General features: G+C 66.4%; 116 protein-coding genes and 1 tRNA gene (2 of these 117 cut by a window edge). 76 read left to right on the top strand and 41 right to left on the bottom strand.

Annotated features, from left to right (window positions below; all coding sequences use genetic code 11):
- From E7Y32_RS09085 to E7Y32_RS09105, 5 genes are all read right to left on the bottom strand, one after another.
- On the bottom strand, positions 1-4 hold the start of the coding sequence (locus tag E7Y32_RS09085; RefSeq protein ID WP_146336847.1) for a GNAT family N-acetyltransferase. The gene continues 707 nt to the left of window position 1, outside the view; only the first 4 of its 711 coding nucleotides appear in the window; it begins with the start codon at positions 2-4; the stop codon falls past the left edge of the window.
- A gap of 33 nt (positions 5-37) precedes the next feature.
- Positions 38-1,063: a 6-phosphofructokinase gene (locus E7Y32_RS09090; protein WP_146336848.1), complete on the bottom strand. Its 1,026-nt coding sequence runs from the start codon at positions 1,061-1,063 to the stop codon at positions 38-40.
- 206 nt (positions 1,064-1,269) lie between these two features.
- Entirely contained in the window at positions 1,270-1,524 is a 255-nt protein-coding gene (locus E7Y32_RS09095) for a PspC domain-containing protein (protein WP_146336849.1), read from the bottom strand.
- 3 nt (positions 1,525-1,527) lie between these two features.
- Positions 1,528-1,800: a hypothetical protein gene (locus E7Y32_RS09100; RefSeq protein ID WP_146336850.1), complete on the bottom strand. Its 273-nt coding sequence runs from the start codon at positions 1,798-1,800 to the stop codon at positions 1,528-1,530.
- A gap of 1 nt (position 1,801) precedes the next feature.
- Positions 1,802-3,391 carry a PspC domain-containing protein gene (locus E7Y32_RS09105; RefSeq protein ID WP_146336851.1) on the bottom strand — a complete coding sequence of 530 codons (1,590 nt, stop codon included), beginning with the start codon at positions 3,389-3,391 and terminating at the stop codon, positions 1,802-1,804.
- Positions 3,392-3,516: 125 nt separating this feature from the next.
- On the opposite strand from E7Y32_RS09105, the gene E7Y32_RS09110 reads away from it, so the two are divergent.
- Entirely contained in the window at positions 3,517-4,890 is a 1,374-nt protein-coding gene (locus E7Y32_RS09110) for an ATP-binding protein (protein ID WP_146336852.1), read from the top strand.
- A complete protein-coding gene (locus E7Y32_RS09115; protein WP_395940413.1) occupies positions 4,887-5,576 on the top strand; it encodes a LuxR C-terminal-related transcriptional regulator in 690 nt (229 codons plus the stop codon). Before E7Y32_RS09110 ends, E7Y32_RS09115 begins: the two co-directional genes overlap by 4 nt.
- 81 nt (positions 5,577-5,657) lie before the next feature.
- Here the strand turns inward: E7Y32_RS09115 and E7Y32_RS09120 are convergent, their stop codons facing one another.
- A complete protein-coding gene (locus E7Y32_RS09120) occupies positions 5,658-6,875 on the bottom strand; it encodes a pyridoxal phosphate-dependent aminotransferase (protein WP_146336853.1) in 1,218 nt (405 codons plus the stop codon).
- On the opposite strand from E7Y32_RS09120, the gene E7Y32_RS16290 reads away from it, so the two are divergent.
- From E7Y32_RS16290 to E7Y32_RS09170, 11 genes are all read left to right on the top strand, one after another.
- Positions 6,838-7,074 (top strand): hypothetical protein, encoded by a 237-nt coding sequence (locus tag E7Y32_RS16290; protein ID WP_186467122.1) that lies wholly within the window; start codon positions 6,838-6,840, stop codon positions 7,072-7,074. The genes E7Y32_RS09120 and E7Y32_RS16290 overlap by 38 nt on opposite strands.
- 88 nt (positions 7,075-7,162) lie before the next feature.
- Positions 7,163-7,235 (top strand) — tRNA-Trp (locus tag E7Y32_RS09125).
- A gap of 79 nt (positions 7,236-7,314) precedes the next feature.
- A complete protein-coding gene (gene secE / locus E7Y32_RS09130; protein ID WP_146336854.1) occupies positions 7,315-7,599 on the top strand; it encodes a preprotein translocase subunit SecE in 285 nt (94 codons plus the stop codon).
- Between the two features lie 112 nt (positions 7,600-7,711).
- Complete coding sequence (nusG, locus tag E7Y32_RS09135) at positions 7,712-8,518, top strand: transcription termination/antitermination protein NusG (RefSeq protein WP_146336855.1); 807 nt, start codon at positions 7,712-7,714, stop codon at positions 8,516-8,518.
- 130 nt (positions 8,519-8,648) lie between these two features.
- Complete coding sequence (gene rplK / locus E7Y32_RS09140) at positions 8,649-9,080, top strand: 50S ribosomal protein L11 (RefSeq protein WP_018773647.1); 432 nt, start codon at positions 8,649-8,651, stop codon at positions 9,078-9,080.
- Positions 9,081-9,256: 176 nt separating this feature from the next.
- Positions 9,257-9,964 (top strand): 50S ribosomal protein L1, encoded by a 708-nt coding sequence (gene rplA / locus E7Y32_RS09145; protein ID WP_146336856.1) that lies wholly within the window; start codon positions 9,257-9,259, stop codon positions 9,962-9,964.
- 92 nt (positions 9,965-10,056) lie between these two features.
- Complete coding sequence (locus tag E7Y32_RS09150; RefSeq protein ID WP_146336857.1) at positions 10,057-11,169, top strand: GNAT family N-acetyltransferase; 1,113 nt, start codon at positions 10,057-10,059, stop codon at positions 11,167-11,169.
- 140 nt (positions 11,170-11,309) lie between these two features.
- Positions 11,310-12,419, top strand: coding sequence for a GNAT family N-acetyltransferase (locus E7Y32_RS09155; RefSeq protein ID WP_146336858.1), 1,110 nt, complete (start codon positions 11,310-11,312; stop codon positions 12,417-12,419).
- A 292-nt stretch (positions 12,420-12,711) separates the two neighbouring features.
- Positions 12,712-13,302, top strand: coding sequence for a 50S ribosomal protein L10 (gene rplJ, locus E7Y32_RS09160; RefSeq protein ID WP_138768559.1), 591 nt, complete (start codon positions 12,712-12,714; stop codon positions 13,300-13,302).
- 80 nt (positions 13,303-13,382) lie between these two features.
- Positions 13,383-13,760 (top strand): 50S ribosomal protein L7/L12, encoded by a 378-nt coding sequence (gene rplL, locus E7Y32_RS09165; protein ID WP_066436823.1) that lies wholly within the window; start codon positions 13,383-13,385, stop codon positions 13,758-13,760.
- 203 nt (positions 13,761-13,963) lie between these two features.
- The gene (locus tag E7Y32_RS09170; protein WP_146336859.1) at positions 13,964-15,796 is read left to right on the top strand and encodes a bifunctional UDP-sugar hydrolase/5'-nucleotidase; all 1,833 of its coding nucleotides are present in this window, start codon (positions 13,964-13,966) and stop codon (positions 15,794-15,796) included.
- A 112-nt stretch (positions 15,797-15,908) separates the two neighbouring features.
- Here the strand turns inward: E7Y32_RS09170 and E7Y32_RS09175 are convergent, their stop codons facing one another.
- Positions 15,909-16,451, bottom strand: coding sequence for an aminoacyl-tRNA deacylase (locus tag E7Y32_RS09175; RefSeq protein ID WP_146336860.1), 543 nt, complete (start codon positions 16,449-16,451; stop codon positions 15,909-15,911).
- On the bottom strand, positions 16,451-17,650 hold the full coding sequence (locus E7Y32_RS09180; protein WP_146336861.1) for an acetyl-CoA C-acetyltransferase: 1,200 nt from the start codon (positions 17,648-17,650) through the stop codon (positions 16,451-16,453). The genes E7Y32_RS09175 and E7Y32_RS09180 overlap by 1 nt, the downstream gene beginning before the upstream one ends.
- A 369-nt stretch (positions 17,651-18,019) precedes the next feature.
- Here E7Y32_RS09180 and rpoB point away from each other — a divergent pair, with 369 nt between their 5' ends.
- The 8 genes from rpoB (at position 18,020) to E7Y32_RS09215 (ending at position 31,493) form a co-directional block, all read left to right on the top strand.
- Positions 18,020-21,535, top strand: coding sequence for a DNA-directed RNA polymerase subunit beta (rpoB, locus tag E7Y32_RS09185; protein WP_146336862.1), 3,516 nt, complete (start codon positions 18,020-18,022; stop codon positions 21,533-21,535).
- A gap of 106 nt (positions 21,536-21,641) precedes the next feature.
- A complete protein-coding gene (locus E7Y32_RS09190) occupies positions 21,642-25,541 on the top strand; it encodes a DNA-directed RNA polymerase subunit beta' (RefSeq protein ID WP_146336863.1) in 3,900 nt (1,299 codons plus the stop codon).
- 424 nt (positions 25,542-25,965) lie between these two features.
- Positions 25,966-26,340 (top strand): 30S ribosomal protein S12, encoded by a 375-nt coding sequence (gene rpsL / locus E7Y32_RS09195; protein ID WP_011692814.1) that lies wholly within the window; start codon positions 25,966-25,968, stop codon positions 26,338-26,340.
- Between the two features lies 1 nt (position 26,341).
- Positions 26,342-26,812: a 30S ribosomal protein S7 gene (gene rpsG, locus E7Y32_RS09200; RefSeq protein ID WP_026531948.1), complete on the top strand. Its 471-nt coding sequence runs from the start codon at positions 26,342-26,344 to the stop codon at positions 26,810-26,812.
- A 69-nt stretch (positions 26,813-26,881) separates the two neighbouring features.
- A complete protein-coding gene (gene fusA / locus E7Y32_RS09205; RefSeq protein ID WP_146336864.1) occupies positions 26,882-28,996 on the top strand; it encodes an elongation factor G in 2,115 nt (704 codons plus the stop codon).
- A gap of 262 nt (positions 28,997-29,258) precedes the next feature.
- A complete protein-coding gene (gene tuf / locus E7Y32_RS09210; RefSeq protein ID WP_138768567.1) occupies positions 29,259-30,449 on the top strand; it encodes an elongation factor Tu in 1,191 nt (396 codons plus the stop codon).
- A gap of 143 nt (positions 30,450-30,592) precedes the next feature.
- Positions 30,593-30,718: a hypothetical protein gene (locus E7Y32_RS16405; RefSeq protein ID WP_261382393.1), complete on the top strand. Its 126-nt coding sequence runs from the start codon at positions 30,593-30,595 to the stop codon at positions 30,716-30,718.
- 55 nt (positions 30,719-30,773) lie between these two features.
- Entirely contained in the window at positions 30,774-31,493 is a 720-nt protein-coding gene (locus tag E7Y32_RS09215) for a hypothetical protein (RefSeq protein WP_146336865.1), read from the top strand.
- Positions 31,494-31,631: 138 nt separating this feature from the next.
- Here E7Y32_RS09215 and E7Y32_RS09220 read toward each other — a convergent pair whose 3' ends face one another.
- Positions 31,632-33,086 carry a GH1 family beta-glucosidase gene (locus tag E7Y32_RS09220; protein ID WP_146336866.1) on the bottom strand — a complete coding sequence of 485 codons (1,455 nt, stop codon included), beginning with the start codon at positions 33,084-33,086 and terminating at the stop codon, positions 31,632-31,634.
- A gap of 435 nt (positions 33,087-33,521) precedes the next feature.
- On the opposite strand from E7Y32_RS09220, the gene rpsJ reads away from it, so the two are divergent.
- The 23 genes from rpsJ (at position 33,522) to map (ending at position 46,510) form a co-directional block, all read left to right on the top strand.
- Complete coding sequence (gene rpsJ, locus E7Y32_RS09225) at positions 33,522-33,830, top strand: 30S ribosomal protein S10 (protein ID WP_003803825.1); 309 nt, start codon at positions 33,522-33,524, stop codon at positions 33,828-33,830.
- Positions 33,831-33,847: 17 nt separating this feature from the next.
- Positions 33,848-34,498, top strand: a complete 651-nt coding sequence (gene rplC, locus E7Y32_RS09230; RefSeq protein ID WP_003803812.1) for a 50S ribosomal protein L3 — start codon at positions 33,848-33,850, stop codon at positions 34,496-34,498.
- Between the two features lie 4 nt (positions 34,499-34,502).
- Positions 34,503-35,123, top strand: a complete 621-nt coding sequence (rplD, locus tag E7Y32_RS09235) for a 50S ribosomal protein L4 (protein WP_138768569.1) — start codon at positions 34,503-34,505, stop codon at positions 35,121-35,123.
- Entirely contained in the window at positions 35,120-35,425 is a 306-nt protein-coding gene (gene rplW / locus E7Y32_RS09240; protein WP_018773664.1) for a 50S ribosomal protein L23, read from the top strand. The genes rplD and rplW overlap by 4 nt, the downstream gene beginning before the upstream one ends.
- 29 nt (positions 35,426-35,454) lie before the next feature.
- A complete protein-coding gene (gene rplB / locus E7Y32_RS09245) occupies positions 35,455-36,294 on the top strand; it encodes a 50S ribosomal protein L2 (protein WP_024366131.1) in 840 nt (279 codons plus the stop codon).
- 12 nt (positions 36,295-36,306) lie between these two features.
- A complete protein-coding gene (gene rpsS, locus E7Y32_RS09250; RefSeq protein ID WP_018773666.1) occupies positions 36,307-36,588 on the top strand; it encodes a 30S ribosomal protein S19 in 282 nt (93 codons plus the stop codon).
- Between the two features lie 38 nt (positions 36,589-36,626).
- Positions 36,627-36,992, top strand: a complete 366-nt coding sequence (rplV, locus tag E7Y32_RS09255; protein WP_003803798.1) for a 50S ribosomal protein L22 — start codon at positions 36,627-36,629, stop codon at positions 36,990-36,992.
- Positions 36,993-37,826: a 30S ribosomal protein S3 gene (gene rpsC, locus E7Y32_RS09260; protein ID WP_146336867.1), complete on the top strand. Its 834-nt coding sequence runs from the start codon at positions 36,993-36,995 to the stop codon at positions 37,824-37,826.
- Positions 37,827-38,243 carry a 50S ribosomal protein L16 gene (gene rplP / locus E7Y32_RS09265; RefSeq protein WP_056737809.1) on the top strand — a complete coding sequence of 139 codons (417 nt, stop codon included), beginning with the start codon at positions 37,827-37,829 and terminating at the stop codon, positions 38,241-38,243.
- Between the two features lie 2 nt (positions 38,244-38,245).
- Entirely contained in the window at positions 38,246-38,575 is a 330-nt protein-coding gene (gene rpmC, locus E7Y32_RS16525) for a 50S ribosomal protein L29 (protein WP_146336868.1), read from the top strand.
- Complete coding sequence (gene rpsQ / locus E7Y32_RS09275) at positions 38,572-38,880, top strand: 30S ribosomal protein S17 (protein ID WP_056737811.1); 309 nt, start codon at positions 38,572-38,574, stop codon at positions 38,878-38,880. The genes rpmC and rpsQ overlap by 4 nt, the downstream gene beginning before the upstream one ends.
- A gap of 477 nt (positions 38,881-39,357) precedes the next feature.
- Entirely contained in the window at positions 39,358-39,726 is a 369-nt protein-coding gene (gene rplN / locus E7Y32_RS09280) for a 50S ribosomal protein L14 (RefSeq protein WP_003803789.1), read from the top strand.
- Between the two features lie 3 nt (positions 39,727-39,729).
- Positions 39,730-40,089: a 50S ribosomal protein L24 gene (rplX, locus tag E7Y32_RS09285; RefSeq protein WP_066436866.1), complete on the top strand. Its 360-nt coding sequence runs from the start codon at positions 39,730-39,732 to the stop codon at positions 40,087-40,089.
- Positions 40,089-40,670: a 50S ribosomal protein L5 gene (rplE, locus tag E7Y32_RS09290; protein ID WP_056737813.1), complete on the top strand. Its 582-nt coding sequence runs from the start codon at positions 40,089-40,091 to the stop codon at positions 40,668-40,670. Before rplX ends, rplE begins: the two co-directional genes overlap by 1 nt.
- Before the next feature lie 80 nt (positions 40,671-40,750).
- The gene (rpsH, locus tag E7Y32_RS09295) at positions 40,751-41,149 is read left to right on the top strand and encodes a 30S ribosomal protein S8 (RefSeq protein WP_056737814.1); all 399 of its coding nucleotides are present in this window, start codon (positions 40,751-40,753) and stop codon (positions 41,147-41,149) included.
- An 18-nt stretch (positions 41,150-41,167) separates the two neighbouring features.
- On the top strand, positions 41,168-41,704 hold the full coding sequence (gene rplF / locus E7Y32_RS09300) for a 50S ribosomal protein L6 (protein ID WP_028269576.1): 537 nt from the start codon (positions 41,168-41,170) through the stop codon (positions 41,702-41,704).
- Positions 41,705-41,706: 2 nt separating this feature from the next.
- Positions 41,707-42,090 carry a 50S ribosomal protein L18 gene (gene rplR, locus E7Y32_RS09305; RefSeq protein ID WP_018773674.1) on the top strand — a complete coding sequence of 128 codons (384 nt, stop codon included), beginning with the start codon at positions 41,707-41,709 and terminating at the stop codon, positions 42,088-42,090.
- 26 nt (positions 42,091-42,116) lie between these two features.
- Entirely contained in the window at positions 42,117-42,797 is a 681-nt protein-coding gene (rpsE, locus tag E7Y32_RS09310) for a 30S ribosomal protein S5 (protein ID WP_173403037.1), read from the top strand.
- Between the two features lie 3 nt (positions 42,798-42,800).
- Positions 42,801-43,007 (top strand): 50S ribosomal protein L30, encoded by a 207-nt coding sequence (rpmD, locus tag E7Y32_RS09315; protein WP_056626615.1) that lies wholly within the window; start codon positions 42,801-42,803, stop codon positions 43,005-43,007.
- Positions 43,008-43,502 (top strand): 50S ribosomal protein L15, encoded by a 495-nt coding sequence (gene rplO / locus E7Y32_RS09320; RefSeq protein ID WP_146336869.1) that lies wholly within the window; start codon positions 43,008-43,010, stop codon positions 43,500-43,502.
- A gap of 185 nt (positions 43,503-43,687) precedes the next feature.
- Complete coding sequence (secY, locus tag E7Y32_RS09325) at positions 43,688-44,998, top strand: preprotein translocase subunit SecY (protein ID WP_146336870.1); 1,311 nt, start codon at positions 43,688-43,690, stop codon at positions 44,996-44,998.
- A 5-nt stretch (positions 44,999-45,003) separates the two neighbouring features.
- On the top strand, positions 45,004-45,573 hold the full coding sequence (locus tag E7Y32_RS09330) for an adenylate kinase (protein ID WP_186467103.1): 570 nt from the start codon (positions 45,004-45,006) through the stop codon (positions 45,571-45,573).
- A gap of 109 nt (positions 45,574-45,682) precedes the next feature.
- Positions 45,683-46,510 (top strand): type I methionyl aminopeptidase, encoded by an 828-nt coding sequence (gene map / locus E7Y32_RS09335; protein WP_146336872.1) that lies wholly within the window; start codon positions 45,683-45,685, stop codon positions 46,508-46,510.
- An 85-nt stretch (positions 46,511-46,595) separates the two neighbouring features.
- On the opposite strand, the gene E7Y32_RS09340 is transcribed toward map, so the two are convergent.
- The 3 genes from E7Y32_RS09340 to E7Y32_RS09350 form a co-directional block, all read right to left on the bottom strand.
- Complete coding sequence (locus E7Y32_RS09340; RefSeq protein WP_146336873.1) at positions 46,596-47,942, bottom strand: ABC transporter substrate-binding protein; 1,347 nt, start codon at positions 47,940-47,942, stop codon at positions 46,596-46,598.
- A gap of 86 nt (positions 47,943-48,028) precedes the next feature.
- On the bottom strand, positions 48,029-48,961 hold the full coding sequence (locus E7Y32_RS09345; RefSeq protein WP_146336874.1) for a carbohydrate ABC transporter permease: 933 nt from the start codon (positions 48,959-48,961) through the stop codon (positions 48,029-48,031).
- Positions 48,958-49,908, bottom strand: a complete 951-nt coding sequence (locus tag E7Y32_RS09350) for a carbohydrate ABC transporter permease (RefSeq protein WP_186466964.1) — start codon at positions 49,906-49,908, stop codon at positions 48,958-48,960. The genes E7Y32_RS09345 and E7Y32_RS09350 overlap by 4 nt, the downstream gene beginning before the upstream one ends.
- Before the next feature lie 235 nt (positions 49,909-50,143).
- Between E7Y32_RS09350 and E7Y32_RS09355 the strand changes: the two genes are divergently transcribed.
- The 8 genes from E7Y32_RS09355 (at position 50,144) to E7Y32_RS09390 (ending at position 55,473) form a co-directional block, all read left to right on the top strand.
- A complete protein-coding gene (locus E7Y32_RS09355) occupies positions 50,144-51,154 on the top strand; it encodes a P1 family peptidase (protein ID WP_146336875.1) in 1,011 nt (336 codons plus the stop codon).
- A gap of 181 nt (positions 51,155-51,335) precedes the next feature.
- Positions 51,336-51,557 carry a translation initiation factor IF-1 gene (gene infA / locus E7Y32_RS09360; RefSeq protein ID WP_009358723.1) on the top strand — a complete coding sequence of 74 codons (222 nt, stop codon included), beginning with the start codon at positions 51,336-51,338 and terminating at the stop codon, positions 51,555-51,557.
- A gap of 69 nt (positions 51,558-51,626) precedes the next feature.
- Positions 51,627-51,740, top strand: a complete 114-nt coding sequence (rpmJ, locus tag E7Y32_RS09365; RefSeq protein WP_009358722.1) for a 50S ribosomal protein L36 — start codon at positions 51,627-51,629, stop codon at positions 51,738-51,740.
- Between the two features lie 183 nt (positions 51,741-51,923).
- Positions 51,924-52,301 (top strand): 30S ribosomal protein S13, encoded by a 378-nt coding sequence (gene rpsM, locus E7Y32_RS09370; protein WP_011775569.1) that lies wholly within the window; start codon positions 51,924-51,926, stop codon positions 52,299-52,301.
- A gap of 45 nt (positions 52,302-52,346) precedes the next feature.
- Positions 52,347-52,748, top strand: coding sequence for a 30S ribosomal protein S11 (rpsK, locus tag E7Y32_RS09375; protein WP_018773682.1), 402 nt, complete (start codon positions 52,347-52,349; stop codon positions 52,746-52,748).
- A gap of 126 nt (positions 52,749-52,874) precedes the next feature.
- On the top strand, positions 52,875-53,885 hold the full coding sequence (locus E7Y32_RS09380) for a DNA-directed RNA polymerase subunit alpha (protein ID WP_024366109.1): 1,011 nt from the start codon (positions 52,875-52,877) through the stop codon (positions 53,883-53,885).
- A 75-nt stretch (positions 53,886-53,960) separates the two neighbouring features.
- Positions 53,961-54,551, top strand: coding sequence for a 50S ribosomal protein L17 (gene rplQ, locus E7Y32_RS09385; RefSeq protein WP_146336876.1), 591 nt, complete (start codon positions 53,961-53,963; stop codon positions 54,549-54,551).
- 31 nt (positions 54,552-54,582) lie between these two features.
- On the top strand, positions 54,583-55,473 hold the full coding sequence (locus tag E7Y32_RS09390) for a tRNA pseudouridine(38-40) synthase TruA (RefSeq protein ID WP_186466965.1): 891 nt from the start codon (positions 54,583-54,585) through the stop codon (positions 55,471-55,473).
- Positions 55,474-55,497: 24 nt separating this feature from the next.
- Here E7Y32_RS09390 and E7Y32_RS09395 read toward each other — a convergent pair whose 3' ends face one another.
- Positions 55,498-57,180, bottom strand: coding sequence for a cell wall metabolism sensor histidine kinase WalK (locus E7Y32_RS09395; RefSeq protein ID WP_261382394.1), 1,683 nt, complete (start codon positions 57,178-57,180; stop codon positions 55,498-55,500).
- 233 nt (positions 57,181-57,413) lie between these two features.
- On the opposite strand from E7Y32_RS09395, the gene E7Y32_RS09400 reads away from it, so the two are divergent.
- A complete protein-coding gene (locus E7Y32_RS09400; RefSeq protein ID WP_146336877.1) occupies positions 57,414-58,178 on the top strand; it encodes a response regulator transcription factor in 765 nt (254 codons plus the stop codon).
- Here E7Y32_RS09400 and E7Y32_RS09405 read toward each other — a convergent pair.
- The 18 genes from E7Y32_RS09405 to E7Y32_RS09490 form a co-directional block, all read right to left on the bottom strand.
- Positions 58,175-58,633, bottom strand: a complete 459-nt coding sequence (locus tag E7Y32_RS09405) for an Hpt domain-containing protein (protein WP_146336878.1) — start codon at positions 58,631-58,633, stop codon at positions 58,175-58,177. The genes E7Y32_RS09400 and E7Y32_RS09405 overlap by 4 nt on opposite strands.
- A gap of 96 nt (positions 58,634-58,729) precedes the next feature.
- Positions 58,730-59,611 carry a type II secretion system F family protein gene (locus tag E7Y32_RS09410; protein WP_146336879.1) on the bottom strand — a complete coding sequence of 294 codons (882 nt, stop codon included), beginning with the start codon at positions 59,609-59,611 and terminating at the stop codon, positions 58,730-58,732.
- Between the two features lie 7 nt (positions 59,612-59,618).
- Complete coding sequence (locus tag E7Y32_RS09415; RefSeq protein WP_146336880.1) at positions 59,619-60,551, bottom strand: type II secretion system F family protein; 933 nt, start codon at positions 60,549-60,551, stop codon at positions 59,619-59,621.
- A 7-nt stretch (positions 60,552-60,558) separates the two neighbouring features.
- Entirely contained in the window at positions 60,559-62,082 is a 1,524-nt protein-coding gene (locus E7Y32_RS09420; protein ID WP_146336881.1) for an ATPase, T2SS/T4P/T4SS family, read from the bottom strand.
- Complete coding sequence (locus E7Y32_RS09425) at positions 62,083-63,276, bottom strand: AAA family ATPase (RefSeq protein ID WP_146336882.1); 1,194 nt, start codon at positions 63,274-63,276, stop codon at positions 62,083-62,085.
- Positions 63,273-64,046, bottom strand: a complete 774-nt coding sequence (locus E7Y32_RS09430; protein ID WP_261382395.1) for a Flp pilus assembly protein CpaB — start codon at positions 64,044-64,046, stop codon at positions 63,273-63,275. The genes E7Y32_RS09425 and E7Y32_RS09430 overlap by 4 nt, the downstream gene beginning before the upstream one ends.
- Before the next feature lie 34 nt (positions 64,047-64,080).
- On the bottom strand, positions 64,081-65,058 hold the full coding sequence (locus tag E7Y32_RS09435) for a Tad domain-containing protein (RefSeq protein ID WP_146336884.1): 978 nt from the start codon (positions 65,056-65,058) through the stop codon (positions 64,081-64,083).
- Between the two features lie 44 nt (positions 65,059-65,102).
- On the bottom strand, positions 65,103-65,477 hold the full coding sequence (locus E7Y32_RS09440; protein ID WP_146336885.1) for a TadE/TadG family type IV pilus assembly protein: 375 nt from the start codon (positions 65,475-65,477) through the stop codon (positions 65,103-65,105).
- 105 nt (positions 65,478-65,582) lie between these two features.
- The gene (locus tag E7Y32_RS09445) at positions 65,583-65,822 is read right to left on the bottom strand and encodes a Flp family type IVb pilin (RefSeq protein WP_146336886.1); all 240 of its coding nucleotides are present in this window, start codon (positions 65,820-65,822) and stop codon (positions 65,583-65,585) included.
- Between the two features lie 274 nt (positions 65,823-66,096).
- Complete coding sequence (locus E7Y32_RS09450; protein WP_186466966.1) at positions 66,097-67,443, bottom strand: pilus assembly protein TadG-related protein; 1,347 nt, start codon at positions 67,441-67,443, stop codon at positions 66,097-66,099.
- A gap of 107 nt (positions 67,444-67,550) precedes the next feature.
- On the bottom strand, positions 67,551-68,009 hold the full coding sequence (locus tag E7Y32_RS09455) for a TadE family protein (RefSeq protein WP_146338449.1): 459 nt from the start codon (positions 68,007-68,009) through the stop codon (positions 67,551-67,553).
- Positions 68,010-68,089: 80 nt separating this feature from the next.
- Complete coding sequence (locus tag E7Y32_RS09460; protein WP_146336888.1) at positions 68,090-68,971, bottom strand: type II secretion system F family protein; 882 nt, start codon at positions 68,969-68,971, stop codon at positions 68,090-68,092.
- Positions 68,972-68,982: 11 nt separating this feature from the next.
- Entirely contained in the window at positions 68,983-69,930 is a 948-nt protein-coding gene (locus tag E7Y32_RS09465; protein ID WP_146336889.1) for a type II secretion system F family protein, read from the bottom strand.
- A gap of 5 nt (positions 69,931-69,935) precedes the next feature.
- Positions 69,936-71,378: a CpaF family protein gene (locus tag E7Y32_RS09470; protein ID WP_146336890.1), complete on the bottom strand. Its 1,443-nt coding sequence runs from the start codon at positions 71,376-71,378 to the stop codon at positions 69,936-69,938.
- Positions 71,375-72,568, bottom strand: coding sequence for an AAA family ATPase (locus E7Y32_RS09475; protein ID WP_146336891.1), 1,194 nt, complete (start codon positions 72,566-72,568; stop codon positions 71,375-71,377). The genes E7Y32_RS09470 and E7Y32_RS09475 overlap by 4 nt, the downstream gene beginning before the upstream one ends.
- On the bottom strand, positions 72,565-73,293 hold the full coding sequence (gene cpaB / locus E7Y32_RS09480; RefSeq protein WP_146336892.1) for a Flp pilus assembly protein CpaB: 729 nt from the start codon (positions 73,291-73,293) through the stop codon (positions 72,565-72,567). Before cpaB ends, E7Y32_RS09475 begins: the two co-directional genes overlap by 4 nt.
- A gap of 139 nt (positions 73,294-73,432) precedes the next feature.
- Positions 73,433-73,624, bottom strand: coding sequence for a Flp family type IVb pilin (locus tag E7Y32_RS09485; protein ID WP_146336893.1), 192 nt, complete (start codon positions 73,622-73,624; stop codon positions 73,433-73,435).
- A 279-nt stretch (positions 73,625-73,903) separates the two neighbouring features.
- The gene (locus E7Y32_RS09490) at positions 73,904-74,569 is read right to left on the bottom strand and encodes an A24 family peptidase (RefSeq protein WP_261382397.1); all 666 of its coding nucleotides are present in this window, start codon (positions 74,567-74,569) and stop codon (positions 73,904-73,906) included.
- Between the two features lie 307 nt (positions 74,570-74,876).
- Between E7Y32_RS09490 and rplM the strand changes: the two genes are divergently transcribed.
- From rplM to glmM, 3 genes are all read left to right on the top strand, one after another.
- Positions 74,877-75,320, top strand: coding sequence for a 50S ribosomal protein L13 (rplM, locus tag E7Y32_RS09495; RefSeq protein ID WP_015937805.1), 444 nt, complete (start codon positions 74,877-74,879; stop codon positions 75,318-75,320).
- A gap of 38 nt (positions 75,321-75,358) precedes the next feature.
- Positions 75,359-75,865: a 30S ribosomal protein S9 gene (gene rpsI, locus E7Y32_RS09500; RefSeq protein ID WP_056737844.1), complete on the top strand. Its 507-nt coding sequence runs from the start codon at positions 75,359-75,361 to the stop codon at positions 75,863-75,865.
- 138 nt (positions 75,866-76,003) lie between these two features.
- A complete protein-coding gene (gene glmM, locus E7Y32_RS09505) occupies positions 76,004-77,365 on the top strand; it encodes a phosphoglucosamine mutase (RefSeq protein ID WP_146336895.1) in 1,362 nt (453 codons plus the stop codon).
- A gap of 68 nt (positions 77,366-77,433) precedes the next feature.
- Here glmM and mscL read toward each other — a convergent pair whose 3' ends face one another.
- The 3 genes from mscL to coaA all read right to left on the bottom strand — a co-directional run bounded on the left by mscL (position 77,434) and on the right by coaA (position 79,791).
- Positions 77,434-77,835 carry a large conductance mechanosensitive channel protein MscL gene (mscL, locus tag E7Y32_RS09510; RefSeq protein WP_146336896.1) on the bottom strand — a complete coding sequence of 134 codons (402 nt, stop codon included), beginning with the start codon at positions 77,833-77,835 and terminating at the stop codon, positions 77,434-77,436.
- A gap of 70 nt (positions 77,836-77,905) precedes the next feature.
- Positions 77,906-78,820, bottom strand: a complete 915-nt coding sequence (locus E7Y32_RS09515) for a D-alanyl-D-alanine carboxypeptidase family protein (protein ID WP_261382398.1) — start codon at positions 78,818-78,820, stop codon at positions 77,906-77,908.
- Between the two features lie 5 nt (positions 78,821-78,825).
- Positions 78,826-79,791, bottom strand: a complete 966-nt coding sequence (gene coaA, locus E7Y32_RS09520; RefSeq protein WP_146336897.1) for a type I pantothenate kinase — start codon at positions 79,789-79,791, stop codon at positions 78,826-78,828.
- A 133-nt stretch (positions 79,792-79,924) separates the two neighbouring features.
- Between coaA and glmS the strand changes: the two genes are divergently transcribed.
- From glmS to E7Y32_RS09560, 8 genes are all read left to right on the top strand, one after another.
- A complete protein-coding gene (gene glmS / locus E7Y32_RS09525) occupies positions 79,925-81,817 on the top strand; it encodes a glutamine--fructose-6-phosphate transaminase (isomerizing) (protein ID WP_146336898.1) in 1,893 nt (630 codons plus the stop codon).
- Between the two features lie 4 nt (positions 81,818-81,821).
- Positions 81,822-82,169: a holo-ACP synthase gene (locus E7Y32_RS09530; protein ID WP_146336899.1), complete on the top strand. Its 348-nt coding sequence runs from the start codon at positions 81,822-81,824 to the stop codon at positions 82,167-82,169.
- An 8-nt stretch (positions 82,170-82,177) separates the two neighbouring features.
- On the top strand, positions 82,178-83,701 hold the full coding sequence (locus E7Y32_RS09535; RefSeq protein WP_146336900.1) for an NAD(P)H-hydrate epimerase: 1,524 nt from the start codon (positions 82,178-82,180) through the stop codon (positions 83,699-83,701).
- A gap of 90 nt (positions 83,702-83,791) precedes the next feature.
- A complete protein-coding gene (gene glgX, locus E7Y32_RS09540) occupies positions 83,792-86,029 on the top strand; it encodes a glycogen debranching protein GlgX (RefSeq protein ID WP_146336901.1) in 2,238 nt (745 codons plus the stop codon).
- Positions 86,026-88,350 (top strand): malto-oligosyltrehalose synthase, encoded by a 2,325-nt coding sequence (gene treY / locus E7Y32_RS09545; RefSeq protein ID WP_146336902.1) that lies wholly within the window; start codon positions 86,026-86,028, stop codon positions 88,348-88,350. The genes glgX and treY overlap by 4 nt, the downstream gene beginning before the upstream one ends.
- 37 nt (positions 88,351-88,387) lie before the next feature.
- A complete protein-coding gene (gene treZ, locus E7Y32_RS09550) occupies positions 88,388-90,151 on the top strand; it encodes a malto-oligosyltrehalose trehalohydrolase (protein ID WP_146336903.1) in 1,764 nt (587 codons plus the stop codon).
- A 15-nt stretch (positions 90,152-90,166) separates the two neighbouring features.
- The gene (gene mgrA / locus E7Y32_RS09555; protein ID WP_146336904.1) at positions 90,167-91,204 is read left to right on the top strand and encodes an L-glyceraldehyde 3-phosphate reductase; all 1,038 of its coding nucleotides are present in this window, start codon (positions 90,167-90,169) and stop codon (positions 91,202-91,204) included.
- Between the two features lie 180 nt (positions 91,205-91,384).
- Positions 91,385-92,470, top strand: coding sequence for an inositol-3-phosphate synthase (locus tag E7Y32_RS09560; protein WP_146336905.1), 1,086 nt, complete (start codon positions 91,385-91,387; stop codon positions 92,468-92,470).
- A gap of 84 nt (positions 92,471-92,554) precedes the next feature.
- On the opposite strand, the gene E7Y32_RS09565 is transcribed toward E7Y32_RS09560, so the two are convergent.
- From E7Y32_RS09565 to mshA, 3 genes are all read right to left on the bottom strand, one after another.
- A complete protein-coding gene (locus E7Y32_RS09565) occupies positions 92,555-93,472 on the bottom strand; it encodes a DUF559 domain-containing protein (RefSeq protein WP_146336906.1) in 918 nt (305 codons plus the stop codon).
- 120 nt (positions 93,473-93,592) lie between these two features.
- Positions 93,593-95,314 (bottom strand): formate--tetrahydrofolate ligase, encoded by a 1,722-nt coding sequence (locus tag E7Y32_RS09570; protein ID WP_146336907.1) that lies wholly within the window; start codon positions 95,312-95,314, stop codon positions 93,593-93,595.
- A gap of 73 nt (positions 95,315-95,387) precedes the next feature.
- Entirely contained in the window at positions 95,388-96,653 is a 1,266-nt protein-coding gene (mshA, locus tag E7Y32_RS09575; RefSeq protein ID WP_146336908.1) for a D-inositol-3-phosphate glycosyltransferase, read from the bottom strand.
- A gap of 98 nt (positions 96,654-96,751) precedes the next feature.
- On the opposite strand from mshA, the gene E7Y32_RS09580 reads away from it, so the two are divergent.
- Entirely contained in the window at positions 96,752-97,288 is a 537-nt protein-coding gene (locus E7Y32_RS09580; protein WP_146336909.1) for a GNAT family N-acetyltransferase, read from the top strand.
- 17 nt (positions 97,289-97,305) lie between these two features.
- On the opposite strand, the gene E7Y32_RS09585 is transcribed toward E7Y32_RS09580, so the two are convergent.
- Positions 97,306-98,712 carry a 6-phospho-beta-glucosidase gene (locus E7Y32_RS09585; RefSeq protein WP_146336910.1) on the bottom strand — a complete coding sequence of 469 codons (1,407 nt, stop codon included), beginning with the start codon at positions 98,710-98,712 and terminating at the stop codon, positions 97,306-97,308.
- 82 nt (positions 98,713-98,794) lie between these two features.
- On the opposite strand from E7Y32_RS09585, the gene E7Y32_RS09590 reads away from it, so the two are divergent.
- The 6 genes from E7Y32_RS09590 to tsaD all read left to right on the top strand — a co-directional run bounded on the left by E7Y32_RS09590 (position 98,795) and on the right by tsaD (position 104,416).
- Positions 98,795-99,886, top strand: a complete 1,092-nt coding sequence (locus E7Y32_RS09590) for a carbohydrate kinase family protein (protein WP_146336911.1) — start codon at positions 98,795-98,797, stop codon at positions 99,884-99,886.
- Between the two features lie 354 nt (positions 99,887-100,240).
- On the top strand, positions 100,241-101,464 hold the full coding sequence (alr, locus tag E7Y32_RS09595) for an alanine racemase (RefSeq protein WP_146336912.1): 1,224 nt from the start codon (positions 100,241-100,243) through the stop codon (positions 101,462-101,464).
- Positions 101,461-102,108, top strand: a complete 648-nt coding sequence (tsaE, locus tag E7Y32_RS09600; protein WP_146336913.1) for a tRNA (adenosine(37)-N6)-threonylcarbamoyltransferase complex ATPase subunit type 1 TsaE — start codon at positions 101,461-101,463, stop codon at positions 102,106-102,108. Before alr ends, tsaE begins: the two co-directional genes overlap by 4 nt.
- A gap of 3 nt (positions 102,109-102,111) precedes the next feature.
- Positions 102,112-102,783, top strand: coding sequence for a tRNA (adenosine(37)-N6)-threonylcarbamoyltransferase complex dimerization subunit type 1 TsaB (gene tsaB, locus E7Y32_RS09605; protein ID WP_146336914.1), 672 nt, complete (start codon positions 102,112-102,114; stop codon positions 102,781-102,783).
- 71 nt (positions 102,784-102,854) lie between these two features.
- On the top strand, positions 102,855-103,307 hold the full coding sequence (gene rimI / locus E7Y32_RS09610) for a ribosomal protein S18-alanine N-acetyltransferase (protein ID WP_146338455.1): 453 nt from the start codon (positions 102,855-102,857) through the stop codon (positions 103,305-103,307).
- Positions 103,304-104,416, top strand: coding sequence for a tRNA (adenosine(37)-N6)-threonylcarbamoyltransferase complex transferase subunit TsaD (tsaD, locus tag E7Y32_RS09615; protein ID WP_146336915.1), 1,113 nt, complete (start codon positions 103,304-103,306; stop codon positions 104,414-104,416). Before rimI ends, tsaD begins: the two co-directional genes overlap by 4 nt.
- Positions 104,417-104,440: 24 nt before the next feature.
- Here tsaD and E7Y32_RS09620 read toward each other — a convergent pair whose 3' ends face one another.
- Complete coding sequence (locus E7Y32_RS09620) at positions 104,441-105,592, bottom strand: glutamate--cysteine ligase (RefSeq protein WP_146336916.1); 1,152 nt, start codon at positions 105,590-105,592, stop codon at positions 104,441-104,443.
- 341 nt (positions 105,593-105,933) lie between these two features.
- On the opposite strand from E7Y32_RS09620, the gene E7Y32_RS09625 reads away from it, so the two are divergent.
- Entirely contained in the window at positions 105,934-106,734 is an 801-nt protein-coding gene (locus E7Y32_RS09625; RefSeq protein WP_146338459.1) for a shikimate 5-dehydrogenase, read from the top strand.
- Here the strand turns inward: E7Y32_RS09625 and E7Y32_RS09630 are convergent.
- Positions 106,718-107,977: a class I SAM-dependent methyltransferase gene (locus E7Y32_RS09630; protein WP_146336917.1), complete on the bottom strand. Its 1,260-nt coding sequence runs from the start codon at positions 107,975-107,977 to the stop codon at positions 106,718-106,720. The two genes, E7Y32_RS09625 and E7Y32_RS09630, sit on opposite strands and share 17 nt — an antisense overlap.
- Positions 107,978-108,033: 56 nt before the next feature.
- Here E7Y32_RS09630 and E7Y32_RS09635 point away from each other — a divergent pair, with 56 nt between their 5' ends.
- From E7Y32_RS09635 to groL, 3 genes are all read left to right on the top strand, one after another.
- On the top strand, positions 108,034-108,447 hold the full coding sequence (locus E7Y32_RS09635; protein WP_261382399.1) for a hypothetical protein: 414 nt from the start codon (positions 108,034-108,036) through the stop codon (positions 108,445-108,447).
- 372 nt (positions 108,448-108,819) lie between these two features.
- Positions 108,820-109,116: a co-chaperone GroES gene (gene groES, locus E7Y32_RS09640; RefSeq protein ID WP_028275747.1), complete on the top strand. Its 297-nt coding sequence runs from the start codon at positions 108,820-108,822 to the stop codon at positions 109,114-109,116.
- Between the two features lie 81 nt (positions 109,117-109,197).
- Entirely contained in the window at positions 109,198-110,808 is a 1,611-nt protein-coding gene (gene groL, locus E7Y32_RS09645) for a chaperonin GroEL (protein ID WP_146336918.1), read from the top strand.
- A gap of 105 nt (positions 110,809-110,913) precedes the next feature.
- On the opposite strand, the gene E7Y32_RS09650 is transcribed toward groL, so the two are convergent.
- Complete coding sequence (locus tag E7Y32_RS09650) at positions 110,914-111,882, bottom strand: DUF389 domain-containing protein (RefSeq protein WP_146336919.1); 969 nt, start codon at positions 111,880-111,882, stop codon at positions 110,914-110,916.
- 136 nt (positions 111,883-112,018) lie between these two features.
- Here E7Y32_RS09650 and E7Y32_RS09655 point away from each other — a divergent pair, with 136 nt between their 5' ends.
- A protein-coding gene (locus E7Y32_RS09655) for an acyltransferase family protein (protein WP_146336920.1) crosses the window boundary here: on the top strand, positions 112,019-113,222 show its 5' portion. 890 nt of this gene lie beyond the right edge of the window; 1,204 of the gene's 2,094 nt are visible here — the first part of the coding sequence; it begins with the start codon at positions 112,019-112,021; its stop codon lies beyond the right edge, outside the window.

Below are 113,222 nucleotides of genomic sequence, written 5' to 3' on the forward strand. Positions count from 1 at the left end.
TCATGACCCAACCCTACCCAGCAGCTGCCCGGAAGCCTCAGCCGAAGAGGACCGCGGCTTCCTCGTAGCGGTCTTTCGGCACGCTCTTGAGGTTGCCCAGGGCGGCGTCGAAGCCGACGTGGACGATGTCCGTGCCGTGCAGGGACACCATGGTGCCCCAGCGCTGCTCGACCACCGAGTCGATCGCGGCCATGCCCAGGCGGGTCGCGAGGACGCGGTCGAATGCCGTCGGGACGCCGCCGCGCTGGATGTGTCCCAGCACGGTGGCCCGGGTCTCGATGCCCGTGCGCGCCTCCAGCTCGGGGGCCAGCAGTTCGGCGATGCCGCCAAGGCGGGGCCGGCCGAAGGTGTCCAGCCCGCGCTCGGAGTGAGGGGACTCCTGGCCCTCCGGGACGAAGCCCTCCGCGACGACCACCAGCGGGGCGCGGCCGCGGTCGCGGGCGGAGAGGACCCATTCGGTGATCTGCTCCATCGAGGCCTTCTGCTCGGGGATCAGGATGGCGTGGGCGCCGGAGGCCATGCCGGCGTGCAGGGCGATCCAGCCGACGTGGCGGCCCATCACCTCCGCGATCATGGTCCGGTGGTGGGATTCCCCGGTGGTGCGGAGCCGGTCGATCGCCTCGGTGGCGATTTCGACGGCGGTATCGAACCCGAAGGTGTAGTCGGTGGCGTCGAGGTCATTGTCCACGGTCTTGGGCACGCCGACGATCTTCAGGCCGGCGTCGGTCAGGCGCTTCGCCGCCGCGAGGGTTCCTTCGCCGCCGATGGCGATGATGGCGTCGATGCCCAGCCGTTCCATGTTGGCCTTGATGACCTCCGGGCCGCCGTTGTTCTCGAACGGGTTGGTCCGGGAGGTGCCGAGGATGGTTCCGCCCTGCTTGGCGATGCCGCGGACCAGCGCGCGGGGAATGTCGATGATGTCGCCCTCGACCACGCCGCGCCAGCCGTCCAGGAATCCCAGGAATTCGTGGCCGTGCACGGCGATGCCCTTCAGGACGGCGCCGCGGATCACGGCGTTCAGTCCGGGGCAGTCTCCGCCGCTGGTGAGGATTCCAATTTTCATGTCTCGGCTCAAATCCTGGTTCGAAGGGATACAGGCAGAGCGCCACGCTGAGCTCACCTAGAAGTGTACTGGCGCATGTGGGGCAGGACACAAACCGTGACCAACGCACAGTGCCCCTGCCGGCGTCGGCAGGGGCACTGGGTGCTTGGTGCTGGGGCGAGGATCCGGCCGCGGGTCCCCGGGGACCCGGCGCGGCCAAGGACCCGTTAGGGCTGGCCCGCGCGCCGCTCAAGGAAGGACTCGAGGACGATCGCGTTCCGCTGGTCCGGCAGGACCAGCCAGGCCGCCAGGTAGAACACAAAGGCGGGGCCCGGAAGGAGGGCGAAAAGCAGGAACGCGATGCGGACGAACGCGACGTCGACGTTCAGTTTGGCGGCGATGCCGCCGCAGACGCCGCCCAACCAACGCTGCGGACCGCGTTTCAGGCCAAGGCCCCGGACGATGCTGAAGAACTTATCCATGGTTCAAGACTTCCCTGTTGTGGTTTCTTTGTCACGTCCGCGGGCGGACAGCAGCCCGCCGATGACCAGCGCGGCGCCGGCGCCGATCATCAGGCCGATCAGGACGTAGGTCCCGTTCAGCGTGACGATCCCGAGGCGGGAGATGATGATCAGCGCGGCCAAGGCCAGCACGATCAGCCCCCAGACCACGGTGCCGACGCGGGCCCGCTGGCTGCCGGGCACTGAGGGGTCCGCCGGTGTTTCCGGCGCGTCCGTTGCCGGGTCATAGCTGCTCATGTCAGTTCCCTTCCTTCACGGTGATGTTGCTCAGCGTCCCGGAGATCTTGACGATCAGGCGGGCACCGGCTTTGTCCGTGTTGTAGTCGCTTTGCTGCGTGGTCATGCCGCCGTGGTTGCCGCGGCCGTCGTTGAGGTTGCCCATGGTCAGGTCCGTCTGGACCTGGACCGGGACGGTGGCGGGGATGGCCACCGTGACGTTGCTCGCCGTGGCATCCAGCCGGACCACGACGTCGGATCCCAGCGGCGGGTTCAGGTTCAGCTTGGTCAGGTCCACCGTGCCGGTCCCGCCCGTGATGTCAAAGCCGTCCGCGGCCTGCTCGATGCTCGCGGGGCTCCAGTCGACGTTCTGGAAGCGGGCCCGGTCGGCGTTTGGCACCAGGTTGAAGATCCCGCCGATGATCAGGGCGACGACGGCGAAGAAGCCCAGGATGCCGGCCGTCCGGCCGCGAAGACCGGAGATGAGAATGCCGAGGCCCAGCACCGCCGCGCCGCTGGCCCACACCACGGCGTTGCCCGCGGTTCCGAGATTGATCGCGTGCACGGCGTCGAGGGCCTTGATGCCGCCGCCGACCAGCAGGGCCACGCCGGTGGTGACGGCCACGGCGGGGGCGCCCGGACCCAAGTTTCGGGTCTTCGGGGCGGGCGCGGGGTGCGGCACCGGCCCGTAGCCGCCGTATCCGCCGCCGTATCCGCCGCCGTAGGGCGGGGTGCCGCCCGGAGGCGGAGGAGCCGCCGGGCCGGCGCCGGAGTGCTCCTGCCAGCCGTGGGCCGGGACGCCCTCCAACGGCAGCGTCTGATTGCTCAGGGTCGTGTCCGGTACGGACGCCGGGACCGACCCCGGGACGGTCGTGGCGGGGGCGCCCTGGCCCGGGAAACCGGGGGCGTGGCCGGCCGGTCCGTAGGTGGGGGTGCCGTGGGCGGCGGGGCCGCGGGCCTTGTTGCGCTGGGTCAGGTAATAGATGACGTAGATGGCGCCGCCCACCCAGAACACCGTCCAGACAAAGGCGCCGAAACCGTAGCGGTCCCAGCCCCAGGCGCCGCTGCCCAGGCTGGGGAAGCCGATGATGGTTGTGACCAGGGCTCCGGTCATGCCTGAGCTCCAGCGGCCGGCCGCCGCCTCCTGGACGTGAATCCGGCCGTCGGGTTCGGGAAGGAACGCCCACGCCAGCCCGTAAAGGAGGACGCCGACCCCGGCGAAGACCGTCAGGACGATCAGGATGCCGCGCACGATCAGCGGGTCGACGCCGAGCCGCTGCGCGATGCCACTGGCGACGCCGCCGATCCAGCGCTCGCGGCCCCGGTAGATGCCGTGCCCGCGGATCCAGTCAAAGAAGTTCTGGGGCTGCGCTCCGGGACCCGGGGCGCCGGGATAGCGCGGCGGCGTGGTGCCGGCGGAGGAGGAGTAGGGGCCGCCCGGCGGGTAGAGGGGAGGCGCGTCCTGGGCGGCGGACTCGCCGCCGGATGCGCGGTTCCCGTCGGAACCGCCGGAAGGGTCGTCGGGGGTGGCGTCCGGGGTGCCGTCTGGGTTGCTGTCCGGACGGCCCGGGACGCTCGGGTCTTCATCTGGGTGCGGAGTGTGCGGGTTCATACTTCGATCCTCCTGCCCGCGGGGGTCTCCGCTCTACTGGGGAACACCCTGAACCGTCCCTGAGCGGCCCCCGGTTCGGCCCGAAAGCGGCTCCGGGAAACCCCGGTCCGTGTTTGGATTGAGTCATGACAACAGCCGTTTCCCGCCCGCCGCTGGCGCGCAGCAGCGACCGCATGATTGCCGGTGTCTGCGCGGGCCTCGCCAACCACCTGGGCTGGCCGGTGCAGATGGTCCGGATCGGTATGGTGGTGGCGGCGCTCGCGGGCGGCGCCGGCGTCGCGTTTTATGCCTGGCTCTGGATCATGGTGCCCACCGCGGACGAGAGCGCCAAGCGCAACGCGCGGCGGCCGGCGTCGCCGATTGCCCCGGCGGTGAGTGACCACGCCGGCAACGTCCTTCCTCCCGCCGGCCGGTCCAGCGGCCCCGCAGCTGCGGCGGCCGGATCCTGGCGGACCCGGCTCCCGGGCATGCCGTACGGCAAGGAGATCCTGCTCGGCGCCGGGCTGCTGCTGGCGGCCGGCATCCTGATCGCCCGGCTGTTTGGCCTGGACGTCCCGCTGGGCACCCTGATCCCGGTGGCCGCGATCCTGGGCGGCGCCGCGATCGCGTGGATGCAGCTTGATGAGACCCGGCGTGCGGGCATTGTGGACAAGACCAAGGCCGACCAGGCCGGCGGCTGGGCCAGGCTCGCGGCCGGGCTCGGCCTGGTGGTGGCCGGGGTGCTGCTGATGGTCTCCGGTTCCGGGTCCTGGGAGCAGACCTGGCTGGCGCTGCTGGCGTCCGTCGCCGTCCTCGGCGGCGTGGCGCTGGTGCTGCTGCCCTGGGGGCTGAAGTTCTGGCGGGACCTGGAGGCCGAGCGCGCCGGCCGGGTGCGGGCCACGGAACGGGCCGAGATCGCCGCCCACCTGCATGATTCGGTGCTCCAGACCCTGGCCCTGATCCAGCGGCGCGCCGGCAGCGAGCACGACGTCGTCCGCCTGGCCCGCGCCCAGGAACGGGAGCTGCGGGGCTGGCTCTACCGGGACCCGGGACGGGAAGCAGGCCAGCTCTCCGACGCGCTGCAGGCCGCCGCCGCCGAGGTGGAAGATTCCCTCGGGCACGCCGTCGACGTCGTCACGGTGGGCGACTGCGCCCTCACCGAACGCCTTGAGGCCATGGTCCAGGCGGCGCGCGAAGCCATGCTGAACGCGGCCCGCCACGGCGGCGGCGCCGTCTCGGTCTACCTCGAGGTCACCGACGACGCCGCCGAGGTGTTCGTCAAGGACCGCGGCCCGGGATTTGATCCGGGGTCCATCCCCGCCGACCGCCTGGGGGTGCGCGAATCCATGATCGGCCGGATGCGGCGCCACGGCGGCACCGCAAGCATCGCCAGCAGCCCCGCCGGCACCGAGGTCCGGCTCAGGCTGCCCCTCGCGGCCTCCGCCGGAAGCAGCGGAACCAGCGGAACCAACGGAACCGACGGGGCCGCCGCGCCCAACGGAGAGGACACCACACAGTGAGCAACCAGCCATTGGCCGGCAGCGGGGCAGCGAACCCGCCCGGCGCCACACGCGTGGTCATCGTTGATGACCACGCCATCTTCCGGTCCGGACTGAAGGCCGACCTCGATCCCGGCATCCTCGTCGTCGGCGAGGCCGGGACCGTGGAGGAAGCCGTCGCCGTCATCGCCGCAACCCGGCCCGACGTCGTCCTGCTGGATGTCCATCTCCCCGGCGGACTCGGCGGCGGCGGCCGCGAGGTGCTGGCAGGCTCCGCGGCGTTGCTGGGCAGCACCAGGTTCCTCGCGCTGAGCGTGTCCGACGCCGCCGAGGACGTGGTCTCCGTGATCCGGGCCGGCGCGCGCGGCTACGTCACCAAGACCATCTCCGGGGCCGAGATCAGCGACGCGGTGCGCCGCGTGGCCGGCGGCGACGCCGTCTTTTCACCCCGGCTGGCCGGTTTTGTCCTGGATGCCTTCGGCACCGCCCCCGCGGACATTGCCGACAACGAACTCGACCGGCTGTCCGCCCGCGAACTTGAAGTGATGCGGCTGATCGCCCGCGGCTACAGCTACAAGGAAGTCGCCAAGGAACTGTTCATCTCGATCAAGACGGTCGAGACCCACGTCTCCGCGGTGCTGCGCAAACTCCAGCTCTCCAGCCGGCACGAGCTGACCCGCTGGGCCGCGGAGCGCCGCCTCCTCTGACCCAAAAATGCTCTATCACTTAGGGGCCGTTTGCCGGGGGCATGGGGACCCGAAGTGATAGAGCATCAGAGGTTCGGGGTGCTATTTGGCCTTGCCGAGGAAGTCCTGGAGGCGGCCGACGCCGGTGGCCAGGTCCTCGTCGCCCAAAGCGTAGGACAGTCGCAGGTAGCCGGAGGGACCGAAGGCCTCACCGGGAACCACGGCGACCTCCACCTCGTCGAGGATCAGCGCGGCGAGTTCGGCCGACGTCGAAGGCCGCACCGGGCCGTTCGCGGAGGGGAATTCCTTGCCCAGCAGCGCCCGGACGTCCGCGTACACGTAGAAGGCGCCCTTCGGCGTCGGGCAGTCGACGCCATCAATCGCGTTCAGGCCCGCCACGATGGCCTTCCTCCGCCGGTCGAAGGCCACCTTCATCTCGTCCACCGCGGTCAGCGGGCCGGACACGGCCGCGAGGGCCGCGACCTGCATGATGTTTGAAACGTTGGAGGTCGCGTGCGACTGCAGGTTGGTGGCGGCCTTGATGACGTCCGCCGGGCCGATCATCCAACCCACCCGCCAGCCGGTCATCGCGTAGGTCTTGGCGACGCCGTTGAGGATGACCACCCTGTCGCCGAGTTCCGGGACGGCGGTGGCGATCGAGGTGAAGGGCACGCCGTCGTAGGTCAGGTGCTCGTAGATCTCATCGGTGACCACCCACAGGCCCTTGGCAGCGGCCCACTGGCCGATTTCCCGGACCTGCTCCGGCGAGTACACGGCGCCGGTGGGGTTGGACGGAGAGACGAAGAGGAGGATCTTGGTGCGGTCCGTCAGAGCGGCCTCGAGCTGCTCCACCGTGACCAGGTATTCCTGCTCGGGCCCGGCGAAGACCTCCACCGGAACGCCGCCTGCCAGCCGGATCGCCTCCGGGTAGGTGGTCCAGAACGGCGTCGGGACGATCACTTCGTCGCCCGGATCCAACAGGGTGGCGAAGGTGTTGTAGACAGCCTGTTTGCCGCCGTTGGTGACCAGCACCTGGGACGCCTCGGCCGTGTAGCCGGAATCCCGGAAGGTCTTGTCCGCGATGGCCTGCTTCAGCTCGGGCAGCCCGCCGGCAGGGGAGTAGCGGTGGTATTTCGGCTGGGAGGCGGCTGCGATGGCGGCCTCAACGATGTAGCCGGGGGTCGGGAAATCCGGTTCGCCGGCGCCGAAGCCGATGACGGGCCGGCCGGCCGCCTTCAACGCCTTCGCCTTGGCATCGACAGCCAATGTGGCGGATTCGGCTATGGCGGAAATGCGCTGGGAAATGCGGGCGGCAGGCATTGCGGGTCCGTTCTTCGCGTTCAGCTCGTGGCTGGATGTGGGATTCGACGAAATCTACTCTATGCTGTTCAGCGGATCCTCCGGGGTGCCGGGTATGAATGTGACCCAGAGCGGAAATGCGGCTTCACTGTCCGCCGTTTCCGCAGGCAGCCAGGGGTCCGGACGGGGCCGGTTCGACGTGGACGCAGTTGTTGCGTAGACTGGTTCTCCGGTGTTGAAAACACGATGATGGCGTGCGCCTCAGGGAAGCCTGCGGAAAAGCGCGGTTTGGCTGGTTTTCGATCCATAGGGTAGTGGCGCAATTGGTAGCGCAGCGGTCTCCAAAACCGCAGGTTGCAGGTTCGAGTCCTGTCTGCCCTGCGCAAGCTGTTCCGGAATTTACCGGAACAAGCGCAGCAACCATGGTTCAGTTCAGAGCCGGGTATCCGACATCGCGAGGATGAGTGAGGATCAGGTGACCGAAACAGCTGCCAGCAGCTCCCAAGGCCGCCCCGCCAAGAATGCCCCCAAGGCAGGATTCTTCGCTCGGATTGCACTCTTCGTCCGCCAGGTCATCGGCGAACTGAAGAAAGTCGTTGCACCCACCCGCAAGGAACTGATCAACTACACGCTCGTGGTGCTGGTGTTCGTGGTCATCATGATGGTGATCGTCACCCTGCTGGACCTGGCCTTCGGGACCGGAGTGAGCTGGGTCTTCGGCGGAACAGGCGCCACGGACCGCTAAGGCGACCGGTCCGCAGACTGCGTGGAACTCTGGGAAACCGGAGCTTCTGCGGGGTGTGCGGAATTGAGCCATTTAAATAGGCATGTTAGGCAATGAGGAAGCAGGAGACCAAGTGTCTGAGCAGGAGCTCGAGGTAAACGAGACTGAGCTGGATAAGAGCCAGGACGCCGCGGTGGAAACCACGGAAGAGTCCGAGGCTGAGTCCGCTGCGCCCGCATCCGACGCCGCTGACGAATCTGCCGACGAGGCCGTAGCTGCCGAGGACACCGAATCCGGCGAGGAAGGCGACGCCCTTGCGGTGGCCGCCGCGGCTGCCGACGTCGACCCCGCCGAGGAGTTCAAGGCCAAGCTACGCCGCCAGGAAGGTGACTGGTACGTCATCCACTCCTACGCCGGCTACGAAAACCGCGTCAAGGCCAACCTTGAGACCCGCATCCAGACCCTGGACATGGAAGATTACATCTTCGAAATCCAGGTCCCGATGGAGGAAGTCGTTGAGATCAAGAACGCTCAGCGCAAGGTCATCAACCGCGTCCGCATCCCCGGCTACGTCCTGGTCCGCATGGACCTGACGGACGCCTCCTGGGGCGCCGTCCGCCACACCCCCGGCGTCACCGGCTTCGTCGGCAACGCCCACAACCCCGTGCCGCTGCGCCTCGACGAGGTCTTCTCCATGCTCGCCCCGGTCTTCGAAGAAGAGCAGGCCGAGAAGGGCAAGCCGGTCAAGCACGCTGCCGCCGCGGTCGACGTCGACTTCGAGGTCGGCGAGTCGGTCATCGTCAAGGAGGGCCCCTTTGAGACCCTGCCCGCCACGATCTCCGAGATCAAGGTCGATTCGCAGACCCTGGTGGTGCTGGTCTCCATCTTCGAGCGCGAGACCCCGGTCACCCTGGCGTTCAACCAGGTCAGCAAGATCTAGCAATACCAACAGAATTCGCCCCGGGCTGCCCGCTTAGCAGCCTCGGAGCGGCCGGCCGCCTCGCCATGGCGGCCACCAACCTGAGGCACGCTCCTGTGCCCCAGGACGTAATTGAGAGAAGGACCCTACATTGGCTCCCAAGAAGAAGGTCACCGGCCTCATCAAGCTACAGATCCAGGCAGGTGCCGCCAACCCGGCCCCGCCGATCGGTCCTGCGCTTGGCCAGCACGGTGTCAACATCATGGAATTCTGCAAGGCGTACAACGCTGCGACGGAAGCCCAGCGCGGCAACGTTATTCCGGTTGAAATCACGGTCTACGAGGACCGCTCGTTCACGTTCATCACCAAGACCCCGCCGGCTGCAGAGCTCATCAAGAAGGCTGCAGGCGTCGCCAAGGGTTCGGCTACCCCGCACACCGTCAAGGTTGCCAAGCTGACCCAGGCCCAGGTCAACGAGATCGCCACCACCAAGATGGAAGACCTCAACGCCACCAGCCTCGAAGGCGCCGCGAAGATCATCGCCGGCACCGCCCGCTCCATGGGTATCACCGTCGAGGGTTAAGTCCCCACCGCCGATGCGCCGGGTTCGGGGAACCGATCACGACGCCGTCAGCACCGCCGGGCGACCGGCACCACCTAAACATAGAAGAGCGGGAACCGGATACACCACCGGAATCCCGACTGTGGCAGGGCCCAGCGCGGTCCGCAGACCACAACTGCACAAGGAGAATAAGCAGCATGGCAAAGCGCAGCAAAGCATATGAGGCAGCCGCCGCCAAGATCGACGCGGAGAAGTTCTACGCGCCGTTCGAGGCAGTGACGCTCGCCAAGGACACCAACCCGTCCAAGTTCGACGCCACCGTTGAGGTCGCGTTCCGCCTCGGCGTCGACCCCCGCAAGGCCGACCAGATGGTCCGCGGCACCGTCAACCTGCCGCACGGCACCGGTAAGGTCGCCCGCGTCCTGGTCTTCGCCACCGGCGACAAGGCTGAAGCCGCCATCGCGGCCGGCGCCGACTTCGTTGGTTCCGACGACCTGATCGAAAAGATCGCCGGCGGCTGGACCGACTTCGACGCCGCCGTCGCCACCCCTGACCTCATGGGCAAGGTTGGCCGCCTCGGTAAGGTCCTCGGCCCGCGCAACCTGATGCCGAACCCGAAGACCGGCACCGTGACCGCTGACGTTGCGAAGGCTGTCAACGACATCAAGGGCGGCAAGATCGACTTCCGCGTCGACAAGCACTCGAACCTGCACTTCATCATCGGCAAGGTTTCCTTCGACGCCGTCAAGCTGGCCGAGAACTACGCCGCGGCCCTGGAAGAGGTTCTCCGCCTCAAGCCGTCCGCTTCCAAGGGCCGCTACATCCAGAAGGCCACCGTCGCCACGACGTTCGGCCCGGGTATCTCGGTTGACCCCGCCGTCACCAAGGTCCTGACCGAGGCCTAAGCCTCCGGCTAGCCTCACCAGGCAGTGAAAAGACCGTCCCGCGTCCGCGGGGCGGTCTTTTCTGCGTTCCGGGCGGAGGCTAGGCTGTGCCGGTGACTGCCGCAACGTACCACATCGAACCACTTTCCCTGCCCGAGTCCCTTGACGCGCCCGACGCCGCCGAGTTCCACGAATTCGGCCGGCTCTGCGACGCCATCACCCGGGAAATATGGGGCAGTATGGACCGCGCGACGGCGGACCAGGCGCGGCTGCGTTTCTGGCGGGACAACGCCTATTCACGGACACGGATCTTCTTCGTGCGGCTGGAGGGCAGAATGGTGGCGAAGGCCTGGGTCCGCTTCGAGCAGCAGGAAAACCTGGGCAGCGCCCTGCTGCAGGTTGCCGTACTGCAGCCCTACTCCGGCCGTGGGATCGGCCGCGCGCTGCTCGCCCACACCGAAGCCCTGGCCGCCGCCGACGGCCGCACGGTCCTGAAGAGTTACACGGAACATCCGGCAGACTTCGACGCCGAGGGTCCGGACGTGCTCGTACCGTTGACCGGCACCGGTGCGCTGCCGGCCGCTGCCCGCGGTGTCCGCTTCGCCACGGCGGCGGGCTACCGGCTGGAACAGGTCGAGCGGTACAGCAGCCTGGATGTCGCCGCAGCCCTTCCCGGACTGGAACCCCTGGAACGGGAGGCCCGGACCAAAGCCGCCGGGTATGAGCTGCTGGGCTGGACAGACCATTGCCCGGACGATCTCGTGGCGCAACTCGCGGTCCTGATGTCGCGGATGAGCACGGATGCGCCGACGGGCGGCCTCAGCTACGACGAGGAAGTCTGGGACACTGCCCGCGTCCGCCATGTCGAGGAAACGTGGAAGCGGGCCGGCAACACGTCGCTCGTGACGGCGGCACGCCACCTGGGCAGTGGCGAGCTGGCGGCCTACTCAGTGCTTGAACTGGCGCCCGGCAAGCCCTGGCTGGCCGAGCAGGACGACACCCTCGTGGCCGCGGCCCACCGCGGCCACCGCCTGGGGATGCTCGTCAAGATCGCCAACCTGCGGCGCCTTGCCGACTACCCGGACGTCCGGCGTGTCACCACGTTCAACGCTGCCGAAAACGACCACATGCTGGCCATCAACGTCGCCCTCGGATTCCGGCCGGCCGGCTGGGACGGGGAGTGGCAGAAGACGGTTGAGCCGGGAGCTGCCGCCGCTGCGGACTAGGCTCCGCCGGGCGGCCGGGGTGGGCGGAAAACTAGCCGTGCCGGGCCATGGAATGCGGGCCCGAACGGGCATATGCTGACGCTTGAAAGCCCGGCGCAAGCGGGGCATTGGGCGGCAGAATGGCTGGGAAGATGCCCGCTATGGCAAACGAGGTACAGGTCGAGCAGCTCTGGATTCCGGATTCGCTGGACGGACCGGATGCGGCAGACTTCCTTGCCGCCGTCGAAGTGGGGCGCAAGGTCCGGATGCAGACGTGGGGGAGCGACGACCTCGCCTACGCCCCGCTCGAGAAGCTGCTGGAAATGTCGGACCCGTACGAGCGGCAGGTGATCCTGGTGGCCCGGGTCGACGGCGTGATCGTCGGGACCGTTGACATCGCGCTGCCTCTCTCGGACAACCTGGACCTCGCCGAATTCACCCTGGACATCCTGCCCGAGTTCCAGGGGCGCGGCGTCGGCCGGCGGTTGCTGGAGGCGGCGGAACGCTTCGCCCGGGACGAGGGCCGCCATACCATCCTGATCGACACGAACCATCCCGGAGCCACGCTGGGGGACAGCAAAGCGGGGCAGCTGATCCCCGGCTCCGGCCTCGGGTTCGTTCCGCTCAACAGCCGGGAGGTGGAGTTCGCCCAGCACACCGGCTACACCCTCCAGCACATCGAGCAGTTCAGCTCCTGCGCCCTGCCGCTGGACAGCAAGCTCGTTGCCGACCTGCAGGCCGAGGCGGAGGAAGCCAACGCCGGGCGCTACCGGCTGCACCACTGGACGGACCGCTGCCCGGAGCAATGGCTGGAGGCCGTGGCGGCGCTGGAGAACCGGGCCGGCGAGGACGGCATCCCCGGCGCCGACGACGCCGCCCTGGTGTTCGACGGCGGGATCCTCCGCGAGGCGGAAGACGTCGCCATCGCGCAGGGCCGCCGGACGGTGGTCACCGCCGTCGAACACATCGCCAGCGGGGCCCTGGTGGGGCTGACCACCATCAGTGTCCTGGCGCTGCGCCCCGACGTCGTCTTCCAGGACGACACCGTTGTCCTGCGCGAGCACCGCGGCAACAAGCTGGGGCTGCTGATCAAGGTGGCCAACATGGAACGGCTCACCGAACAGTTCCCGGACGCCCGGGTGCTCTACACCTGGAACGCCCCGGAAAACCGCTACCTGCTGACCGTAAACAAGCAGCTCGGCTTCACCACCGCCGGCGTGACGGGCATCTGGCAAAAGGAGCTGCCCGACTTCGGACCCAGCATCAGCTGAGCCGATTTGGAGCGCGCGGGCCTCTTCCCGTAAGCTGGGAGGACCAAAGACCGTCGGTTGTTGGAAATCCACTCTCCCAAGCAAAGCTCACTTCTGCAGCCGCGCCGGGAGGGCAAGTGGATCTCCGGACGAAGGACCCTGAACATAGGGCGGCCGGCGCAGGTGAACGAAGCAAAGCTCCGCGGCACGTCCGCGTTGAGACAAGCCCCGTGCATCTGCGCGGGGCGTTTTTAGTTTTAGCTCATCCGAGCGGGGACCCGGACACACCGGCACTATCCCCGGAAGGAGGGTTATGGCAACGCCTACCAAGGTTTCAGCAGTAGCTGAGATCACTAACGATTTCAAGGAATCGAACGCCGCTGTCCTGACCGAATACCGTGGGCTCACCGTTGCACAGCTCAAGCAGCTGCGTGTTTCTCTCGGCCAGGACACCAAGTTCGCGGTCGTCAAGAACACCCTGACCGCTATTGCAGCCAAGGAAGCCGGTGTCGAAGCATTCGACGGCCAGCTTGCCGGCCCCACTGCAATCGCGTTCATCAAGGGTGACGCAGTTGCAGCTGCCAAGAGCCTGACGGATTTTGCCAAGGCCAACAAGCAGCTGGTCATCAAGACCGGTTACTTCGAGGGCAAGGCACTGAACGCCAGCGAAGTTGCTGCCCTGGCAGCACTCGAGTCCCGCGAGCTGCAGCTCGCCAAGGTTGCAGGCATCCTCAAGGCTCCTGCTGCCGCTGCTGCACGCATCATCGACGCCCTGCGCCTCAAGCTTGAAGAAGAGAACGGTGCACCGGCAGCTGCCGAAGCGCCCGCCGCTGAAGAAGCCCCGGCCGCAGAAGCAGCAGAGACCGAAGCTCCGGCCGAAGCCGCAGCCACCGAAGAGAACTAACTCTCTCTTTCAACCCAGACTCCGGTGCAAGGGCAACGGCTCCGGCCGCCAAGCACCACCTATAGGAAGGACGCCACACCATGGCGAAGCTCAGCAACGAAGAGCTCATTGAAGCTTTCAAGGAACTGACCATCATCGAGCTCTCCGAGTTCGTCAAGCTCTTCGAAGAGACCTTCGAAGTTACCGCAGCCGCTGTTGCCGTTGCCGGCCCCGCCGGTGGCGGAGCTGCTGAAGAGGCCGAAGAGAAGACCGACTTCGACGTCGTCCTCGAAGCCGCTGGCGACAAGAAGATCGCAGTGATCAAGGAAGTTCGCGCCATCACCTCCCTCGGCCTCAAGGAAGCCAAGGACCTGGTTGACAGCGCACCGAAGGCCGTCCTCGAAGGCGCCACCAAGGAAGCTGCCGAGAAGGCCAAGGAGCAGCTCGAGGCTGCCGGCGCCACCGTTACCCTCAAGTAACACTCGCAGATCCGGGAGGCTCCCGGCCTTCCAGCTCCTCGAAACCCCGTCCACTCCGGTGGGCGGGGTTTCCTGCGTTCCGGGGCCGCCGCAGGCACGTGAACCTTCGGTAAATGATTGCAGGCTCTCCTTTTCAGGACGGGACGGGGCACCTAGACTTTGGCATTGTGCCGACCGGCGCCCAACCCTGAGGAGCTCACACAATGACAGATCCGAACCCGTCGTTCTCCCGCCGCGCCATGCTCGCCGCGGCCTTTGTCGGCGGCAGCGCCGCCGCCGCGGCGCTCTCCGGCGCCCCCGCCGCACAGGCCGCGCCCGGCAACGCCAAGAAGCAGTTCAACCTGACCGTGCTGGGTACCACCGACCTGCACAACAACGTCTTCAACTGGGACTACTTCAAGAATGTGCCCTACGCGGACAAAGACGGTAACAGAATCGGCATCGCGCAGGCGTCCAGCCTGATCAAGGCCGTCCGGGACGAGCGCGGCGCCGCCAACACGCTCACCATCGATTCCGGCGACACCATCCAGGGCACGCCGCTGGCCTACTACTTCGCCAAGGTCAACCCCATCTCCGACACCGTCAAGCACCCCATGGCGCTGGCCATGAACGCCGTCGGCTACGACGCCGTCGCACTGGGCAACCACGAATTCAACTACGGCATCCCGATGCTGCGGACCTGGGAGAAGCAGCTGGACTTCCCGCTGCTCGGCGCCAACGTGCACGACGCCGTGACCGGCCAGCGCGCCTTCACCCCGTACATCCTCAAGCGGGTCAGGACCGGAAACGGCTGGCTGACCGTCGGCCTCGTCGGCTTTGTCACGCCCGGCTGCGCCCTCTGGGACCGCGACAACGTCCAGGGCAAACTCGACTTCAACGGCATCGTGGAGGAGGCCAAGACTGTCATCCCGGAGATGAAGGCCGCCGGAGCGGACGTCATCATCGTCTCCAGCCACTCGGGCGCGACGCCGGGCTCCTCCTACGGCGACGCCCTGCCGTTCGCAGAAAACGCCTCGACGCAGCTCGCCGAGGAGGTTCCGGGGATCGACGCGATCCTGGTCGGTCACGCGCACCTGGAGATCCCGGAGCGTTTTGTCACCAACAAGACTACGGGGAAGGCGGTGCTGCTGACCGAGCCGCTGAAGTGGGGCATGCGCGTCGCCGTCATCGACCTGCAACTAACCAAGGACAAGGGACAGTGGACCGTCACCTCGGCGCACTCCCACCTGCTGAACGCCAACACCGCCGATCCGGACCCCGCCGTCGTCAGCGCCGTGCAGGCCGGCCACGAGGCCACGGTGAAGTACGTGAACCAGGTGATCGGCACCTCCACCGCGCCGCTGACCACGGCGACCGCCTGCTGGGGCGACTCGGCCGCGATCGATGCGATCAACTATGTCCAGGCCAGCACCATCAAGGCGGAACTGGCCAACGGTCCCGCCGCCGGGCTCCCGGTGCTCTCCATCGCGGCGGCGTTCTCGCGCTCCGTGGACGTCAAGGCCGGCCCGCTGACCATCCGCGACGTCGCCGGGCTGTACATCTTCGACAACACGCTGCTGTCCATCAAGGTCACCGGGGCCCAGGTCAAGGCCTACCTCGAGTGGTCGGCGCAGTACTTCAAGCCGGTGGCCACCACGACGGCCCGCGCGCAGGACGTCACGAACGCCGCCACCACCATCGCGCCGAACGGCACGCCGGACTACAACTACGACGTCGTCTACGGCCTGGACGCGCCGCTGAACTATGAGATCGACCTGGCCCGGCCGGTGGGGGACCGGATCATGAACCTGACGTACGGCGGCTCGCCCGTGCCGGCGGACAAGGAGTTCGCGATGGCGATCAACAACTACCGCCAGAGCGGCGGAGGCAACTTCCCGGGCGTGAAGACGGCTCCGGTGCTCTCGAACAGCCAGCAGGAGATCCGCCAGCGGATCATCGACTACGTCATGGCCCGCGGCACCCTCGACGCCGCCGTGTTCAGCCAGAGCAACTGGCGGCTCACGGTCAACGGTGAACCCCTGACGGTCACCGCCTGACGCCTCCGCAACACCGTCGACTGCTCCGTAACGGCCGTTTTCAGCACCGAAAACGGCACTTACGGAGCAGTCGTTGCGTCCGGCCGGGGGTTAACCCGGCCGGGCTACGTTGTCACTGCAGCGGGTCGGAGATGTCCGCGACGACGGCGCCGAGGGCTGCGGTGAGCGCGTCGGCGTCGACGAAGGCGCTGTAGCCGTGTTCCCCGGCGCCCATCGAGATCCGCCGACCGGTGATGGTGCTGTCGGCGTACACCGGCCACGCGGTGGTGCTGCCCAGCGGCGTGATGGTGCCGCGCTCGTAGCCGGTTGCGGCGAGGGCGATGTCGGCGGCGGGCAGGGAAAGCTTGTTGACGCCGACCAGCTGGCGGAGTTTAGGCCAGCTGATCTGCCGGTCGCCCGGGACCAGGGCGAACAGGAAGCTGCCGTCCTTGTGCTTGACCACCAGGGATTTCACGATGTCCCCGGGCCTGATGCCGAGGATCGCGGCGGCCTCCTCCAGGCTGTGCGCGGCGAGCCGCTCCACCAGTTCCACCTCGAGGCTGCGCGCGGCGGCGTCCGCCAGGAACCGCTTCCTGCCGGCTCCGCCGCCACGCTCCTGGCCGGAAGAGAGACCGGCCGCCGGCCACTCCGCTGCCCCGTCCGTCGGCTCGGTCATCAGTCGCGGTACAGCAGCAGGGCCTCGCCCTGGCCGCCGCCGCCGCAGAGCGACACGGCGGCCTTGCCGGCGCCGCGCCGCTTCAGCTCGTGGGCCGCATGCAGGGCCAGCCGCGCCCCGGACGCGCCGATCGGGTGGCCCAGTGCGATCGCGCCGCCGTGAATGTTGCACTGCTCCAGCGGGTAGTCCAGGTCCTTGAGGGACTGCACGGCCACGGAGCCGAAGGCCTCATTGATCTCAATGAAGTCCAGGTCCGCGGCGGACCAGCCGGCCTTCTCCAGTGCGTTCTTGATCGCATTGGAGGGCTGGGAGTGCAGCGAGTTGTCCGGTCCGGCCACCTGTCCGGGCTTGCCCACCACGGCCAGGTACTCCAGGCCGTGCTCCTCGGCAAACTTCCGGGAGGTTAGGACCAGGGCGGCGGCGCCGTCGGAGAGCGGGGAGGAGTTGCCGGCCGTGATGGTGCCGTCCGTGGCGAACGCCGCGCGCAGCCCGGCGAGGGAGGCGACGGAGGTGTCCGGGCGGACGCCCTCGTCGGTGCCGACCTGGACCGGCTCGCCCTTGCGCTGCTTAACGCTGATCGGCGCGATTTCGCCGTCGAACACCCCGTCCTTCGCGGCGCGGGCGGCGCGCTGGTGCGAGGCCGCCGCGACCTCGTCCTGGGAGGTCCGGTCAATGCCGAGGGTGACGTTCTTGCTCTCGGTGGACAGGCCCATGGACTGTCCGTCGAAGGCGTCGGTGAGTCCGTCGTGGGCGGCGGCGTCGAGCGCCTGGACCGAGCCGTACGTCCAGCCTTGGCGGGAGCCGGGGAGCAGGTGCGGGGCCCGGCTCATGGATTCCTGGCCGCCGGCGACGACGACGGTAGCGTCGCCGCTGCGGATCATCCGGGCCGCGTCGATCACGGCGGTCAGGCCGGAGAGGCAGACCTTGTTGATCGTGACCGTCGGGACGTTCCAGCCGATGCCGGCGCCGATGGCGCTCTGGCGGGCCGGGTTCTGGCCGGCCCCGGCCTGCAGCACCTGGCCCATGATGACCGAGTCGACCTGGTCCGGCTTCACTCCGCTGGCGGCCAGCGCCGCCCGGATCGCATGGGCGCCGAGTTCGACGGCGGTGAAGCTGGCCAGCTGCCCGTTGAGCCGGCCCTGCGGGGTACGGGCGGCGGCGAGGATGACAACATCATTGTTGTCCGCGAAGTTGGTCATGGTTATCTCTTCCGATCTCTAACGATGTACTCCAAGGTTATCGTGAGGCCCATCACGGAGCCATTCAGCAGGACCGCAGGGGCGGCGCCGTGCGTGCTTGCAATCACGCCGCAAGTGGGGTAGACAAGTAGGTTGCTTTGCCGTATCGTAGATATTTGCGTCTTCCCTGTTTACCTTCAGCCTTCATATAGCGGTGGGCTTAGCCTGAGCGCTGCTCCATCAATGTGCCGTCTACAACGTGCACCAGCATGGTCAGTGCGGGTCCCGGGTCATATAGCGGAACCGGACTGGTAGCACTGCGGAGTCACTTCGCAGGGTGCATAACGGGGGAGATCTGAAAACGCCTGAAGGTCTGTGGAAGGATCCCTCTTGGTCGCCTCGAGCACCTCTAATGTAAACAACGCTACCGCTATCAATGCCGACAGCACCGACGGTGCAACCCGCCGGCTCTCCTTCGCAAAGATTCACGAACCGCTTGACGTTCCGAATCTGCTTGCCCTGCAAACGGACAGCTTCGACTGGCTGGTCGGAAACGAACGCTGGCAGGCGCGCGTCGCGAAGGCCGTCGAGGAAGGCGACCTCAGTGTCGCCACCACGTCGGGCCTGTCTGACATCTTCGAAGAGATCTCCCCGATCGAGGACTTCCAGGGCACCATGTCCCTGAGCTTCTCCGAGCCGGAGTTCGCTGACCCGAAATACACCATGGCCGAGTGCAAGGACCGGGACGCTACGTACTCCGCTCCGCTGTACGTCAAGGCCGAGTTCATGAACAACAACACGGGCGAAATCAAGCAGCAGACCGTGTTCATGGGTGACTTCCCGCTGATGACCGAGAAGGGCACCTTCGTCGTTAACGGCACCGAGCGTGTCGTCGTGTCCCAGCTGGTCCGGTCCCCGGGCGCCTACTTCGAGCGCACCGCGGACAAGACCAGCGACAAGGACATCTTCACCGCGAAGATCATCCCGTCCCGCGGCGCCTGGTTCGAACTCGAAATCGACAAGCGCGACCAGGTCGGCGTTCGCCTCGACCGCAAGCGCAAGCAGTCCGTCACCGTGCTGCTGAAGGCCCTCGGCTGGACCGAAGGCCAGATCCTCGAGGAATTCGGCCAGTACGACTCCATGCGCGCGACGCTGGAGAAGGACGCCACCGAAACCCGCGAAGACGCCTTGCTGGACATCTACCGGAAGCTGCGACCGGGCGAGCCGCCCACCGTTGAGGCTGCCCAGTCCCTGCTGGACAACCTGTACTTCAACTCCAAGCGCTACGATCTGGCCAAGGTCGGCCGGTACAAGATCAACCGCAAGCTTGGCATCGACCGCTCCCTTGGCGACAAGGAAGCTTCGGTCCTGCACGTTGAAGACATCGTTGCCATGATCAAGTTCCTGGTAGCCCTGCACGCCGGTGAGAAGACCCTCATGGGCAAGCGCGACGGCCAGGACCACGAGCTGCGCGTCGAGATCGACGACATCGACCACTTCGGCAACCGCCGTATCCGCGCCGTCGGCGAGCTCATCGAGAACCAGGTCCGCACCGGCCTGTCCCGCATGGAGCGCGTTGTCCGCGAGCGTATGACCACCCAGGACGTCGAGGCGATCACGCCGCAGACCCTGATCAACATCCGCCCCGTCGTGGCAGCGATCAAGGAGTTCTTCGGAACGTCCCAGCTCTCGCAGTTCATGGACCAGAACAACCCGCTGTCGGGCCTGACCCACAAGCGCCGCCTGTCCGCGCTGGGCCCGGGCGGTCTGTCCCGTGACCGTGCCGGCATGGAAGTCCGAGACGTCCACCCGTCCCACTACGGACGTATGTGCCCGATCGAAACCCCTGAAGGCCCGAACATCGGCCTGATCGGTTCGCTGGCATCGTACGGCCGGATCAACCCGTTCGGTTTCATCGAGACCCCGTACCGCCTCGTTTCCGAGGGCATCGTTTCCGATGAGGTCCAGTACCTCACCGCCGACGACGAGGCCGAGGTCCTGATCGCACAGGCCAACGCCCCGCTCGACGAGAACAAGCGTTTCGCCGAAGAGACCGTGCTGGTCCGTGCCCGCGGTGGTGGAGGCGAGCCCGTGCTGGTTCCCGCCGCCGACGTCGAGTTCATGGACGTCTCCCCGCGCCAGATGGTGTCCGTGGCGACCGCCCTGATCCCGTTCCTCGAGCATGACGATGCCAACCGTGCACTCATGGGTGCCAACATGCAGCGCCAGGCTGTGCCGCTGGTCCGCTCCGAGGCGCCGTTCGTCGGCACCGGCATGGAGCGCGCCGCCGCCGTCGACGCCGGTGACGTTGTCATCGCGAAGAAGGCCGGTGTGGTCACCGAGGTTTCCGCCGAGCTCGTCATCATGCTCAACGACGACGGCACCGAAACCAACTACCGGATCAACAAGTTCGCCCGCTCCAACCAGGGCAACTGCTACAACCACCGTGTCCTGGTGAACGAAGGCCAGCGCCTGGAAGTCGGCGGCATCATCGCCGACGGCCCGGCAACGGACCAGGGCGAGCTCGCCCTCGGTAAGAACCTGCTCGTGGCATTCATGTCCTGGGAAGGCCACAACTTCGAGGATGCCATCATCCTGTCCCAGCGGATCGTGGCCGAGGACGTCCTGTCCTCGATCCACATCGAGGAGCACGAGATCGATGCCCGCGACACCAAGCTTGGTGCCGAGGAAATCACCCGTGACATCCCGAACGTGTCCGAGGAAGTCCTGGCAGGCCTGGACGAGCGCGGCATCATCCACATCGGTGCCGAGGTTGAAGCCGGCGACATCCTGGTCGGCAAGGTCACCCCCAAGGGCGAGACCGAGCTGACCCCGGAAGAGCGCCTGCTGCGCGCCATCTTCGGCGAGAAGTCCCGCGAAGTGCGCGACACCTCCCTGAAGGTGCCCCACGGCGAGTCCGGCACCGTGATCGGTGTCCGCGTCTTCGACCGCGACAACGACGACGAGCTGCCCCCGGGCGTCAACCAGCTGGTCCGCGTCTACGTGGCTGCCAAGCGCAAGATCACCGACGGCGACAAGCTCGCCGGCCGTCACGGCAACAAGGGTGTTATCTCCAAGATCCTTCCCGTGGAGGACATGCCCTTCCTTGCCGACGGCACCCCCGTTGATATTGTCCTGAACCCGCTGGGTGTTCCGGGCCGTATGAACGTCGGCCAGGTGCTCGAAACGCACCTCGGCTGGGTTGCCAAGACCGGCTGGAAGATCGAGGGCGAGCCCGAGTGGGTCAAGCAGCTGCCGAACCTGCCGCGCGAAAGTGGCCAGACCACTGTCGCCACGCCGGTCTTCGACGGTGCGCGTGAAGAGGAAATCACGGGCCTGCTCGACTCCACCAACGTCACCCGCGACGGGGACCGCCTGATCAACTCCTCGGGCAAGACCCGCCTGTTTGACGGCCGCTCCGGCGAGCCGTTCCCGGATCCGATCTCGGTCGGCTACATGTACATCCTGAAGCTCCACCACCTGGTGGACGACAAGATCCACGCGCGCTCCACCGGCCCGTACTCCATGATCACGCAGCAGCCGCTGGGTGGTAAGGCGCAGTTCGGTGGCCAGCGCTTCGGTGAAATGGAAGTGTGGGCGCTCGAAGCCTATGGCGCGGCCTACACGCTCCAGGAACTCCTCACGATCAAGTCGGATGACATCCACGGTCGTGTGAAGGTCTACGAAGCCATCGTCAAGGGCGAGAACATCCCGGAGCCGGGCGTTCCTGAGTCCTTCAAGGTCTTGATCAAGGAAATGCAGTCGCTGTGCCTGAACGTGGAAGTTCTTTCCACGGACGGAACCACAATTGAAATGCGTGACTCTGATGACGCAGTCTTCACGGCTGCGGAAGAACTGGGCATCGATCTGTCTCGTGCAGAGCCCAGTTCCGTAGAAGAGGTCTAGCAGGTCGGGGTCCGACGGCGGGTCACCACCCGCCGTCGGACGCCACCTCCCTCTTCCCGTAACCCAAGACTTCAGAATTTAGAGAACAAGAGAGAACAGGGACCATATGTCCAGCGAATCCTCCTTCGGCCTCATGCAGATCGGCCTCGCCACCGCGGAAGACATCCGTGGCTGGTCTTACGGCGAGGTTAAGAAGCCGGAAACCATCAACTACCGCACGCTCAAGCCCGAGAAGGACGGCCTCTTCTGCGAGAAGATCTTCGGCCCGTCCCGCGACTGGGAATGCTACTGCGGCAAGTACAAGCGCGTGCGCTTCAAGGGCATCATCTGCGAGCGGTGTGGCGTTGAGGTCACCCGCGCCAAGGTCCGCCGCGAGCGTATGGGCCACATCGAGCTGGCCGCCCCGGTCACGCACATCTGGTACTTCAAGGGTGTTCCGTCCCGCCTGGGCTACCTCCTTGACCTGGCACCGAAGGACCTCGAAAAGGTCATCTACTTCGCCGCCTACATGATCACCAGCGTCGACGCCGATGCCCGCCACGAGGAACTGCCCAACCTGCAGGTTGAGCACGACATCGAGAAGAAGCAGCTGATCGACAACCGCGACTCCGACATCGCCACGATCGCCCGCGACCTCGAAAACGAGATCGCGCGCCTCGAGGGTGAAGGTGCCAAGGCTGCCGACAAGAAGAAGGCCCGCGACTCCGCGGACCGCCAGATGGCCAACGTGCGCAAGCGCGCGGACGCCGAGATCGAGCGCCTTGAGCAGGTCTGGGACCGCTTCAAGAACCTCAAGGTCGCCGACCTCGAAGGCGACGAAGGCCTGTACCGCGAACTGCGTGACCGCTACGGCATGTACTTCGAAGGCTCCATGGGTGCCGAGGCCATCAAGAAGCGTCTTGAAGGCTTCGACATGCAGGCCGAATCGGACCTGCTGCGCGACATCATCGCCAACGGCAAGGGCCAGCGCAAGACCCGCGCCCTGAAGCGCCTGAAGGTGGTCAACGCGTTCCTGACCACCAACAACAGCCCGCTCGGCATGGTGCTGGACGCCGTCCCGGTAATCCCGCCGGAACTGCGCCCGATGGTCCAGCTGGACGGCGGCCGCTTCGCGACCTCCGACCTCAACGACCTGTACCGCCGCGTGATCAACCGCAACAACCGCCTCAAGCGCCTGCTTGACCTCGGTGCGCCGGAGATCATCGTCAACAACGAGAAGCGCATGCTTCAGGAAGCTGTTGACAGCCTCTTCGACAACGGCCGCCGCGGCCGTCCGGTCACCGGACCGGGCAACCGCCCGCTGAAGTCCCTCTCCGACATGCTCAAGGGCAAGCAGGGTCGTTTCCGCCAGAACCTCCTGGGTAAGCGCGTTGACTACTCCGGTCGTTCGGTCATCGTCGTCGGCCCGCAGCTGAAGCTGCACCAGTGCGGTCTGCCGAAGCAGATGGCCCTGGAGCTCTTCAAGCCGTTCGTGATGAAGCGCCTGGTTGACCTCAACCACGCGCAGAACATCAAGTCGGCCAAGCGTATGGTCGAGCGTTACCGCCCGCAGGTCTGGGACGTGCTCGAAGAGATCATCACCGAGCACCCGGTGCTGCTGAACCGTGCACCTACCCTGCACCGTCTCGGCATCCAGGCGTTCGAGCCGCAGCTGGTCGAAGGCAAGGCAATCCAGCTCCACCCGCTGGTTTGTGGCGCCTTCAACGCCGACTTCGACGGCGACCAGATGGCAGTCCACCTGCCGCTGAGCCCCGAAGCCCAGGCCGAGGCCCGGATCCTGATGCTGTCCTCGAACAACATCCTGAAGCCGTCCGACGGCCGCCCGGTGACGCTGCCTTCGCAGGATATGATCATCGGCCTCTACCACCTGACCACCAAGCGTGTCGGTTCAGCTGGCGAGGGCCGGATCTTCTCCTCCGTCTCGGAAGCCATCATGGCGTTCGACCTGCACGAGCTGCACCTGAACTCCAAGGTCAAGATCCGGCTCGAGGACTTCGTCCCCTACGCCGGCTGGGAAGCTCCCGAAGGCTGGGAGCCGGGTCAGACCACGCTGGTCGAGACCTCCCTGGGCCAGGTCATCTTCAACCAGACGCTGCCCGCGGATTACCCGTGGGTGGAGGCTGTTGCCGACAAGGGTGAGCTGTCCCGGATCGTCAACGACCTCGCCGAGCGCTACCCGAAGGTCGTCACCGCGGCAACGCTGGACAACCTGAAGGATGCCGGTTTCTACTGGGCAACCCGCTCGGGCGTAACCGTCGCCATCTCCGACATCGAGGTCCCGGCCTCCAAGCCGGAGCTCCTGGCCGGCTACGAGACCATGGCCGCGAAGATCCAGGGCCAGTACGACAAGGGCCTGATCGACGACGACGAGCGTCGGCAGGAACTGATCGAGATCTGGAACAAGGCAACCAACGAGATCGCCCAGGCGATGCGTGACAGCCTGTCGCCGATGAACACCATCAACCGCATGGTGTCCTCCGGTGCCCGTGGTAACTGGATGCAGGTCCGTCAGATCGCGGGTATCCGTGGCCTGGTGGCCAACCCGAAGGGCGAGATCATCCCGCGTCCGATCAAGTCCTCCTACCGCGAGGGCCTGTCGGTGCTGGAATACTTCATCGCCACGCACGGTGCCCGTAAGGGTCTGGCCGATACCGCGCTGCGTACCGCCAACTCGGGTTACCTGACCCGTCGTCTGGTGGACGTCTCGCAGGACGTCATCGTCCGTGAAGAGGACTGCGGCACCGAACGCGGCCTCGTCACCCCGATCGCTGTGGCTGACGCCAACGGCGAGCTGGTCCTGGACGAGAACGTCGAGAACAGCGCCTACGCCCGCACCCTGGCCGTGGACGTCGTTGACGCCAAGGGCAAGGTCCTGGCAGCGGCCGGTACTGACTGCGGCGACGTCGTCATTGCCGAACTGTTCGCAGCCGGCATCACCGAGGTCAAGGTCCGCTCCGTACTCACCTGTGAGTCCAGCGTCGGCACCTGCGCCCTGTGCTACGGCCGTTCGCTGGCCACCGGCAAGACCGTGGACATCGGCGAGGCCGTCGGCATCATCGCCGCACAGTCCATCGGTGAGCCCGGTACCCAGCTGACTATGCGTACCTTCCACACCGGCGGTGCTGTCTCCGCCGGCGGTGGCGACGACATCACCCAGGGTCTGCCCCGTATCCAGGAGCTCTTCGAGGCCCGTACTCCGAAGGGTGTGGCGCCGATTGCGGAAGCAGCCGGCCGCATCGCCATCGAAGAGTCCGAGCGCCAGATGCGCCTGGTCATCACCCCGGATGACGGATCCGAAGAGATCGCCTACCCGGTGCTGCGCCGTTCACGTCTTCTCATCGAAGACGGCGAGCACGTCAGCGTCGGCCAGAAGCTCATCAACGGTCCGGTCGACCCCAAGCAGGTGCTGCGCATCATGGGCCCCCGTGCCGCGCAGAAGTTCCTGGTGGACGAAGTCCAGGGCGTATACCGCAGCCAGGGCATCGGTATCCACGACAAGCACGTCGAGGTTATCGTCCGCCAGATGCTGCGCCGCGTCACGGTCATCGAGTCCGGTGAATCGGATCTGCTGCCCGGCGAGCTCGCCGAGCGCAGCCGCTTCGAGGACGCCAACCGCCGCGTTGTGTCCGAGGGCAAGACGCCGGCCTCCGGCCGTCCCGAGCTCATGGGTATCACCAAGGCGTCCCTGGCGACCGAGTCCTGGCTGTCGGCAGCTTCCTTCCAGGAGACCACCCGCGTCCTGACGCAGGCGGCCATGGAAGGCAAGAGCGACCCGCTGCTGGGTCTCAAGGAGAACGTCATCATCGGTAAGCTCATCCCGGCCGGCACGGGTCTCCCGCGCTACACCGAGGTCACGGTGGAACCGACTGAGGAAGCGAAGGCCAACCTGTTCACCGGCCCGAGCGCTTTCAGCGACTTCTCCTACGATTCCCTGGGCGGCGACGGAGCTCCTGAGTTCCACGCCATCCCGCTGGATGACTACGACCTGGGCAGCGACTTCCGCTAACGGATAGCTTTCCCAAGGATGGTCCCGCACCGCAAGGTGCGGGACCATCCCCGTTTAACCGCCCGAGTGCATGCCGCCGGCCGGGGGGAGCAGGGGCCAAATCCCCGCCGATTAAGGGCTGGGGGGCCGTCCGTGTTAGACTGGAGACTAATTGTTATTGTGGCAGTGGATGAGTGCGCCGGTTGCAGCCGTGAGGCTGGACCAGGACGACGTTTCCGGTTTGCAGGGTTCTTGTGCAACGTATGCCACATTTTCGCATGCCTAGGGGCCATTCAGGATGAAAGTCCGGAGCCCGGGCGTGCGGTCCGACTATTAAGGCTTCGCCTCAGCTGCTCTGGAGAGAACTTCAAAGCTCGAGCGGCGGGGCGCAGCGACAAGAGAGCGGCTGCCAACGGCCGCTCCGGATAAAACGGAGAACACGAGAGTGCCTACGATTAACCAGCTGGTCCGCAAGGGCCGCACGCCTAAGGTCAAGAAGACCAAGGCTCCCGCGCTTAACGGCAGCCCGATGCGCCGCGGTGTTTGCACCCGCGTGTACACCACGACCCCGAAGAAGCCGAACTCGGCTCTGCGTAAGGTTGCACGTGTGCGCCTCAACGGCGGCGTTGAAGTCACCGCCTACATCCCTGGTGTTGGCCACAACCTGCAGGAGCACTCCATTGTGCTCGTCCGTGGCGGCCGTGTTAAGGACCTCCCGGGTGTCCGTTACAAGATCGTCCGTGGCGCCCTCGATACCCAGGGTGTGAAGAACCGTAAGCAGGCACGCAGCCGCTACGGCGCAAAGATGGAGAAGAAGTAATATGCCTCGCAAGGGTCCGGCCCCCAAGCGGCCGCTAGTACTAGATCCCGTTTACGGCTCCCCGCTGGTCACGCAGCTGATCAACAAGGTGCTGGTTGACGGCAAGAAGTCCACCGCAGAGCGCATCGTCTACGGTGCACTCGAAGGCGCACGCGCCAAGTCCGGCGGCGACCCGGTTGCAGCCCTCAAGAAGGCCATGGACAACGTCAAGCCTTCCCTCGAGGTCCGCTCCCGCCGCGTCGGTGGCGCCACCTACCAGGTTCCCGTCGAGGTCAAGCCGGGCCGTTCCACGGCCCTCGCCCTCCGCTGGCTGGTCGGCTACTCCAAGGCCCGCCGCGAAAAGACGATGACCGAGCGCCTCCAGAACGAAATCCTGGATGCCTCGAACGGTCTCGGAGCCGCTGTGAAGCGTCGCGAAGACACCCACAAGATGGCCGAGTCCAACAAGGCCTTCGCACACTACCGCTGGTAATACTTCCCGGACGCCGCCGGCTCACCCGAGCCGGCGGCGAACGTGCAGTCCATCCGAAAGGGAGACACCGTGGCACAGGACGTGCTTACCGACCTTAGCAAGGTCCGCAATATCGGCATCATGGCCCACATTGATGCCGGCAAGACCACCACTACCGAGCGCATCCTGTTCTACACGGGTGTGAACCACAAGATCGGCGAAACGCACGACGGCGCGTCGACCACCGACTGGATGGAACAGGAGAAGGAACGCGGCATCACTATCACGTCTGCCGCCGTGACCTGCTTCTGGGAAAACAACCAGATCAACATCATTGACACCCCCGGCCACGTGGACTTCACGGTTGAGGTTGAGCGCTCCCTGCGCGTCCTCGACGGTGCAGTCGCCGTGTTCGACGGCAAGGAAGGTGTGGAGCCGCAGTCCGAGACTGTGTGGCGCCAGGCCGACAAGTACAACGTGCCCCGCATCTGCTTCGTCAACAAGATGGACAAGCTCGGCGCTGACTTCTACTTCACCGTCGACACCATCATTAGCCGCCTCGGTGCCAAGCCGCTCGTCATGCAGCTGCCGATCGGCGCCGAGAACGATTTCATCGGCGTCGTCGACCTGCTCTACATGCGTGCACTGGTCTGGCCCGGCGACTCCAAGGGTGACGTCACCATGGGTGCCAAGTACGAGATCCAGGAGATCCCGGCTGACCTCAAGGAAAAGGCCGAAGAGTACCGCGCAACGCTCGTCGAGACCGTTGCAGAGTCCTCCGAAGATCTCATGGAGAAGTACCTCGAGGGCGAAGAGATCTCGATCGACGAGCTCAAGGCCGGCATCCGCAAGATGACGATCAACTCCGAGCTCTACCCGGTCTTCTGTGGCTCCGCGTTCAAGAACCGCGGCGTGCAGCCGATGCTCGACGCCGTCGTGGACTACCTGCCGAACCCGCTCGACGTCCCCCCGATGATCGGTCACGATCCTCGCGACGAAGAGAAGGAACTGACCCGTAAGCCTTCCGCTGACGAGCCGTTCTCCGCACTGGCGTTCAAGATCGCCGCGCACCCCTTCTTCGGCCAGCTCACCTTCATCCGCGTGTACTCCGGTCACGTGGAAGCAGGCGCACAGGTGGTCAACTCCACCAAGGGCAAGAAGGAGCGCATCGGCAAGCTGTTCCAGATGCACGCCAACAAGGAAATGCCGGTCGACGGCGCTACCGCAGGCCACATCTACGCAGCGATCGGCCTGAAGGACACCACTACGGGCGACACCCTCTGCGACGCATCCAACCAGATCGTCCTCGAGTCCATGAGCTTCCCGGAGCCCGTGATCTCGGTTGCGATCGAGCCGAACACCAAGGGTGACCAGGAGAAGCTCTCCACGGCCATCCAGAAGCTCTCCGCTGAGGACCCGACCTTCCAGGTCTCCCTCAACGAAGACACCGGCCAGACCATCATCGCCGGCATGGGCGAGCTCCACCTGGACATCCTGGTGGACCGCATGCGCCGCGAGTTCAAGGTCGAGGCAAACGTGGGCAAGCCCCAGGTTGCCTACCGCGAAACCATCAAGCGCGCTGTCGAGCGTCACGACTACACGCACAAGAAGCAGACCGGCGGTTCGGGCCAGTTCGCAAAGATCCAGATCGCGATCGAGCCGCTGGACACGTCCGAAGGCGAGATGTACGAGTTCGAGAACAAGGTCACCGGTGGCCGCGTTCCGCGCGAATACATCCCGTCCGTTGATGCCGGTATCCAGGATGCGCTGAACGACGGCGTCCTGGCCGGCTACCCGGTTGTCGGCATCAAGGCCACGCTGATTGACGGCGCGTACCACGATGTTGACTCCTCGGAAATGGCGTTCAAGATCGCCGGCCGTATGGCTTTCAAGGAAGCCGCACGCAAGGCGAACCCTGTCCTGCTCGAACCGCTGATGGATGTCGAGGTCCGCACCCCTGAGGAATACATGGGTGAAGTTATCGGTGACCTCAACTCCCGCCGTGGCCAGATGCAGTCCATGGAAGATGCCCAGGGCGTCAAGGTCATCCGTGCGCACGTTCCGCTGTCCGGCATGTTCGGCTACATCGGCGACCTGCGTTCGAAGACCCAGGGCCGCGCTGTGTACTCCATGACGTTCAACAGCTACGCGGAGGTCCCGAAGGCAGTTGCCGACGAGATCATCCAGAAGAGCCGCGGCGAGTAGTCCTCCGGGATTTCACGCAGCAGCGACACGAACTCGGGTGCGCTCCCTCAACAGGGGATCCACCTGGTGCTGGCGGCCGGTTTCCGGTCGGATGCAATCCGGTCAATCCGGCCGCCAGCACGAACAGGCACTAGGCACTAGTATTAGTTCCTGAATCAGCAATTTCACCAATCCAAAGCCCCCCAAGTAGACTTGCTGGAGTTTCGGCCGCGACAAGCGCGGACGAAGGGTAAGTCATTTGAAAACGTTCTAGGAGGAACCTGTGGCAAAGGCAAAGTTCGAGCGGACTAAGCCGCACGTTAACATCGGTACCATTGGTCACGTTGACCACGGTAAGACGACGCTGACGGCCGCCATTTCCAAGGTGCTGTACGACAAGTACCCGACTCTCAACGAGAAGCGTGACTTCGCGTCGATTGACTCTGCTCCCGAAGAGCGTCAGCGCGGCATTACCATCAACATCTCCCACGTTGAGTACCAGACCGAGAAGCGCCACTACGCACACGTAGACGCTCCGGGTCACGCTGACTACATCAAGAACATGATCACCGGTGCTGCTCAGATGGACGGCGCGATCCTCGTGGTTGCCGCTACTGACGGCCCGATGGCTCAGACCCGTGAGCACGTTCTGCTCGCCCGCCAGGTTGGCGTTCCCTACCTGCTGGTCGCGCTGAACAAGGCCGACATGGTTGAGGACGAGGAACTCCTCGACCTCGTCGAAATGGAAGTTCGTGAGCTGCTCAGCTCGCAGGGCTTCGATGGCGACAACGCCCCGGTCATCCGCGTTTCGGGCCTCAAGGCCCTGGAAGGCGACCCGGAGTGGGTCAAGTCCATCGAGGACCTCATGGAAGCCGTCGACGAGTCCGTTCCGGACCCCGTACGTGACCGTGACAAGCCCTTCCTGATGCCGATCGAAGACGTCTTCACGATCACAGGCCGTGGCACCGTTGTTACGGGCCGCGCCGAGCGTGGAACCCTCGCCATCAACTCCGAGGTCGAGATCGTCGGCATCCGCCCGGTCCAGAAGACCACGGTTACCGGTATCGAGATGTTCCACAAGCAGCTCGACGAAGCATGGGCCGGCGAGAACTGTGGCCTGCTGCTCCGCGGTCTGAAGCGCGACGATGTCGAGCGTGGCCAGGTTGTCGTCAAGCCGGGTTCCATCACCCCGCACACCGACTTCGAGGCCAACGTTTACATCCTCTCCAAGGACGAAGGCGGACGTCACAACCCGTTCTACTCCAACTACCGCCCGCAGTTCTACTTCCGCACCACGGACGTAACCGGCGTTATCACCCTGCCGGAAGGCACGGAAATGGTTATGCCCGGCGACAACACTGAGATGACCGTTGCGCTCATCCAGCCGATCGCAATGGAAGAGGGCCTCGGCTTCGCTATCCGCGAAGGCGGACGCACCGTTGGTTCGGGACGCGTCACCAAGATCATCAAGTAACTACTTGCTGATCAGAGCTTGAAGCCTGCCGGCCGCAACGCCGGATGGTAGGAACAGCCCCGCTGCACTGCAGCGGGGCTGTTCTGTTTAAGTCCCTGCTACGGTTGCCGGAGAAGAGTTAATCAGACAGAACGGAGTCCGCCATGGAGTGGATCATTTTCCTCGTAGTTATCGTTGCCGTCGTCGCAGGCGGCTTGTGGGTCAAGAAGCATTTCCGCCACGAGATCGAGCGCGCGAAGCGCATCAACCGCGCCAACAAGAACCGGTAGCGGTGCGGTCGGCTGGTTCCCTGTCAGGTTAATGATGTCGGGTAGGGTACCTGCTATGGCCGAAGCGAAGACAGCCGAGAGACGGAGTCATGGCGTCTCCGGCTCCATCCGTCCAGGTGAAAATCCCCTGAGGGCGTGGTTCCTTGCAGGCCTTGCCTTCGTGCCGTTATCGCTGGCCCGGGCTGAAATCTTCAGTGAGTCGGACACCCTTTGGCAGATCCGCGCCGGAATTGTCATCATGGACGACCGGAGAATTCCCACCGTTGATCCGTTTTCGTGGACAGCCGCCGGCGAAAGCTGGACGCTGAACTCGTGGGGTTTTGACGTGCTGTTGGCTCTAGCCTTCCGAACGGGCGGCTTAGTGTTGGTTGCACTGGCGTGCTGCGGGTTGGCCACTGCGGTTGCGGTCCTGACGTTGGTTTTGGCCCGGGGCCTCAACGCCGCGCCGGCCGTTTCCGGGTGGATCCTTGTGCTGGTCTCGCCGCTGCTGATCTCCTGGCTCTCGGCCCGACCGCACCTGGTGGACTACGTGGCCGTACTGCTCCTCGTCTTCGTGTTGCAGCGCCTGCTCGCGAGTCCTTCGTTCAGGCAGCTCGGTGCCCTTGGCGCGCTGTCAGTGGTTTGGGTAAATTTGCATGCCGCTTCCTTGCTGGGTGTGGCCATGAGCGCCAGGATGTCAAAGTTTCATTGGACTCGCGAAACGACTTGTACGGCGCCGACCGGGTTGCCAGACTCGCAGGCTTCATCGAGAGCGGCGACGGGGACCTTGCGGTGAAACTGTCAGGGCTGATTGCGTGCTGGTCTCGCCCGGCACCGGGCTCGCCACCAGGCTGCGGACTGAACCGGGGTGGAAGCTGGAAGGAGAGGAGCGCAGTGCTACGCTCTTTACCCGAGTCCGGCTGGAGTCGAGCCGTTAGACGGATTCACCCCTGGACGTTCCCGGAGCCTGCCTGGCCCGGCTGAGCGCCTGGTACCAGTAGAACGATTCCTTCGGGGTCCGCTCCTGGGTCTCGAAATCGACGTGCACCAGGCCGAAGCGCTGGGAGTAGCCTGCGGCCCATTCGAAGTTGTCCATCAGCGTCCAGACGTAATAGCCCAGAAGTTCGACGTCGTCGGCTATCCCGCCGGGCGCGGTGGCGGCCAGGGCATGGCCGAGGTGGTCGGCGAGGTAGTTGATCCGGGCCGTGTCCGTGATCGGCCCGTCCACGTGGTCCGGTTCGGGGAAGCTGGCTCCGCTCTCGGTGATGTACAGCGGTGGCAGCGCCTCGCCGTAGCGGTCCTTCATTTCGCGCAGCAGCGGGCCCAGATGGTCGGGGGCAACGGGCCAGCCGAAGCCGGTGGTCCCGTACTCCTGGAACGCGGCCATGTGGAACGGCAGCCGCACCATCGCGTCGGCCGGTCCCACCGGGCTGTCCGCGGGCCCGCGGCCGGTGGCGACCTTCACCGGGTAGTAGTAGTTCAGGCCGTAGAAGTCCAGCGGCTGGTGGATGTTGCGCAGATCTGCGTCGGAGATCCTGCCGAGGGAGCGGAACCACGGGCGGGCCACCAGCGGGGGCTTCGGGTAGCTTCCCAGCAGGATAGGGTCGGCGTAAATGCGGTTCAGTGCCAGGTCGAACACCTTCGCCAGCAGCCGGTCGGTGACGGAGCCCGACGCCGGGCGGACGGGTGAGTGCAGGTTGGTGACGCCGACGGCGCCGCTGACCCCGGCAGCCCGCAGTGCCTGCACCGCGAGGCCGTGGGCCAGGAGCTGGTGGTGAACGGAGGGCAGGGCGTCGAAGAGCAGGTCGTGGCCGGGGGCGTGGACGCCGAGGGCGTAGCCGTTGAGCGTGACCGAAGCGGGTTCGTTCAGGGTCACCCACTGGGTCACCCTGTCGCCGAAGCGGACGCCGGCGGCCGCACTGTACTCGGCGAAGCGCTCCGCCGTCGTGCGGTTCATCCAGCCGCCCCGGTGTTCGAGCGGAAGCGGGGTGTCCCAGTGGTACAGGGTGGCCATTGGGGAGATGCCGGCCTCGAGGAGCCGGTCGATCAGCCGGTCGTAGAAATCGAGGCCCTCGGCGTTGAAGGGGCCCGTGCCGTCGGGCTGGATCCGTGGCCAGGAGATCGAGAAGCGGTAAGAGTCGATGCCCAGCTCGCGCATCAGCCGGACGTCCTCGTCCGAGCGGTTGTAATGGTCGCAGGCGACGGCGGGGGAGTGGCCGTCCTGGATGCTGCCGGGCTTCTCGGCAAACGCGTCCCAGCCCGAGGGCCCGCGGCCGCCCGCCGCGAGGGCGCCCTCGATCTGGAAGGCGGCGGAGGCCACCCCGAGCATAAAGCCGGGCCGCAGCTTTGCGGCGAGATCCTGCACTGCTGGGGAATCCTGCACGGTCATGCCCCCTATCTTCGTATCGACCGTTGCTGAAGGCAATGACCGGGACGCTCCCGGCGCCCGGCAAGGGAGACCGGCACGGTGCCGCGCCCGGGCCCGCGGGGGTGACGGAGGGCGCTGATTCGCTTCTGCCGATTAATTCCGGCATACTAGATGAGTTGTTCAAGCGCTCTTTCGCGTCCCGATCCGGATAATGCCGGGTGTCAGGGTCCAGGTAAGAGCCCAAACATAACCCACCTCCCAAGGAATTGCGGACGAGTACGCGTGCAAAGCGCGACACGCCCGACCGCGGGGGTCGGTTGCGCCGGCAGGTTGAGGAACCCGGATTTATCCGGATTCAGCTTGTGCGGCGGGTGGTAGTTACGACTTCAAATGCTTCGGCAGCCGCACAACAGGTAAGTAAACAGAGCAGCATTTACTGAAAGAGAGTCAGGCGACATGGCGGGACAAAAAATCCGCATCCGGCTGAAGTCATACGACCACGAGGTCATTGACGTTTCAGCACGGAAGATCGTTGAGACGGTCACGCGCGCAGGCGCAACTGTAGTCGGCCCCGTGCCGCTGCCGACGGAGAAGAACGTTTACTGCGTAATCCGCTCTCCGCACAAGTACAAGGACAGCCGCGAGCACTTTGAAATGCGCACGCACAAGCGTCTTATCGACATCATCGATCCCACGCCCAAGGCTGTTGATTCGCTCATGCGTCTCGACCTGCCGGCCGACGTGAACATCGAAATCAAGCTGTAGGGAGGTGCTGAGAGACTATGACCGCAACCCGTAACGTAAAGGGCCTGCTGGGCACGAAGCTCGGCATGACCCAGGTCTGGGACGAGAACAACAAGCTCATCCCCGTCACTGTGGTCCAGGCAGACTCGAACGTCATCACGCAGCTGCGCAACGCAGAAACTGATGGCTACGTCGCCGTTCAGATCGGCTACGGCCAGATCGATCCCCGCAAGGTCACCAAGCCGCTGGCTGGTCACTTTGAAAAGGCAGGCGTCACGCCTCGCCGCCACGTCGTAGAACTGCGCACCGCAGATGCTGACTCTTACGAGCTGGGCCAGGAGCTCTCCGTTGAGCTCTTCGAAGCCGGCCAGAAGATCGACGTCGTTGGCACCACCAAGGGTAAGGGCTTCGCCGGTGTTATGAAGCGCCACGGCTTCCACGGCGTTGGAGCTTCCCACGGTGCCCACAAGAACCACCGTAAGCCCGGTTCTATCGGTGGAGCATCCACCCCGAGCCGCGTCTTCAAGGGCATGAAAATGGCCGGCCGCATGGGCGCCGTTCGTCACACCACGCTGAACCTCACGGTCCACGCGGTTGACGTCGAGAAGTCGCTGCTCCTGATCAAGGGTGCCGTCCCCGGCGCCCGCGGCCAGGTCGTACTCGTACGCACCGCCGTGAAGGGAGCCTAGTTCAATGACTAGCACTGTCAAGGTTGACCTGCCCGCAGAGATCTTCGACGTACAGACCAACGTGCCGCTGCTGCACCAGGTCGTCGTTGCACAGCTCGCTGCTGCTCGCCAGGGTACCCACAAGACCAAGACCCGCGCCGAGGTTTCCGGTGCAGGTCGCAAGCCGTTCAAGCAGAAGGGCACCGGCCGCGCCCGTCAGGGTTCCATCCGTGCTCCTCACATGACCGGTGGTGGCATCGTCCACGGCCCGACGCCGCGTGACTACAGCCAGCGCACCCCCAAGAAGATGATTGCTGCTGCCCTGCGCGGCGCTCTCTCTGACCGCGCCCGTAACGGCCGCATCCACGTCGTTGCTGAACTGGTCGCCGGCACCAAGCCGTCCTCCCGTGAAGCACTGGCAACGCTGCGTGGCGTCTCCGAGCGCAAGAACCTGCTCGTTGTCATCGACCGCGCCAACGATGTTGCTGCACTCTCCGTGCGCAACCTCCAGGATGTTCACGTTCTGTACGCAGACCAGCTGAACACCTACGACGTGCTCGTTTCTGACGACGTAGTCTTCACCAAGGCTGCCTACGAAGCATTCGTTGCTGACAAGGCTGCAAAGAACGAGGAGGATGCCAAGTGAGCGCAGCCACCATCAAAGACCCGCGCGACGTCGTGCTTGCACCCGTCGTTTCGGAAAAGAGCTACGGCCTGATCGACGAGGGCAAGTACACCTTCCTGGTGGACCCCCGCTCGAACAAGACCGAGATCAAGCTGGCCGTGGAGAAGATTTTCTCCGTCAAGGTCGAATCGATCAACACCATCAACCGTGCCGGTAAGCGCAAGCGCACCAAATTCGGATGGGGTACCCGCAAGAACACCAAGCGTGCCATTGTGAGCCTCAAAGAAGGCACTATCGACATCTTCGGCGGTCCGCTCTCGTAGCGGAGACCACTTTAACGAGGAAATAAATTATGGGAATCCGTAAATACAAGCCGACTACCCCGGGCCGTCGTGGCTCGAGCGTAGCGGACTTCACCGAAATCACGCGGTCGACGCCGGAAAAGTCGTTGGTACGTCCCCTCCCGAAAAAGGGTGGCCGTAACAACACCGGTAAGATCACGACCCGTCACAAGGGTGGTGGCCACAAGCGCCAGTACCGTCTGATCGACTTCCGTCGCCACGACAAGGACGGCGTCAACGCCCGCGTTGCCGAAATCGAGTACGATCCGAACCGCACGGCTCGCATCGCCCTCCTGCACTACGTTGATGGCACCAAGCGTTACATCATCGCCCCGAACAAGCTGGCCCAGGGTGACACCGTGGAAGCAGGTGCCGACGCTGACATCAAGCCCGGCAACAACCTGCCGCTGCGCAACATCCCGGTCGGTACCGTAATCCACGCAGTTGAACTGCGTCCGGGTGGCGGCGCCAAGATGGGCCGCTCCGCCGGCGCATCGATCCAGCTCGTAGCAAAGGAAGGCCGTTTCGCCCAGCTGCGTCTGCCTTCCGGCGAAATCCGCAACGTTGACGTGCGCTGCCGCGCAACCGTCGGCGAGGTCGGCAACGCCGAGCAGTCGAACATCAACTGGGGCAAGGCCGGCCGTATGCGCTGGAAGGGCGTCCGCCCGACCGTCCGTGGTGTCGCGATGAACCCGGTCGACCACCCGCATGGTGGTGGCGAGGGTAAGACGTCCGGTGGACGTCACCCCGTCAACCCGAACGGTAAGCGCGAAGGCCGCACCCGCCGTCCCAACAAAGAGAGCGACAAGCTTATTGTTCGTCGCCGTCGTACTGGCAAGAACAAGCGATAGGAGCCTGGACACATGCCACGCAGCCTGAAAAAAGGTCCTTTCGTTGACCAGCACCTCTTTGTGAAGGTAGCCAGGGAAAACGAAAAGGGCACCAAGAACGTCATCAAGACCTGGTCCCGCCGTTCGATGATCGTCCCCGACATGCTCGGCCACACGATCGCCGTGCACGACGGACGCAAGCACATCCCGGTGTTTGTCACTGAGTCGATGGTCGGGCACAAGCTCGGCGAATTCGCTCCCACGCGGACATTCCGCGGCCATGTCAAGGACGACCGTAAGGGCAAGCGCCGCTAGGCGCCTGCACTTACGTCAAAGACGAGAGAAGGAAAGCAATGGAAGCCAAGGCAATTGCGCGTCACATCCGCGTAACGCCTATGAAGGCCCGGCGCGTCGTCAACCTTGTTCGTGGTAAGCAAGCGAACGAGGCTCTGGCAATTCTGAAGTTTGCCCCGCAGGCAGCTTCGGAGCCGGTATTCAAGGTAGTTCAGTCGGCAATCTCCAACGCCCGGGTCCTCGCGGACCGCGACGGCGTGGCGTTTGACGAAGGTGACCTCATCATCAGCGAAGCGTTTGTTGATGAAGGCCCGACCATGAAGCGGTTCCAGCCGCGTGCCCAGGGTCGTGCATTTCAGATCAAGAAGCGCACGAGCCACATCACCGTGGTAGTCGCTACCCCGGAGAAAGAGGAGGCTCGCTAAGTGGGACAGAAAGTTAACCCGCACGGGTTCCGACTCGGTATCACCACCGATCACGTATCGCACTGGTTCGCCGACAGCACCAAGTCCGGCCAGCGGTACAAGGACTTCGTTCGCGAAGACATCCGTATCCGCCAGCTCATGTCCACGGGCATGGAGCGCGCCGGCATCGCCAAGGTTGAGATCGAGCGCACCCGCGACCGTGTCCGCGTGGATATCCACACGGCACGTCCGGGCATCGTCATCGGCCGCCGCGGCGCCGAGGCAGACCGCATCCGCGGCGAGCTCGAAAAGCTCACCGGCAAGCAGGTTCAGCTGAACATCCTCGAGGTCAAGAACCCCGAGATGGAAGCACAGCTTGTTGCCCAGGGCGTTGCAGAGCAGCTGACTTCCCGCGTGGCTTTCCGCCGTGCGATGAAGAAGGCAATGCAGTCCGCACAGCGCGCTGGTGCCAAGGGCATCCGGATCGCTTGCTCGGGTCGACTGGGCGGCGCAGAAATGTCCCGCTCGGAGTTCTACCGCGAAGGCCGCGTGCCCCTGCACACCCTCCGCGCGAACATCGACTACGGCTTCTACGAGGCCAAGACCACCTTCGGCCGCATCGGCGTGAAGGTCTGGATCTACAAGGGTGACGTCACCGCCAAGGAACTGGCTCAGCAGGCAGCTGCTGCTCCGTCCCGCGGCCGCGGTGCCGGCGATCGTCCGGGCCGCCCGGGTGGCGCCGACCGTGGTGACCGCCGTCGTCGTAACGACCGTCCGGCCGCCGACGCAGCTCCTGCTGCCGACGCTCCGGCAGTTGAGGCTGCACCTGCTGCAGTAGAAGGAGGACAGGCTTAAATGCTTATCCCACGTCGAGTCAAGCACCGTAAGCAGCACCACCCGGGTCGTTCCGGCGCTGCTACGGGCGGCACCGAGGTCTCGTTCGGTGAGTGGGGTATCCAGGCTCTGAGCCCGGCATACGTCACCAACCGTCAGATCGAGTCTGCCCGTATCGCGATGACCCGCCACATCAAGCGTGGCGGCAAGGTCTGGATCAACATCTACCCGGACCGTCCGCTGACGAAGAAGCCGGCCGAAACCCGCATGGGTTCCGGTAAGGGTTCTCCGGAATGGTGGGTCTCAAACGTCAAGCCGGGCCGGGTTCTCTTCGAACTCTCCGGTGTTAATGAAGAGGTAGCTCGCGAGGCACTGCGCCTGGCAATCCACAAGCTCCCGTTGAAGGCACGCATTGTGCGTCGCGAAGGTGGTGAATAGAAATGGCAGTAGGGTCGAAGGATCTCGCACCCGCACAGCTGGACGGTTTCGACAACGAGCGTCTCGTTGAAGAACTCCGCAAGTCCAAGGAAGAGCTGTTCAACCTGCGTTTCCAGTCCGCCACCGGCCAGCTGGAGAACCACGGTCGTCTGCGCGCGGTAAAGAAGGACATCGCACGCATCTACACCGTTCTCCGTGAGCGCGAGCTGGGCATTCGTGCCGAGGTTGCCGCACCGGTTGTGGAAGCCAAGGAAGAAAAGAAGTCCAAGAAGGCTGCGACCAAGAAGGCTGACACGGCTGAAACGGTTGAGACCGAGGAGGACGCCAAGTGAGTGAAAAGGACGAGAACGTGACGGAAACTGTTTCCGACGCAGCCAAGGCTGACGAGCGCGGTTACCGTAAGACGAAGCGCGGCTACGTGGTCTCGGACAAGATGGAAAAGACCATCGTTGTCCAGGTCGAGGACCGCGTGAAGCACGCCCTCTACGGCAAGGTCATGCGCCGCAACACGAAGATCAAGGCTCACGACGAAGAGAACAGCGCCGGCATCGGCGACCTCGTTCTCCTCGCCGAGACCCGCCCGCTCTCCGCTACCAAGCGGTGGCGCCTGGTGGAGATCCTCGAGAAGGCCAAGTAACACCAGCACCCTGGTGATACAGCTGAAGCCCTCGTTCCCCTTTGGGGGAGCGGGGGCTTTTGCGTTGCCGGCGGAGGGACCTCGCCACGATGTCACGCAGGGCAGGCTTTGGCGGGCGTACGACGCCGGTGGCCCGGCTCCCGGGGGAGTGGGGCGGCCGGCGCGCCAAAGGGCTGCCCTGCATGTCGGCGTCGTGTGTGGTATTGGCTGATTCTGGCTGAGTCCCAAAACGTGCTAAGATTTTGAGTTTGTATGGCGCCTTTCGTGCGTCATCGTCAACCTCGTAAACAATCGTGCCACGGCATAGTGCCCCCTCGCGCCTCGCGCGCCCGGGAAGCAACTGTTTTTGGCACGGGCGTTTAGGCCTGGTCTGGCAAAATCCAGGCAGGTCAAGAGACACCCCGATCAACCGTTCCGCAAGGCTCATTCCGTAGCAAGATCACGGCCTGAGAACCGGCGCGACGCAAGGAGTAAATAGTGATTCAGCAGGAGTCGCGACTCAAGGTCGCCGACAACACGGGTGCTAAGGAAATCCTTACCATTCGCGTTCTCGGTGGATCTGGCCGTCGCTACGCAGGCATTGGCGACGTGATCGTCGCTACCGTCAAGGACGCAATTCCGGGCGGCAACGTAAAGAAGGGCGACGTCGTCAAGGCTGTCATCGTCCGTACCAAGAAGGAACGCCGCCGTGCGGATGGTTCCTACATCAAGTTTGACGAGAACGCAGCTGTGATCCTGAAGAACGACGGTGACCCCCGCGGTACCCGTATCTTCGGACCGGTTGGTCGTGAACTTCGCGACAAGAAGTTCATGAAGATCGTTTCTCTGGCTCCGGAGGTGCTCTAGTCCATGGCTAAGATCAAGAAGGGTGACCTTGTTCAGGTCATCACTGGCGCCAAGGCTGAGCGCGGCGGCGACCGTGGCAAGCAGGGCAAGGTTCTGCGCGTATTCCCGGAGACCAACCGCGTGTTGGTCGAAGGCATTAACCGCGTAACCAAGCACACCAAGGTCGGTCAGTCGCAGCGCGGCACCAAGACCGGTGGCATCGAGGTCGTTGAGGCTTCAATCCACATCTCCAACGTGGCCCTGGTTGACCCCTCCACCAAGAAGCCCACCCGCGTCGGTTTCCGCACCGAGACCGTTGAGCGCGATGGCGTGAAGCGTGAAGTGCGTGTCCGCGTGGCCAAGAGCTCAGGGAAGGACATCTAATGACTGAGACTCTCGAGACTCCGGCAAGCAAGATCGTTCCTCGTCTGAAGACCAAGTACGCGGATTCCATCAAGAGCGCGCTCGTTGAGGAATTCAAGTACGAGAACGTCAACCAGGTTCCCCGTCTGGTGAAGGTCGTTGTGAACATGGGTGTTGGAGATGCCGCCAAGGACTCCAAGCTGATCGACGGCGCTGTCCGCGATCTGACCCTGATCACCGGCCAGAAGCCGCAGGTAACCAAGGCCCGCAAGTCGATCGCACAGTTCAAGCTGCGCGAAGGCATGCCGATCGGTGCGCACGCAACTCTGCGTGGCGACCGTATGTGGGAATTCCTGGACCGTCTGGTCACGCTGGCACTGCCGCGTATCCGCGACTTCCGGGGCCTCAGCGGCAAGCAGTTCGACGGCAACGGCAACTACACCTTCGGTCTGACCGAGCAGGTTATGTTCCACGAGATCGACCAGGATTCCATTGACCGCGTTCGCGGTATGGACATCACCGTCGTGACCACTGCCAAGACCGACGACGAAGGCCGCGCGCTGCTCAAGGCGCTTGGCTTCCCGTTCAAGACCGAAGATTAATCTAGCTACATAGAAGGTCCGGCTGGCTGGCTCTGATGCCAGGGCAGCGGAAACCGTTATGAGGAAGGGCAAGAGCCCACATGACTATGACAGATCCTGTCGCAGATATGCTTACGCGTCTGCGCAATGCAAACTCGGCATACCACGATTCCGTGTCTATGCCTTACAGCAAGCTCAAGGCACGCGTTGCTGACATCCTGAAGGCAGAAGGCTTCATCGCCTCCTGGAAGGAAGAAGACGCGGAGGTTGGCAAGAAGCTGACCCTCGAGCTCAAGTTCGGTCCGAACCGCGAGCGTTCCATCGCTGGCGTTCGTCGTATTTCCAAGCCGGGGCTGCGCGTTTACGCAAAGTCCACCAACCTGCCGCACGTGCTCGGTGGCCTGGGTATCGCAATCCTGTCCACCTCTTCCGGCCTCCTGACTGACAAGCAGGCCGGCAAGAAGGGCGTGGGCGGCGAAGTCCTCGCTTACGTCTGGTAACGGGAAAGGAAGAGAATAATGTCACGTATTGGACGTCTCCCCATCACCGTTCCTGCCGGCGTTGAGGTCAAGGTTGACGGCTCTGTCGTCAGCGTCAAGGGTTCCAAGGGCGAGCTGAGCCACACTGTGGCCAGCCCGATCGAGGTCACCCTGGAAGATGGCACCCTGACTGTCGCCCGCCCGAACGACGAGCGCGCCTCCCGTTCGCTGCACGGCCTGACCCGCACCCTGATCGCCAACATGATCCAGGGCGTTACCGCAGGCTACGAGAAGAAGCTTGAGATCGTCGGTACCGGTTACCGCGTCCAGGCCAAGGGTTCTGACCTGGAGTTCGCTCTGGGCTACAGCCACCCGGTCAACGTCTCGGCTCCGAACGGCATCACCTTTGCAGTTGAGACCCCGACCAAGCTCTCTGTTTCAGGTATCTCCAAGCAGCAGGTCGGCGAGGTTGCTGCCAACATTCGCAAGCTGCGGAAGCCGGACCCCTACAAGGGCAAGGGCATCCGCTACGCCGGCGAAGTCATCCGCCGCAAGGTCGGAAAGGCTGGTAAGTAACCATGGCCATCGCAATTAACAAGAAGCGTACGAACAAGAGCAAGTCTGCCCAGCGCAGCCGCCGCCAGCTTCGTATCCGCAAGCGCATCTCCGGTACGGCTGTACGTCCTCGCCTGGTCGTCAACCGTTCCGCCCGCCACGTATTCGTCCAGGTTGTCGATGACACCAAGGGCCTGACCGTAGCGAGCGCCTCCACGCTGGAAGCCGACCTTCGTGCATTCGACGGTGACAAGACCGCCAAGGCCAAGCGCGTTGGCGAGCTCGTCGCCGAGCGTGCCAAGGCTGCCGGTATCGAAGCTGTTGTCTTCGACCGCGGTGGTAACAAGTACCACGGCCGGATCGCCGCCGTCGCTGACGGCGCACGTGAAGGTGGGCTGGCACTGTGACCGAAAATAACGAAAAGGACATTCAGGTGACTGAAGCTGTAGCTGCTCCGGCAACTGAGACCGCTGCGCCTGCTACCACTGACGACCGCCGTGGTGGCGCGCGTCGTGGCGAGCGTGGCGACCGCGGCCAGGGCCGTGGCGACCGTGGCGGCCGTGGTGGCCGCGACGGCGGCCGCGAAGCCGAGAAGAGCCAGTTCGTAGAGCGCGTCGTAACCATCAACCGTGTTTCCAAGGTCGTCAAGGGTGGTCGTCGCTTCAGCTTCACCGCCCTCGTCGTCGTGGGTGACGGCAACGGTATGGTCGGCGTCGGCTACGGCAAGGCTAAGGAAGTTCCCGCCGCCATCGCGAAGGGCGTTGAAGAGGCCAAGAAGTCCTTCTTCCGCGTTCCCCGCATCGGCAGCACCATCCCGCACCGTGTTCAGGGTGAAGCCGCCGCAGGCGTCGTTATGCTGCGTCCGGCTTCCGCCGGTACCGGTGTAATCGCCGGTGGTCCGGTCCGTGCAGTACTGGAGTGCGTGGGCATCCACGACATCCTCTCCAAGTCGCTCGGTTCCTCGAACGCCATCAACATCGTTCACGCGACCGTTGATGCGCTGAAGCGCCTCGAAGAGCCGGCAGCAGTGGCAGCACGCCGCGGCCTGCCCCTCGACGAGATCGCTCCGCCGGCAATGGTGAAGGCGCTCCTGAACCAGAAGGCAGGTGTCTGAGTCATGGCTAAGAACCTGATCCCCTCCGACGCTCAGTTGGAGATCACTCAGATCAAGTCCGCCATTGGCGGCAAGCAGAACCAGCGCGACACCCTGCGGTCCCTCGGCCTGAAGCGGATCGGACACACCGTTGTCCGCACCGCCGACGCCGTGACCGTTGGAATGCTCAACACGGTTCCGCACCTGGTAAAGGTAGAGGAGGCGAAGTAAATGGCAGAGAAGAACACCGCCGAGAAGGCACAGGGCGCCGCTGCTGAGAAGCAGAACGCACTGAAGGTTCACCACCTGCGTCCCGCCCCGGGTGCCAAGACCGCCAAGACCCGCGTTGGTCGTGGTGAAGGCTCCAAGGGTAAGACCGCTGGTCGCGGTACCAAGGGTACGAAGGCCCGCTACCAGATCAAGGCTGGCTTTGCCGGCGGCCAGCTGCCGCTGCACATGCGCCTGCCGAAGCTGCGCGGCTTCAAGAACCCGTTCCGGGTTGAGTTCCAGGTTGTGAACCTGGACAAGCTCAACGAGCTGTTCCCGGAAGGTGGCGACGTCACCGTGGAGAACCTGGTCGCAAAGGGTGCCGTTCGCAAGAACCAGCCCGTCAAGGTGCTGGGCACCGGCGACATCACCGTCAAGGTGAATGTCACTGCCCACGCATTCTCGGCCAGCGCCGCAGAAAAGATTGAGGCAGCAGGCGGCAGCACCACCGCCCTCTAAGGAGGCGGCGGGGCTCCAGCCCGTTGTTCAAACTCCCGGTACCGGGGCTCACGCCCTTGGTACCGGGAGTTTTTTCATTTTCCGGGCCCTGCCGATTGTCCGCGGGACGCATCCACCCGTTAGACTCGGTTGTTGGGTTTATTTGACCTATCTCACACGACTTTACTTAATACTCAGGAGGACGCTTGCTTAGCGCATTTGGCCGGGCCTTTCGCACGCCTGATCTGCGACGCAAGTTGTTGTTCACGCTGGGAATCATCACAATCTTCCGCTTGGGTGCCTTCATCCCCTCGCCTGGTGTGAACTACCAGAATGTCCAGCAATGCTTGCAGAACGGTCAGACCTCGGGCGGGATCTACCAGCTCGTCAACCTGTTCAGCGGCGGTGCATTGCTGCAGGTCTCGATCTTCGCGCTCGGGATCATGCCGTACATCACGGCCAGCATCATCGTCCAGCTGCTCCGCGTGGTCATTCCCCGGTTCCAGCAGCTCTACGAAGAGGGCGCCTCGGGCCAGTCCAAGCTGACCCAGTACACCCGCTACCTGACGATCGCCCTGGGCCTGCTGAACGCCACCACGCTGGTGTCGCTGGCCCGCTCCGGCCAGCTGCTGCCCAACTGCCAGCTGCCCATCATCCCGGACGCGAGCATCATCACCACCATCCTGATCATCATCACGCTGACGGCCGGCACCGGCCTCATCATGTGGATGGGCGAGCTCGTGACCGAGAAGGGCGTCGGTAACGGCATGTCCCTGCTGATCTTCACCTCGATCGCCGCCGGCTTCCCGACGTCCCTCGGCGCCATCTGGACCTCCCAGGGCCCGGGCACCTTCTTTATGGTCCTGGCCATCGGCCTGCTCACCGTGGCACTGGTCGTCTTCGTGGAGCAGTCCCAGCGCCGCATCCCGGTGCAGTACGCCAAGCGCATGATCGGCCGCCGCACCGTGGGCGGCACCAGCACCTACATCCCCATCAAGGTGAACATGGCCGGCGTCGTGCCCGTCATCTTTGCGTCCTCGATGCTGTACCTGCCGGGCCTGATCTCTCAGTTCAACCAGCCCAAGCCAGGTGAGCCCATCGCGCCGTGGGTTGAGTGGATCAACAACAACCTGACCCGCGGTGACCACCCCATCTACATGGCCCTCTACTTCGCCATGATTGTGTTCTTCACTTACTTCTATGTTGCGATCACTTTCAACCCTGAGGAAGTTTCTGACAACATGAAGAAGTACGGCGGCTTCATTCCGGGTATCCGTGCCGGCAAGCCGACCGCGGATTACCTGCAGTATGTGCTTTCCAGGATCACCCTGCCAGGCGCGATCTACCTGGGCCTCGTGGCCCTGATCCCGCTGATTGCCTTGGTCTTGATCAATGCCAACCAGAACTTCCCGTTCGGCGGCACCTCGATCCTGATCATGGTGGGCGTAGGTTTGGAGACCGTCAAGCAGATTGATGCGCAGCTACAGCAGCGTCACTACGAAGGGCTTTTGCGATGACGAGAATGTTGATTATCGGACCTCCCGGTTCCGGCAAGGGGACGCAGGCGGAACGCATTTCGGAGCGCCTCGGCGTCGTGGCGATCTCCACCGGCGACATCTTCCGTGCCAACGTCAAGGGGGAGACGCCGCTCGGCATCGAAGCCAAGAAGTACATGGACGCGGGCGACTTCGTTCCGGACAGCGTCACCAACAAGATGGTCCGTGATCGTCTCACCGAGGACGACGTCGAAGCGGGCTTCCTGCTCGACGGCTACCCGCGGACCACCGCCCAGGTCGACTACCTCGACGCGATCCTCGCGGACGGCGAGCAGAAGCTCGACGTCGTCCTGCAGCTCACCGCCGACGACGAGGAACTCGTCAAGCGCCTGCTGGGACGCGCCAAGGACACCGGCCGCAGCGATGACAACGAAGCCGTCATCCGGCACCGGCTGGACCTCTACCACGGCCAGACGGAGGCCGTGGTCGCCAAGTATGCCGAGCGCGGCATCCTCACCCAAGTGGATGGCATCGGCGGCATCGACGAGGTCACCGACCGCGTTATGCAGGCCATCAAGGCGGCCCAGTCCGCCTGATCCGGGCCCGTAAAACCGTTGAGGCTCCTCCCGCAGTGCCGGGAGGAGCCTCAGGCATTTCTCCGCGCAGCCCCCCGGGCCGGCCGGAAACACCGAAAGGACGCTGAGGATGGCATTCGGCCAGACCCGCATTGAATACAAGACCAACGCCCAGATGCGGACCATGCAGGAGGCCGGCCTGGTACTCAGCCACGCCCTGGACGCCGCCGTCGCCGCTGCCGTCCCCGGTGTGAGCACCCGCGACCTCGACGCCGTGTTCGCCGGCGTGCTGCAGGAGGCCGGGGCGAAGTCCAACTTCCTTGGCTATCACGGCTTCCCGGCCACCATCTGTACCTCCGTGAACGAGGAAGTGGTGCACGGTATCCCGGGCGACCGCGTCCTGCAGGACGGGGACATCATCTCGATCGACGGCGGTGCGATCGTGGACGGCTGGCACTCGGACTCGGCCCGCACGGTCATCGTCGGCACGGCCGACCCGGAGGACCAGCGGCTCTCCGACGTCACCGAGGCGGCCATGTGGCACGGCATCGCGGCGCTGGCCACCGGAAAGTTCATCGGCGACATCGGCAACGCCGTGGACGATTACGTCTCCTCCGTCCCCGGTAAGCCCCTGGGCATCCTGGAGGACTACGTGGGCCACGGGATCGGCTCGGAGATGCACATGGCACCGGACGTGCTGAACTACCGCACCGGCCACCGCGGGGCCAAGATCCGTCCCGGGCTGTGCCTGGCCATCGAACCGATGCTGGTCCGCGGGAGCATCGACACAGCCGTCCTCGACGACGACTGGACGGTCGTCACCACCGACGGCAAACGCTCCTGCCAGTGGGAGCACTCCGTTGCGGTCCACGAGAAGGGCATCTGGGTGCTCTCCGCCCCCGACGGGGGAGCCGCGAAGCTGGCGCCGCTCGGCGTCGTGCCTGTCCCGATTCCCTAAGTCCCCTTAAAGCCAAGTAGCTCGCATTTGTTGTCGTTCCGAGCGTTCGAAACGACAACAAATGCGAGCTACGTTGGCTTAAGGCCTAGCTCTTCAGCTTGGGCTTCACGTCCTTGGTGTAGATGCCTTCGAGGGTCGTCTTGAGTTCGGTCATGGTGGCCTTGACGTCGCCCTGCTGGGTGAGGATCTTCGCGGCAGCCTTGGCCATTTCCTGGTCGGCGCCGGGCAGGAACACGCGGGCGTTGTCCTGGACGTGGGTGACGGCGAGCTGGTCCATGGCGGTCTTGATCTGCGGCGTCTTGGCCAGCACTGCCCCCATGTCAGCCGACGTGCGCGTCGGCATGTAGCCGGTGGCTGCCGAGAACGCCGCCGTGTTCTCCGGCTCCGTCATGAACTTCAGGAAGGTCGCAGCCGCGAGCTGGACTTCCTTGCTCACCCCGCTGGGGATGCCGAGCCCGGCGCCGCCGGTGGGGCAGACGCCGGTGTCGTTCTTGGGGCCGCCCGGCAGGAAGCCGACGCCCACGTTGAACTTCGCAGACTTCAGCACCCCGAGCAGGTCGCCGGTGGACGAGATCGTGGCGGAGGCAATGCCCGCGGCAAAGTCGTCCGCGGCGTTCTTGGAGGAGACGCCCGCCCACTTGTCCTTGTAGACGGAATCCTGGGCCCACTGCAGCGCCGCCACGGATTCGGCCGAGTCGCAGTTGATGTCCCAGCCGTTGGACCAGCTGCCGCCCCAGCCCCACAGGTTGTTCTGCAGCGTCCAGCCGGCGTATCCGGCCAAGGCCGGGTACATGTACGCGTAGCTCGCGCCGGAAGCGGCTTTGAGCTTGGGAGCCCACTCGCCGAATTCCTGCCAGGTCTTCGGTGCCCGGTCCGGCAGGCCGGCGGCCTTGAAGTGGTCCTTGTTGTAGTAGAAGAGCGGCGTGGAGCGCCCGTAGGGGAGGGCCCACTGCTTGTCGGCGTACTTGTAGTCGGCCACGAGGGACTTCTGGAAATCGTCGATCTTGAAGTCCAGCTGCTTGATCAGCCCGTCCAGCGGGATGATGTTGCCGTTGGTGTAGTACCGGAACCACCAGACGTCCGAGAGCACTACCAGGCCTGGGAGTGCGGACTTGGCAGCCTGCGAGGTCTGGAACTTCTGCGCGATTTCCTCGTAGTTGGCGCCAGCGGTCACCAGGTTGACCTTGATGTCCGGGTACTTCGCCTGGAACTTGTCGATGATGGCCTTTTCCACGTCCTGGGACTTGCCCGGGTGGCTGGTCCAGAAGTCGAACGAACCGGCCGGCTTCACGCCGTTGAAGTCGATGTCGGACGCGCCGCTGGTGGCGCTACCGCCGCCGGTGGACGGTCCGCCGCAGGCAGCCAGCGCTGCTGCGCCGGCGCTGGCGCTGGCCAGTCCAAGGAAGTTTCTGCGGTCAAGGTTCATGGCCATAGTGGGTCCTCTCAAAAGAAGTTTTGACTCGGTTAGATGCAGTGATGGAGACGGGGTGGAGAAAATGGGTTTGGCGCTGTCAGGCGTTATCCGGTGACGCTGCCCTGGGTGAGGCCAGCGACGATGTAACGCTGCAAGGCGGCGAAGACCAGGAGAATCGGAACGATCACCAGCATTGCGCCGGCCATCAGGATGCCCCAGCCGGCGCCGTTTCCTTCAGAGTTCTGCAGCAGGGTCAGGCCTACCGGCAGAGTCATGGTCTCGGGGCGGTCGGTGATGATGAGCGGCCAGATGTAGTCGTTCCACTCGCTGACCACCGTCACGAGGGCTACGGTGGCAATGGACGGCAGCGACACCGGCGCGACAACCTGCCAGAGGCGGCGCCAGTGCCCGGCACCGTCGATCTCGGCGGCTTCCAGGATGGAGCCGGGCAGCGTCATGAAATGCTGCCGCAGCAGGAAGGTGCCGAAGGCCGTGCCCAGGCCCGGAAGAATGATGCCCCAGAGCGTGTTCTTCCCGCCGATGCCCGCGATCAGGATGTAGTTCGGCAGGATCGAGACCTGGGGCGGCACCATGAGGGCCACGAGGATCACCACGAAGATGACGTTCTTGAACGGGAAGCGCACAAAGACCAGCGCGTACGCCGTCAGGATGGCGAGGATGACTTTCACCGTGGAGCCGACGGTGGTGACGATCAGGCTGTTCAGGAAGAACTGGCCGAACGGCACGGTGGTCATGGCGGTGCGGTAATTGTCGAGGTTGAGGCTTTCGGGCAGGATCTTCAGATCCGTGGTGACGATCTCGCCGGGCTGCTTGAACGAGCTCAGCAGCATCCAGAGCAGAGGCACGACCACCACGAGGGTGGCGAGGATCAGCGGGACGTAGCCGCCGGCGATGGTCTGGACCAGATTGGCGCGGGAGAACGGCCGGTTGCGCTGCAGCGGGACCTCCGGACCGCCGTCGGGAGCGTACCCGGTGCCTGCGGCGGGATCAGGACTGACAGGGGAGAGCGTGCTCACGAGTAGTGCACCTTCCGTTCGACGAACCGCAGTTGCAGCACGGTGATGATAAGCAGGATGGCGAAGAGGACCACGGAGATCGACGCCGAGTACCCTGCCCGGTTGTAGGCGCCGAACGCCTGCAGATACGCCTCGTAAATCAGGGTGGACGTGCCGTTGCCCAGCGGGGTCATGATCCGGATCAGGTCGAAGGCCTGCAAGGAGCTGAGCATGGTGGTGATCAGCAGGAAGAAGGTGGTGGGGGAGAGCAGCGGGACGGACATGCTGATGAAGCGGCGGAAGCCGTTCGCGCCATCCAGCGAGGCCGCCTCCATCACGTCCTTCGGGAGCGATTGGAGGCCCGCGAGGTAGACCACGGCGCAGTAGCCGAGGTTCTTCCAGATGTAAACGATGATCACCATCACCAGGGACAGCTGCGGGTCGTTGATCCACTGCGGGCTCTGCTGGCCGATCCCTCGGAGCAGCCAGGACAGCACACCGTAGCCCGGGTCGAAGATGAACAGCCAGACGAGGCCGACGCCGACCCCGCTGAGCACGTAGGGGGCGAAGACGGCGGACCGGGCGAAAGTGGTGCCCCGGACCTTGGAGTTCAGCGCGAGGGCCACCAGCAGCCCGAGGACCATGGAGCCGCCGACCGTGACGACGGTAAAGATCGCCGTGGTCCCCAGCACTGTGGGGGCGTCCGTACTGGTAAAGAAGTTGATGTAGTTGTCGAAGCCGACCACTGTGGCGTTGGCGGAGCCCAGCGTCCAGTCCAGCGTCGAGTAGTAGATGTTGTTGATCAGCGGGAGGTAGGTGAACACCGCGATCAAAGCCAGATTTGGCAGGGCCAGCGCCAGGAACACGATGAAGTCCCTGCGGGTCCGGGCGGACCAGCGTCCCCTGCGCTGGTCCGGTGCGACGGTCCGGGCGGTAGCCGCTGGACGGTCAGTCAATTGTCTAGTCATAGGGGTCTCTAACGGATCCAGGCCTGCCGATGGCAGGCGGTTTGGGCGGGGGATCAACTTAACTTCACCACACGGTGGGTGGGCGGAACCCCGCACAAGGCCTTGCCAGAGCTTTGTTTTGCCAGGCTTCCTTGCCCGTTTACCTGTTGTTGGTTGCAGTATTCCACAATGTTCGCTTGCAGGCAGAGCGACCGCGGGGGCGGATTTCCGGGCGGCGCGGGCGCACAATGGAGCCATGACTGCGATTACGGACGTGCCCGGCATCCGCGTGGGCCATGCGTCCCGGACGGGGGAGAGGTGGCTGAGCGGCGTCACCGTGGTGCTCCCGCCCTCGGACACGGTTGGCTCGGTCGATGTCCGGGGCGGCGGTCCCGGCACACACGAGACCGACGCGCTGGACCCCACCACGCTGAGCACCGCCGTCGACGCCGTGGTCCTCACCGGCGGAAGTGCCTTTGGCCTGGCGACCGCGCACGGCGCCCAGCGCTGGTGCGAGGAGCAGGGCCGGGGCTTCGCCGTTCCCGGCGGCGTGGTGCCGATCGTTCCCGCGGCCGCTATTTTCGACCTGGGCCGCGGCGGGGACTTCGCCGCACGCCCCGATGAGGCCATGGGTTACGCGGCAATCGCCGACGCCGCCGCCCGCAAGGACGGGCACGACGTCGAACGCGGCAACGTCGGCGCCGGCACGGGAGCGGCCATCGGGCGGGGAGCCTACAAAGGGGGAGTAGGCACCGCCTCCATCACCTTGGACAACGGCGTCGTCGTAGGGGCGCTCGCCGTAGTAAACGCGCTGGGACTGCCCTTTGTGGTGCCTCCGGGACATCCCGAACCCTCGGTGCGCTCGGTCGTTCCTCCCTTAGACGCGCGCTTCCGGGTTCCCGATTCCCCTGCGGCGGAAGCCGCACAGGATCCGCCGCCCCTCAACACCACGCTCGTCGTCGTCGCGACCAACGCAGTCCTGGACAAGGCCGAATGCAAACGCACGGCCTCAGCAGCGCACGCAGGCCTCGCCCGGGCCCTGAACCCTAGCCACACCTTGGCCGACGGCGACACGGTGTTCGCGCTGGCCACGGGCGCCGTCGGGCTGGACCGGAGTACCGAAGCAGCGCGGCAGGTGAGCCTGATTACGCTGCAGAGCGCGGCGGCCGACGTCGTCCGGCTGGCCATCCTGGACGGGATCGCGGCGGCGGCGGCGGTGGAGACGCCGGCGGGGCGTTTTCGTGCATACGGGGACGGAGTGCGCTAGCATGGCTGGATTTAACATTCGGCCCGTAATGCCGTAGTGTTGACTGTTGGTTGTCTGCCCTGTTGTGCCCTTTTGTGGCCCAGGGGCCGTAGGCAAGCATGCAAAACAAGCAATTAAAATCGTCCGCAGTGATCGCCGGTGCAAGCCGGAGGGGCTGTGGCAACAACAGTTAGCGGAGGGTATGGCCAAGAAGGACGGGGTCATTGAGATCGAGGGCGTTGTGACTGAGGCGCTGCCTAACGCGATGTTTCGCGTTGAGCTCACCAACAAGCACATCGTTCTGGCACACATCTCTGGAAAGATGCGCCAGCACTACATCAGGATTCTCCCTGAGGACCGGGTAGTGGTGGAGCTGAGCCCGTACGACCTGACACGTGGTCGTATCGTCTACCGCTACAAGTAAACACTGGGCGGCCAAGGCAATAGCCTCGGGCCGGTCCAGCTGACCAACTGCAACACGCAAAGGAACGCCATGAAGGTCAAGCCGAGCGTCAAGCAGATCTGCGAAAAGTGCAAAGTGATCCGCCGTAATGGCCGGGTCATGGTGATCTGCGAGAACCCGCGCCACAAGCAGCGCCAGGGCTAATTTCCTTCACAGGAAATCCTGGGTTGCTAACCCACGCAAGTAAATAAAAGGCAGCACAAGCTGATCTGGGACATTGAGCTAGAACGAGTCCGGACAGCTAACCCCCGGTCGGAGGCTGGGGCCGTACGGAATGTGCGGGTGTACTGCCTACGACCTCCGGTTTATTCAAGGAGCACTGCCACTATGGCTCGTCTCGCTGGCGTAGACATTCCCCGCGAAAAGCGGCTGGAAATTGCGCTTACTTACATCTACGGCGTGGGCAAGACCCGTGCACACGAAACCCTGGCTGCCACCGGCATCAGCGCTGACGTTCGGGTCAAGGACCTGACCGACGCTGAGCTGGTCCAGCTGCGTGACTACATTGAAGGCAACTACAAGGTTGAGGGTGACCTTCGCCGCGAGGTAGCCGCCGACATCCGCCGCAAGGTTGAGATCGGCAGCTACGAAGGCCTGCGTCACCGCAAGGGCCTGCCCGTACGCGGTCAGCGTACGAAGACCAACGCCCGTACCCGCAAGGGTCCGAAGCGTACCGTCGCCGGCAAGAAGAAGGCCGGACGCTAAAAATAGCGTTCTCCCTTCCCCCAATAACTTTCTGTAGGAGAAATAATGCCCCCGAAGACTCGTGGCGCGGTTCGCAAGCCGCGTAAGAAGGACAAGAAGAATATCGCGCTGGGCCAGGCGCACATCAAGAGCACCTTTAACAACACCATCGTGTCCATCACGGACCCGAACGGTGCTGTCATCTCCTGGGCTTCGTCCGGTGAGGTTGGCTTCAAGGGCTCTCGTAAGTCCACCCCGTTCGCCGCCCAGATGGCCGCCGAAGCCGCCGCAAAGCGTGCGCAGGAGCACGGCATGCGCAAGGTTGACGTTTTCGTCAAGGGACCGGGCTCCGGACGCGAGACCGCCATCCGTTCGCTGCAGGCCGCTGGCCTCGAGGTTGGGTCCATCCAGGACGTAACCCCCAGCGCGCACAACGGCTGCCGTCCGCCGAAGCGCCGCCGCGTCTAATTCTTAGCCGGAGCTTGCCCGGACCCTCACCGGTCCGGGCAAGCCCAGCCGCGTTAAGTCATTAGACCGATCTTTCCACCACCTGTGTTGCGTCATATAGCGGATGCTCGCCGAAAGGAAACCTAAGTGCTCATTGCACAGCGCCCCACCCTCTCCGAAGAGGTCGTCTCCGACAACCGTTCCCGTTTCATCATTGAACCGCTGGAACCGGGCTTCGGCTACACCCTCGGAAACTCCCTCCGCCGTACCCTGCTCTCCTCCATCCCCGGTGCCTCTGTCACGAGCATCCGGATCGATGGCGTGCTGCACGAGTTCACCACGGTTCCGGGTGTCAAGGAAGATGTCACCGAGATCATCCTGAACATCAAGAACCTGTCGGTCTCCTCCGAGCACGACGAGCCGGTTGTTGCTTACCTGCGCAAGCAGGGCCCGGGAGTCGTCACCGCCGCGGACATCGCTCCGCCGGCCGGCGTCGAATTCCACAACCCGGATCTGCACATCGCCACGCTGAACTCGAAGGGCAAGTTCGAACTCGAACTGACCATCGAGCGCGGCCGCGGCTACGTTTCGGCAGCTCAGAACAAGTCCGGCGACTCCGAGATCGGCCGCATCCCGGTCGACTCGATCTACTCGCCGGTCCTGAAGGTTACTTTCCGCGTGGAAGCTACCCGTGTTGAGCAGCGCACTGACTTCGACAAGCTGATTGTTGACGTCGAGACCAAGCAGGCCATCGCCCCGCGCGATGCGGTTGCTTCGGCAGGTACCACCCTGGTGGAACTGTTCGGTCTGGCCCGCGAGCTGAACACCGCAGCTGAAGGTATCGAGATTGGCCCGTCGCCGACGGACGCTGCCCTGGCAGCGGACATGGCCCTGCCGATCGAGGATCTGGACCTCACCGTCCGTTCCTACAACTGCCTCAAGCGTGAGGGCATCCACACCGTGGGTGAACTCGTTGCCCGCTCCGAGGCTGACCTGATGGACATCCGTAACTTCGGTGCGAAGTCCATCGACGAGGTCAAGGCAAAGCTCGTTGAACTGGGTCTGTCCCTCAAGGACTCCCCTCCCGGTTTCGACCTTGCAGCCCGCGCCGCAGCCATCGAAGAGGACGACGCCGCTTTCAGCGACGACGAGCTCTAAAACAGATCTTGGCCAGCAGGCTGGACGCACCGCAGCGTGCACAGCCCGCCGGCTTCCATATGAGGAGAAATAGTTATGCCTACCCCCACTAAGGGTCCGCGCCTCGGAGGCGGCCCGGCTCACGAGCGCCTTATGCTCGCGAACCTGGCAGCCGCACTGTTCGAGCACAAGCGGATCACCACCACGGTGACCAAGGCCAAGCGTCTGAAGCCCTACGCAGAGCGCCTGGTGACTTTCGCTAAGCGCGGCGACCTGGCTTCCCGCCGTCGTGTGCTCGGCCTGATCAGCAACAAGGGCGTCGTCCACGAGCTGTTCACCGACATTGCCCAGGCAGTCGAGAACCGCGACGGCGGCTACACCCGCATCACCAAGATCGGCAACCGCAAGGGCGACAACGCTCCCATGGCTGTTATCGAACTGGTTCTCGAGCCGGTTTCCGCCAAGCAGGCCGTCGTCGCCGAGGCTACTTCCGCTGCGAAGCGCGATGCAGACAAGAAGGACGCCGACAAGGCTGAAGCCGCCCCGGTCGCCGAGACCGAAGCAGCCGAAACCGAAGAGGCTCCCGAGGCTGAGGTTGCCGAGACTGCTTCTGAAGCTAAAGCCGACGAGACCGAAGAGGCTCCGGCCGCTGAGGAAGCTGCCAAGGACGAGAAGGACGCGAAGTAATTCGCTAAACCCTTCTTATAGACTTGGGTCTATGAACGAGCTCAAACCCGCTGCCCCCGTTATGGGGGGCGGCGGGTTTTTGCGTATCCGGCTGGACCTGTCCTACGACGGCGGCCCGTTCAGCGGGTGGGCGCTGCAGCCCGGACTCCGGACCGTCCAGGGTGTCCTTGAGGAAGCCCTGGCCCTGCTGATCCGCCGGCCGGTTCGGGTCACGGTGGCGGGCCGCACCGATGCCGGCGTGCACGCCCGCGGACAGGTCGTGCACCTGGACCTGAGCGAGGCCGAGTGGCGCGGGCTCAACCGCGGCGCTGAACTGGACCCCTCGGCGGCCTTGCTGCGCCGGCTCCGCGGCGCCCTGAGCCGAGGGCTGGGCGAACTCAGCGGCGCGGTCGAGGTGCATCATGCCGCGGTGGCACCGGCCGGCTTTGACGCCCGATTCTCCGCGCTCTGGCGGCGCTACAGCTACCGGATCGCCGACGGCACGGACCGCTGGGACCCGCTGGGCCGCTACTCGACACTCTGGCACAAGGAACGCCTCGACACGGCGCTGCTCAACGAGGGCGCCTCCCGGCTGCTGGGCCTGCAGGACTTCCGCTCCTACTGCAAGCCCCGCGAAGGCGCCACGACCATCCGGGAGCTGCAGCGTTTCGAGTTCACCCGCGGCGCCGACGGCGTTATTGTCGCCACCGTCCAGGCCGACGCCTTCTGCCACAACATGGTCCGTTCCTTGGTGGGATCCGCGCTCTACGTGGGGTCCGGGGCGGAACAGCCCGGCTGGCTGTACGAACGGCTGATCGCCCGGCAGCGGGACGCCCGGTCCGTGCTCGCCGCCCCGCACCCGCTGGTGCTGGAAGAGGTGGCCTACCCGACGGCCAGCGGGCTACTGGCCAGGGCCGAGCTGACACGCGCCCGTCGCGAGTAGGCCCAGCCGGCTAGAGCCGGCCGACTAGAAAGCCGCCGGGTGGCCGTCCGCCGGGAGGTCCACGGTAAAGGTGCTCCCGCGCCCCGGAAGGGTGCTGCACGAGATGGAGCCGCCGTGGCCTTCCACGATCGCCTTGGTGATGGACAGGCCGAGGCCGGCCCCCGGGATGGCCCCATCCCGGACCGCCGGGCTCCGGAAGAAGCGGGTAAAGACCCTGGCAGCGTCGGCCGCTGTCATGCCGATGCCGCTGTCCTCCACCTGCAGCAGCACCCGGCCGCCATCGGCGCGGGCCGAGACCGTCACCGCGCCGCCGTCGGGGGAGTACTTGATGGCGTTCGAGACCAGGTTGTCCAGCGCCTGGCTGATGCGCAGCGGGTCCACGTTCGCCCACAAAGGCGCCGGAACGTCCATCGAGAGTGAGACCTGCGAGGACTGGGCATGGGCCTGCGCGGAGCCGAGGCTTGCCTCGACAAGCCCGGCCAAGTCGGTCTTCCTCGGATGGACCTGAACCGCGGAGTTGGCGGACATCAGCAGGTCGGAGACCAGTGCCAGCAGCCGTTCAGCGTTTCGCTGGGCCACCTCGATCCGGCGCAGCACCGTCAGCGGCAGCTCCTCGCCGAGGACCAGGTCGAGGTTGCCGATGATCGATGTCAGCGGGGTCCGGAATTCGTGCGAGACCGTCGCGACCACGTCCTCCTTGGCCGCCAGGGCGTTCACCAGCCCGGTCACCTCGTTGTAGACCACGACGGCGCCGCGGAAGTCGCCGTCGTCGTTCTTCAGCGGCCCGGCCCCGGTGGAGACCACCCGGCTACCGGGCGCCGCCCCAAAGCAGACCAGGTGGTCCGCGAAGGATTCGCCGGCCAGGGCCCGGCGGAGCGGCCGCCGTTCGGGAGGCAGTGGCGTTGACTGGTCCCGGCCCGTCAGCAGGAGGCGCTCTTCCCGTTCCGGATCCTCGGGCCCGGCCCCACCCGGCGGTGCTGCGGACGCCTCCAGCCGGGCCTGCCAGCTGTTGGTGAGCAGCCGCCGGCCGTCGGCGCCGACCGCCACGATGCCGACGTCGACGGTGTCCAGGATGGTGTTCAGGAGCCGCTCGCGCTCCCGGCTTTCCGAGAGGAGGGCCTGCAGTTCCGCCTCCTTGGCCTCGACCTTGCGTTGCTGGCGGCGCAACTGCGCCCTGGCGAACTGCATGGCCAGCGAGACGGCCAGCGTCATCAGGGCCAGGAGAAGCACTGTGGCGATACGCCCGGGACCGTTGTCAGCACCTCCGGCGAAGAACCAGGGCAGCCCTGCCAGCAGCGGACCGAAGAAACTGAGGGGCAGAATTACGGCGGGGGAGAGCCTGGAAGCGGAGATCCAGACGACCGGCAGCACGGAGAGCACCCCGAGGCCCGGGAGTTCCTCCGCCGCAGCGACCCGGCTCAGCCCGATCGCGGCCAGGTCCAGGACCGGGATCGCCAAAGGGGCGAGCGGACCGAACCGTTGCCACGGCACAAAGAGGCTGGCGAGGAACAACACGGCATGCAGGGCCAGGGCGGCCTGGCCCGAGGCGCTCGATACGTGGAGGTTCCAGGCGGCAGGTGCGGCCGCGACGCCGGCGGCGAACACCAGGGTCAGGGGCAGTTGGCTCGCCACCACCCGGGCACGCGGGGGCAAAGCGCCAAAGTGGCGGTCGACGCCCACGCCGTTAACCAGCCGCCGTTCACTCAAAGACCAGTGCCCCTTCCTTGCAACTGGAGTTTACATTGCTGTCACACTAACTTGACATTAAACAGATGAAAGTTGCCTGTGTTACTGCGCCGGTGTCCGGAATCGGCGCCCGGGGTGGGTATTGTGGCAGGACATGCGTACGCCGTGGCCCTGCGGCGCGGCGTGGCAACCGGGGCATGGGGCCCCGGGGTGTAGCGGCCTTGGAGCCGACCGGCATCGGATGTGAGGGTGGCATGACTGACCTTGGGGTGGCCGTCGTTGTTGAGGACGACGCGGATGTGCGCAACCTCGTGGAGGCGGTGCTCCGTCAGGCCGGTTTCGAGGTGCATTCGGCCGCCGGGGGGCGGGAAGGCGTCGAGGTAGTCCGGCACCGGGAAGCGGATGTTGTCACCCTGGATGTGGGCCTGCCCGATATCGATGGGTACGAGGTGCTCCGCCGGGTCCGGCAGTTCAGCGACGCATACATCGTGATGCTGACCGCACGGACGGACGAACTCGACACGCTGACGGCGCTCCACACCGGCGCCGACGACTTCCTGACCAAACCGTTCCGGCCCCGTGAGCTGCGTGCCCGGGTCGCGGCGATGATGCGGCGGCCGCGGCACGACGGCCACGGGGTGTTGTCCCTGGCACCCGCTCGGAATGTCGACGCCGCCGAGGCCCCGGATAACGTCCTGCGGCACAACGGGCTGGCGCTGAACCCCGAGATGCGTTCCGTGACGGTCGACGGGGAGCCGCTCGCCCTCACCCGCAGCGAGTTCGACCTCCTGCAGGCCCTGCTGCGGGGTGCCGGCGCCGTGAAATCCAAGACCGAGCTGGTGCGCGTGGTGCGCGGGGAGTACTACCGCGCCGATGCCTACATCAGCGAGTCCGACGAACGGGCCGTTGAGGTGCACATCGGCAACCTGCGCCGAAAACTTCGGGAAGACCCGCTGCAGCCGCGCTGGCTCCAGACGGTGCGCGGCGTGGGCTACCGGCTGGCGCCCGTTCGCTCCTAGCGCTCCCAGAGGATGTAGCTGAACTGCAGCTCATCCACGGTTTCGCTGCCGCGGGCGGCCACGTCATCCAGGCGTGAGGCGGCCTCCGCCAGGTGGCCGGACCGGATGGCTTCCTCCAGATCGGCCGCGAGTTCGGCCAGGCGCAGGCCGCCCACCATCGACGAGGACGTCTTGAGGCTCAGCGCGGCGTCAAGCGCGGCAGCCTGGTCGCGGCGGTCCAGGGCCGTGGCCAGGGCCTCATAGCGCCGGTCCCACATCTGGGCGTAGTCCCGGGCGAAGCCTTTGGCGACGGCGGCGCTGTTCAGCTGCTCGCCCAGGTCCTGCAGGGCTGCCGGGTCCACCAGCGGCGCGGCACCGGAGCCCGGTGCCGCCAGGGGGGCTCCGCCGGCGGGAGCTTCGGCGGCAAGCACGGGGCCCGTTTTTCCGTCGTCGGGGCAGGCAGCTAAAAGAGACATGGCACTACGGTACTAGGTGTCCGGACCGGCGCCGGAGGGACCGAGCTATCCTGCGGAAACCCTGCGGCTATCCTTGACCCGCACTTCACCGCCTGCTCAGTGGCCACTGAAAGTCTCGATGGCGTTGATCACGGCGGGCCCTAGAATGGCGATAAAAAGCACCGGAAAGATGAAGAACAGCAGCGGGAACAGGATGGTGACCGGGAGCTTCATAGCCTTCTCCTCGGCCCGCTGGCGGCGCTTGACGCGCATCACCTTCGCCTGGATCCTGAGCACCCTGCTGATCGCGATGCCGTAGGTGTCGGCCTGCACCACGGCCTGGACGAAGCTGCGCAGCTCCGGGATGCTGGTCCGCTCCGCCAGGGCCTGGTACGACTCCCGCCGGGTGCGCCCCACCTGCATGTCCTGCAGGGTGCGGACCAGTTCCTCGGCGAGCGGGCCCTTCCCGTTTTCCCCGGCCCGGGCCATGGCACCCTCAAACCCCAATCCGGCCTCGACTGAAATGAGCATCTGGTCCAGGGTGTTGGCCAGTTCCAGCTGCATGATCTTCTGGCGCTCCTGGCCTTTGCTGTACAGCAGGAGGTCCGGGATGAAGTAGCCCAAGAGCATCACGAAGAGCCCGACCAGTTTCAGGACCGGCGCCGGGGTGCTGGCGAGCCACAGGCCCAGGAGGGCTCCCACCATCCCAAGTAGCGGTTTGGCCGCCAGCACCCGGCCGAGGGGGAGCGAGGCCGGGCGGCCGGCCAGGGCGAGCAGCCGGTCGAGTTTGCGGACGTAGGCCGTGGGGGTCAGGCGGTGGCCGAAGCGCTCCAGCAGTGCCGCCTTGGGCGGCCCGGCGGCCTGGGCCGGCCCGGAGCCCAGCGAGAGCATGTCCCGGATGGCGCGCTGGGATTTCCGGTCCACGGCAAGCAGGGACCACACGGTGTAGGCAAGCGGACCGCAGATCAGCAGGATGCCGGCAAGGATCAAGGGACTCATCGGAACCTCAGAACTTCAAATCGATGATCTTGCGCATCCACAGACCACCAATGGTCATCAGGATCACGGAGGCAGCCATCATGGCCCAGCCCAGCGGGTTGGTGAACATGACGTTCATGTAGCCGGGGTTGACCAGCATCAGCATGAGCACAATACCGATCGGCATGGCCATCAGGATGTAGGCGGAAAACTTGCCTTCGGCCGCGAGGGACTTGATGTGGCCCTTGATCTCGGCGCGCTCGCGGATGGTCTCATTGACCTGGTCCAGCACCTCGGCGAGGTTGCCGCCCACCTCCCGATTGATCTGGATGGCCTGCGCGATCCACACAAAGTCCTCATTGCACATCCGCCCAGCTGTGTCGTTCAGCGAGGCCAACAGATCTCGGCCAAGGCTGGTCTCGGTGATGACGCGGCGCATTTCCTCCGCCGTGGGGCTCTGCGATTCACTGCCGGCGGCGTCGATCGCCCGCAGGATGCTGTGCCCGGCCCGCAGGCCGCCGGAGAGCAGTTGCAGGGTGTCGCCCAGCTGGTCATCGAATTTGGCGCGGCGCTTGCCGGACAGGACTGTGAGGACCACGTGCCCGGCCACTGGGGCGAGCGCCACCAGCAAGATGGCCAGCAGGAGACCGCCGACGACGAAGCCGGCAAGTGCCCCCGCGAAGGCGCCAACCAGCAGCAGGACGTAGAAGTCGCCCTGGCCCATGCGGAGCCCCGCCTGCTCGAGGGCGTCCCGGTTGAACAGCTGGACTTTGCGCTGTGCGAAGAAGCCGTCCGCCAGGTTGACCGCGGAGCCGGCGAACCGGCTGAGCGAGGAATCCGTGACGGCCTGGACCGGGCGCCGTCGGTCCAGCGGAACGCGCGCGGTCCCCGGAGAGAGGACGGCCGTGGCCAGCAGGAGGACGGCAGTGACGAGGAAGGCGACGCCGACAGTCAGGGTCATGGCCGGCTCACGCCCTGCCGGCCGGAGCCAGGGGAGCCGCGAAGACGCCGGGGGAGACGTGGATACCCATGTCCTCGAACCGGTCGATGAAGCGCGGCCGGATCCCGGTGGCCACCGGTTTGCCGAGGAACCGGCCGTGCGCGTCCACGCCGGCGGAATAGTCGAAGATAAAGGCGTCCTGGAGCGTGACGATGTCGCCCTCCATGCCCTGCACCTCCGTGACATGGGTGATGCGGCGGGTCCCGTCGCGCAGGCGGGAGATCTGCACGATCAGGTTCACGGCGGAGGCGATCTGTTCGCGGATGGCGCGCAGGGGCAGGTCCATGCCGGCCATCAGGACGAGCGTTTCGAGGCGGGCGACGGCGTCGCGCGGCGAGTTCGAGTGGACCGTCGAGAGGGAGCCGTCGTGGCCGGTGTTCATGGCCTGGAGCATGTCGAGAGATTCGCCGCCGCGGACCTCGCCAACCACGATCCGGTCCGGCCGCATACGCAGGGAGTTGCGCAGCAGGTCGCGGATGGTGACCTCGCCCTTGCCCTCGGTGTTGGGCGGCCGGCTTTCCAGGCGCACCACGTGCTCCTGCTGGATCTGCAGTTCCACCGCGTCCTCGATGGTAACGATGCGCTCGTCGTGCGGCAGGAAGGAGGAGAGCACGTTGAGCAGGGTGGTCTTGCCGGTGCCAGTGCCGCCGGAAACGATGATGTTCAGTTTGGCCCGGACGCAGGCGTTCAGCAGCTCCGCCATTTCCGGGGTCAGGGTGCCGAAGTCGATCAGGTTGCGGACCGTGAGGGGCACCTTGGAGAACTTTCGGATGGTCAGCGAGGACCCGCCCACGGCCAGCGGGGGGATGACGGCGTTGACGCGGGAGCCGTCCTCGAGCCGCGCGTCCACAAGCGGGGACGACTCGTCGATGCGGCGGCCCACCTTCGAGACGATCCGTTCGATGACCTTGCGCAGGTGTTCCTCGGAGCTGAAGCGCGAATCGGTGAGGGTCAGCTGGCCTTTCCGCTCGACGTAGATCTGGTCCATCCGGTTGACCATGATTTCGGTGACCGCGGGGTCGTCGAGCAGCCGCTGGAGCGGGCCGTAGCCGAGCACGTCGTCGGCAACGTCGCGGACCAGGCGGGTGCGTTCCTCGGTGGAGAGCGGCACCTGTTCGGCGTCGATGATGCGGATCAGTTCATCGCGGGCGGTGGCGCGCAGCTCGTCCTCCTTGACCGCCGAATCACTGAACCGTGTGCCCATGCGCTCGAACAGGGCGGTGGCAGCGCGTTCCTTGAGTGCGGCAAAGGCGTCCACGGGCTGCTGGCCTTTCGCCCGGGCGGTGTCCGGGTGTTCCGCGAACGCCGACGCGGAGGCCGGCGCGGTGGCCGCGGCGAGGCGCGACGGCACGGGGCGTGAGGGTTCAGCGCGGGCCGCTCCGCCCAGCGGGGGAGTGGCCGGCGCTGCGGAAAGTGTAACCGGCGACGACGGCGGCACCGGATGCGTGAGCGGGCCGGCTTCCGCCGCGGAGAGGCGCTCGGAGAGTTTCACCTAGACCACCACCCGTCGGTGCAGCTTCTTCTGGGCGGTCGCGCGCCAAGCCGGATCGAAGCGCGTCACCAGCTGGCGGAGGCCCTTCACCGCCGGGTCCTTGCGGCCGTCCTGGAGCAGCGGGATCCCGCGGTTCGTGGAGTACGCCACGGCCTTGGAGCGCGGAATGCTGATATCCACCGGGGCGCCGATGGTGGCCTCGACGTCCTGGACGCTGAGCCCGGACTTCGAATCGGCCATGTTCAGGACCACGTGGCGGGTCTCCGGGAGGAGGTCCAGCCGGCGCAGGATTTCCAGGCCCGAGCGGAGCCCGCGGATGCTGGGCACGTCCATGGCCGTCACCCAGACGACGTCGGTGCACTGCTCCATCGCGGCCAGGCCCACCTCTGGCAGGCCGGGGGCGGTATCGATCACGACGTACTGGAACTGTTCCGCGAGCTGTTCGATCAACCGGCTGACCTGCTGGGGCGTGATGTCGTCGGCTTCCACCGGGGTACGGGGGGCGCAGAGGGCGTAGATGCTGCTGGGGTGGACCGTGAGGAAGGCTTTGAGCACCAGCGAATCCTGGCTGGCCGACGGCGAGACGGCGTCGGTCACGGTGTCCTCCGGGCTAAGGTACAGGCCGGAGGCGACGTCGCCGAACTGCAGGTCCAGGTCCACGATCACGACGCCCATCGGGGCGACCCGCCCCAGGCCGATGGCGATGTTGGTGGCGATGGTGGTCTTGCCGACGCCGCCCTTGGGCGAGAAGACGCCGATCACCAGCCCGCGGGGCCCGCTGTCCGGGTTTTTCACCGCGGCGGTGCGGTTGCGGCTGGCGAAAGACTGGCAGGCGCGTTCCAGCAGCACCCGGATCTGCGCCGGATCGGACCCCGGGCTGAGGATGTCGCGGATGCCGGCACGCATGGCCAGGAGCACGAAGTCCGGGTCGGGTTCACCCACCAGGATGACGCTGAGCTCGGGCAGCTGGACGTCGAAGACGGTGGCGAGCCTCAGGGCATCCTCGATGGGAACGTCCGGGCCCAGGATGAGCACCTCGGGGCGTTCCTGGTCGAGGTTGGCGAACAGCTCGCCGGGGTCCGCAGGGTTGACGAAGGCGAAGGTCTGGACGCCGCCGGGCAGTCCGCCCCCGACGGCCTGCCGGACCCGCGCGTCGAAGTCGGCGTTGGGCGTGATCAGGACAAAGCGGCTCATTTGTAGACCTCGGGTCGGGTCATGATGCCCGGGCGGGCAGCTTCAGTAGCATCGAGCGGTTCCTTGCTCAACCAGATACTCGCGATGTCCGCGAAGTTGGAGGCGTAGACGATCTTCGTAGCGTCCGGCTCATTGACGGCGACGGTGAGGAGCAAGGAGCCGGTAGGCAGCGAGGTGTCCTCCGCGGGGGCGGCCGCTGCGCCGCTGGGGGTCGACTGCGGGCTGGGTGTCGCCACGGGTGCGCGTTGCACCGCCGTTATTAGAACCTTGTGGATGGAGAGCTGGGTGGTCTCACCCTTGCCCTCCATTCCGCCGTTCTTCAGGTTGATGAAGATGCCGACGTGGTCCCCGACGGCGATACGGCCGCCGACCACCCGCTGCGGTTCGAGCTGGAAGGAGACCTCCTGCAGTCCTTTGGGTACTTCCACCGACCCGCTGGTCTTGAGCGCCTCCGGCTCGACCAGCCGCTCGGCCACGAGCTGCTCGCCCGGGAGCAGAGCGACGGCGGTGACCTTCCCAGCCAGCCCGTCCAGGTTCTTCAGCGCCGTTTTGGAGACAGCCTTACCGGGAAGTTCCTGGCTGGTGACAAAGGCGGCAAGCGTGGCGACCGGGGTTCCTGCGGGAACGGCCTTTTGCACGACCATCACGGTGACCGGTTCCAGGTTCTGCAGTGCCCTGCTGTCGGCGCCCTGGGCGTAGCTGACAACGAGGATGGCACCAACAATGGCCAGGACAACGGCGGCCAGTCCTGCCAATAAGCGTGACTTCAAAAACTGCTCCTGAACTTGTTGGTGGACGAGTCTGCTATTGCGTGAGGCGGACGATGGCGGCGCCATAGTTGTCCGTAGATCCAAGCGAGTAACCGTCGGCCAAGGAAACGAAGGTAATAAACGTTCCGATGATCCCGCGGCAACTGCCGGTGCATTCCAGCGCGGATGGCACGTGGGGGCGCGCGTTACGGAACGAATATGGCAAGGAGCCGTTTCCACTAAATTTCCAGCCGGAGACTGAGAAGGCAGCAAACGCGATCAGGCCGTACCGGGCGTTTCGCCCGGACCCGGTCGTCGTGTTGAATATGGGCAGAAAGACGGTCACCGGCCTGCCTGCAGTGATGTCATCGGCCCAGCGCTGGAGGAGGCCAGAACAGTTGCCGGGCGGGTTGTTTCCGGGATCGCTGGCCGCAACGCCGCGGGCGAGGTCGATCGTGGCACCGCAGGCGCCGTTATCTTGCATGAGCCAACCAAAACCCCCGGGCACGGCTGCACCCGAAGGTCCATACATGCAATCGGGGTTGGTGCCTTTGCCGTGATTTTGAAGCAGTTGCATGGGGCCGTTGACCTGCCCCTTGACCTGGCAAATCGAAAACGCCAGCGGAAAGGGCGCCTGCCCTGCCACGGGGCGGCCCCATTGCACGGCAGACGCGGCCGTTACCTCTGCGGTGTCGAACCCCAAGGCCCGTGCGAAGAACAAGGAAACCCGGTTAGGGTCCTTGCCGGGTTCCTGGGCCGCGGCGGCGACAGTGACAGTGCGGTTTGCCTTGTCCAGCAGCAGGGACTGAACGTTGCTAGCGCCGTCGGCCGCATTGCCGTTGGCAAGAACCCGTGCGAGCGGGGACGTGGGGGAGCATTCGACGTCGTTGATGTCTTTCGCGCACTTTTGCGCCACGGCAAGGGCCGCGGCATCGGAGCTGTTGCGCAGCTGGGTGCGTTCGGCGTACAGCATGCCGACGTCGACGGCGAGGGCACTGAAACCCAGTAGGGCCACCATCAGGATCGCGACCATGACCGCGATCCCGCCGCGCTCGCGGTCAGGGGGAGTTGCGCTGGTTAGCCGCCGCACAGCATGACTCCTTTGCCTTCCATCGGGAACGGTCCGGCAATGCCGGTCATGGTGGAGAGCGTGTAGGTGATCTTGACCGTGACCTGGGCGCCGGACGCACAGGGGGTGGGGCTGATGGTGATGTTGGAATCGGTGAGGGCCGGCTGCAATCCGCTGACGGCGTTCTTCACCGCCGTCTTGGCGGCGGTAGCGCTGTTGTTGATGGCCATCACCCGGACGCCTTCACGGGCCGCGCTGGAGAGCGAAATCTGCACGTTGTAGGCGCGGCCGAACTCCATGATGCCCAGCAGGATCATGACCAGAACCGGTGCCAGGAGAGCGAACTCCACCGCGACGGCGCCGCGCTCGCGTCTCTTGGACATCGGGGACCGCCTTCCTGGGTCGCTGGGTGCGGACGCCTGAAAACAGTTAGGGTCGGGAAAGGCCGGAGCCTTCCCCAACCCTGACTGGTGGATCGCTGAGCGGTGCTACTTGGAGCACTTGCCCGGGGTGGTAACGTCGCCGGCCGTGGTGGCTGCACCCATGGTGCCGCCCTTGACGCTGCAGGCAACCCCTTCGAAAGTGCTCGCAAGGTTTCCGCCGAGCATGGTGACGGCGACGATGATCACCACGGCGATGAGGGAGACCATGATGCCGTATTCGACGGCAGTGGCGCCGCGCTGGTCGCGGCGAAGACGGGTTGCGATGTTGGAGAAGAAGGAACGCATTGGTGACTCCTGAGCGAGTTGGGCGGCTGGCCCTGCACCAGCACTGAGAGGAACCTAGCAAGCGCCGGCACGCCGTCAATCCGACTTTCCAACATCCTGTGCCAAGACTTCCCAAACTGCCCATTTCCTGTACGTTCCCTGCGCGGATCCTGCGTCAGGCAGCCCTTCCCGGCGAAACCCAGGGCACAGAAGGACCCCCTCGGCTCTGGTCCAAGGGGGTCCGGTATCTGGGCAGATCGCCGGTGGCGGCTCTCGGCGGGTTACAGGCGGAAAGTCAGCCCGGAATTCGGAGAAGGTGTGAATGGGAGCTGATCGCGTTGATTGCCGAAACGAAGATCGGACCGAGGTCGGCCCCGTTCGAGGCGCAGAAGAAGTAGTCTCCGTCCGAGTTCTCCGCGGCCGCTAGTGCCGGCGTCGAACAGTCGTTGCTTGCGGTGCTTGGAACTCCGGGGGACTTCTCGGTTGCGGCGGCAGCGAGAACATCCCGCACGAACGCCGAACCGCTGCCACCACACCGGGCCGAAGTTGCTGCGTTGTACGCAACTGTCACGATCAGGATCCCTCGGGCCTTCGCGTCCGCCGCGACTGCCTTGAGATTATTGCAGGCCACAACAGAATCGGAATTCCTGATGTCGCCGGAGACGCCCACCGAGGTGACCCCCGAGATTCCGGACTCGTTCGGCTGACCATCCGTCTCCAGGACAATGGCCTTTCGGGGGGTCCCCGTGCGTCCCGGCAGCGTCCCGAGGTTGTTCGAATCCAAGCCGAGCAGATAGCGGGCCGCAGCCTTCACTGGCGAGGCAAGATAAGTACCGCTGCCCGAGTGGGCCAGGCATTGAATGCCCTTGACGAGCGCGCTGCCATTGTTCAGCGCCGGCGTTGGGCCAGGCGTGGTGTAGTCGTTGGAGAACGGAACCGGGAGCCACGGGCCGCTCGTAGCCGAGCCCGAAGGAGTCGTGACGCAGCCTGTGGTGGGGTTGCTGCGGCCGATGGTGCCAAGAGCCACGTACTGCTGGTCCTTCGTCATGGTCTTGAGCGTCGTCTGGAGCGCGGTTTTCATACTCGCAAGGTCCGTGTCGCTCATACTTCCGGTCCGGTCGGCCACCAGTGCAACGTCCATGGGATTGGGGGTCTGGGCGCCGCATGAACCTTTGCATGCGGTGGCGGACAATGAACCTGTATTACCGGTATCGATGCCGATTGCGGGGCCGAAATTGAAGGATACGGATTTGTCGTCGGTTACGGTCAGCGTGTTGCACGTGTGTCCGCTTCCCGGGACGCACGGCACCGCGCAGATCTTCTCGCTGCACCGCGCTCCGCTGGTCGTACCCGGATTGCAAACGCTGGGGACCTGGCCGTTGCCCACCGTTCGGGCCGTTCCGGAGGAGGCCACCACGCACCAGAAGGTGACCGTGGGATCAGCTTGAGGGTCGTTGGCCTTCGCAAACGCGATTGCAGCGTTGCGGGCACCAGCGGGGTCGTCGGGAAGGGCCGACACGCCGGCCAGGGCCGCAGCGTCCAGGGCGTTGTTCAGGTGCTGGTGTTCGTACACCAGCCTGCCCACGTCCAGGGCCAGGGCCAGGACGCCGAAGAGGACCGGAAGCAGCAGCGCGAAGAGCACGGCGGCCGCTCCTCGTTCCCCAGCACTCCCGTTCCGCGGGCCCGCACTTCCCGTCCGTCCTCCCTCAGGCCAGGCCTGAACTCCGGGACCTTCGCTCGTAGTCGGCGCTACAGCGTGCATGTTCCACCGCCCCAATTCTGCGCGCCAGACGTTACGGCGACTGCACCTTCCATTTTCATGACTGCTTTGGCTTCGAAGGTGCCGGAGAGAGCCCACGAATAAAAGCCGGACAGGGAGGACTGCGGGTAGCGCAGACATACGACCATGACGCCCGGAGCACCACCGGAGGTATTGACAGCGAACTTCACTTGGAGCTTGGCGCGGTCCAGTTCGCCCCCTCTGGCGTTGTTCGCGGCGGCGATGACATCGCCTTCGGTGACTCCTTGCCGGGCGGCCTCCCGCGCGGCGCCTTGAAGGTTGATTGTTTGGCCGTAGGCCGCCCCAAAATCGATCACGCCCAGAAGCATGGACAGGAGAATCGGAACTACCAAGGCGAACTCAACAGCGGCCGCTCCCCGTTGCTCATGATCCAGATAACTCGAGTTGGGTGCCGAGAACCTAAACATCTGCTCCTCCTTCAGTGTGGTCGGTGAACTTCCGGTGTTTCGGAAGCCAGGTGAAATGAGCCTCGGCATCAAATTCGTGTTCACCGCCCCGAAAAGGTGCTGATTGCATTGATGACCGCGGGGCCGAGGATGACGATAAAGAGCGGCGGAAAAATGAAGAGCAGCAAAGGAAAGACCACGGCCACGGGGAGCTTCATGGCCTTTTCTTCGGCGCGGAGGCGGCGTTTCGTTCGCATCTGCTCGGCCTGGGGCTTGAGCACACGGGCAATCGACAGGCCCTGGACATCGGCTTGGATGATGGCCGCTACGAAACTCTTCAGCTCCGGCACGGTGGAACGCGCGGCTAGGGCCTTGTAGGCCTCGCGCCGGGTCCTGCCGGCCTGGATGTCCTGCAGTGTACGAACAAGCTCTTCGGCCAGGGGGCCCCTCCCGCTCGTGCCGACGCGGGCCACTGCGGCCTCGAAGCCCAGGCCCGCCTCGACAGAGATCAGTAGTTGGTCCAGCACGTTGGGCAGGTCGAGCCTGATCCTTGCCTGGCGCTTCGTGCCGTTGTTGTATGTCAGCAGATCCGGCAGGAAGTAGCAGGCGGCCGTGAGCCCAAAGGCCAGGAAGGCCCCCTGCGGACTTCTGGCGGCCCCGAGCATGATGCCGACGAGGGCGCCCCCTAGGGCAGCGAGCGGCTTCAGTGTCAGAAGCCGATCCAAGGGCATTGAGGCGGGCCGGCCCGCGTTCGCCAGGAGCCGGTCCAGACGGGCGACGTAGGCGGCCGGTGTGAGGTCGCGGCCGAGGGTAGCGAGGCGGCTCGGCGCCTCGGTCGCGTCGCCGGTCCGGCGAGCGGCGACGGCGGTGAGCCGCGTCTGGATCAGCCGGCCGGAAGCTCGGTCGATCGAAATGACCGACCAGGCAAAGTACGACGCTGGAAGCACGACGGCGGAGATCATCAGCCACACTGCAACGGTCATGGTGGTTCCCCCTAGAAATTGATCTTGACCATGCGGCTGATCCAGAAGGATCCGATCGCCATCATGATCACGCCGACAGAAATGAGGACCCAACCGAGAAGGGACTCCGTCAGGACCCCCACATACGTCGGATTGGATAGGTGCAGGAAAGCCGCGACGAAAAAAGGCAGGGCAATGAGGATGTACGCGGAGAACTTTCCCTCCGCTGCCAGGGCGCGCACCTGGCCCTTAATCTGCGCCCGCTCCCGCACCGTGTCAGCGACGTGGTCGAGAACGCCGGCCAGATCGCCGCCGACTTCGCGGTTGATCTCAATTGCCTGGCTGAGCCACCCGAAGTCCTCGCACTCCATGGTCGCTGCTACCTCCGCCATCGATTCCGAAATATTACGACCGACCCTTTGCTCGTTGACGATCCTGGCCAGCTCTTCGGACATGGGGGCGGGCATCTCCGTGCTCGCGGTATGAAGGCTCTGGACGATGCCGTGACCGGCGCGCAGGCTGCCAGACAGCGACATCAGCATGTCGCTCAACTGTCCCTCGAAGGCGCTTCGACGCCGTCCGGACTTGACCGAGATGAGCATCCACCCGCCCATCGGCGCGAGCGCTGCAAGAACGACCGCCATAACGGGGTTTCCGACCAGAAGCCCGGTAGTACCGAGCACGAAGCTGCCAATGAGAACCAGGAGCGTAAACTCCGCCGGAGCCACTTTCAACCCGGCTTTGCTCAGCGCCACGCGCCCAAACGGCCCGCGTTGCCCCGAACCCATGGTTCGTTCCACCGCAGTCACCGTCGCCCCCGTCAGCGTGGATAGCCGGGAACTGCTTGCCTTGGGCGAGTACGGCCTCCTCCGGTTCAGCTGGATGTCCGCGTAACGCGGCTTGAACGCGACGAAGAGGGCCAGGGCTGCGGCGGCGAGGAGCGAAGCCGCTCCCGAGATCAGCGCGGTATCAGGGACCACAGCCCTCACCGCCACTGGTTCTGGGACGCCGGCAAGAAAATCTCCGGAGGAAGGACGACTCCCACGTCCGCAAATTTTTCAACAAACCGTGGACGCACCCCGGTGGCAATGGACTTGCCAAGGAAACGTCCCTCTGCGTCGACGCCGGCCGCGTAGTCGAAGGAGAAAGCATCCTGGAGCGTCACAACGTCCCCCTCCATGCCCAGCACTTCAGTAATGTGCGTCACGCGCCTCGTCCCGTCCTTAAGCCGGCTCAATTGCACAACAACGTCAACCGCACTTGCGATTTGCTCCCGGATCGCCCGCAGCGGAAGGTCCATGCCTGCCATGAGCACCAAGGTCTCCAATCGGGCGACGGCGTCCCGCGGCGAATTCGAGTGCACCGTGGAGATGGATCCGTCGTGGCCTGTGTTCATGGCCTGCAGCATGTCCAGTGCCTCGCCACCCCGGACCTCGCCAACTACAATCCGGTCCGGCCGCATGCGTAGGGAGTTCCGTACCAGATCCCGGATCTCGATGGCCCCCCGGCCTTCGATATTTGCCGGCCGACTTTCCAAACGAACGACATGGTCCTGCTGCAGCTGCAATTCGACGGCGTCTTCAATCGTGACAATTCGTTCGTCCGCAGGAATAAAAGAGGAAAGAACATTCAGCAGCGTGGTCTTTCCCGTACCAGTGCCACCCGAGACGATAATGTTCAGGCGGGCACGGACACAGGCATCCAGCACCTGGGCCATTGCCGGTGACAGGGAATCGAAGGCGATCAGGTCCGCCACAGTAAGTGGCGCAGCTGAGAACTTGCGGATTGTTAGCGACGGCCCGTCGACCGCCAAAGGCGGGATGACGGCATTGACGCGTGAGCCGTCCTGAAGTCGTGCGTCAACCAGCGGCGAAGACTCATCGATGCGGCGCCCGATCCGAGCAACGATGCGTTCGATGACGCTGCGAAGGTGGGCTTCGGAACTGAACGAGGTGCCGGTCAAATGCAGCTTGCCGGCCCGTTCCACGTATATTCTGCTGGCGCCATTGACCATTATTTCCGAGACCAGGGGGTCATCCAGCAGCCGCTGAAGGGGGCCGAAGCCCAGTATTTCGTCAACGATTTCGCGGATGAGCCGCCGTCGTTCCTCCGGCGTAAGAGGAACCTGCGCTTCGTCAATGAAGTCGCCGAGGGCTTCCCGCACCATTCGCCGCACGTCGCCTTCATCGAGGGTGTTGTCGGTGATCCGGCTGCCCAGGCGCGTAGTGAGTTCGTCTGCTGCACGCTTCTTGAGGCCGGCCAGGGCATCGGCGCTGGGAGAGGGCAGCGCTGCTGTGCCATTCGACAAATGGGAGTCGCTGCCTTTGAACAAGCCGGGAGAGGGTGCGGTACCCGAGTCGCCAACGGTCTTTGGCGCGGTTGGGTCGGCGGTCAGCCCTGCGGCTTCGAGCCGGTCGATGAGAGTCATGAGATCTCCGCCTTTCGGTGCATGCTCTTTCCGGCAGCTGATGGAGAACCCGCGAGCAGCCGGTCCACGAGGGCCCGGAGGCCCTTGAGAGCCGGATCCCGGCGGTTGTCCTGAAGAAGGGGCACCCCGGCATTCGTCGAAAACGGCAGAGACTTTGACCGGGGGAGCAGAATGTCCACAGGAAGACCCACCGTGGATTCCACGTCCTCGACAGTCAGGCCGCTGCGCTTGTCCGCAAAGTTGAGAACAATGGTGTTCGAGGCTGGCATGAGGTCCAGTTGTCGCAGTACCTCCAGCCCGTGGTTGAGTCCCCGGATGCTGGGAATGTCCATGCCGCAAACCCACACCCCGTCGGTCGCCAATTCCAAGACGGCCAAGACCACATCGCCGATTCCCGGGGAGGTGTCCAGGATTACGTAGGGGAACTCCAGGGACAGCTGGTTGATGAGGGTTGTTATGTGCGCCGGCTTGATCAGGTCCGCTTCTGCCGGCCGGAGCGGGGCACACATGGCGTAGGCTCCCGATGAGTGGTGGCTGAGGAACGCCTTGAGGACCATGGCGTCATGGGAGGCCTCGGCCGTGACCGCGTCACTAATGGTGTTTTCCGGCTCCAGACCCAACCCGGAGGCGACGTCACCGAACTGGAGGTCGAGGTCAACAATGACGGCGCCCATGGGTGCACTTTTGGCCAGGCCCACGGCAAGGTTGGTGGCCACCGTGGTTTTCCCTACGCCCCCTTTCGGGGACATGACCGAGATGACCCGTCCACGGGGGCGCGGCTGGCTGGCTTCCGCGGCGGTCGCTAGCCTGCGTGTAGTGGCTGCAAGCGCCGCGCGCTCCAATGCGGCACGCAACTGCTCCGCCTCGGCATCTGGCGTAATCACGTCTCGGATTCCGGATCGCATGGCGGTCAACGTCTGTTCGGGCGTCAGGGCTGCCGCCCACACCAGGACGGTACCGGGATGCAGCCGGTCAAGGGCCGCGGCCATGGCCACTGTGTGCTCGGCTGCCGAGTCCGGTCCGAAGATGATCACATCTACCGGCCCGCCCGGGTTCCGGGACAGGACGCCGTCGGCGGATCCGCCTGGCGTAACAGGTCCAACAACTTGGAGTTCGTCGGCCCTTCCCAGTGAAACGGTGAGTCGGCGCTGGAACTCCGCCGATGCGGTGAGGGCTAGGAAGCGGCTCATTTGAAGATGCCGATCGTGCTGACCGGGGTGCGGTCGCTGGGCGGCGTCTTGACAGACTGCTTGGTCAACCAGATGTTGCCCACTCGGGCGCTGAGGATGACTTTGGCGGAATCAGTGGAGTTGCGGGCCAGGGTGACAAAGGATGAGCCGTTGGGCACGGCCGACGTCCCTTCCGTCGTCGTTCCACCGCTGGGCGGCGCCTGCTGGACGGCCGTGACCAGCACCTTGTCGAATACCAGTTGAGTGCTGGCAGCCTGGGGCGAAGCCGGATCTGTCTGGGTTACGTAGAGGCCAACGAGGTCCCCAGCGCGGAGAGTGCCTCCCACGACGCTCTCCGGCGGCAGGAGGATGGTCACTTCCTGCATGCCATCCGGAACTTCGACGGCCCCCGGGGTGGTCTGCTCTGAAGGATCGACGAGACGGCTGGCCAGGAGTTGTTCCCCGGGCTCCAATGCTACGGACGTGACCTGCCCGCCGGAACCGCTGAGGGAGGCCAGTGCGCCGTCGGCTTTTGCCGCACTGGGAATGGAGCGGACCCGGACATGGGACGCCAGGTCTTCCACTTTGGTGCCGGCCGGAACCGGCGTATCGACGACGACGACGTCGATCGGGTCGAGCGCTGCCTGGGCTCGCCGATCGGCGTTAGAAACGTAGTTGGCCAGCATCAGCGTGCCGGCAATCGCCAGAGCAAGCGCCGCCAGCCCTGCGAGTAGACGGGATTTCATGACTCTTCCTCACCTCGGGGTACACCTCAACAATGCGTCGACGCACACGGTGGCGTCTGACTGCGGGCCGACCGCCCGTTAACGCCTCTGCCGGCTGCCCCCGATGCGGGGAACAGCCGGCAGGGTGATGGCTTCCGCCTTAGGGCTTGGGCTTCGTCTGGTTGACGATGTCCTGGAAAGCCGAGTTGAGGTTGGTGCCGAGCGTGGTCACCGCGGCGATGATGACGACGGCGATGAGCGCGACCATGATGCCGTATTCCACGGCGGTTGCACCTTTTTCTGAGGCGAGCCGATCTTTTACGCCGGCGACAAAAGCAATCATTGAGACCATGAGACCAGTCATTTCAATTTCCTTTTCCAGAGTTTTGAATAAAGAACGGATCACCAGCAAATCCCCTTTGCCTATTCGCTGGGGCTCCGTTGGAACAACATTTGCATGCCGATTATCAGCCTTGCAATGAATCCGCCTACTCGACTTCTGGCCACAAAAAAGTGCTTTTACTTACCCCTCTGGAAAGGTGTACTCAGTTCTTCCGGGCACGCCGGAAACGACTACTTGTTTTCATAAGGCGGCTTACTGCTTCGCCTACGTGGAAGGCGGGAGCGGGCGCTACGCGAAGAGCAGGATAGCCACCAGTGCGCCGGCCAGCATGGATGGCCCGTGGGCCACTTCCTTCGGCTTGTTTCCGCGGTTCTTGAGCACCAGGGCGACGGACACCAGGCCGCCGGCGACGAAGCCCAGGGCGCCGCCATAGAACAGCGGTGCCCAGCCCAAGTAGCCCAAGTACAGCCCGAGTGGCGCGGCGAGCTTAACATCGCCCATTCCGAGGCTCTTGGGGCTGATGAGAGCCAAGATGAAGTAGAAAAAGAAGAGGATGACCGCGCCGACGAGGCCGCGGGCCAGCTTTTCCCAACCTTCAAGTGCTAGCGAGGCCCCCGCGAGCAGCAGGATGCCGGCCCCCAGCAGGGGTACCACCAGCCGGTTGGGCAACAAATGATGGAGGATATCGATCCGCGCCAGCTGCACCCCGGTAATTGCGAGAAACAAAAACGCCGGTAGCTCCGGGGATGCGCCAAAACGCCAGGCCAGCAGGGCGCAAAGCGCAGCGGCGACCACCGCCGCCGTCGTCCGCTGCAGGGGAGTGGGGCGGACCGCAAGCTCCGGCAGGGTCCGCCTCACAACCGCGTCGCCCAACAGCCCGAGGCCCAGCCCGGCGGCGGCGATGACCGCAAGGAACACGAGAGGTGCGGCACCTGCGAGGGCGGGATCGGGCACGTTACCTCCAGGGGTGCGGCGGGCCGGAACAGCGCGGCGTGCTGGGCAGCATGCCACCGGACACCCCATTTTGACCCACGACCCCGGCTTCCGCTATTCTTGGTAGTCGTTGTGCGTGTCCTATCTCGATGATGCGTGCCCGCTTGAGAATCCGGTTGCAGGATAGCTACTCAACGTGCACATTCGAGCCCACAGGATGACTGGTTACATGGAGCCCTCACCTCTGTTCCGGTAGCGCATAGATAGTAGGTGCACCTTTGCGTGACGCCTAAAACAAGAACGCCAGAACAAGAACGAGGCAAACACCGTGCGTACGTACACCCCGAAGCCCGGCGATATCAACCGCCAGTGGCACGTCATTGACGCCACCGACGTTGTCCTTGGTCGTCTCGCCAGCCAGACCGCAATCCTGCTGCGCGGCAAGCACAAGGCCACCTTCGCGTCCCACATGGACATGGGCGACTTCGTCATCATCATCAACGCTGAAAAGGTTGCCCTCACCGGCGCCAAGCTGGAGCAGAAGCGCGCATACCGCCACTCCGGCTACCCGGGCGGCCTGACCTCCGTCAACTACGCGGAACTGCTGGAATCCAACCCGGTCCGCGCCGTTGAGAAGGCCATCAAGGGCATGCTCCCGAAGAACTCCCTCGCTGCCCAGCAGCTGGGCAAGCTGAAGGTCTACCGCGGTGCAGAGCACCCGCACGCCGCCCAGCAGCCCAAGACTTTCGAAATCACCCAGGTCGCCCAGTAGTCCTGGCCACCAACTAACTTATTAATACAAGGAGAACCGTGGCTCAGAACGAAGAGACCACCGAAGCCGTCGAGGCTGAGGAAAACCTGACCAGCTACACCTCGGAAAGCGGAGCTGCCGATGCGGCCGCGCCGAAGAAGGAACGTCCGGCACTGACCGTCGCCGGCGCAGCTGTTGGCCGCCGCAAGGAAGCCGTTGCACGCGTTCGCGTTGTGCCCGGCTCCGGCAAGTGGACCATCAACGGCCGCGAGCTGTCGAACTACTTCCCGAACAAGCTGCACCAGCAGGACGTCAACGAGCCCTTCAAGATCCTCGATCTCGAAGGCGCCTACGACGTTATTGCCCGCATCCACGGCGGTGGCCCCTCCGGCCAGGCCGGTGCACTGCGCCTCGGCATCGCCCGTTCGCTGAACGAGATCGACGTCGAGAACAACCGCGCCACCCTGAAGAAGGCCGGCTACCTTACCCGTGACGCCCGCGTCATCGAGCGTAAGAAGGCTGGTCTCAAGAAGGCCCGTAAGGCTCAGCAGTACTCCAAGCGCTAAAAAGCGCCTGCCCAGGCTAAGAAGCGCCTGGAACCGGAAGCCCGTCCCGCACTCGTGCGGGGCGGGCTTCCGTCGTTTAGAGGGTGCGCTGACGCCCGGGGCGGGAGCTGGGCGTGCCATCGACTAAACTTGGACACGATGTCTAGATTATTTGGAACAGATGGAGTCCGAGGCCTGGCTAACGGTCTACTCACGGCCGAGCTGGCAATGCAGCTGGCTCAGGCCGCCGCCGTTGTGCTTGGCCACGACCGCAGCGTCGACGGCAAGCGGCCCCGCGCCGTCGTCGCCCGGGACCCCCGCGCCAGCGGGGAATTCCTCGCGGCCGCCGTGGAAGCCGGGCTCTCCAGCTCCGGCATCGACGTCTACGACGCCGGCGTGCTTCCCACTCCGGCCGCGGCGTACCTGGTGGCGGACCTCGACGCCGACTTCGGCGTGATGATCTCCGCCTCCCACAACCCGGCGCCGGACAACGGGATCAAGTTCTTCGCCCGCGGCGGCCAGAAGCTCCCCGACGACGTCGAAGACGCGATCGAGGAGCAGCTCTCCAAGGAGCCCTTCCGCCCCGTGGGCGGCGAGGTGGGTCGCATCCAGCGCTTCTCCGACGCCGAAGACCGCTACATCGTGCACCTGCTGGGCACCCTCCCGCACCGGCTCGACGGGCTGAAGGTGGTCCTGGACTGCGCGCACGGCGCCGCCAGCGGATGCTCGCCGCAGGTCTTTAAGGACGCCGGCGCCGAGGTGTTGGTCATCGGCGCCGAACCGGACGGCCTCAACATCAACGACGGGGTGGGTTCCACGCATCTCGGCCCGCTCAAGCAGGCGGTCCTCGAATACGGCGCTGACCTTGGGATCGCGCACGACGGCGACGCCGACCGCTGCCTCGCGGTCGACCACGAGGGCAATGAGGTGGACGGCGACGAGATCATGGCCATCCTCGCCGTCGCCCTCAAGGACGCCGGCAAGCTCAAGGACGATGTCCTGGTGGCGACCGTGATGAGTAACCTGGGTCTCAAGATCGCCCTGCGGGACGCCGGCATCAGCCTCCGTGAGACCGGCGTGGGCGACCGCTACGTCCTTGAAGGCATGCGCGAAGGCGGCTTCAACCTTGGCGGCGAACAGTCCGGCCACGTCATCTTCGCCGACCACGCCACCACGGGGGACGGCGTGTTGACCGGTCTCCAGATCGCCGCCCAGGTGGCGCTGACCGGCCGTCCGCTCAAGGAGCTGGCAAAGGTCATGACCAAGCTCCCGCAGGTGCTGATCAACGTCAAGGGCGTCGACCGCACCCGCGTCAACGGCGACGAAGCTGTGGCGGAGGCCGTGGCGCAGGCCGAGGCGCAGCTCGGTGACACCGGCCGCGTCCTGCTGCGCCCCTCCGGTACGGAACCGGTGGTCCGGGTGATGGTGGAAGCCGCCGATCACGACACCGCGCAGGAAGTCGCCGAGGGCCTGGCCCAGGTGGTGCGGACCGAACTGGCCCTGGCTCTCGTGTCAGACTGACACCCCGTCCGCAAAAAAGAGTGGCCCGCCTCCGTACGGAAGCGGCCCACTGTTGTTTGCTGCCGGAACTAGGGGGTACGGGTCAGCGCGTCGCGGATTTCGGTCAGCAGGGCGATGTGCGGATCTTCGGCCGCTTCTTCCTTGACGTCCGAGTTGATGCCGAGCCGGCGGTTGCGGCGCTCGATCATGTGGTTCATCGGCACCACAACGACGAAGTAAATGGCCGCCGCCACGAGCAGGAAATTAACGATCGCGGTCAACAACACCCCGAACTTGATGTCGTTGCCGTTCAAGGTGACGACAGCGAAGCTGTCGAAGTTGGGGGAACCAACCAGGCCGGCGATGAACGGCATGAGGACGCTCTGGACAAGTGCCGTTACCACGGCGCCAAATGCGGCGCCGATGACGACTGCGACGGCAAGGTCTACGACGTTGCCCTTGAGAATGAAGTTCTTGAATCCTGTCAGCATGCCTTCAACGTAACCCCGCCGTGTGAACGGCCCGTGTCCCCGACGTAAGTTTACGGTTCCGTGTCGTCCCTTAGAGGTAGGCGGGTGCCGGTTCCAGGCCGAAGTACTCCTCGAGGGTGGCGACGCCCCGGCTTCGCATGTCGGCCGCAGCCTCGATACCGACGTAGCGCAGATGCCACGGCTCGTAGTAGTAGCCCGTGATCTCATGGAACATCCACGGGTAGCGGACCACAAAACCGAAGCGGTGCGCATTGGCCTTGGCCCACACGGCCGCAGGCTGTTCCGCGAAACAGGGCTGGAAGCTGCAGGCGCCCCCGCCGTCGCCGACGTCGAAGGCCCAGCCGGTCTGGTGCTCCGAGTGGCCCGGGCGGGCGGACGCGGTATCCGCCTCGGCGCGCCCGCGGGAGTCCACGTAGCTGTTGTAGGTGGCGCTCTGGGTGGCGAAGGAACGGTAGCCGCTCGCCAGGACCAGCACGACGCCGGCCGCCGCGGCGTCATCGAACATGCGCCGGGCGGCCGCCGCCGTCGTACTGTTCAACAGCGCAGCCTCCCGGGACGCCGCGAGCCGCACGGCCGGCTGCACCAGGTCCGCCGGGACGAAGGCCTCCGGGGAGAGTGGGCGGTGCTTGTTCACCACCACCCACGGACTCGCGGGATCCGTCAGCGAGTACTGCCGCCCGGGCGCGGCCGCCGCCGGGGAGCTGGCAGCCGGGGAGCTGGCACTGGCCGAAGCGGCCGGGCCCGGACCGGCGTCCGCCGTCGTCGGCGCGGCGGCCGGTGAGCCCGTGGAGGGAGGCGCGGTGGGGGAGGGGCTGCCAGTTGGCACGCCTGTGCCGGAAGCAGGAGCCGGTGTGTCGCCCTCAGGGGTGCAGGCGGCCAGTGCTGCCAGGGCCGCGAATGCCGCCCCCGCGGCCACGACTCGTCCGAACGCGCGCCGGCTGGGGGATTCCGGGGTCTCGGCGGCGTCCGGCGCGTTCTGGCACACCCGCGCTATACCTTGCGCAGCAGCATACGGCGGATGGAGTGGTCGGCGTCCTTGGTCAGCACCAGCTGGGCCCGGCCGCGGGTGGGGAGGACGTTTTCTTCCAGGTTCGGTTCGTTGATGCGCTTCCAGATGTCGCGGGCAGTCTGCTCGGCCTCGGAATCGGAGAGCGTCGCGTAGCGGTGGAAGTAGGACTCCGGCTGGGCGAAGGCCGTGGTCCGGAGCTTGCGGAAGCGGTCCACGTACCATTCCTCGATGTAGGAGGTCTTGGCGTCCACGTAGATGGAAAAGTCGAAGAAGTCGCTCAGGGCGAGGCCCTGCCTGCCGTCGTGGCGCGGACGGGCCGGCGCCAGGACGTTGAGCCCCTCGACAATGAGGACGTCCGGCCGGCGGACCACAACCTCCTTGCCCGGAACGATGTCGTAGGTGACATGCGAGTACCAGGGGGCGCGCACTTCCTCCGCGCCGCCCTTGATCTCGCTCACAAAACGCAGCAGGGCACGGCGGTCGTAGGACTCCGGAAAGCCCTTGCGGTCCAGCAGCTGCCGGCGCTTGAGCTCGGCGAGGGGGTACAGGAAGCCGTCGGTGGTGATGAGCTCCACGTTCGGGGTGCCCGGCCAGCGCCGCAGCATCTCCCGGAGCACACGGGCGATGGTCGACTTCCCCACGGCGACCGAGCCGGCCACGCCGATCACAAACGGGGTGCGCTGGGTCTTCTCGCCCAGGAACGTGGTGGTGGCTGCGTGGAGCTGGTTGGCGGCCTCAACGTAGAGGTGCAGCAGGCGGGAGAGCGGCAGGTAGACCTCCCGGACCTCCTTCATGTCAAGGGGGTCGCCCAGGCCGCGGAGGCGGAGCACGTCCTCTTCGTTGAGGGGCTGCTCCATCTGGGCAGCGAGCCGGGACCAGGTCTGCCGGTCCAGCTCAACGAACGGGGAGACGCCCTCGCCGTTCGCGTCGTTGCGTTGCAAAGTCACCCTAGAGATTCTGCCCTTGACAACGCCCAGCGCGAAATGGAAGCCCCCCGCGGGCCGCGGGGGCGCCCGGCGGCGGGGTGGCGGGCGGCACATCCTACGTCGGACGACCGGTAAACCAGCTAGGCTTATGCCCATGTGTGGAATCGTTGGATATGTAGGCCGCTCGGCTGGCCGGGTAGATACTGAACACAAGGCCCTGGACGTTGTCCTGGAAGGATTGCGGCGCCTGGAGTACCGCGGCTATGACTCCGCGGGCATCGCCGTCGTCGCGGACGGTGCCATTTCGTCCCGCAAGAAGTCGGGCAAACTGAGCAACCTGATCGCCGAGCTCGAGGCCAACCCGCTGCCCGAGGCCATGACCGGGATCGGCCACACCCGCTGGGCGACGCACGGCGGCCCCACGGACCAGAACGCGCACCCGCACCTGTCCGACGACGGCAAGCTGGCGCTCATCCACAACGGCATCATCGAAAACTTCGCGGAACTCAAGCAGGAACTCCTCCGCAAGGGTGTGACGTTCCACTCCGAGACCGACACCGAGGTGGCCGCCGCGCTGCTCGGCGACATCTACCGGAACCAGCTCGGCGGCGACCCCGCCAAGGGCGGCATGACCAAGGCCATGCAGCTTGCCTGCCAGCGCCTCGAGGGCGCCTTCACCCTGCTCGCCGTGCACGCGGACCAGCCCGACGTCGTTGTGGCCGCCCGCCGCAACTCCCCGCTCGTGGTGGGCCTGGGCGAAGGCGAGAACTTCCTCGGCTCCGACGTCTCCGGCTTCATCGACTACACCCGCCGCGCCGTGGAACTGGGCCAGGACCAGATTGTCACCATCACCGCGGACACCGTGGAGATCACCGACTTCTTCGGCGGCCCGGCCGAGGGCAAGGAATACCACGTCAACTGGGATCCGGCCTCCGCGGAAAAGGGCGGCTTCCCGTCCTTCATGGAGAAGGAAATCCACGACCAGCCGGACGCCGTGCTGCAGACCCTGCTGGGCCGCTCCGACGTGCACGGCAAGCTGACGCTCGATGAGCTCCGGATCGATCCGGAACTGCTCAAGGGCGTCGACAAGATCATCGTCCTGGCCTGCGGCACGTCCGCCTACGCCGGGCAGGTCGCCAAGTACGCGATCGAGCACTGGTGCCGGATCCCCACCGAGGTGGAGCTCTCGCACGAGTTCCGCTACCGGGACCCGATCGTGGACGCCAACACCCTGATCGTCTCCATCTCCCAGTCCGGCGAGACCATGGACACGCTGATGGCCGTCCGTTACGCCAAGGAACAGGGCGCCAAGACGGTGTCCATCTGCAACACCAACGGTTCGACTATTCCGCGCGAGTCCGACGCAGTGCTCTACACGCACGCGGGTCCGGAAATCGCCGTCGCCTCTACCAAGGCCTTCCTGGCCCAGATCACCGCCGCCTACCTACTGGGCCTGTATCTGGCACAGCTGCGCGGCAACAAGTTCCAGGGCGAAATCAAGGACATCCTCGCCGACCTGGGCAAGATCCCGGCCAAGATCCAGCAGATCCTGGACAACGAAGGCCAGATCAAGGAACTCGGCGAGGCCATGGCGGACGCCAAGTCCGTGCTGTTCCTGGGCCGCCACGTCGGCTTCCCGGTGGCCATGGAAGGTGCGCTCAAGCTCAAGGAGCTCGCCTACATCCACGCCGAGGGCTTCGCCGCCGGCGAGCTCAAGCACGGCCCGATCGCCCTGATCGAGGAAGGCCAGCCCGTCTTCGTCGTGGTCCCCTCGCCCCGCGGCCGCGATTCGCTGCACTCCAAGGTCGTCTCGAACATCCAGGAAGTCCGCGCCCGCGGCGCCAAGACGATCGTGATCGCCGAGGAAGGTGACGAGGCGGTCAAGGCCTACGCCGAGCACGTCATCTACATCCCGGAGGCGCCGACGCTGCTGGCCCCGCTGCTGTCCACAGTGCCGCTGCAGATCTTCGCGCTCGCCCTCGCCAGCGCCAAGGGCTACGACGTGGACCAGCCGCGGAACCTGGCCAAGAGCGTGACCGTAGAATAGCCGCATGATTGTTGGCATCGGCGTAGACGTCGTAGACATTGAGCGGTTCGGACGGCAGCTTGAGCGCACCCCCGGGCTGCGCGACCGGCTCTTCGTCCCGGCCGAGCGGGAACTGAACACCCGGTCCCTGGCCGCGCGGTTTGCCGCCAAGGAAGCCGTGGCCAAGGTGCTCGGCGCGCCGGCGGGCATGAACTGGCAGGACTGCTGGATCGGCCTGGACCAGCACGGCCCCACGGTCCAGGTCAAGGACACGGTCCTGGCCGTCGCGGAGTCGAAAGGCGTCAAACGCTGGCACCTCTCGATCAGCCATGACGGCGGCATCGCTACCGCCACGGTGATCGCTGAAGGCTAAGCACCACCATGATCAGCGCCTATACCGGAACCCAGATCCGAGAAGTCGAAAAACAGCTTCTCGCGGCAAGTGCGGACACCGGTATGGGCGCTGTTCTGATGCAACGGGCCGCCTACGGGCTCGCCAACACCGTGCTCCGCGAACTGCGGAACCGCGGGCTGCGGGCTTACGGCTCCAGCGTCACCGTGCTCGCCGGCAAGGGCAACAACGGCGGCGACGGCCTCTACGCGGCGGCGCTGCTGGCCCGCCGGGGCGTGCGGACGACGGCGGTGCTCACCGCCGGGGACGCGCACCCGGCCGCTTTGGCGGCGTTCCGGGCCGCCGGCGGCCGGGACACGATACTCGGCGATCCCAACGCGGCGGAGCTCGCCGCCGCGGCGGCCCGGACCGACGTCCTGCTTGACGCCGTCCTTGGAACCGGCGCCCAGGGCGGATTGCGGGGTCCGGCGGCGGCCCTGATCGAAGCGCTTGGGCGTTCCCGCCCAAAGCTCGTGGTGGCCTGCGACATCCCCAGCGGCGTGGACGCCGACACCGGCGAGGCGCCCGGCCCTGTCCTGGCGGCGGACGTGACCGTGAGCTTCGGCGCGGTCAAGGCCGGGCTGCTCGCGGACCCTGGCGCCGACTTCACCGGCCGGCTGCGGATTGTGCCCATCGGCGTCGAGCACGCCCTCGGCGGCCCGGCGCTGCGCCGGCTCGAGGCCGCGGACCTGGCCGCGCTGCTGCCCCACCCCGGCCGCCGCGCCCACAAGTACTCCCGCGGCGTGCTTGGGGTGGTGGCCGGGTCCACCCGCTACCCCGGGGCGGCCGTGCTCGCCTGCCGGGGAGCCCTGGCAGCCGGCGCCGGCATGGTCCGCTACCTGGGTCCGCCCGAGGTCGCCGACCTGGTCCGCCGGGCCTGCCCCGAGGTGGTGTGCGGCACCAGCGTTTCCGAGGCGCACGTCCAGGCCTGGCTCCTAGGCCCGGGCCTGGATGACGGCGCCCACGAGCAGCTGGAGCGCGTCCGCGAGGCGGCGGCCACCGGGCTCCCCACCGTGGCCGATGCCGGCGCGCTTCCGGCGCTGCCGGCGGCGCTGTCCCCGCAGACCGTACTGACCCCGCACGCGGGCGAGCTGGCCACCCTCCTGGACCGGTACGGCGCCGGAGGTGGGCGCTCCGGCGTCGAGGGCGCAACGCTGGCCGCCGCCGGGCAGGCTGCCGGGCTGACGGGGGCGACGGTGCTGCTTAAGGGCGCGACCACGCTCGTGGCCGCGCCGTCGGGCACCGTCTTTAGCCAGGCCGAGGCAAGCCCCTGGATGGCCACCGCCGGCAGCGGCGACGTCCTGGCCGGGGTGCTCGGGGCCCTGCTGGCCCAGCTGGGCGAGGGCACCAAAGCCTTCAGCGCCCGCGGGATCAACGGACCCGACCGGTGGGCCGCCGTCGCCGCGGTGGCGGCCAGCCTGCATGGCCTCGCCGGCACCCTCGCCTCCAACGGCGGCCCGCTGACGGCGTCAGACATCGCGGACGCCCTGCCGGAGGTGATCGGGCGGCTGTAATAAAGGCCACGCATCATGCGCCTGGTCAATTAGTAACCCTGCTTACAAGTAGTCTGTCTAGAGATAGTTCGCATCGCACGAGGAGTACACATGGAAGTCTGGCCCGGAACGGCTTACCCGCTGGGAGCCACCTTTGATGGCACCGGCACCAATTTCGCCCTGTTCAGCGAACAGGCGGAGCGGGTCGAACTCTGCCTCCTGGCTGATGACCTGACCGAGACCCGGATCGAGCTGACCGAGGTGGACGGCTACGTTTGGCACTGCTACCTGCCGCAGATCCAGCCCGGCCAGAAGTACGGCTACCGGGTCCACGGCCCGTACGAACCCGAAAACGGCAACCGCTTCAACGCAAACAAGCTGCTGCTGGACCCCTACGCCAAGGCCGTCCAAGGCCAGATCGACTGGCACCCGGCGCTCTTCACCTACGAATTCGGCGACCCCGACTCCCGCAACGACGCTGACTCGGCGCCGCACACCATGCACGGCGTGGTCATCAACCCGTTCTTCGAGTGGGACGGCGACCGCCAGCTGCGGATCCCGTACCACCAGTCGGTCATCTACGAGGCGCACGTCAAGGGCCTGACCGAGCTGCACCCGGATATTCCGGAGGAACAGCGCGGCACCTATGCCGGTGTCGCCCACCCGGCGGTCATCGAACACCTGAAGAAGCTCGGCGTCACGGCGATCGAACTGATGCCCGTCCACCAGTTCGTCAACGACGGGACGCTGGAGGAGAAGGGCCTGAACAACTACTGGGGCTACAACACCATCGGCTTCTTCGCCCCGCAGAACACGTACAGCTCCACCGGCGACGTCGGTCACCAGGTCCAGGAATTCAAGGCCATGGTCCGCGAGCTGCACCGCGCCGGCATCGAGGTCATCCTCGACGTCGTCTACAACCACACGGCGGAAGGCAACCACCTCGGCCCCACGCTGTCCTTCAAGGGCATCGACAACCAGGCCTACTACCGCCTGGTCGACGGCGACCTGAAGCACTACATGGACTACACCGGCACGGGCAACTCGCTCAACGTGCGCCACCCACACTCCCTGCAGCTGCTGATGGATTCCCTGCGCTACTGGGTGACGGAGATGCACGTGGACGGCTTCCGCTTCGACCTCGCCTCCACGCTGGCCCGCGAGTTCTACGACGTCGACAAGCTCTCCACCTTCTTCGAACTGATCCAGCAGGACCCGATCGTGTCCCAGGTGAAGCTGATCGCCGAGCCGTGGGACGTCGGCCCCGGCGGCTACCAGGTAGGCAACTTCCCGCCGCAGTGGACCGAGTGGAACGGCAAGTACCGCGACACGGTCCGGGACTTCTGGCGCGGCGAACCCTCCACCCTGGGTGAATTCGCCTCCCGCCTTACCGGCTCCGCGGACCTCTACGAAAGCTCCGCGCGGCGCCCGGTGGCCTCGATCAACTTCGTCACCGCCCACGACGGCTTCACCATGCGGGACCTGGTGTCCTACAACGAGAAGCACAACGAAGCCAACGGCGAAGGCAACAACGACGGCGAATCGCACAACCGCTCGTGGAACTGCGGGGAGGAAGGCGACACCGACAACGACACCGTGCTGACCCTTCGCGCGCGCCAGCAGCGGAACTTCATCGCCACGCTGCTGCTCTCGCAGGGCGTGCCGATGCTGTTGCACGGCGACGAGCTGGGCCGCACCCAGCAGGGCAACAACAACACGTACTGCCAGGACTCCGAACTGAGCTGGGTGCACTGGGAGGCCATGGACCAGCCGCTCGTGGAGTTCACCGCCTTCGTCAACAAGATCCGCCACGACCACCCGACGTTCCGCCGCAGCCGCTTCTTCGACGGCCGGCCGGTTGTCCGCGGCGAGGGCGAGAAGCTGCCGGACATCGTCTGGCTCAAGACGGACGGCACCGGCATGCTGCCCGAGGACTGGGACAGCGGCTTCGGCCGGACCATCGGCGTGTTCCTGAACGGCCACGGCATCCAGGAGCAGGATTCGCGGGGCCGCCGGATCACCGATGACAGTTTCCTGCTGGCGTTCAACGCCCACGACGACGACGTGGACTTTGCGCTGCCGACCGAGGAATACTCGCCGTTCTGGGACGTGCTGGTGGACACCGCGGACCAGGCCGACAAGGACGAACCGCTGAAGGCAGGGTCGGTGCTCAAGCTGGCCGCCAAGTCCATGGTGGTGCTGCAGGCGCACTCCGGCCCCGAAGTGGAGGTGGACTACTCCGCCGCCGCGTCGCTGGCCTCGATGGCCGAGCACGAGGACGCCCACGAGGAGATGGTGGAGGCCCAGGAGGAGGCCGCCGAAGCAGTCTCGAAGGCTGCCGCCAAATGAGGACCCCGGTCTCCACTTACCGGCTCCAGATCCGGCCCGGCTTCACCCTGCAGGATGCCGCCGAGACCGTGCCCTACCTGAAATCGCTCGGCGTGGACTGGGTCTACCTCTCGCCGATCCTGACCGCGGAACAGGGGTCGGACCACGGCTACGACGTCACCGACCCGGCCTCGATCGACCCGGACCGCGGCGGCCCGGAGGGACTGGCGGCAGTCTCCCGGGCCGCGCGGGACGCCGGCATGGGCGTGCTCGTGGATATCGTGCCCAACCATGTCGGCGTCGCCACCCCGGTGCAAAACCCGTGGTGGTGGTCGCTGCTCAAGGAGGGCCAGCAGTCGCCGTACGCGCGGGCGTTCGACGTCGACTGGGACTTCGGCGGCGGCCGGATCCGGATTCCGGTCCTCGGCGACGACTCGGATGTGGACGCGCTGGAAGTCCGCGACGGCGAGCTGCGCTACTACGACCACCGGTTCCCGCTGGCCGAGGGCAGCTACACGGCAGGGGATGACCCCCGCGCCGTCCACGACCGGCAGCACTATGAGCTGGTGGGTTGGCGCCGTGCGGACAACGACCTGAACTACCGCCGGTTCTTTGCGGTCAACACCCTGGCCGGGATCAAGGTCGAGGTCCCGGAGGTTTTCGACGAGGCGCACGAGGAGGTGGTCCGCTGGTTCCGTGAGGGCCTGGTGGACGGGCTGCGCATCGACCACCCGGACGGTCTCGCGGACCCGGCCGGCTACCTCCGGCGGCTGCGCGAGGCCACCGGCGGGGCCTACCTGCTGATCGAGAAAATCCTGGAGCCCGGCGAGGAGCTTCCCGCCGGCTTCGAGTGCGAGGGAACCACCGGGTACGACGCGCTGGCGGACGTGGACCGGGTCCTCGTGGACCCCGCGGGCCAGGCGGGCCTCGACGCGCTGGATGCCTCGCTGCGCGGCGGAACGCCCGCGGACTACGAGGAGATGATCCGCGGCACCAAGCGCCGGATCACGGACGGGATCCTGCACTCGGAGATGCTGCGGCTCGCCCGGCTGGTCCCGGCGTCCGCCGGGCTCGACGCGGAGACCGCCGTCGATGCGCTTTCCGAGATCACCGCGGCCTTCCCGGTGTACCGCAGCTACCTGCCCGAGGGCGAGGATGTGCTGCGCGAGGCATGTGAGCTCGCCGCCCGGCGGCGGCCGGAGCTGGAACCGGCCGTGCAGGCGCTGCTGCCGCTGCTGCTGCGCGCCGGCCCCGGCGCCGATGAGGAACTGGGCCGGCGCTTCCAGCAGACCTCCGGGATGGTGATGGCCAAGGGCGTGGAAGACACCGCGTTCTTCCGCTACACCCGGCTGGGCACCCTCACCGAGGTAGGCGCGGACCCCACCGAATTCGCGGTGTCCACCGACGAGTTCCACGCCCGGATGGCCCGGCGCCACGCTGCGCTGCCACTGTCCATGACCACGCTCAGCACCCACGACACCAAACGCAGCGAGGACACCCGCGCCCGGATCTCGGTCCTCGCGGAACTAGCCCCGGAGTGGACCGCATCGCTGCACCGGCTGCAGGACCTCGCGCCCCTGCCGGACGGGCCGCTGGCCAACCTGCTGTGGCAGGCCGTCGCCGGGGTCTGGCCCGCGGACCGGGACCGGCTCCAGTCCTACGCCCAGAAGGCGGCCCGCGAGGCCGGCAACTCGACAAACTGGCTCGATCCCAATGCGGATTTCGAGACGAAGCTGGCGGCGGCGGTCGATGCGGCCTTCGACAACGCCGAGGTCCGCGCCGAACTCGATGCCCTGGTGGCTCTGCTGGAGCCGTACGGTGCCGCCAACGCGCTCTCCGCCAAGCTCGTCCAGCTCACCATGCCCGGCGTGCCGGACGTGTACCAGGGCACCGAGTTCTGGGACCGATCGCTGACCGACCCGGACAACCGCAGGCCCTTCGACTTCGGCGCCCGGCGCGCCGCCCTGGCCGCCCTCGACGCCGGCGAGCTGCCGGCGTCGTACCGGGAGGACGCGGCAAAACTGCTGGTCACCTCCCGGGCACTGCGGCTGCGGCGGGACCGGCCGGAGCTGTTCACCGGCTACACGGCCGTGCCGGCCACCGGCGCCGCGGCCGGGCACCTGATTGCCTTTGACCGGGGGTCCGGCGCGCCCGGGGCCATCACCCTGGCGACCAGGCTGCCCCGCGGCCTGGAACAGCGGGGAGGCTGGCAGGACACCGCCATTGAACTCGCCGCCGCGATGACGGACCAGCTCAGCGGCAGGTCCTTCGGCCCGGGAACCGTGCCCGTGGGGGAGATCCTGCGCGACTACCCGGTGGCGCTGCTGGTGCCGGCCGCCTGATACGCACGAACTGACGAACCGACAGATGGGAACGGCAATGACTCTGCCCGCACACGGAACCGAACGCTTCGACCTCTGGGCACCCAAAGCCCAGCAGGTCACGCTGCTCGCCGGCGGACAGCGGTACCCGATGCGCCCGGCGTCCGGGGACGGCCGCGACGGCTGGTGGACCGCCCCGGAGGCGCCTTCGGGCGAGGTGGACTACGGCTACCTGCTCGACGGTGACACCACACCCCTGCCGGACCCGCGCTCGCGCCGCCAGCCCGAGGGTGTGCACTCGCTCTCGCGGACCTTCGACGCCGGCGTCCACGCGTGGGGCGACGGCGCCTGGACGGGCCGCGGGCTGCAGGGCGGGGTCATCTACGAGCTCCACCTGGGCACCTTCACGCCGGAGGGGACCCTCGACGCCGCGGCCGGAAAGCTCGGCTACCTGGCGGACCTCGGCGTCGACTTCGTGGAACTGCTGCCGGTCAACGGGTTCAACGGCACCCACAACTGGGGCTACGACGGGGTCCTCTGGTATACCGTGCACGAGGGCTACGGCGGCCCGGCCGCGTACCAGCGCTTCGTCGAGGCGGCCCACGCCGCGGGGCTGGGCGTGATCCAGGACGTGGTCTACAACCACCTCGGTCCCAGCGGCAACTACCTGCCCCGGTTCGGGCCGTATCTGAAGTCCGGGGAAGGCAACACCTGGGGCGACTCGGTCAACCTGGACGGGCCGGGCTCCGACGTCGTCCGGGACTACATCCTGGACAACGCCGCCATGTGGCTGCGCGACTACCACGTGGACGGGCTGCGGCTCGATGCCGTGCACGCCTTCAAGGACGAGCGCGCGGTCCACCTGCTGGAGGACTTCGGTGCCCTCGGCGACGCGGTGGCGGCGGAGACCGGACGCCCGGCGACCATGATCGCGGAATCGGACCTGAACAACCCGCGCCTGCTCTACCCGCGCGCCGTCAACGGCTCCGGCCTGGCCGGGCAGTGGAGCGACGACTTCCACCACGCGGTCCACGTCAATGTCAGCGGCGAAACCACCGGCTACTACAGTGACTTCGATTCACTCGCGGCGCTGGCCAAGGTCCTGGTGGACGGGTTCTTCCATGACGGCAGCTACTCCAGCTTCCGGGGGCGGCACCACGGCCGGCCCATCAACGCCTCCCTGGTCCACCCCGCTGCCCTGGTGGTGTGCAGCCAGAACCACGACCAGATCGGCAACCGGGCCACCGGCGACCGGCTCTCCCAGAGCCTCGGCTACGGGCAGCTGGCGCTCGCCGCCGTCGCGACCCTGACCTCGCCGTTCACCCCGATGCTGTTTATGGGCGAGGAGTACGGCGCCACCACGCCGTGGCAGTTCTTCACGTCCCACCCGGAGCCCGAACTGGGCAAAGCCACCGCGGAGGGCCGGATCAAGGAGTTCGAGCGGATGGGCTGGGACCCCGCCGTTGTGCCGGACCCGCAGGATCCGGCCACGTTCACACGCTCCAAGCTGGACTGGGCCGAGGCCTCCGAGGGTGACCACGCGCGGCTGCTCGAGCTGTACCGGAACCTGATCGCGCTGCGCCGCGCGACGCCGGAACTCGCCGGGCTCGGGTTCGAAGAGACCGCGGTGGCTTTCAGCGAGGCCGACCGCTGGCTGCGCCTGCGCCGCGGCGGCGTGGAGGTGGCGATGAACTTCTCCGCCGAACCCCGCCAGGTCGCCGTAAGTGGCGGCTCGCTGCTGTTGGCCACCGAGGACGGCGTCGCGATGGCCGCCGGCCAGGTGGAGCTGCTCGGCCACAGCGCCGCCGTCGTCTCCAAATAGGAAAGGATAGTAGTTATGACTTACGTTGCAGCAGAGAACCGCTATGACTCCATGCCGTACCGCAGGGTGGGACGCAGCGGCCTGAAACTGCCGGCCATCTCGCTCGGCCTGTGGCACAACTTCGGGGACGACAAACCCTTCGAGGTCCAGCGCGCCATCCTGCGCCGCGCCTTCGACCTGGGCGTCACCCACTTCGACCTCGCCAACAACTACGGGCCGCCCTACGGCAGCGCCGAGACCAACTTCGGCCGCCACTTCAAGGACGACTTCGCCCCCTACCGCGACGAACTCATCATCTCCAGCAAGGCCGGCTACGACATGTGGCCCGGGCCCTACGGCAACTGGGGCTCGCGCAAATACCTCCTGGCCAGCCTGGACCAGTCCCTGGGCCGGATGGGCCTGGACTACGTGGACATCTTCTACAGCCACCGGCCCGACCCGGAAACCCCGCTGGAAGAGACCATGGGCGCCCTGGACCAGGCCGTCCGCTCCGGCAAGGCCCTGTACGCGGGCATCTCCTCCTACACCCCGGAGCAGACCCTCGAAGCGGCCCGGATCCTCACGGATCTCGGCACCCCGTTGCTGATCCACCAGCCCAGCTACTCCATGCTGAACCGCTGGACCGAGAACGGCAGCCCCAGCCTGTACGAGGCGCTGGAGCAGGTGGGCGCGGGAGCCATCGCGTTCTCGCCGCTGGCGCAGGGCATGCTCACCGACCGCTACCTCGACGGCGTCCCGGCGGATTCCCGCGCGGCGCAGGACAAATCCCTGGACCAGGGCATGATTTCCGAGGAAAACCTGGGCCGGGTGCGCGGGCTCAACCGGATCGCCGAGGGCCGGGGTCAGACCCTCGCGCAGCTGGCGATCGCCTGGATCCTGCGCGAGCAGGGCAAGGGCACCTCGGTGACCTCCGCGCTGGTCGGGGCGTCCAGTGTCCGCCAGCTCGAGGACACCCTGGCCGCCGTCAACAACCTGGAATTCACGTCCGATGAACTGGACGCGATCGACGAGTTCGCCGTCGAGTCCGACATTAATCTTTGGGCACAGAAGTAGGCGAACGCCGGGGCGCCCGGCGGGCGTAACAGATTCGGTGCCGCGGCCGGGAACAACTTGAGCCCCGGCGCCGTTGACTAGAATGCAATAGAGCCGCATGGCGTTGTGCCCGTTTGCCGCCGCCGTACATCAGAGTATGGCCGCGCCGGGCACATGAAGTTTGTTCTCAAAGGGAGTTCCGTGTCTTCAAATCCGATTCGTGTTGCAATCGTCGGCGTGGGTAACTGTGCCACTTCGCTGGTCCAAGGCGTCGAGTACTACCGGGACGCCGATCCACAGGCCACGATCCCGGGTCTGATGCACGTGCAGTTCGGCAAGTACCACGTCAACGATGTCCAGTTCGTGGCGGCGTTCGACGTCGACGGGAAGAAGGTCGGCCAGGACCTGTCCGCCGCGATCCTCGCCAGCGAGAACAACACCATCAAGATTGCCGACGTCCCGCCGACCGGCGTCACCGTCCAGCGCGGCCCGACCCTCGACGGTCTCGGCAAGTACTACCTTGAGACCATCGAGCAGTCCCCGGAGGAGCCGGTCGACGTCGTCCAGGCCCTCAAGGACGCCCAGGTCGACGTGATGGTCTGCTACCTGCCGGTCGGTTCCCAGGAAGCCGCCGAGTACTACGCCCAGTGCGCGATCGACGCCGGCGTGGCGTTCGTCAACGCGCTGCCGGTGTTCATCGCGGGGACCAAGGAGTGGGCGGACAAGTTCACCGCCGCCGGTGTGCCGATCGTAGGCGACGACATCAAGAGCCAGATCGGCGCGACCATCACGCACCGCGTTATGGCCAAGCTGTTCGAGGACCGCGGCGTCACCCTGGACCGCACGTACCAGCTGAACGTTGGCGGCAACATGGACTTCAAGAACATGCTCGAGCGCGACCGCCTTGAGTCCAAGAAGATCTCCAAGACCCAGGCCGTCACCTCCAACGTTGAGGCCGAACTCGCCGCCAAGGACGTGCACATCGGCCCGTCCGACTACGTGCAGTGGCTCGATGACCGCAAGTGGGCCTTCGTCCGCCTCGAGGGCCGCAACTTCGGTGACGCCCCGGTGTCGCTTGAATACAAGCTGGAGGTCTGGGACTCGCCCAACTCCGCCGGCGTGATCATCGACGCCGTCCGTGCCGCCAAGATCGGCCTGGACCGCGGCATCGGCGGCCCGCTGCTCTCGGCGTCGAGCTACTTCATGAAGTCCCCGCCGGAGCAGTTCAACGACGACCTCGCCCGCGAAAAGGTCGAGGCCTTCATCCGCGGCGACCTGGAGCGCTAAACCCCACCCTCCCTCGAGTTGCCCTATCACTTACGGCGCCTAAACAGCCGGTTTAGCCGCCACAAGTGATAGGGCAACCGGCGTTTAACGGCCGTGGAGTGCTAGGCGGACCCGTCGGACGGCACCGCGGAAGTCGTCCGCCAGGTCGTCGGCGTTGAATTTGAAGTAGCGCCAGCCAGCCGCGTTGAACCTTTCGTCGCGGCGATTGTCGCGGGACTGTTGTTCGCGCGTGAGGTGGTGGCCGCCGTCGTACTGGATTGCAACCCGTTGCCTCCGGTATCCGAGGTCGGCCGCGGGGGAGAGAGGGTCGTCCGGCACCATCCTGAGCTGCAGCTCGGGCTCCGGCAGTCCGGCAGCGGTCAACGCCAGTCGCAGGAAGGTTTCCGGCGCGGAGTCGGAGCCGGGCCGGATGAGCTCCAGCGCCTGGCGCGCTTTCACGATTCCTTTGAGCTTGGGGTGCCGGGTGAGCATGTCCCGCAGCTGAGGGAGTGTCGCCCACGGCGCCGAACGGCCCTCCAGCTCCAGGCGGGGCTGCCGTACGAGCTGATCGCCCACGGCTACGAGATCCTCCAACGGCAGGATGCGGGCAAGGTCCAACCACGTCCGGGCAGGCGTTGAAATCCGGATGCCGTCCCAGACCATGAGCTCGTCGTCGAACGCAAGAACGGTATGGCCCACAACGCCCTCGCGCCGGACGGGCGGCAGCGCCTTCGGCTTGCTGAGATGGAGCTCCTGGCAGCCACGAAACCACGACGGGAGCCACAGTCCCAGCAACACAGCGGCCGTAAGGTGCGAAATCCACGCGCCCGGCGTCGCGGCCGAAAGGGCGCGGGCCAGGCCGCGGAGCTCGAACTCCCAGCCGGCAGGCAGGTAGAGCAACCGGCCGCCCGTCGCGAGGTCAGAAGCGCGGAGGCGTGACGTTCCCAGCGTCGCGGCCCGCGCTTCATAGACGGTAAACGGGGCCGAGGCGAGGTGGGCCGGCAAGGCAACAGGCGGTCGCATGCGGACCATTCTTATCCGACCGCCGGATCCCCGCTCCGGATATCCACAGGGGTCCGTTGAGCTATCACTTTTGGTCCCCATCCACCGGGAATGGCAGCCAAGAGTGATAGCTCAACCCGGTTAGAACAGGCCGACGGGGTTGCCGCCGGCGTCGACGTCCATCCGCATCGCCGCCGGGACCTTGGGCAGGCCCGGCATGGTCATTACCGCGCCGGTGAGCGCCACGATGAAACCCGCTCCGGTCTTGGGAATCAGATCGCGGACGTGGACCGTGAAGCCCTTCGGTGCGCCGAGTTTGGTGGCGTCGTCGCTGAAGGAGTACTGCGTTTTCGCCATGCAGACCGGCATCCCGGACCAGCCGTTCTTCTCGATTTCCGCGAGCCGCTTGAGCGCCGGGACGGAGAAGTCGACGCCGTCGGCCCCGTAGATCTCCTGCACGATGGTGCGGATCTTGTCCTCCACGGACATCTCCAGCGGGTACAGGTGCCGGAAGCCGTGCGGGGCGTCGATGGCGGCGGCGACCTTCGCGGCGAGCTCATCGCCGCCGTCGCCGCCTCCGCCGCGGCCCCAGACATCGGCGACGGCGGCCTGCACACCCTCCGCGGCGCACCAATCCAGCAGCCAGTCGAGTTCCTCCGCGGTGTCCGTGCCGAACTTGTTGATCGCGACCACCGGGGTGATGCCGAACTTCTCCACGTTGCGTACGTGCCGCTGCAGGTTCGCGACGCCGGCGGCCAGTGCCTCGACGTCGGGCTCCTTCAGTTGGTCCTTGGCGACGCCGCCGTGCATCTTGAGCGCGCGGATCGTCGCCACCACCACGACGGCGGACGGCGCGACGTCGGCCATTCTCGCCTTGATGTCCATGAACTTCTCGGCGCCCAGGTCGGCGCCGAAGCCGGCCTCCGTGATGACGACGTCGGCCAGGGCCCGGGCCGTCTGGGTGGCGATCAGGGAGTTGCAGCCGTGCGCGATGTTGGCGAACGGGCCGCCGTGGACCAGCGCCGGGGTGCCCGCGATGGTCTGCACCAGGTTGGGTTTGATGGCGTCCTTGAGCAGCATGGTCAGGGCGCCCTGGACGCCGAGGTCGGCCACGGTGACCGGTTCGCGGTCGTAGGTGTAGCCGAAGGTGATCCGGCCCAGCCGGGTGCGCAGGTCGTCCAGGTCGGTGGCCAGGCAGAACACCGCCATGATCTCCGAGGCGACCGTGATGTCGAAGCCGTCCTGCCGCGGCACGCCCTGCGTGGGGCCGCCCAGGCCGATGACCACCTCGCGCAGGGCCCGGTCGTTCATGTCCAGCACCCGCTTGAAGGTCATCCGGCGCGGGTCGATGTTCAGCGCGTTGCCCTGGTAGATGTGGTTGTCCACCAGCGCCATCAGGGCGTTGTTGGCGGAGGTGATGGCGTGGAAGTCGCCGGTGAAATGCAGGTTGATTTCGTCCATCGGCAGGACCTGGGAGTAGCCGCCGCCGGTCGCGCCGCCCTTCATGCCAAGGATCGGCCCCAGCGAGGGCTCGCGCAGCGCGATCATCACCCGGTGCCCGGCCCGGGCCAGCGAGTCCGCCAGGCCGACCGTGGTGGTGGATTTGCCCTCGCCGGCCGGCGTCGGTGACATGGCCGAGACGAGCACCACCTTGCCGGGGGCGTGCGCGGTGTCCAGGGTCAGCTTGGCCGGGTCGATTTTCGCCTTGTAGCGGCCGTAGAATTCCAGCGCCTCGGGGTTGATCCCGGCGGCGGCGGCGATGTCCTCGATCGGCCGCATGGTGGCCCGCTGGGCGATCTCCAGGTCGCTGGGGACCGGCGTTGCGGGCGCGGCTGCTGCGGTTTCCGTGGTGTTCTCAGACATCGTTGTCCTTCGGCTCGTGGCGTCATGGCGTTCCGTCAGGTGGTGCCGGCGGTTGGCCCGGTCTGGCTCCCGGTCAGGGCGTGTGGCCCACCGGGATGCTTCGTGTTCCAAAATACTGGACCAGGGCGGCCTGGTAGCTTTCCAGCGTGATCGCGGCGGTGCGCTGCCAGCCGAAGCCCTGGGCATGCACGGAAGCCGCGCGGCCCATGTCCTCCCGGGTGGCCGGGTCGTCGTGCAGGGCCTCGAGAGCGTCGGCCCAGTCCGCGGCCTTGTGGCCCTCCACCAGCAGTCCGGTCCGGCCGTCGAAAATCGCGCGCGAGAGCCCGCCGACCTTCGTGGCCACCACGGGGGTGCCGCAGGCCTGGGCTTCCAGGGCCACGAGGCCAAAGGACTCGCTGTAGGAGGGCATCACCACGACGTCGGCCGAACGGTACCAGCCGGCCAACGTGGGTGCGTTGACCGGCGGGTGGTGCGTGACGACGTCGTCCATGCCCGCGGCGGTGATCAGGGCCTTGAGGTCGAAATCCTTGGCCCCGCTCACCGCGCCCAGGATGGTGAGCTGCAGGTCGATGTCCGGGCGGCGGGCGCGCAGCAGCGCGGCGGCCTTGATCAGGATCTGCGGGCCCTTGAGCCGCTGGATCCGCCCGGCGAACAGCAGGTGGAACCGCCCGGGCGGGACACCGTGCTGGCTGCGGGCGCGGCTCCGGAAGGCGGGCGTAAACACGGAGAGGTCCACGCCCGGCGGCGCGACATCGATGCGGTCGGGGTCGGCGTCGTAATGCGAGACCAGCTCGGCGGCCTCGGTGCCGGTGTTGGCGATCAGCCGGGCGGCGCCGTCGACAATCCGGTGTTCGCCCTCCTCGCGACGGCGCGGCTCCGGCTGTTCGCCGGACTCCAGCAGCAGGTTCTTGACCTTCGCCATGGTGTGCATGGTGTGCACCAGCGGCACCCCCCACAGCTCTGACAGCTCCAGCCCCGCCACCCCGGAGACCCAGTAGTGGGAGTGGATGACGTCGTAACGGCCGTGCGGCTGCAGCTGCTTGATCCGGTCGATTTCGGCAACCATGCTGTGCAGCAGCGCCGGCAGTTCCTCCTTGGGCAGCTTCCGCGGCGGACCGGCGAGCACATTGTGGACGCAGACCCCGGGGGAGGGGTGCTCGACGGCGGCCTGGCCGGCCGCGGTGGACCGGGTGAAGATCTCCACCTCGACGCCGGTCTCCGCCAGGGCCGCGGCCAGGGCGCGGACGTACACGTTCATGCCCCCGGCGTCCCCAGAGCCAGGCTGTTCCATCGGCGAGGTGTGCAGGGAGAGGAAGGCGACGCGGCGGACCAACGGCATGCTGCTTCCCTCCCTTCGCGCTACGTGGATTCGGTAAAACACTACTCCTGAACCGCGGACCGGTCCGCCGCCGCCAGGGTGCTGCTAACGTGGCGGCTGTGAGCGCAACCGCAGAAACCCGGCCGGCCCCGTCCCCCTGGGAGATCCGTAAAGCCACCGCGCAGGACTGGCCCGCCATCTGGGAGATCCTGGAGCCGGTGATCCGGGCGGGGGAGACCTTCACCTGGGACCGCGACACCACCGAAGCCCAGGCCCGCGCCAAGTGGTTCAAAACGGCCCCCGGCCAGACGTTCGCGGCCGTCGGAACGGGCGGGTCCGACGGAGTTGTGCTCGGCACCGGCGAACTGCACCCGAACCAGGACGGCGGCGGCAGCCACGTTGCCAACGCCGGCTACATGGTCCGCGACGGGTACGGCGGTCAGGGCGTTGCCCGCGCGCTGTGCGACTACTCGCTGCGCGCGGCCCGGGCCGCCGGGTTCCGCGCCATGCAGTTCAACGCCGTGGTGGAAAGCAACGTCCGTGCCGTCGCCGCCTGGCAGGGCATGGGCTTCGAGATCATCGGCACCGTCCCGGAGGCCTTCAACCACCCGCGCCTGGGCTACGTGGGCCTGCACGTGATGTACCGCAGGCTCTAGGACCCCGTAGCCCACAGCTACGTTGTGCCCCACAGTACGGCGAGGTCCGGGAACGCCGCCTCGTAGCCGGCGAGCAGCCGGGCCGCGAGCTCCTCCGAATCGACCAGGGGGTGCCGGGCGAACGCCGCCAGGGCGGCCTCCCGCCGGCCCCCGCCGCCGGAAGCTGGTTCCGGGGCGGTGGCCCTGACCACGAGCCGTTCGACCTCCTTGACACGCCGCATTAGCGCCAGTTGCGCCTCGGCGGGCCGGTCCTGGGGGATCGGGACCACGCCGTCCGGGCCCACGCGGCAGGGGATCTCGACGACGGCGTCCACCGGCAGCCCCGGCACCGCCGCGCCCGGCGCCCCGCCCGGCGCCGGCACCGCGTTGCGGGTATTGAGCACCAGCTCGGCCTCGCCGCCGCCGGACAGCGCCCGCATCGCCGCCAGCGCAACACGTTCGTAGCCGCCCCCCGCCAGGTCGTCCTCGTCCCGGTGCTCCCCGGCCCCCCGGGCCTCAGCCAGGTAGCCCTCCTCGCGGGACCGGCGCGCGGCATCCCAGAGCCGGTACGCGTCCGGGCCGGCGGAGGCGAGCAGCGGATAGAGCTCGGCCTGCTGGGCGTGGATGGACTCCCCGCGGGTCTGCGCGGCGGCCTGCATGGCGGCCACGGCCCGGGCGGTCTCGTAGTAGTAGAACAGGTACTCGTTCGGCAGGCAGCCCAGCTGTGCCAGGAAGGGCTGGGGAAAGAGGCGGCCCTCCTCGAAACCGGCCAGCGCCCCGGCATCGGCGAGCAGGCCGGGCAGGGCGTCCGTGCCGCCGGCCTCCAGCTTGTAGAGCCAGCCCAGGTGGTTGAGCCCGTAGTACCCCGCGCCGTCGAGCCGGCCTGCCGGGAGCGCGACTCCGGCGGCGCGGGCGGCACGGTGCACCAGGCCGCCGGCCGAATCGCAGATCCCCACCACCCGGGCGCCGAGCGCCGGGACCAGCGCCTCGGTCACCATGCCCGCCGGGTTCGTGAAGTTCACCAGCCAGGCCGAGGGGCAGAGGCGCCGCATTGCCCGGGCCAGCTGGAGCATCGGCGGGATGGTGCGCAGGGCGTAGGAGATGCCGCCGGCCCCGGTCGTTTCCTGCCCCAGCAGCCCCAGGTCCTGTGCCACCCGCTCGTCGACGGTGCGTCCGGCCGTGCCGCCGGGCCGGATCGCGGCGAACACCATGTCCGCGCCCGTCAGTGCTTCCGCCAGGGCGGTGGTGGTCCGGATGCGCGGGCCGCCTGCCCGGCCCGGCGGGTGCGGCATGGCGGCCAGCACGGCCTCGACGGCGGCGAGCCGGCCGGCGTCGACGTCGTGCAGCACCAGCTCCCCGACCAGGCCGGCGAACGGCCCGGCGGAGAGCGCCCGGTACAGCAGCGGCACCCGGAATCCGCCGCCGCCGGCAATCATGAGCCGCATGCCTGCAGTCTATTCTGCGGGGCGCCGGAGAGCCCCGAGCGCCGTCTACCGCGGGCCGCGGGGACGGCGTAGTGTGCCGTGTATGGACGCGATTCCAGCGCCGCGCTTCGACCCGCTCGCCGCCGTCCGGACCCCGGCGGAGGGGGGCTTCGACCTGCTCCTGACGGGCACCGTGTTCCAGGACATCATTTTCACCGGCCTCCCGCACGCGCCCCGGCCCGGCACCGAAATCTGGAGCGAGGGGATGGGCAGCTGTCCCGGCGGGGTGGCGAACCAGGCCATCGCCGCGGCCCGGCTGGGGCTGCGGACCGGGCTCGCCGCCGCGTTCGGCGACGACGGCTACGGCGACTACAACTGGAAGATCCTGGACCGGCAGGAACACGTGGACCTCTCACTCTCCCGGCGCGTGCCCGGCTGGCATTCGCCGGTCACCGTGTCGCTGAGCGTCGAGAAGGACCGCTCCATGGTCACCCACGGCCACCCGGCCCCCATCACCTCCACCGAACTGATCGGCTGTCCGCCGCCGGCGCTCGCCGCCGTCGCCGAGCTGGGCGAGGAACTGGAACCGTGGGCCGTCGACGCGCACCGGGCCGGCGTGCGGCTCTTCGGCGACGTCGGCTGGGACCCCACCGGCACCTGGGCGCAGGCGCGGCTGGACAACCTGCGGTACTTCCACGCCTTTATGCCCAACCAGCAGGAGGCCATGGCCTTCACCGGCAAAGACAACCCCTGGGCCGCGCTCTACACGCTCGCGGACAAGGTCCCGGTGGCCGTGGTGACCCTGGGCCCGCAGGGGTCCATGGCGGTGGATTCCGAGACCGGCGAAGAGGAGTGGGTGCCGTCGCTGCCGGTCCCCGCCTTCGACCCCACCGGCGCCGGGGACTGCTTCGGGGCCGCGTTTATTGTCGGCTGCCTGGCCGGCTGGCCGCTGGGGGACCGGCTCCGCTTCGCCAACCTGTGCGCGGCCCTGGCCGTGCAGCACGTCGGCGGCTCGCTTGCCGCCCCCGGCTGGGGCGACCTCGCCGACTGGTGGCAGCGCGCCAACGCCCGCAAGGAACGCCAGGGCAGCCAGTGGCTGCGCCGCTACCGTTTCCTTGAAGAGATTGTGCGCAACGTGCCCCCCGAGGCGCAGCGGCGGGCGACGGCGACCATCGCGCACCTTTCCGACGCGTAGCCGGGGTTTGCTGGGGTGTGGGTTGGGACTGCGCTTGCGGGCGTCCCGGTTCGGATGGACATGCCCGTTGCTTGGTTTGAGGAGTGGACATATTCCTGATGTGTCCACTGCTGGCTGCCGGGGATGGGCATGTCCGTTGGTGGGGGATGGGCATGTCCGTTGGTGGGGTGTGGGGCGGGTTTCCTGTGGCGATGGGCATGCCCGTTGCTTGGTTCGTGGCGTGGACATATTCCTGATGTGTCCACTGCTGGCTGCCGGGGATGGGCATGTCCGTTGGTGGGGGATGGGCATGTCCGGAGGTGCAGGGCGGGTGCGGAATTCAGCAGCATCTGCCGCCACCCGTAGAATCGTAAAGTGATATACCCAGCAGCAACAGGTGATTTCCGGCCCCTGGCGGAAGCCGGTCCGGGCCATGGCGAGGAACGGTCGGCCGTGATCGACCTCGAGGCCATCCGGCACAACGTCCGGCGGCTGGCGGCCGTGGCATCGCCGGCCAAGGTGATGGCGGTCGTCAAGGCCGACGCCTACGGCCACGGCGCCATCCCCGTCGCCCGCGCCGCCCTCAGCGCCGGGGCCAGCTGGCTGGGCGTTGCCCACATTTCCGAGGCGCTGGCCCTGCGCGCCGCCGGCATCGAGGCCCCCCTGCTGGCCTGGCTGCACACCCCCGAAAGCAACTTCGCCGCCGCCGTGGCCGCCGGCATCGACATCGGCTGCTCCGGCTGGGAGCTCGGCCGGATCGTCGCCGCCGCCCGCGAGCAGGAACGCCCGGCCCGGATCCACTTGAAAGTCGACACCGGACTCGGCCGCAACGGGGCCACCCTGGAATCCTGGGACACGCTGCTGGGCGAAGCGATGGAGTACCAGGACCAGGGGCTGCTGCGCGTTGTGGGGATCTTCTCCCACCTGGCCGTCGCCGACGAACCCGACCGCCCCGAAACCGACGAGCAGCTGGCCGCCTTCCGCGAGGTGCTGGCGATGGCGCAGGACGCCGGCGTCGACCCGGAGGTCCGCCACCTCGCCAACACCCCGGCGACGCTGTCCCGGCCGGACACGCACTTCGACCTGGTCCGCGTGGGCCTAGGCGTCTACGGGCTCTCACCGTTCGAAGGGCAAAACTCCGCGGAAGTCGGCCTGCGCCCGGCGATGTCCGTGCGCACCGTCGTCGCGCACTGCAAGGACGTGCCCGCCGGCCAGGGCGTCTCCTACGGGCTGAACTACCGCACCGCCGGCAACAGCACCCTCGGCCTGGTCCCGCTGGGCTACGCCGACGGCGTCCCGCGGGTCGCTACCGGCGGCCCCATCCGGGTGGCAGGGCGGACCTACCCCGTGGTGGGCCGCATCGCCATGGACCAGATGGTGATCGACCTCGGTCCGCTGCACGTCTCCGCCGGTGGACCCACACTGCTCGGCGCGGAGGCCGTGCTGTTCGGCGACGGCGCCGACGGCGGCCCGACTGCCGAGGACTGGGCCCGGGCGGCCGGCACGAACAACTACGAAATCGTCACCCGGATCAGCCCTCGGGTGCCGCGCCGGTACATCAACGAAGAGCCCGCGCCCGACGCCGGGGCAGGACGGTGAGCGAAGCGGCCTGGGAGCGGACCCTCACCGTCGGGACCGCCGAGCAGACGCACGCCCTCGCGGCCGCCCTCGGCGACGGGCTGCAGGCGGGGGACCTGCTGGTCCTCACCGGCGAGCTCGGCGCCGGCAAAACCACCTTCACGCAGGGCCTCGGCGAGGGACTCGGCGTCCGCGCGGGGATCATCTCGCCCACCTTCGTGCTGGTCCGGATCCATCCCAACCGGCCGGACGGGCCGCGCCCCGGCGGACCGGACCTGGTGCACGTTGACGCGTACCGGCTGGAATCGGCCTCCGAAATCGACGACATCGACCTGGAGAACACCCTGGACAGCTCCGTGACCGTGGTGGAATGGGGCCGCGGCCGGGTGGAACACCTGAGCGAGAGCCGGCTCGAGGTGGAGCTGCACCGCCAGCTCGGCGGCACCCCGCCCGGCGACACCGCGCTCGGCGGCACCCCGCCCGGCGCGCAGAACGCCACGCAGACCCCCGGATCCCAGCCCGCCGGCGCCGTGCTGGACTTTGACACCGACGACGCCGACGAGCCCCGGACCGTGGTGTTCCGCGGCTTCGGCCCGCGCTGGGCCGAACCGCCGGCAGCCCTCGCGGCCTTCCCGTCCCCGCCCGCGACCCCGGAAACGGACTGACTGATGCTTATCCTCGCCATCGATACCTCGGCCGTTGCCAGCGCCGCGCTCGTCTCCGACGATTCGCTGGAGTCCGTCGTCGGGAGCTTCGCCACCGCGGACACCCGCAGCCACGCCGAAGTGCTGGCCCCCGGAATTGAGCAGCTGCTCGCCGGCGCGGGCCTTCGCGGCGCCGACGTCGACGCGATCGTCACCGGGGTTGGGCCGGGACCGTTCACGGGCCTGCGCTCCGGCATCGTCACCGCCCGCAGCCTGGCCTTCGTCTGGGACAAACCGCTGTACGGGCTGATGAGCCTGGACGCCGTTGCGCTGGAGGTGGCCGAGTCGACCCAGGCCCCGGCCGAGTTCATCGTGGCCACCGACGCGCGGCGCAAGGAGGTGTACTGGGCCCGCTACGCCCAGGCCGCCGGCCAGCTGCCGCGGCTGCTGGACGGGCCCCATGTGGGATTCGCCGCAGACCTGCCGGACCTTCCCGTGTACGGCGCCGGCGCCGGCCTGTACGCGGATGTCCTGAATGCGGTCCCGGAATTCTCCGGGCGGCAGCCCGAGGCGCTTTCGCTGGGCCAGTTTGCCCTTGCCCGCCTCGCGGCGGGGGAGCAGCTGCTGGACAGCACCCCGCTGTACCTGCGCGAATCGGACGCGCAAGTCCCCGGGCCGCGGAAGCGCGCGCTGTGACCGCCCCGGAAGCACCCCCGGAAGCGCCGCAGGACGCGCCGCAGGGCCCGTCCGGCGTGAAGCTCCGGCCCATGGTTCCCGCGGACATTCCTGCCGTGCATGCCCTGGAGCGCCGGCTGTTCCCGGTCGACGCCTGGCCCCTGCAGATGTTCGTTGACGAACTGGCGCAGACGGACACCCGGCGTTATCTCGTCGCGGAGGCCAACAGCGAGATCGTGGGCTACGCCGGGCTGATGTGCATTGAACCCATCGCCGACGTCCAGACCATCGCCGTCGTGCCCGAACAGGAGGGCCGCGGCATCGGCTCTGCCCTGCTGACCGAGCTGATCGGTGAAAGCCGGCGCCGGCATGCCGCGGATGTGCTGCTGGAGGTGCGCGCCGACAACCCCCGCGCCCAGCAGCTCTACCGGCGCTTCGGCTTCGAGCAGATCCACGTCCGCCCGCGCTACTACCGTGACGGCGTCGACGCGCTGATCATGCGCCTGCAGCTGCACACCCCTCCGAGCGAAACGGACCGAGCATGAACCACCTCCCGCGCAGCTCCCAGCCGCTCGTGCTGGGAATCGAATCGTCCTGCGACGAGACCGGCGTCGGCATTGTCCGCGGCACCCGGCTGCTGGCCAACACGGTCTCCTCCTCCATGGACGAACACGTCCGCTTCGGCGGGGTCATCCCCGAGATCGCCTCGCGCGCCCATCTCGACGCGTTTGTCCCCACCCTCCGGGAAGCCCTCGCCGCGGCCGACGTAACCTTGGCGGACATCGACGCGATCGCTGTCACCTCCGGCCCGGGGCTTGCCGGGGCGCTCATGGTGGGTGTCTGCGCGGCCAAGGCGCTCGCGGTCGCCACCGGCAAACCGCTCTACGCGATCAATCACTTGGTGGCGCACGTCGGCGTCGGCCTGCTCGAGCCGGGCGACGGCGCCCCGGGCATCTTTGCCGGCGGGAATGCGCTGCCGGAGAACCTTGGCGCGCTCCTGGTTTCCGGCGGGCACACCGAGATCCTCAGGATCCGCAGCATCACGGACGACGTCGAACTGCTCGGCTCCACCATCGACGACGCCGCCGGCGAGGCCTACGACAAGGTGGCCCGGCTGCTGGGGTTGGGCTACCCGGGGGGCCCGGCGATCGACAAGCTGGCGCGCACCGGCAACGCCAAGGCCATCCGGTTCCCGCGCGGCCTCACCCAGCCCAAGTACATGGGCACCGCGGAGGAACCGGGACCGCACCGCTACGACTGGTCCTTCAGCGGTCTTAAGACCGCCGTCGCCCGCTGTGTCGAGCAGTTCGAGGCCCGCGGTGAGGAGGTGCCGGTCGCGGACATCGCCGCAGCCTTCCAGGAGGCCGTGGTGGACGTGATCACTTCCAAGGCGGTGCTCGCCTGCCGCGAAAACGGCATCACCGAGCTGCTGCTGGGCGGGGGAGTGGCCGCGAACTCGCGGCTGCGCCAGCTCACGGAGCAGCGCTGCAGGGTGGCCGGAATCCGGCTGACGGTCCCGCCGCTGGCGCTGTGCACGGACAACGGGGCCATGGTCGCCGCGCTCGGCGCGCAGCTGGTGATGGCCGGCACCGCGCCGAGTGGGATCGGCTTCGCGCCGGACTCCTCGATGCCGGTGACCTCCGTGTCCGCCTAGGAACAGGGACGCGGCGACCGGAAACTAGGCTTCGGGGCCCTTGCGCATCTGCTTGACCAGGTCCAGGACGACGGCGCGCAGGTCACCGCCGTGCTCGGCGGCCACGCGGCGTTGGCGCTGGTAACCGGCGCCGCGCCGGATGATCTTTTCCACGTCGGCCAGTTCGGTGCTGCAGCCGAGCTTCGCGGCCACCGGTTCCAGCCGGGTGAGCGTTTCGCGCAGGTGGTCGGTGACGAGCTGTTCGTTGCCGTCGGCGTCGAGGATGATGATCGCGTCCAGACCGTACCTGGCCGCACGCCACTTGTTCTCCTGGACGTGCCAGGGCGGCATGGTCGGGATGCTGCCGCCGTTGTCCAGGGTGGTGGAGAACTCGTCCACGAGGCACTGCGTCAGGGCGGCGATCGCGCCGACCTCCTCCAGTGTGGCCAGGCCGTCGCAGATCCGCATCTCGATGGTGCCGAGGTTGGGCACCGGACGGATGTCCCAGCGGATCTCGGAGAGGGTGTCGATGACGCCGGTGGTGAACATGTCCTGGACGTACGACTCGTATTCTTCCCAGCTGGCGAACTGGAACGGCAGCCCCGCCGTCGGCAGCTGCTGGAACATCAGAGCGCGCTGGGAGGCGTAGCCGGTGTCCTCGCCGCCCCAGAACGGGCTGGAGGCGGACAGCGCCTGGAAGTGCGGGAAGTAATTGACCAGGCCGTCCAGCACCGGAAGCACCTTGTCGCGGCGGTCCAGGCCCACATGGACGTGCACCCCGTAGATGACCATCTGGCGGCCCCACCACTGGGTGCGGTCGATCAGCTTGGCATACCGCTCCTTGTCCGTGACGGGCTGCAGCTGCGGCGGGCTGAAAGGGTGGCTGCCGGCGCAGAAGACCTCCACACCCATCGGGTCCGTGACCTCGCGCAGCGCGGCGAGGGAGCTGTCCAGATCCGCCTTGGCTTCGGCCACGGTGGTGCAGATGCCGGTGACCAGTTCCACCGTGTTGAGCAGCAGTTCCTGTTTGATATGGGGATGTTCGTCATCCTCGTTCAGCTCGGGGTGACGGTCGGCCACCCCGCGGAGCACCTCGCCGGCCACCGAAGCCAGCTCGCCCGTTTCGGCATCGACGAGCGCGAGCTCCCATTCCACACCAAGAGTTGATTGCCTGGATGAAGCGAAATCAATCTTCATGTGGTCCCTTCGCTGTTGTATTGCCTGCTGTTTTGTCGCCCGCCGTATGGCTGCCCGCGGCGGCATGCTGTGGCAAGGCAACGGTGCTCCAAGTCTAGTGCAGGGGTCGCATCGAGCCGGTGGCCAAGGTACAGCTGGTACGTGAGAGTTTTCACAGCCGAAGCCTGTTGCCGGCGGCCCTGGCGCTCCTGACGGGGCTTGCCGTGACGGTCGGCTACAGCGGGGCCCCGGCGGCCGCGGATGCGGCGGTCGCCCTCGATGCCCCTGGCCGCGGGGAGCGGGCGCCGCCGGTGAGCCTGCGCCTGGCGTTTAATGGTGCTGTGCCCATCCTGAATAAAGACATGACCCTGTGCATCTCGCTCTCGGCCCGGCCGAGCAACAACGGGACCCGCTTCCACAACCACCTGTATGAACAGCTGGGCCTGAACTGGATCTACAAGGCCTTCGCCCCCACCGACCTGGCCCAGGCGATCGCCGGGGTGCGCGGCCTCGGTATCCGCGGCTGTGCGGTGTCCATGCCGTACAAGGAAGATGTCATCGCCTTGGTGGACGTCATGGACCCGTCGGCGAAGGCCATCGATTCGGTCAACACGATCGTCAACGACGGCGGCACGCTCACGGCCTACAACACCGACTACACGGCAATCGAGCAGCTGCTGGCGCGCAACGCCGTCCCCACGGACTACTCCGTGTGGCTGCTGGGCGCCGGCGGGATGGCGAAGGCCACCGCCGCGGCGCTGCGCGACGCTGGCTTCCGGAACGTCACCCTGGTTGCCCGCAACGAGGAGGCCGGCCGGGCGCTCGCGGCGCTCTACGGGTTCGAGTGGCGGTCCGGCCTGGACCTGTCAGGCACTGCCGAGCTGTTGATCAACGTGACCCCGATCGGCATGGCGGGCGGCCCCGACGCGGAGGCCCTGCCCTTCCCGCAGGAGGCGATCGACGCCGCGAAGGTGGTGTTCGACGTCGTCGCGCTGCCGGCCGAAACACCGCTGGTGAAGGCCGCCCGCGCCGCGGGCAAGCAGGTGATCACGGGCGCCGAGGTGGCCACGATCCAGGCCCTGGAACAGTTTGTGCTCTACACCGGCATCCGGCCCAGCGACGAACAGGTCCGGGCCGCCGAGGAGTTTATGCGGGCCCAGTAGCCCCGGCTGCCGGGACCTGGACCGGCTCCACCGAAATGGCCACCCGCTCCTCGCCGATCCTGGTGAGGACCAGGGTGGCCGTCTTGGTGGCCGAGTTCTTGGCGCTCCTGCCGCCCGGGAGCAGCTGTTTGCGCAGTTCCTCCGGGGTCACCGAGGTGCCGCGTTTTTTGATATCCAGGACGCCGACGCCGTTGGCCTTGACCCAGGCCTTGAGCGCCTTCACGTTGAACGGCATCACCTCGAGGACTTTGTACGCGCGGGCGAAGGGCGTCTCGCGCAGTTCCGGCGCGCAGATGTAGGCGATGTGTTCGTCCAGCAGATGCCCGCCCAGCTGGAGCGCGACGTCGGCCACCAGGCCGGCGCGGATCACGGCGCCGTCCGGCTCGTAGAGGTAGCCCTCCACGGCCCCCACCGGGGCGGCCGGTCCGGCGTCGAACTCCTCCGTGCTGGTGAGCTCCGCTGCGCCCTGCGGACCCAGGACCAGGGCGGCGCGGCGGATTCCGGGCCGGCGGACCGCGTTGAACCAGAGGGCCACCTCCGTGACGTCGCCGCCCACCGAGACCCACTGCGCTTCGCAGCCCGCGGGTACCGAGGCGTGCGGCATGCCCGGGCCCATCTTTACGCCGACGGCCCGGCCGGACGCGGCGAGTGACTCCACAAAGGACAAGGGCGGGGAGAAGTCCTCCGGGTCCCAGAGTCGCTTCGTCCCGGAGCTGGACGTGGTGCGGCGGGCCGGATCGAGCCAGACGCCGTCGATCCCGTCGAGCGGCACGGCGGCCGCGTCGGCGTGGACCACGGTGGCGTTCCGGAACGGGATCAGGTTCATGGTGGCGCAGGCGGCCGTGGTTTCATCGAGCTCCACCGCGGTGACCGTGATGTCCAGGGAGGCCAGTGCCATCGCATCCGCCCCCAGCCCGCAGCCCAGGTCCGCCACGTGGGAAATCCCGGCGGCGGCGAACCGCTGCGCATGCCGCGCCGCGACGTTGAGCCGGGTGGCCTGCTCCAGACCGGCCCGGGTGAAGATCATCTGCCGGGCGAATTCGCCGAACTTGGCCTCCGCCTTGGTCCGCAGCCGGGACTGCGTGAGTGCCGCCGAGACCAGCTCGGGAGAATGGCCGACTTTCCGGAGCGAGGCGTTGAGCCGGAAGGCCTCTTCCTCGCGGTACGGGCCAAGAGACGCCAGCAGTTCCCAGCCCTCCGGATTCAGGAGCGGGGCGATCTGGTCCTGCGTAGTCTCAGCCATGCCATCAAGCGTAGTTCAGGCGGGGAACGCCCGGCGCGACCGATAGGCTGGACGGCATGGACGACAGGGACACAGAAGACTTCGGCGCGGCAGGCACCCGGGAGCAAGGCGACGGGACGAATCCGGGCCGGAGCGGACTGGTCCGCTTCGCCCGGCCCGCGCTGATTGCGGGCAGTGTGGTGGCGGTCATCTGCGTGGCGCTGCTGGTCATCATTTTCGTCCTCGATTCCTTCAACGCCACCGTGTACTCCGTTGGCGGCAAGAACGTCACCGACGCCACCGACGAGGCGCGGGCCATCCGCGACACCTACGCCGCCGCCAAGGTGGGCGGCATCATCTTCCTCGTCCTGGGCGCGGTGGCCGCGCTCGCAGGCGGCTTTGTGCTCTACCGCGAACGGAACACCTCCCCGCTTATCGACGAGGACGACGACGGCCAGGACTGGGACTACGAGGACCTCGCGGGCCAGTAGCCGGCCGGCGGCGCCGGACGTGGCCCCCGGGCATGCCCGTCCTTCGCCGCCAGCACTGAACATATTGCGTATATGTCCATCCGTGGCGGCCCGCACTGGGCATGTCCATTCCTAGCCGGCGGGCCTGTCCGGCCGCTGAGCCGCCCGATGGGCATGTCCCCAACAGCGTTCACCACGGACGAACTTTCTGGCACTCACCTTGACCGAGTGCTAACTCCTTACATAGAGTCGTCATTGGCACTCTCCCTAGGCGGGTGCTAACACCTGAAGCTTGACCGGCCTGGCTGCTGCCGGCACCGCGACGACGGTCTGTACGCCATGGCACCACAGCTTTAAAGTCCACGAATTTGCTGACGAAAAGGAGAGGTCCGAGTGTCGGTCTCTATTAAGCCTCTTGAGGATCGTATTGTTGTCCGCCCGCTCGAAGCCGAGCAGACCACGGCTTCCGGCCTGGTTATCCCGGACTCCGCACAGGAGAAGCCGCAGGAAGGCGAAGTTGTTGCAGTAGGCCCCGGCCGCTTTGACGACAACGGCAACCGCGTTCCCGTCGACGTCGCCGTCGGCGACGTTGTCATCTACTCCAAGTACGGCGGAACCGAAGTTAAGACCGGCGGCACCGAGTACCTCGTGCTGTCCGCCCGCGACGTTCTGGCGATCGTCGTAAAGTAACTCTCTTGGACCCCCGCGCCGCCGATTCCTTCGCTTTGAACGGAACGGCTGCGCGGGGTTCTGTCTTGAAAGGACACAACCATGGCAAAGCAGCTCGCGTTTAACGACGCTGCCCGCCGGTCGCTTGAAGCCGGCATCGATAAGCTCGCCAACACGGTCAAGGTGACGCTCGGCCCGCGCGGCCGCAACGTCGTGCTGGACAAGAAGTGGGGCGCCCCCACGATCACCAACGACGGCGTCACCATTGCCCGTGAAGTCGAACTGGACGACCCGTACGAGAACCTTGGCGCGCAGCTTGCCAAGGAGGTCGCCACCAAGACCAACGACGTCGCCGGTGACGGCACCACCACCGCCACCGTGCTCGCCCAGGCCCTGGTCAAGGAAGGCCTGCGCAACGTTGCCGCCGGCGCCGCCCCGGGACAGATCAAGCGCGGCATCGAGGTCTCGGTCGAGGCCGTCGCCGCCCGCCTGCTGGAGAACGCCCGCCCCGTCGAGGGCACCCAGGTCGCCAACGTGGCCGCCATCTCCGCGCAGAGCGACGAGGTCGGCGAGCTGCTGGCCGAGGCGTTCGGCAAGGTCGGCAAGGATGGTGTGATCACCATCGAGGAATCCTCCACCACGCAGACCGAACTGGTCCTCACCGAGGGCATGCAGTTCGACAAGGGCTACCTGTCCCCGTACTTCGTCACCGACGCCGAACGCCAGGAAGCCGTCCTCGAGGACGCCCTCATCCTGATCAACCAGGGCAAGATCTCCTCGGTCCAGGAATTCCTGCCGCTGCTGGAGAAGGCGCTGCAGAGCTCCAAGCCGCTGTTCATCATCGCCGAGGACGTCGACGGCGAAGCCCTCTCCACGCTGATCGTCAACCGCATCCGCGGCACCCTGAACGTCGTCGCCGTCAAGGCTCCCGGCTTCGGTGACCGCCGCAAGGCCATGCTCCAGGACATCGCGACCCTCACCGGCGCCCAGGTCGTCTCCCCGGAGCTGGGCCTGAGCCTGGACACCGTGGGCCTCGAGGTCCTCGGCACCGCCCGCCGCATCACCGTGACGAAGGACAACACCACCATCGTCGACGGCGCCGGTTCCGCCGAGGACGTCGCAGCCCGGGTCGCCCAGCTGCGCGCCGAGCTGACCCGCACCGATTCGGACTGGGACAAGGAAAAGCTGCAGGAGCGCCTGGCCAAGCTGGCCGGCGGCATCGGCGTGATCAAGGTCGGCGCAGCCACCGAGGTCGAGCTGAAGGAAAAGAAGCACCGCATCGAGGATGCCGTGTCCTCCACCCGCGCCGCCCTCGAAGAAGGCATCGTGGCGGGCGGCGGCTCCGCCCTCATCCACGCGCTCAAGGCACTCGATGAGGACCCGGCCGTCAAGGCGCTCGACGGCGATGCGGCAGCTGCCGTGGGCATCGTCCGCCGGGCGCTGACCCAGCCGCTGCGCTGGATCGCCCAGAACGCCGGCTTCGACGGCTACGTCGTCGTCGCCAAGGTGGCCGAGTCCGCGGTCAACCAGGGCTTCAACGCCAAGACCGGCGAATACGAGGACCTGATCGCGGCCGGCGTCATCGACCCGGTCAAGGTCACCCGTGCGGCGCTGCGCAACGCGGCCTCGATCGCCGCGCTGGTTCTCACCACCGAAACACTTGTGGTGGAGAAGCCGGCCGACGAGGACGAGCACGCAGGGCACCAGCACTAAGGTTCCCGCGCACTAGTTCCCGCGCAACAACAAAGGGACCGGACCAGCGCCAGCTGGTTCGGTCCTTTTTGTTGTTTCCGGCGCCGGTCAGCGCCGGTAACTCACTCAGGGCCGGGGCGCCTGCGCCTTCCGCCGCAGCCGGGCCGCGGCGTCTCGCGGCAGGCGTTTGGTGACCACCCGGTAGAACAGCAGCACCGCCACGGCGGACACAACGATCCCGACCAGGTTCACCAGCAGCTGCAGCGCCGAGCCCGCGGCCTTCTGGTACTCACCGAGCACCAGTGCCACCGCCACAAAACCGGCCGCCGGAACCGTGGTCACCGAGATGAACACGCCGATCAGGGCCGCCGACCGCCGGCCGATCACGGACAACATGCCGGCGGTGCCGGCCAGCAGGGCCACAATCAGGGAATACGGCCCCGGATGGTAGATGAACTCCACCGCCGAGCCGCGGTCCAGCGCATCGGCGGGAAAAAGACCAAGCGGGACAGAGAGCCACGCCGTGAACGCCGCCGCCAGCATGGCAACGGGGAAGCCCACGCCGAGCGCCAGCGCCGCCCGGCGTCCCAGCCGCCACTGGCGCCGCACCAAGGCCACAGCCAGCGCGGCGAGCGGCCCGAACTCCGGCCCCACGGCCATGGCGCCCACAATCGCGATGGTCGAGTCGGTGACAATCCCGATCGCGGCGAGCTGGGTGGCCAGGACCAGGAACGCCAGGTAGCTCCACGTCAGCCGGGAGTCCTCCCCGGTCTGCCGGGACACCTCATCCCAGATCACGGCGTCCGCGCCCTCGCCTGGGGCCGCCGCTACCGCCTCGTCCGCGCGGTCGGAGAGCAGCAACTCGGGTGTGGTGACCGAGATGGAGCCGACCTCCTGGACGTTCAGGGCGTGGAGCTTCTCGATCAGCGCCTCGACGGATTCCCGCGCGATGAAAACCAGGATCACATCTCCGGGCGGCAGCACCGAGGCGCCCGGATGCAGCGCCACTTCCGCCACCCCGGGCCCCTCCGAACAACAGTCCACCACGGCGCCGGAGAGCTGCTCCGGGACACAAATCCGCAACTGCACGATCACACACGGCCTCCTTCGACTCGTTCCAGACTAGGGCCTGCTGCGCCGCGTCCGCCGCCGGCGGACCTCACGGCGATTGGCGCAGAAAATTACGCTTCGGTAACATTGACGTTTTGGAAGTGTGCCTGAGGGGTCCCCAGTGTCGAACGAGCCAACCGTAGCCAGCCCGCCGCTCGCATCCGCGGGTTCGCCGGCGCGCCGCAAATCGGGTTACCGGCCAGAGGTTCAGGGCCTGCGCGCACTTGCCGTCCTGATGGTGGTGACCTACCACGTGTGGCTGGGCCGGGTCTCCGGCGGCGTGGACATCTTTCTGCTCATCTCGGCCTTCCTGATGACCCTGAGCTTCGCCCGCAAGGTGGAAAGCGGGAAGCCGCTGCGCCTCCTGAGCCACTGGCTGCACCTGCTCAAGCGGCTGCTGCCCGCCGTCGTGGTGGTGGTCCTCGCCGTACTGATCGGCACCTGGGCCATACTGCCTGCCAGCCGGTGGCCGGACATCCTCGACCAGGCGTGGGCGTCGCTGCTGTACCGGCAGAACTGGCTGCTTGCCGACACCGCCGTCGACTATTACGCCCAGGACCACTCCGGTGCCAGCCCGCTGCAGCACTTCTGGTCCTTGTCCATCCAGGGGCAGGTCTTCCTGCTCTGGCCGTTGGTCTTCGCCGGTGCCGCCCTGCTGCACCGTGTACTGGTCCGGGCGCTGCGCCGCTGGACGAAGCTGGATGGCCGGCTGACGGACTATCGGGTGCTCCTGGCCCTGGCCTTCGGGGCCATCTTCGCCGCGTCGCTGGCCTACTCGATCGAGCAGACCGCCAGCAACCAGGCCTACGCGTACTTCGACACCCGGACCCGGCTCTGGGAGTTCGCCCTCGGCTCCCTGCTGGCCCTGGCGCTGCCGCACCTGAAACCGGGCAAGGCGCTGCGTGTGGTGTTGGGCTGGGCCGGCCTGGCCGCGATGCTTTCCTGCGGGCTGCTGCTGACCGTGGACCGGTCCTTCCCCGGGTTCATCGCGCTGTGGCCCACGCTGGCTGCCGCCGCCATCATCGTGGCCGGGCAGAGCGGCAGCCGCTTCGGCGTCGACCGTCTCCTGACGTGGCGCCCGCTGGTGGCCCTGGGCGACAACTCCTACGCCCTCTACCTCTGGCACTGGCCGCTGCTGGTGCTGGCGCTGGCCGGCATGGGAATCAGCGCGCCGGACCTGGTGCAGGGGCTCGCCATCGTGGCAGCCTCCGTGGTGCTGGCCGTGCTCACCACCCGCTACGTCGAAAAACCGCTGCGCGATTGGCACTGGCCGCAGCGGCGGGCCTGGCGCAGCGCCGTCGTGATCGCCGCGTGCGGTGCCCTGC

It is taken from the genome of Arthrobacter sp. UKPF54-2 (assembly GCF_007858535.1).
Taxonomy (GTDB): domain Bacteria; phylum Actinomycetota; class Actinomycetes; order Actinomycetales; family Micrococcaceae; genus Arthrobacter.

Excerpts from the sequence above, each read along its gene's own strand:
- E7Y32_RS09090 (WP_146336848.1), bottom strand. The coding sequence starts at position 1,063 with ATGAAAATTGGAATCCTCACCAGCGGCGGAGACTGCCCCGGACTGAAC.
- E7Y32_RS09095 (WP_146336849.1), bottom strand. The coding sequence starts at position 1,524 with ATGGATAAGTTCTTCAGCATCGTCCGGGGCCTTGGCCTGAAACGCGGT.
- E7Y32_RS09100 (WP_146336850.1), bottom strand. The coding sequence starts at position 1,800 with ATGAGCAGCTATGACCCGGCAACGGACGCGCCGGAAACACCGGCGGAC.
- E7Y32_RS09105 (WP_146336851.1), bottom strand. The coding sequence starts at position 3,391 with ATGAACCCGCACACTCCGCACCCAGATGAAGACCCGAGCGTCCCGGGC.
- E7Y32_RS09110 (WP_146336852.1), top strand. The coding sequence starts at position 3,517 with ATGACAACAGCCGTTTCCCGCCCGCCGCTGGCGCGCAGCAGCGACCGC.
- E7Y32_RS16290 (WP_186467122.1), top strand. The coding sequence starts at position 6,838 with ATGGCGGAAATGCGCTGGGAAATGCGGGCGGCAGGCATTGCGGGTCCG.
- E7Y32_RS09120 (WP_146336853.1), bottom strand. The coding sequence starts at position 6,875 with ATGCCTGCCGCCCGCATTTCCCAGCGCATTTCCGCCATAGCCGAATCC.
- secE (WP_146336854.1), top strand. The coding sequence starts at position 7,315 with ATGAGTGAGGATCAGGTGACCGAAACAGCTGCCAGCAGCTCCCAAGGC.
- rplA (WP_146336856.1), top strand. The coding sequence starts at position 9,257 with ATGGCAAAGCGCAGCAAAGCATATGAGGCAGCCGCCGCCAAGATCGAC.
- E7Y32_RS09155 (WP_146336858.1), top strand. The coding sequence starts at position 11,310 with ATGGCAAACGAGGTACAGGTCGAGCAGCTCTGGATTCCGGATTCGCTG.
- rplJ (WP_138768559.1), top strand. The coding sequence starts at position 12,712 with ATGGCAACGCCTACCAAGGTTTCAGCAGTAGCTGAGATCACTAACGAT.
- rplL (WP_066436823.1), top strand. The coding sequence starts at position 13,383 with ATGGCGAAGCTCAGCAACGAAGAGCTCATTGAAGCTTTCAAGGAACTG.
- E7Y32_RS09170 (WP_146336859.1), top strand. The coding sequence starts at position 13,964 with ATGACAGATCCGAACCCGTCGTTCTCCCGCCGCGCCATGCTCGCCGCG.
- E7Y32_RS09175 (WP_146336860.1), bottom strand. The coding sequence starts at position 16,451 with ATGACCGAGCCGACGGACGGGGCAGCGGAGTGGCCGGCGGCCGGTCTC.
- E7Y32_RS09180 (WP_146336861.1), bottom strand. The coding sequence starts at position 17,650 with ATGACCAACTTCGCGGACAACAATGATGTTGTCATCCTCGCCGCCGCC.
- E7Y32_RS09190 (WP_146336863.1), top strand. The coding sequence starts at position 21,642 with ATGTCCAGCGAATCCTCCTTCGGCCTCATGCAGATCGGCCTCGCCACC.
- rpsG (WP_026531948.1), top strand. The coding sequence starts at position 26,342 with ATGCCTCGCAAGGGTCCGGCCCCCAAGCGGCCGCTAGTACTAGATCCC.
- E7Y32_RS16405 (WP_261382393.1), top strand. The coding sequence starts at position 30,593 with ATGGAGTGGATCATTTTCCTCGTAGTTATCGTTGCCGTCGTCGCAGGC.
- E7Y32_RS09215 (WP_146336865.1), top strand. The coding sequence starts at position 30,774 with ATGGCCGAAGCGAAGACAGCCGAGAGACGGAGTCATGGCGTCTCCGGC.
- E7Y32_RS09220 (WP_146336866.1), bottom strand. The coding sequence starts at position 33,086 with ATGACCGTGCAGGATTCCCCAGCAGTGCAGGATCTCGCCGCAAAGCTG.
- rpsJ (WP_003803825.1), top strand. The coding sequence starts at position 33,522 with ATGGCGGGACAAAAAATCCGCATCCGGCTGAAGTCATACGACCACGAG.
- rplC (WP_003803812.1), top strand. The coding sequence starts at position 33,848 with ATGACCGCAACCCGTAACGTAAAGGGCCTGCTGGGCACGAAGCTCGGC.
- rplD (WP_138768569.1), top strand. The coding sequence starts at position 34,503 with ATGACTAGCACTGTCAAGGTTGACCTGCCCGCAGAGATCTTCGACGTA.
- rplB (WP_024366131.1), top strand. The coding sequence starts at position 35,455 with ATGGGAATCCGTAAATACAAGCCGACTACCCCGGGCCGTCGTGGCTCG.
- rpsS (WP_018773666.1), top strand. The coding sequence starts at position 36,307 with ATGCCACGCAGCCTGAAAAAAGGTCCTTTCGTTGACCAGCACCTCTTT.
- rplV (WP_003803798.1), top strand. The coding sequence starts at position 36,627 with ATGGAAGCCAAGGCAATTGCGCGTCACATCCGCGTAACGCCTATGAAG.
- rplP (WP_056737809.1), top strand. The coding sequence starts at position 37,827 with ATGCTTATCCCACGTCGAGTCAAGCACCGTAAGCAGCACCACCCGGGT.
- rpmC (WP_146336868.1), top strand. The coding sequence starts at position 38,246 with ATGGCAGTAGGGTCGAAGGATCTCGCACCCGCACAGCTGGACGGTTTC.
- rplX (WP_066436866.1), top strand. The coding sequence starts at position 39,730 with ATGGCTAAGATCAAGAAGGGTGACCTTGTTCAGGTCATCACTGGCGCC.
- rplE (WP_056737813.1), top strand. The coding sequence starts at position 40,089 with ATGACTGAGACTCTCGAGACTCCGGCAAGCAAGATCGTTCCTCGTCTG.
- rpsH (WP_056737814.1), top strand. The coding sequence starts at position 40,751 with ATGACTATGACAGATCCTGTCGCAGATATGCTTACGCGTCTGCGCAAT.
- rplF (WP_028269576.1), top strand. The coding sequence starts at position 41,168 with ATGTCACGTATTGGACGTCTCCCCATCACCGTTCCTGCCGGCGTTGAG.
- rplR (WP_018773674.1), top strand. The coding sequence starts at position 41,707 with ATGGCCATCGCAATTAACAAGAAGCGTACGAACAAGAGCAAGTCTGCC.
- rpmD (WP_056626615.1), top strand. The coding sequence starts at position 42,801 with ATGGCTAAGAACCTGATCCCCTCCGACGCTCAGTTGGAGATCACTCAG.
- rplO (WP_146336869.1), top strand. The coding sequence starts at position 43,008 with ATGGCAGAGAAGAACACCGCCGAGAAGGCACAGGGCGCCGCTGCTGAG.
- E7Y32_RS09330 (WP_186467103.1), top strand. The coding sequence starts at position 45,004 with ATGTTGATTATCGGACCTCCCGGTTCCGGCAAGGGGACGCAGGCGGAA.
- map (WP_146336872.1), top strand. The coding sequence starts at position 45,683 with ATGGCATTCGGCCAGACCCGCATTGAATACAAGACCAACGCCCAGATG.
- E7Y32_RS09340 (WP_146336873.1), bottom strand. The coding sequence starts at position 47,942 with ATGGCCATGAACCTTGACCGCAGAAACTTCCTTGGACTGGCCAGCGCC.
- E7Y32_RS09350 (WP_186466964.1), bottom strand. The coding sequence starts at position 49,908 with ATGACTAGACAATTGACTGACCGTCCAGCGGCTACCGCCCGGACCGTC.
- E7Y32_RS09355 (WP_146336875.1), top strand. The coding sequence starts at position 50,144 with ATGACTGCGATTACGGACGTGCCCGGCATCCGCGTGGGCCATGCGTCC.
- infA (WP_009358723.1), top strand. The coding sequence starts at position 51,336 with ATGGCCAAGAAGGACGGGGTCATTGAGATCGAGGGCGTTGTGACTGAG.
- rpmJ (WP_009358722.1), top strand. The coding sequence starts at position 51,627 with ATGAAGGTCAAGCCGAGCGTCAAGCAGATCTGCGAAAAGTGCAAAGTG.
- rpsM (WP_011775569.1), top strand. The coding sequence starts at position 51,924 with ATGGCTCGTCTCGCTGGCGTAGACATTCCCCGCGAAAAGCGGCTGGAA.
- rpsK (WP_018773682.1), top strand. The coding sequence starts at position 52,347 with ATGCCCCCGAAGACTCGTGGCGCGGTTCGCAAGCCGCGTAAGAAGGAC.
- rplQ (WP_146336876.1), top strand. The coding sequence starts at position 53,961 with ATGCCTACCCCCACTAAGGGTCCGCGCCTCGGAGGCGGCCCGGCTCAC.
- E7Y32_RS09390 (WP_186466965.1), top strand. The coding sequence starts at position 54,583 with ATGAACGAGCTCAAACCCGCTGCCCCCGTTATGGGGGGCGGCGGGTTT.
- E7Y32_RS09400 (WP_146336877.1), top strand. The coding sequence starts at position 57,414 with ATGACTGACCTTGGGGTGGCCGTCGTTGTTGAGGACGACGCGGATGTG.
- E7Y32_RS09405 (WP_146336878.1), bottom strand. The coding sequence starts at position 58,633 with ATGTCTCTTTTAGCTGCCTGCCCCGACGACGGAAAAACGGGCCCCGTG.
- E7Y32_RS09410 (WP_146336879.1), bottom strand. The coding sequence starts at position 59,611 with ATGAGTCCCTTGATCCTTGCCGGCATCCTGCTGATCTGCGGTCCGCTT.
- E7Y32_RS09415 (WP_146336880.1), bottom strand. The coding sequence starts at position 60,551 with ATGACCCTGACTGTCGGCGTCGCCTTCCTCGTCACTGCCGTCCTCCTG.
- E7Y32_RS09425 (WP_146336882.1), bottom strand. The coding sequence starts at position 63,276 with ATGAGCCGCTTTGTCCTGATCACGCCCAACGCCGACTTCGACGCGCGG.
- E7Y32_RS09435 (WP_146336884.1), bottom strand. The coding sequence starts at position 65,058 with ATGGTCGCGATCCTGATGGTGGCCCTACTGGGTTTCAGTGCCCTCGCC.
- E7Y32_RS09440 (WP_146336885.1), bottom strand. The coding sequence starts at position 65,477 with ATGTCCAAGAGACGCGAGCGCGGCGCCGTCGCGGTGGAGTTCGCTCTC.
- E7Y32_RS09445 (WP_146336886.1), bottom strand. The coding sequence starts at position 65,822 with ATGCGTTCCTTCTTCTCCAACATCGCAACCCGTCTTCGCCGCGACCAG.
- E7Y32_RS09455 (WP_146338449.1), bottom strand. The coding sequence starts at position 68,009 with ATGTTTAGGTTCTCGGCACCCAACTCGAGTTATCTGGATCATGAGCAA.
- E7Y32_RS09460 (WP_146336888.1), bottom strand. The coding sequence starts at position 68,971 with ATGACCGTTGCAGTGTGGCTGATGATCTCCGCCGTCGTGCTTCCAGCG.
- E7Y32_RS09470 (WP_146336890.1), bottom strand. The coding sequence starts at position 71,378 with ATGACTCTCATCGACCGGCTCGAAGCCGCAGGGCTGACCGCCGACCCA.
- E7Y32_RS09475 (WP_146336891.1), bottom strand. The coding sequence starts at position 72,568 with ATGAGCCGCTTCCTAGCCCTCACCGCATCGGCGGAGTTCCAGCGCCGA.
- cpaB (WP_146336892.1), bottom strand. The coding sequence starts at position 73,293 with ATGAAATCCCGTCTACTCGCAGGGCTGGCGGCGCTTGCTCTGGCGATT.
- E7Y32_RS09485 (WP_146336893.1), bottom strand. The coding sequence starts at position 73,624 with ATGGTCTCAATGATTGCTTTTGTCGCCGGCGTAAAAGATCGGCTCGCC.
- glmM (WP_146336895.1), top strand. The coding sequence starts at position 76,004 with ATGTCTAGATTATTTGGAACAGATGGAGTCCGAGGCCTGGCTAACGGT.
- mscL (WP_146336896.1), bottom strand. The coding sequence starts at position 77,835 with ATGCTGACAGGATTCAAGAACTTCATTCTCAAGGGCAACGTCGTAGAC.
- glmS (WP_146336898.1), top strand. The coding sequence starts at position 79,925 with ATGTGTGGAATCGTTGGATATGTAGGCCGCTCGGCTGGCCGGGTAGAT.
- E7Y32_RS09530 (WP_146336899.1), top strand. The coding sequence starts at position 81,822 with ATGATTGTTGGCATCGGCGTAGACGTCGTAGACATTGAGCGGTTCGGA.
- E7Y32_RS09535 (WP_146336900.1), top strand. The coding sequence starts at position 82,178 with ATGATCAGCGCCTATACCGGAACCCAGATCCGAGAAGTCGAAAAACAG.
- glgX (WP_146336901.1), top strand. The coding sequence starts at position 83,792 with ATGGAAGTCTGGCCCGGAACGGCTTACCCGCTGGGAGCCACCTTTGAT.
- treY (WP_146336902.1), top strand. The coding sequence starts at position 86,026 with ATGAGGACCCCGGTCTCCACTTACCGGCTCCAGATCCGGCCCGGCTTC.
- treZ (WP_146336903.1), top strand. The coding sequence starts at position 88,388 with ATGACTCTGCCCGCACACGGAACCGAACGCTTCGACCTCTGGGCACCC.
- mgrA (WP_146336904.1), top strand. The coding sequence starts at position 90,167 with ATGACTTACGTTGCAGCAGAGAACCGCTATGACTCCATGCCGTACCGC.
- E7Y32_RS09565 (WP_146336906.1), bottom strand. The coding sequence starts at position 93,472 with ATGCGACCGCCTGTTGCCTTGCCGGCCCACCTCGCCTCGGCCCCGTTT.
- E7Y32_RS09570 (WP_146336907.1), bottom strand. The coding sequence starts at position 95,314 with ATGTCTGAGAACACCACGGAAACCGCAGCAGCCGCGCCCGCAACGCCG.
- mshA (WP_146336908.1), bottom strand. The coding sequence starts at position 96,653 with ATGCCGTTGGTCCGCCGCGTCGCCTTCCTCTCCCTGCACACCTCGCCG.
- E7Y32_RS09585 (WP_146336910.1), bottom strand. The coding sequence starts at position 98,712 with ATGCGGCTCATGATTGCCGGCGGCGGCGGATTCCGGGTGCCGCTGCTG.
- E7Y32_RS09590 (WP_146336911.1), top strand. The coding sequence starts at position 98,795 with ATGGACGCGATTCCAGCGCCGCGCTTCGACCCGCTCGCCGCCGTCCGG.
- tsaB (WP_146336914.1), top strand. The coding sequence starts at position 102,112 with ATGCTTATCCTCGCCATCGATACCTCGGCCGTTGCCAGCGCCGCGCTC.
- rimI (WP_146338455.1), top strand. The coding sequence starts at position 102,855 with ATGGTTCCCGCGGACATTCCTGCCGTGCATGCCCTGGAGCGCCGGCTG.
- tsaD (WP_146336915.1), top strand. The coding sequence starts at position 103,304 with ATGAACCACCTCCCGCGCAGCTCCCAGCCGCTCGTGCTGGGAATCGAA.
- E7Y32_RS09620 (WP_146336916.1), bottom strand. The coding sequence starts at position 105,592 with ATGAAGATTGATTTCGCTTCATCCAGGCAATCAACTCTTGGTGTGGAA.
- E7Y32_RS09625 (WP_146338459.1), top strand. The coding sequence starts at position 105,934 with ATGACCCTGTGCATCTCGCTCTCGGCCCGGCCGAGCAACAACGGGACC.
- E7Y32_RS09630 (WP_146336917.1), bottom strand. The coding sequence starts at position 107,977 with ATGGCTGAGACTACGCAGGACCAGATCGCCCCGCTCCTGAATCCGGAG.
- E7Y32_RS09635 (WP_261382399.1), top strand. The coding sequence starts at position 108,034 with ATGGACGACAGGGACACAGAAGACTTCGGCGCGGCAGGCACCCGGGAG.
- groL (WP_146336918.1), top strand. The coding sequence starts at position 109,198 with ATGGCAAAGCAGCTCGCGTTTAACGACGCTGCCCGCCGGTCGCTTGAA.